We start from the raw sequence: 115,343 nt of genomic DNA, 5'->3' as shown, positions 1-115,343 counted from the left end.
AGCACGCTGCGCTGCCGAATCGCTCTGACATCCGCCATTCCCATACCGTAGGCGCTCAGCACGCCCGCAAGCGGATGGATAAGAACCCGGCGAATGCCCAGACTGGCGGCAACGCGGCAGGCATGCTGACCGCCGGCACCTCCGAAACTCACAAGAACATAGTCTTCGGGATCATATCCCCGGGCGATGGAAACTTTCCGGATAGCATTTGCCATGTTGTCGTTGGCAATTGCAAGCAATCCTTCTGCCAACTGTGAGAGAGCAGATTCGGACACCGCAGCATCCGGGTCGATGGTGAGGTGCAACTCCGTCAGTCGGTTCTGCACGGCTGCCATGTCCAGTGGAAACGGAAAGTATTTGGCAGGGACGCGTCGCAGGAACACATTCAGATCGGTCACTGTGAGTGGACCTCCCGCTCCATAGCAGGCGGGGCCGGGACTGGCTCCTGCGCTTTGCGGGCCCACGAATAGTCGAACCCCATCGAAGCCACAGATACTTCCTCCGCCGGCGGCCACGGTTTCAATGGCCAGCATGGGCGTCATCATGCGAACGCCCGCCTTCGTGGTTTCGTTATCGAATTCGAATTGGCCATCGAATCTGGCAACGTCCGTGCTGGTTCCTCCCATGTCGAAGCCGATGGCTCTCGAAAAACCAGCGGCTTTTGCCACGCTTGCAAAACCAACAATGCCACCGGCAGGTCCGGAAAGAATAGAATCGCGTCCTCGGAAATTCCCGCTTGCCACCAGCCCTCCGGTGGATGTCATCACCTGAACGTGGCTGCCCGGCAGATGTTCCTCCACTGCCTGCAGATATTCTCTAAGGACCGGATTCAGATAGGCGTCCAGCGTTGACGTATCGCAGCGAGGAATGAATCGAATCAATGGCGACACTTCGGTGGAACGACTCACCTCCGAAAAGCCTGCCTGCCTCGCCAGCTGTTCGACTGCTTTCTCGTGCAAATCGTTGGCGTAGGCGTTCATTAGGCATATGGCTACCGATTGAATGCCGGCATGTCGCCGCTGCGTGAGCTGAGCTTCAAGTTTCTTTAGTTCGTCTGCGGCAAGATTGCAGAGAACACTGCCGGTTGAGGAGATTCGCTCGTCGACCTCTATCACATCACAGAACAGCGGGGCTGGTTTGGTAATATTGAGCGCAAACAGGTCGGGCCGCGACTGATTGCCGATGAGCGGGGCATCCGCAAATCCTTTTGTGGTGACGAGAAGCGTTCGGGCACCGGTGCGGGTCAGAAGAGCATTCGTTCCCCGTGTGGTCCCGAACCGAACGCTGACTGCAGGACATGGCTGATCAGATGACAGCCTCAGAATGGATCGAATTGCGAGCACAGGCGCTGGCCAGCGCGGCTGCAGCAGATATTTAACGGGTCCGGGTGAAACTGTCTCCAGTGTGGGCAGATCGGATATGGGGGACAGCTGCAGACTACCATTTGCAGCGTCGAACCAGGACACTGTGCCCTTGGCTTGTTCACAACCCGTGTTGTCGAGCAGGGTGCATTGGGCATCTTTCCAAAAACCATCAGGATCAAGTCGAAGGTTAGAATCCGCGATCAACAGTCGATCGCAGCTCTCGAAGCTGAGAACGCCGTGACCGTGGACGGTAGCGGAACTCAGTACTTTTTTCTGCACCAGGCGTCCCTGCGGTCCAAAACCGATGCAATCGGTAAACGTGCCGCCAACATCAATCCAGAACTGCCATTCCACCGCAAATCCGATCTGCAAAAGTATTGATTTCCGTGCCGCCAGCGCAGAATCTTCCGGCGCGGTCTTAACAAATCCGGACGGATTGTAGGCCAGGGGGCTCTTTGAATCGTCAAACGGGCCAGAGTTTTCTATAGTCTCGCGGACAGGATGTTCAGGGATTCTCAGCGAGGGAGCGGTTTCGAGATCAGTTTATTGAAGGCAGATGTCGTGTCGGGAATTATCTTCCAGCGCAAGTCGATTTTGATCGTTGAAGACGAGCAGATTATTCGGGAAACGATGGCTGAATTTCTTCAGGGCGAAGGCTTTGAAGTGCGAGCCACCGGGACCGTTTCGGAAGCGCTGAATATCGTCAAGGAACGCGACTACGACGTGGCAATCTGCGACGTTCAGCTTCCGGACGGCGATGGCGTGCGTCTGCTGCGTCAGCTACACCGCCTGAACCCGGGCATTTTTGTGCTTGTGATTTCGGCCTATGCGACCGTCGAAAATGCCGTCGAGGCGTTTACGGCCGGGGCTTTTGATTATCTGGTGAAGCCGGTCCGTTTCGAAGAATTGACCAATCGGCTGCAACGCCTGTTCAAGTTTCAGGATCTCTACAGCGAAAATCAGCGACTTCGCAAAGACCTCGCCCGAAGTGCGGGGTTCGATCAGATCGTCGGTTCCAGTGCGATCCTGCAGAACACGCTGAAGACGATTCGGAAAGTCGCGGCCACGAATTCCAACGTGTTGCTTGTGGGAGAAACCGGGACAGGGAAAGAGCTGTTTGCTCGAGAAATTCACATGGCCGGCCCGAATAAGGACGAGAAATTCATCGCTGTCAATTGTGGTACTCGGCCGGTCGAGATGCTGGAAGCGCAGTTGTTTGGTGTCGAAGGGGGGCAACCGGGAGCCTTTCGGACAGCGGGTGGCGGAACCGTCTTTCTTGATGAAATTGCTGCACTTCCGCCTGGAACTCAGGCTGAGTTGCTTCGAGCAATTGAATACCAACAGTTCATGCCGGTCGGCGGTTCTGAGGCTGTCAAAGTGGAAGCCCGAATTATTGCCGCGACGTCACGTGATCTCGGTCGCGAAGTCTCTGAGGGCAACTTCCAGGAAGATCTGTTCTACCGTCTGGACGGCGTAAAAATTCGGATCCCGCCACTTCGGGAGCGTCTGGATGATATTCCGGAGCTCGTGGAATACTTCATCATTCGCCATCGGGAAACCATGGGGAAACGTGTTTCCGGGGCAACCAGCGATACCATTCGTACCTTGATGGCTGCCCACTGGAAAGGAAACGTCCGTCAGCTCGACAACGCCATTGAGCGTGCCGTGATGATGTGCGAAGGAGAAGAGATTCTTCCGTCAGATCTGCCACCGGATTTGCTGGGAATGGGCTCTTCGCTTCCAGATACAGACGACCTTCGATCTGCTTTGCGCCACTATGAAAAGTTGCACATTACTCGGGTACTGAAGCAGTGCCCGGATAAGAAGGAAGCGGCAAAGCGACTGAAGTTGGGACTTTCGAGCCTCTATCGAAAGATTGAAGAACTGAAAATCGAAATCTAAGTGAACCCAAAGATCGAAATTCGGTTTCCCTGAGTGAATCTCATCCAAGCCCGGCTCATGCTAGCCGGGCTTTCTTCTTCATCCTGATATGTTTTCGCAGCTGGATCATGAATACCGAAGAAATCAAAAACTGTATCCCTCATCGTGACCCGTTTCTTTGGCTGGATGAGATCACCGAAATCACCGAAAACCATATCGTTGCCAGAAAACGCCTGCCGACCGACTTGCCAGTATTTCAGGGGCACTATCCATCGTTCCCGGTTTTCCCCGGCGTCCTTCAATGCGAAGCCTGCTTTCAGGCCGGAGCCGTGTTGATTTCAAAACTGATCGAGACTGCCAGTACAGACGTGCCCGTAGTCACTCGACTCAATAATGTTCAGTTTAGAAAAATGATCCGACCCGAGGACACGATCGAAATCGTGGTGGATCTAACTGACCGTCTAGCCAATGCGTTTTACCTAAAAGGTAAGGTTTCTGTGGACGGAAAGGTGACGGCAAGGCTGGAATTTGTGTGTACAGCCACGGCGGTGGAATAGCGCAAACGTGGACAGGGATACGCCCGATATCCTTGACATTCCTAAATTTCGAAGCCTACCATTTCTTAACTTGCGGAATCATGTTTCCCGCATCCGGTTCTTGTTCCCGAAAGGACGGAGGTTAAGTCAGATGCTTAAGGTCTTCAGAAGGCGAGGGTTCACCCTCATTGAATTGCTGGTCGTCATTGCGATCATTGCAATTCTCATCGCATTGCTGCTGCCAGCAGTGCAGCAGGCAAGAGAAGCAGCACGCCGAACGCAGTGCAAGAACCAGCTGAAGCAGCTTGCGCTGGCTTGCCACAACTACCATGACACGTACAGTATGTTCCCTATGTCGACAAATGCAGACGGATCACTCGATCCCCCAACTCCGCCGGGCAACAACAATAACACCCCGCCTGGTCACCAAATAAATCAAGTTGCTCGATTGAACCACAGAGGCTGGATTGGAGTGCTTCCATTTATCGAACAGTCAGCCCTGTTCAATTCCATCAACACGTCTGGAGCGACTGGGTCGTACAATCGAGCCGGACACCCGGAACTAGCCGGCAACTTGGCGGATCCGTATCTGAACGGGAATTCGCAGTACGTCAGCAAGTCTTTGAGTGCGTTCCTCTGCCCATCAGACCCTGGCGCTACTCACTACACAGGGCCTTCAGCAAATTATGTAATCAGCCCGCAGGCAGCGGCCAATGGCCAATACGCACCACTGATCAGTTACGATTTCTCCGTTCAACGCTACTCGAGTCAAATGAATCTGTGGTCTATCCGAGGCAAGAACACTCGCCGTATGTTTGGCATGCAGTCGAACAGTCGAATCCGGGATGTCACAGATGGAACCAGCAACACCGTCATGTTGCTTGAAGCGACACGAGAGGTCAAGAACGGAATTAATCAATCGTGGGGCCATGCCAAGTGGGTTGGCAACGGAATAGATCTTGCCGTTTCCAATACGAACACCACCTCTGCACCGGGATTTCGTAAGATCAACTATTGGACCTGCTGCCCATGGTGGGGAACGCCAAACAGCAGCACCATCGCTGATGGCCGACTACGAGACTGGGGCACCGTCGGCAGCCTTCACGTTGGCGGTGCGCAGGCCGCACTCGGCGACGGATCTGTTCGGTTCCTGAGCGAAAATGCAGACGGGACAGTTTTGAATAACCTAGCCTTCATTGCAGACGGAAACATCATCGGCGACTTTTAGCATAAGTTCGGATCGGATCGACCAGGATTCAGCCGCGTTTCCGCATAGGAATCGCGGCATTTTTTTTGCCTTCTCGAATGCATCGAATTGCCACCAGTTGATTTGAATTCCGGTCATGTGTTAACGACCATGTCGGGTACACGCAGCTCGATTCAATACTCGAAAAGTTGGAGAAGCATATGACCAGTTGGCCGATTGGGGTTTTCGCATCGGTAGATGCCGGACTTGGTGTTCACCTTGAAGTGGTTCGCGAACTTGGTATCCCAAGCATTCAATTGCATGCACCACATCAGGAAACTCGGACGCCTGAGGCTGCTTCTGCGTTTCTGCAGAAGTGTTCCGATGCCGGAATCACCATCACCGCTGTCTTCGGCGGATTCGAAGGGGAAAGCTATGCGGATATCGCAACGACAGCTCGAACTGTGGGGCTGGTACCGGAAGAAACCCGAGCGGCTCGCGTGCAGGAGATGAAGGAAATTAGCGACTTCACCAGACTACTCGGCTGCGACACGGTCGCGCTTCACATCGGCTTCGTCCCGGAGGATGAATCTTCGGATAGCTACAAGAATCTGATCGAAACGACGCGAGATCTCCTGGACCACATTGATGCCAACGGCCAAAAACTGCACCTCGAAACAGGACAGGAAACGGCAGAGCATCTTCTGCACTTTATCGGTGCCGTACAGCGTGACAATCTGTACATTAACTTCGATCCGGCCAACATGATTCTTTACGGTACAGGCGAACCTATCGATGCGTTGAAAAAAGTCGGTCGCTATGTTCGCAGCATCCACTGCAAGGATGCGAAATGGGCAGCTCCGGAGGTGAGAGGCACGGCCTGGGGACAGGAAGTGGCACTGGGGGAAGGTGATGTTGGGATGGAAAATTATCTGCGAACACTCCATGAAATCGGATACACCGGACCGCTGACCATCGAACGAGAGATCCCTCAGGACCCGATTCGTCAGAAGGCTGACATTGGACATGCCGTCCGCCTGCTGGAGGATCTGAGAGCGAAAATTCTGTCATAGCCCTGCATGTTTCAAGACTGATGGCGGTCGCACCATTGTGGGATCGCCATCAATCTTTTTTCCCGCATCTTCGGATTGTCGCCGTGAACCCCTACCAATCTCCGGAGCGACTGCCTCCCGGTGACAAAATTCCATTCAGAGATGGCGTTGCTACATCCAAACCAAAGCTTCAACTCGTGGAATGGGCGGCCGCCGGTGTGCTTGTTGTCATCCTGGCCGCTTTATGGATGAATTCCGTTGGGAGCGCTCGTTCCCCGGGGCTACGCAAGAATTGCCGGAACCAGATGAAGCAGATTGTTATCGCATTGCACAACTATCACGATGACTTTGGAAGATTTCCTCCCGCCGTTGTCTACGACAGCTACGGGCGGGCGGCACACAGCTGGAGAGTGCTGCTTTTGCCGTACATGGATTCGGGAGAAATCTACCACCGTTATCGCTTTGATGAGCCCTGGAACGGCCCCAATAACCGCCTGCTGTCGGATTTCATACCGGATGTTTACCAGTGTCCGGCCTACAAAGAGCGATTCAGCGCCATACCGTCGGTGCATCCGGTCGTCGACCGATTGACGAACTACGTGCTGATCTGTGGACCAGATTGCCTGTTTGACGGCGATCGTGCTCCGCAGATTTCGTCGGTCACTGACGGAACCGCTTCGACGATTATGCTGGCAGATGTACAGGATCGGGCCGTGCACTGGATGGAGCCCCGGGATATTACGCCTTCAGAATTGTTGACCGAGCTTCGTTCCACGCACAGTGGTCGAGGCGAAGGTCACAATCGCGGCATGTCTGTCGGATTTGTGGATGGAAGTGTCAGGACAATTCTTCACGACACGCCTGAGGCAGAGCTGGAAGCGTTAACAACAATTTGTCTCAGCGATTCAACTGAATTCGATTTTTGATTGACTCCAAAACGCCACCGCTCCTGTACCGCGCTCAGGAGTCAGTAGATGCTGGGATCCGGATCCTGACTTCCATCGGCGTGCAGGAAACGAAAGTCGCAGCCTTCGTGAGCCTGAGTCGTCTGGTCAAAGTAAAGTTTGCCGTAGCCTCGACTGAATTTTGGCTTAGGCGTCGTCCATGCTGCCCTGCGGAGCTGCATTTCGGCGTCATCCACCTGAAGATTCAGTTGTCGTCTGTTGACATCAAGCGAAATCATGTCGCCGTCCTGCACCAGGGCCAGTGGTCCGCCGACAAATGACTCCGGGGAAACATGCAGTACACACGCACCATAGCTGGTACCACTCATGCGAGCATCACTGATCCGCAACATATCACGAACGCCCTGCTGAAGCAGGTATTTAGGGATCGGCAGCATGCCCCACTCCGGGATCCCGGGTGCGCCTAACGGTCCTGCGTTTTGCAGAACGATGACGTGGTCTTTGGTCAGCTTCAGCTCGGGATCGTCGATACGTGCTTTCAGGTCGGGATAGTCTTTGAAGACGATCGCCGGGCCGGTGTGCTGCAATAGTTGCGATTCCGCAGCGGCGGGCTTAATGACCGCACCATCCGGGCAAAGATTTCCGCGAAGCACAGCGAGACTTCCCGTTGCACAAACAGGATTGCTGCGTACACGGATGACATCTTCATCAAAAATGGCTCCATCCCCAAGACCATCTCTCAGCGTCTGGCCAGCGACGGTCAGACAATCCAGATTCAGCAGGTCCTGAATCTGACACAGGAGTGCCTGCAGGCCACCCGCGTCAAAAAAATCGGCCATGATGTATTTGCCCGTGGGGCGGAGATTTGCCAGGACAGGTGTCGTTTGCGACAGCCGGTCAAAATCTTCAAGCGACAGTGGCACCTGCGCCCGCCCGGCCATTGCCATCAGATGAACGATCGCGTTGGTCGAACCACCAATTGCCATCAATGTTGTAATCGCGTTTTCGAAGGCCGCCTTGTTCATGATCTGAGCTGGCTGCACATCGTGCCATGCCAGCTCAACAGCCTGCATGCCAGTGGCTGCCGCCATCCGTGAATGTCCGGAATGAGTTGCAGGCATAGATGACGAACCTGGCAGCGCCATCCCCAGAACCTCCGCGAGCGCTGTCATTGTGCTGGCGGTGCCCATGGTCATGCAGTGGCCCGGTGATGCGGCAATATGATCTTCCAGTTGACACCATGCTTCGCAGGATAACCGGCCAGCTCCGCGTTCGGCCCAGTACTTCCAGACGTCGCTGCCGCTGCCCAGCTGTTCGCCCCGCCATGAAGTTCTGTTCATCGGGCCACCGGGCATCACAATGGACGGAATGTTCGCACTCAGGGCACCCATCAACAGTGCCGGTGTCGTCTTGTCGCACCCGGACATCAGCACCGCAGCATCGATTGGATAGGTGCGCAGAACCTCTTCGGCTTCCATCGCAAGCATGTTGCGATAGTACATCGATGTTGGCTTCATGAATGTTTCGCTGAGCCCCATGACCGGGATCTCAACAGGAAACCCGCCCGCCTGCCAAACGCCCCGTTTGATTTCCTCCACACGCTGACGGAAGTGAGCATGGCAGCTGATCAGGTCATTCCAGGTATTCAAAATACCGATGACAGGCTTGCCTGCAAATTCCTGGGTATTGAAACCAAACTGTTTCTGTCGGGAACGATGTCCGAACGAACGCAGATCGTCCGGTCCGAGGTATCGATAACTGCGAAGTTGTTCGGCGGTACGACGAGGTGTCGAGAACATAGACTCAAAGTGCTCAGTTTTCAGTGTCATGTGTTCGACGTAATGCAATCGTCTTTCAGTGATCTTGCTGGTGAGCCTGTTTACGACCGCAGCATCGCAGACCTTTTGCCGTCCACTTTCTGACTGTTCCTGAGCATTCCTTTCCGGGTCCTGAAAACTGTGAAATCAAACCTGAATCAAACATCCAACCCCAGCATTCGCATGAGTTCCAGGGCATTGCTTCGCTGGACCACACCATCACGCAGCTGGTAGTCAAACAACATTTTTCCGTCCGTGATTGTATCTTCAAAATGTTTGTTTACGGCTCGGCCATTCATGGAATCCACGATCTGCGTGAGTGCCAGGTCATGGGTTGTCACGATCCCCAGACCACCCCGATCCACAAGCGAACGAATCACAGCTTCTGCACCCCGACGGCGGTCATGCGAATTCGTGCCGTTCAGAATCTCATCCAGAAGAAACAGAACGGTCCGCTCTTTCAAAGTCAGATCGACCACGGCTTTCAATCGCTGCACCACACTGAAGAACAGCGACCGACCTTCCTGAAGAGAGTCGCTGATTCGCATCGCGGTGGCCAGTTGAAACGGATAGGTCCGTAACGACGCCGCATTCACACACGCGCCGCAGAACGTCAGGATCAAATTCGTCCCGACGGACCGCAGCAAAGTACTCTTGCCGGACATGTTCGATCCGCTGATCAGCATCAGCGGCCGTTCGGCAGATAATTTGACGTCGTTTCGAATGCACTCGGCCTGCGCCAGCAGCGGGTGCCCCAGTTGTTGGGCATCATAGATCGGATGATCATCGATCACCGTGGGATTGGCGTAGTCAGGATGCTCAAACCGAAATGCGGCCACGGATACCAGGGCTTCGAATTCTGAAGTCGTATCCAGCCAGAGTGCGACGTCACTTCCGTGGGATTCTCGCCAGTGTTCAAGACGGTCTGTCAGAAGGACAATCAGCCCTCCCATCCACGCGATGGGAGCAAAGAATTGATTGCGAAGGGCATGGTTTCGCCATCGAGTCAGCGAACTGAGTTGACGGATGGAGTCTGAAGCGGCTGCGCCATCGGTGGAGAGACGACACTGCAAGTCCCGCAGCGTTGGATCCGCGAACGAATGGCGTTCGAAAAGTACAAGCACTTCCGCCAGCTGATGTAATGCAAGATCAACAGAATCCATCGTGCTGGAGACAAGATGAATCTGTTTTCGAGTGGCCATGATCAGCGGGCTCTGCAGAATCAACAGCAGCACCAGGGCTGAAAACGGAAGCCAGCCCATCAACACAGCCGTGACTACTGGTATGGCAATCACACCAATCGCTGCAGAGCAGATGCGAATCCAGAGAGGAATTCGCTGCGGTGGCGCGTTCACCCATTCGTGCAGGAGTGCTTCCGCTGTGGACCAATCCACCGTGTCGTTGACCATTGCGAGTGACTCGCGTAGATCAAGTTCTTCTCTCAGGGCGCTGGAACGTGTTTGGCGAATTGCGATTTCCGTACTGCTGGCGGTGGACTGCATCCAGGCCGCAAGTCGCTTCAATCCCGGTCCGGTACGACATTCCGTCATGAGCTGAAACAGTGACCCCTGGCCAAACACGTCCAGGTCAACCACCCACGGATGGTTGGTGTCAATAAACTGGCTTCCACACTGGCTTCTGTCACTCCATTTGCCGTCAATTCGCGAAATACATTCCTGATAAAACTTCAGCACTCTCTGACAACGCTGAAGTTCTTCCACACACTTGTTGTGCAGTGGCACCAGGGCGGCAAAGACGAGTGCGGGAATCAGCAACCACCAAAACGAGACACTCGCGTTGCCCAGGCAAATGACTCCCAGAAGAATCGCACTCAGAAATGTAGTGATGCGAACTCTGACAAAACGCCTTTCGACCACACCAAGCGATTCTGCCTGCCGGATAAAACTTTCACATCGCTTCTCGTAAACCGCGCGCGGCAAACTCTCAACGGGTGGAGTGTTCGACGCGGAATTTGAAGTTGAATTCATCGATTTGAAAGCAATGGTCAGAATTTGGGGCGACGAAGGCTGAACGTGGGGAAAAAACTCCTGAGTCCAGCCGTCAAACTTTTGGGTGCCGGAGCATACGTGACTGATCAGCCGCAATCAAACTTGCCACAGTTACCGGAGACGTTTGTCGAAAGTGGTTTCAAACCGTTCGTGACTGAAAACCCGAAAAGGAGTTCTCGGGATATTGTCTCACCGGGGACTGGTCGCCGGATTGCTGGCTCCTGGTGAACGTACAGACTATGTGAGAGTTAGTTCACCTGCGGGACTCTGACTGCTAAGCTCTCGGGCCATGTAATCAGAATTTTTGAAAAATCACTCGTTAAGCTGAGCGCGAAAGCCGGAAATCCTGTACCGAACACAGGTTTTCAGGGCTAAATTCGACCGAATGTTTTCTACGGAAAACCGACAGCGTCCGAAATCCGAAATCCTACGTCGCACAACTCTGGCAATTGCAGAATGCAGGCACCGGCCGTATCCAGCGAGTTTCTGGAACTGCTTGAAAAAAGCGGGTTGTACACTGCTGCGCAGGTGGTTCGAATTGGTGAGAAACTGGATGTGGACGCGACTGCGCCGGCTCGTGACATGGCGAGGCGGCTGGTCAAAGAGCGAGTCCTCACGCCGTTTCAGGCAGAACGGATTCTTGAGGGGCGTTATCGCGGCCTCGTCATTGATCGTTATCGCATCCGCGAGATGCTTGGATTCGGTGGAATGGGGTGCGTCTTTATCGCGGAAGACCCCCAGGAAAAGCGAAAAGTTGCAATCAAGGTGATGTCGGCAGAACATTCGCTGGATGCGGGGATGCTGACGCGGCTGAAACTGGAAGCCAGGGCTGGGATGCTGCTCCAGCATCCAAACATCATCAAGACATTTCGACTGGACAGCACTGGCGCTGTCTGGTACCTGGTGATGGATCTGATCCGCGGAATCAGCCTTCACGAACTGGTGGCGCTGAAGGGCCCGCTCCCGTGGGCGGCGGCGTGTGATGTTGGCGTGCAAATCGCCAGTGCATTGCAGGAAGCGCACGACCATGGAATTATTCATCGCGATATCAAACCGGCCAACTTCCTTATCGAACAGAACGGGACTGCCCACCTGCTGGACTTTGGCCTTGCGCTGATGGACAACGTGCAGGATGACGAGTTCTCGTTGTCGATGCTGTTTGGACACGATTGTCTCGGGACACCGGACTACATCGCCCCGGAGCAGATTGTTGATAGTCGAAAAGTTGATCCGCGAGCAGACATTTACAGCCTGGGAGCCACGTTGTTTGTTGCGATGACGGCTCGGGTTCCGTTTCCGGACAAGTCCAACAAGGCAAAACTGGAAGCACACAAGACGCGGAAAGTTCGGACTGTCTGCGAGCTTCGTCCTGACATTCCGCCTGCCGTTGGCGCCATCATTGCTCGCATGATGGAAAAGGACCCATCGCGGAGATTCCAGTCGGCCCAGGAAGTTGCGGATGCTCTGCGGCAGCATGCAAAGCGGCAGGACATCTCCTTCGATTTTCGGGAGATCGTAACGCTCCGCGCCAAACAGGCGCGCACCCGGGCGGAAAATACCCCCAGGAAATCGAGGGTGAATCAGCGTTCTTCAATCACGAATGCGTCCGGCTGGCTCAGAAGCCATACAGAGCAGTTATCTGCAGCAGCGGACACATTTGCCAGATCCGAAACGCCGGCCGTTGGTCAGGCTGGCAGTGATCTCGGAATGACAGGACGAAGAGTTCCGGGACAGTCGCAATCCACTTCAGCCAGTCGCGTCCATCAGGCGGCACCGTCCGGCTGGCGGATCCAGTTCATCGGTCAGAAGAGTCGTCTGCCCGTGATGCGGGCGAGAACTTCAATCGGTCGCGGACACGATGCCGACATCGTTGTTCAGGATGGAGATCTGGACGAAATTCAGTGCTGGCTGGAATTTGATGGAAGCAACTGGCAACTCAAGCAGCAATCGCGGGCTTACCCAACGTATCTGAATGGCAGAATTGCTTCATACGGGCCTGTGCGGCATGGTGACGTGCTGACATTCGGAACCCGGAAACAGGGGTTTCGACTGATCAACATCCAACAGCTTGAGAAGATTCGCCAGAGAACTCAGCTGATCACAGTTCTTACCATTGTCGCGGCAGCGATCGCAGTTGTTGCCTGGTGGTGGACGAATCGATAAACGGAAATCATATGCAGTCACTGAAGGATCAGTTCGCGTTCTTTCGTCAATTCAGAGAACGCTTTGAAACGACCGGGGCTATCGCGCCCAGCAGTGGCTTTTTAGCGCGTTCCATGACGCGATTTCTGGCAAATCGTAACAGAGAACAGCCAACGCGTGTGCTTGAAATTGGTCCGGGCACCGGTCCCGTAACCGACAGAATCGTACGACTGCTTGGACCGGGTGATGAATTTGATCTGGTCGAACTGAATGAGATCTTTGTTGAGCGACTGAGAGAACGTTTTCAATCAGATGCCGCATGGAAGACTGTCGCGGATATCTCCAAGGTTCATCAATTGCCGCTTCAGGAATTTGCATCGGACGCTCCCTACGACTTTGTCATTTCCGGATTGCCACTCAATAATTTTCCCGCGGATCTGGTTGCCAGCATTGCGGACGCGTATTTTCGTCTCCTGAAACCGGGAGGTACCCTCAGCTATTTCGAGTACATGTACGTTCGGCCGATTCGCAAGCTTGTCACTCGTGGCGAAGAACAGAAACGCATCGTTCGGATCGATGACATCATGCAGGGGCATTGTGAACGCCACCGAATTGCTCGAGACAATATCTGGATGAACATTCCGCCCGCATGGGTTCAACACTTACAGACGAGTCCGGACGCGGTACTCATACCCGGCGCCAGTTTGAGATCAGGTCCAGAGCCCAGTTCCGACGGTCGGTGAGCCTTTCAGGACCGGAGGCAAGTTTCGAATTCGCTGGTCATCCTGCCTGCAGTCGAAGGTACTGAAACTCAGTTTGCTGGCAATCGGTACCTTTTACGGACGCATCGCCCGATGGCCTCGTGTTCCTCAGCGATCACAGGATTTGGCAATTCTGAGCGTTAATCCTGAGTGTTCATGCGAAGGCCGCGAATCAGGCGAATCTGCGTCCTGCGAAGTTGGTGATATTGCTTCTCGACGTCGGAATACAGCCGATCTCCCGGCCAATTGCAATACGACGTGTGACTGGAAAAATCACCAGCTGCCCACTGGTCAATCACAGGCCGGTAGGCTGCAATGTGTGCCAGGCATTCCTTAAAGACCTGAGGAAATTCTTCGCCGACGATCAGGTCCGCGTTTTCGACAATGACCGCTTCGATCTTGTCATTGAGCGGCATGAAGACCGTCTTCATCCAGACTCGCCAGACTGATTTTTCAGCGTCTGTCGTCTGGCCCTCGACGAAGTAGGCAGACTGCCCGTGAGCCGGCCAGAAATTCTCAGTGAACGCCTTCCAGATATCATTGGATTGGTTGAGCAGCGCGAACAGTGGACCGTACAGGTTCCTCAACTGCGCATTCACCCGCTCAAGCTGTGACTCTCGCCTGGCAACGCTGCGTCCGTGAAGATACGTGAACAGGTAACCGGTGAAGGCAAGCCCGATGGTGACCAGAGTGGAGATGACGTCAGGAGTCATGAACGTTAAGAGCCCTGGAACGCGCTGAAGTCCAGTGTTGCGAAGTAGTCATCTACCGTTTCGGCTCGACGAATCTGTTTGACCGATCCATCTTCGCAAACCAGCAGTTCCGCGCAACGCAGCTTTCCGTTGTACTGAAATCCCATGGCATGACCGTGGGCACCTGCGTCGTGTATCGCCAGCAGATCTCCTCGTTCTACAGCCGGCAGAGAACGGTTGATTGCAAACTTGTCGTTATTTTCGCACAACGAACCGACGACATCCACGACGCGATCGTGTGGTGCATCCTGCTTTCCGATCACGGAAATGTGATGATAGGCCCCGTACATTCCGGGACGCATCAGATTGGCCATACAGGCATCCACTCCAACGTAGTCGCGGTAGATGTGTTTGTGATGAACAGCTTTCGTGATCAGGACACCATGTGGTCCAGTGATCATACGTCCGTTCTCCATCAGTACATTCAACGGATCCAGCCCTGCAGGAACGATCATGCTGTTGTAGAGATCACGAACACCTGCCGCCACACTGTGCAGGTCAACAGGCTGTTGCTCGGGGCGATACGGAATACCGATGCCGCCGCCCAGGTTGACGAATTCCATGCGGACGCCAACGTCCTTGTGGATTCTCACAGCCAGGTCAAACACCATCCGAGCGGTTTCGACAAAGAAGCTACCGTCAAGTTCGTTCGAGGCCACCATGGTATGCAGACCAAAGCGTTGAACGCCCAGGTCCTTCAGGCGGCGATATCCTTCGAACAGTTGTGCTTCGGTAAAGCCATACTTCGCTTCCTCGGGCTTGCCGATGATGACATTGCCTTCGCGAGCGGAACCGGGGTTGTAACGAAAACACAGTAAATTCGGCAGACCGGCGGATTCCTGCAGGTAATCGATGTGTGTGATGTCGTCCAGGTTGATGATGGCACCAAGGTCACGAGCGGCCTTGTATTCGTGCGCGAGCGTATTGTTTGATGTGAACATGATGTCTTCACCAGTCATGCCCACTCGCTCAGACAGGATCAGTTCTGCGAGACTGGAGCAGTCCGCGCCAAGGCCCTCTTCGCGACAGATTTTCAGCAGGTGAGGATTCGGTGTCGCTTTGACTGCAAAGTATTCCCGAAATCCCGGGCACCAACTGAATGCATCTTTCAGTTCGCGTGCAGTGCTGCGGATCCCGCGTTCATCATAGAGATAGAACGGGGTCGGGTAAGTTTCAGCGATCCGGCGAATCAGTTCGTCGGAAAATGGCAGAGATTTCTTGGTGGTCATGGGCTTCAGGTTTCAGTTCTTTGTTTGCCTTCAACTGGTCGCAGCAGGATGACCCCGGTGGGGTAATGGTTCGACCGGTGGTTGCACAGATTCTTAACAGAAGTCGACATGCGACTGGAAGCATCGTTTCAGGTTCCGGGCGGGAAGTTTGGCGACCGTTCCAACGGAATTCAATGAAGCGCCTCTCCGGACCGCACGACAGCTATATTTGGGACATTGAACGCTGGAACTGGCAAATTCCCCACTTTCGCGTCCAAATCAGACGACTGAACCGGCATGCTGACCCGATCGACTGATGAGACCGGATCGGGAATTGCGCCCGATCGTGCGCTTTGCGAAGGGTTAGCGAACGTGTGAGTTGGCGGGGTTCCATGGTTTTTGCCGAGTACTTCTGGCATTCGGATGAGATGAACCCCAACATATCCGTTTGGGAATAAGATTCAGCTCCTGTGAGTTTGGGACAAAAAGGCCATGCGTTCAGGTTGTTTATCCGTGGCTGTTCTGGTCGCTGTTGCCGGGGTTTCGGGCCTCTTTGATGTCGCTCGCGCTCAATCCGGCGATGACGCCATGGAAAAGCGATTTCAATTTGTACAAAAAACGCCTGCCGGTCTGTTGAGAGCCGCGTACACAGCGCAGCGGCTGGAGCGACTGGACGAAGCGAAGAAACTGCTCGAGATCCTGCTCGCATCACAACCCTCGGCCGGTGAGCTCAGAAAATTGCGAGAAGAATTCGGTGTCGGCGTTTTTCTGACGCTCAACGCCAACCCGGATCTGCAGCCAGAGGCAAAGTCGCTCTTAACTGCGGTCAATGAAGCATCGCGAACTTATGCCGCCTCAGATGCCCGGCTTTTGGATCTTTGTCAACAGTTGGGAAGTTCCGGTCCGCAGGCCAGTGAGGCTATCGTTGAGATCATCGCCGCAGACGATCGAGCTGTTGCCCCTTTGCTGGCGAACGATGTTAATTCGCCGCAGGGGAAAATTGCTCAGCGAATCCTCGAAGAACATGCGCGATCCATGCGGTATGGACTCCTGGCTGCCCTGGAGTCTGCTGACGACCAGGGGCGATCACGCATCCTGAAGTTACTGGCAACCACGGCCGACCCGAGTATTGCAAAACGATTGCTTCGCTGGCGATTCGGCGCAGATGTCTCTGCTGAAACGCAGCAGGAGGCAGCCAATGCCCTGACTATTCTGAATAGTGCATTTGAGGCTTCTCTGGTATCGCTCGTGCCGAACTCCAGTCTGGCTGTCGAAAATTCAGATGCCGCGGTTCGTTTGCTGCAAAAGGAAGTTTACCGACGGCTCGAAGCCTCCGAAGAACGGTTTTCGGTAACGCATGTCGCAGGAGTTACGAGACAGCAGAAATCAGCGGACACGAAAGCAGAACTCATCAAGGAGGCACTGGATTTCGCCCACGATGCCGAGCGGATTCAACCCGAAAGCAGCGTAGCGAAATCGCTGACCGTCTTGTGTGAGTCAGCGGCACGGCCAATCGCATTCTCGCCTGGTGACGACGGGGCGAGCCCGTTGGATGGACCTCTCGACGCTCAATTGAAGGCTCTTCATGCAGCGCTGCAAATCCCTGTTCCGGGGGCGGCCGTTGCGCTGCTGCATTCGCTTGAATCTCAATTCACAGGTGATTCTATCAGTCCTGAATTACCCACCTTGCTGCGGCAGGCAACACTCGCCGTCGATCCTCGCGTTCGAGTTGTTGCAAGTCAGATTCAACTCAGCCGCAATCTCCATCAGCTTAACAGTGAGCCCGCGTTAAGAGTCCTGAGGAACATCTCCGGGGGAAGCATCAGGCCAGAAGCGGTCGTTATTGAAGCTGATGCTGGTCGTCTTCCGGGATTAGCCGCCCGACTTGAAGATGCGGGTTATGCAACGCAGGTGAGCCGAACCGGGGCTGATGGTTTCACGCTGGCATCTGAACAGTTGAATTGCGAGTTGATCCTTGTCAGCAGCAATTGCATTGAATGGGATTTGTCACCCACTATCGCCAATCTGAGAGCCGACATTCGCACTCAGAATTGCCCCATTATCGTTTACGGACCTTCAAGAGCCCGAGCGTCGGTTCGACGGCTGATCGAGCGTTATGAAGGTGTTTGGTTTATGGATGAACCGTTTGGTAATCTGACGCGCGAAGAGAGCGCTCGACTGCAGAACGAACTCATGAAAACCGGGTTGCTGAAACAAGCCGATGACAGTGATTCAGCCGAACCCACTGGTGGCTCAACGGAGATGACATTCATCGAACGCCTGAGAATCGCAGGCGTTCCCGAACCGTTGATATCGTCCGAGGAACGCGCTGTGATGATTGACCTGGCTCGCTCCGTTCTTCAGCCCGAAAATGTTCAGGCGACACGGTAGAACGCGTTTCCACTCGCGGTCCCCATTTCCAGCAGTGTCCCCCCTCGACAGGTGGATCGGAACATTGCCAGACGCTTCGCCGCCAAATGGATGGATCGCACCTGTCGAACGCTCTTGTCCGGAGCTCCTGTTGCAGCGTGATTTCAGGAAGAGCCTGCACGCCGGACAACGCGCTGCATGGCTGGAGTTGAATGTGTGGTTGTCACTGCTTGTGAGTGTTTGTTAGTGAGTGTCGCTGGCGGGAGCGGTCAGTCTGAATTCCATGTACCAGCAGAACAGCACCGGGACGACAAACAGCGATACGAGTTCAAAGAACATGCCGGAAAAGACGGGCAGCGCCATTGCGCGGGCCACGTCGGCACCACGTCCTGTCGCTGTCATCACAGGCAGCAATGCGCCGAAGGTGGTGAAGGCCGTCATTAAACACGGTCGAATGCGACGCTGGCCAGCTTCTGTGGTCGCGAGTCGAAGGTCTGCGATTGATTCCGGCTTTCGGCGTATGAACAGCTGTTGCATATAGGTAGCGATCACGATGCCATCGTCTACAGAGATGCCAAACAACGCGATAAAACCGACCCAGATCGCGGTGTTCATTTCAGTCCCGGCGATGCCCAGACCGATCATGCCGCCAGCAAATGCGACGGGCACCTGCAAAAAGATGATGAGTGCGATCGTTAAGTTTCGGAATTCCAGATAGATCAACAACAGGTTTGTCAGGACAACGAGCGGAATGATGAGCATCAATCGCTCATTTGCCTCGATTTGGTTCTGGAATGAGCCAACCGGGGCGAGTGAATAGCCTGCGGGCAGATTCAGAGCCGCTGGATTGTCGTCGGGAAGGGCCTGTGCACTACGGAGAGCGTTCTCGACGTTTTCGACCGTTTCAAGATCTCCTGCGATGCCTGATGGAGCGAACGAAACGTGGGCGACCAGTCGAGCATCTTCGCTGTTGATCATACCGGGCCCCCAGGTCGTCTCCATCTTCGCCAGACGAGAAAGGGCCACGACTTCGCCGGTTGGCGTGACAACAGGAAGTTCATCGAGCTGATCGAGACGTTCCCGCATGTTTCGCTGATATCGGAGCCGAATCGGATAACGTTCGCGACCTTCAATTGTGGTCGTAAGGTTCATGCCACCGAGTGCGGTTTCAACGACCTGATTCACCATCATTGTCGTCATACCGAACCGGGCAGAGGCTTCACGATCAACTTCAAACTCGACGTAGGGCTTGCCCATGACGATGTCGGGATTCACCGTAGCGGGATTAACGTACGGACTTTGTCGGAGCTGTTCGGCTACCTGAAGAGAAGCTTTCGCGAGTCCTTCCAGGTTGTCGCCGAAGATCCGAATCGCCATCGATGCCTTGATGCCGCTCTGGAGCATCACAACGCGTCCTTCAATCGGCTGAAGTGGAGATGCGGGGGTGACCCCGGGAAGCGTTGCGACAGCAGTGATTTCATTCCAGATGTCTTCGATGGTGACGCCGTCTCTCCATTGGTTGGTGGGCTTGAGCATCACATAAGTTTCGATCATCGCGGCCGGTGCTGGATCGAGCGCCGATTCGACCCGTCCGATCTTGCCGAGTACATTTTCCACTTCCGGAATCTCACAAATGAGCGCATCCTGCGTCTGCAGCACCTGCATCGCTTCACTGAAACTGGCAGCCGGGTACAGCGTTGGCATATAGAACCAGCTGCCTTCGTCCAGAGCGATCCAGTCGTCGCTTCGCAATCCCGGGAAAGAGTGCTTCAATGCGACGTATCCCGGAAAATCATTTGGTTCGGCTCCCAGCCGGCGGCTGACCCATTCAAAAGGGCTCAGCACCGCGGGCATTCCGATCCATGCCCCCATTCCAAGTACGACGATGATCAGCGGCATCGCGGCAAAAGCCATCTTGTGATTCAGGAAGAAACGCAGCGTGGGGGTGTAGAAAAACAGAATCAGTCGACTGGTTGGGTTCCGTTCGATGGGTCGGAGCCGTTCCCGGGACAATAACAATACCATGCCCCCGGCGAAGGCTGCTGCGATGACAGCCGATGTCGATTGATCGACAGGCAACTGAGCGCTCAGGTCCGGATTCCAAAGCAGGGGGACAGCAACGATGCCCGCCCCGGCCGCTATGGCAGCTGCTGACCAGCGCAGGTGAGTCTTCCATCTCGTTGTGCGAAGCAGCATTCGGCACAACAGTGGTACCAGAAAAAGTGCGACAAGGATGGCAGCGATCATTGCGAATGTCTTCGTCCAGGCCAGCGGAGCAAACAGCTTGTAGTCGCGCCCGGTCAGGAAGAAAATTGGCAGAAAGCTGACGATCGTCGTCGTGACACCGGTCAACACGGCCGACGCGACTTCTTCTGTGGCGTCAATGACAACCTGTTCCCGGCTCTTCTCATTCTGCAGTTGCGGATCAGCCTCCCATTCCACCAGATGCTGGTAGATATTTTCGGAGATGATGATTCCAAGATCGGCGACCTCGCCAATAGCGATTGCGATCCCGGCGAGCGACATGATGTTTGCGTCGATGCCAAAAGTCTTCATCCCGATGAACGAGACTAAGACCGCCAACGGCATTGTCACCGCGACGACGATGCTTGCTCTGAGGTGCAGCAGGAACAGAACGATGACCACCAGAGTAATCACCAGTTCTTCCCGAAGTGCGCCGGTCAGCGTTCCTACAGTTTCATCGATCAGGCCTGTTCGATCGTAGATCGCGCGAATCCTGACGCCCCCCAGACTCGGTTCGATCTGATCGATTTTTTCCCGCACGCGAGCGATTACATCGCGCGGATTCTGACCAAATCGCATCACGACCACCCCGCCTACGGCCTCGGACCCATTCAGGTCGATCGCCCCCCGACGGAACTCTGGACCGATTTGCACCCGACTCAGATCGCGAATTCGGACCGGTACACCCTCTCGTGAAAGTACGACCGTTTCCTCAATATCATGGATCGCCTGAGAAGGATCCCGATCCGCGCCTATGGTTCCGCGGCCGCGGATGATGTATTCCATGCCGGTTGCTTCGACCGTTCTGGCTCCCACATCAATGTTCGAACTGCGGACTGCCGTGACAAGTTGATCGAGGGTGACATTGTGGAAGCGAAGACGGTCGGGATCGACTTCGATCTGATAATTTCGAACGTAACCGCCCACGCTGGCGACCTCGCTGACGCCTTCGACGGACTGCAGGTCATACTTGATCACGAAGTCCTGCAGACTGCGGAGTTCGGCAAGGTTCATTCCAGGAGGGGGCTCCAGGACATAGTAGAAGACCTGGCCCAAACCTGTGGCATCCGGGCCAAGCGTTGGTACAACCCCTTCCGGAAGCGCTGCAGCCGCGGTTCCCAGCTGTTCCAGAACGCGCGACCTGGCCCAGTACAGATCGATGTCGTCCGAGAATGTGACCTGCACAAAGCTGTAACCGAACATGCTTCGGCCACGCACGCTTTCAGCATTCGGGACAGCAAGCAGACTCACGGACAGCGGGTATGTCAGCTGGTCTTCGACGTCCTGGGGAGAACGACCAGGCCATGCGGTGAGAACAATCACCTGGTTCTCGCCCACATTGGGAATCGCATCAATCGGGACAGTCTGTGTCGACCAGACGCCGAAGCCGACGACAAACGCAAGTGCGACCAGCACGATCAGCGGTTCGCGAATGCAAAAGCGAATGAGTGCTGCCAGCATCACGGTTGCTCCTGATCATTACCGGATGACAAATCATTACCGGATGACAAATCTGAGTCGGGGTCTGATGATGGGGCCTTGGTTTGCACCGGCAACTCCCGAACAACCAGGCCGCAACGTGGCATATCAACGGCTCGGTATGGATTCCGGAGTTCTGATCCGGACTGCAGCCAGTCGCCGCCTCCGCCTTCCACCATCGGACAGAACATCTGAAAGACCGGATCAGAAGCCTGTTCCCCGCGAGCCTGAGTGGCGATCGTTACGATCGCGTGGCTGATCGGCCGAAACGCTTCGAGTCGAGCTTCATCGATAGACAGGTGGTGCAGGTGCTCGCTGCGCTCTGCAATCGTCCGCAGCAGTCGGTGCGTGGCTTCGTTGAGTTCCTCGCTTTTCGCGAGTAATGTTGCCAATTCATGAAGTGCCCCGGCATCTGCCGGCTGAGGAACTTCGTTGTTTGCGAGCGACTCGAAAATTCGAAAGTAGGCCTGATAAAGTACTTCGAGTTGCCGACCGGCAACGCCGCCCACGGGCGCCACCGTGATGGAATCAAAACTAAGCGGTGTGTTGCGTTCGTTTTGCCTTGCGATGGCTCGGGTGGGATCAATCAGACTGGGTTTGCCAGCCAGTTGCATTTGCGAGTCGATGAGAAAGTTACCGGCTGTTGCGACCATCTCGCCCTCGCTGAGTCCGTCGACCACAATGACCTGGTCCCGCAGGATGGGGCCGATTGTGACGACCCGAACTTCAAAACGCCCCTGTTCCTCTTCGACGTACACCACGCTGTGCGAACCCGCCATCAGCACGGCCGAACGCGGGATGACCAGAGACGCGGGCTGTGCGACTGGATGTTCTGAGTAGCCGTAGCGTGTGGTGGGAACAAGGTCCATGCCGCAAATGGGACATGGGCCCGGTTGATCTCGAATGATCTGCGGATGCATCGGGCTGATCCACTTACCGGCCAGTTCTGAATCGTAGGCTTCTCCCTGCGGCCCGATCGGCACCGTGATCGTCGCACTGGCGTAGTCGCCGGGGCGTAGTCGCTGATCTTCATTGAGGAATTCAACGCGAACTCCCACCGTGCGTTTCCGGGGGTTGACGGTTGGGTCGATGAACCCAACGCGACCTTGTAACAGTTCACCAGGTAGTGATTGGATTTCGGCCGTGACCTGTTGTCCGAACCGTATTCGTGAGGCGTCTTCCGGAAAGAGCTCAAGCATCAGCCATACTGTTGTGAGATTCGCCACCTTGTAAATTGGTTCTCCGGCATCAACGTAATCTCCCTCGGCCGTCAGTTTTTCGATGACTGTCCCTCCGATTGGAGCGTAGATCGTCAGTCGCGATTGCGCTTGGCCGGTTTTCTCCAATGCCTCCAGCTGATCATCTGTCATGCCGAGTTCGACGAGTCGACGCCTGGAATTCTCAACGAGCTTCTCTTGTGTCTCACGTACAATTTCGAGTTCGCTCAATGTCGATGTGGAAAGAGCTCGGCGAGCTTCGACGTATTCTACCTGTGCTGAATAAAGGTCCGGGCTGTAGACAACCGCGAGGTGATCTTTTTCACCAACTACGACGCCGGTGTAGTCGGCGAAGAGGCGTTCGATCCGGCCTGAGGTATACGACGAGATTGTCGACATTCGACTTTCATCGATCGCAATCGACCCAACGGAGCGGATTTCGGCGTTGACCGGGATCAGCCGTGCGGGCTCCGTCTGAATGTTGGCAAGCCGGCGCTGCGCAGTTTCGATCTGTACGGAAAGTTCATCGAGGTCTGCACCGCCGCCGGAAGCGGCGACCAACGCCATGCCACAGATAGGACATCGTCCCGGACCAGGCTGCCGAATCTGTGGATGCATTGGACAGGTATGAATCTCCGAGTCATCGCTGTTTGCCGAAGAAGTGAATCCGCCGGCAGAAATCCAACCCATTCGTTGCGCCAGGCCGATGCCGGCGATGAGTGCTGTTCCCACGGCCAGCAGCAAACCGGCAGAAAACAGATTCCTCATCCACCAGATGCCCGACTTCCGAAGTCGTCCTGGATTCGTTGCAGAATCGGGTAGCTTCGAAGCTGATCCATCAGCCGTTTGCTGTGAGACTGCGTCCTGTTTGCGATCATTCATGGTCGCTGCCCATTGCTGAAAGAACAGATTCAAAGAAAGGCGGACTGGCCGCGCACAGCACCGACGGGCGGGAACCGTGCCGGAAAGAGTGCCGCGGCCAGCCGCACGTCTGAGTGATTCACGTGCGAAACTGAAGCGGAAGCGAGGGGTTACGTTGCCCGGCGAAACGATCACGATGCAATGACGGACCGTTCGGGCAACTCAGTCTGCGCGGCGTTCGAAAAGGCATACAAATGATCGAGCGCAGCGCGCACCCTGAGTGTCAGGACGTCTAAATGACCTGAATGCAATGCCGCAGGCAGAGCCCACCCGAAAGCATGGATGGACGCAGCAGTGTCGCAGAATCAAGAACGGGGTGGGACGAGAGTGGCGTCACCGCCTCGTCGTTTATCGTGACGCAATACTGGCTGGCCTGGAATTGGATGTTTCTTTCAGGAACATTTGAAGCCGGAACGATCGGTTCCGATTGCGGGTGGGAACAGTGGCAAACCCGACTCCCTTTCAGCGTTGCCTGATTGCCCGAGCAGCAACACGCTGGAGTCTGTTTGCAGGCCGGAATCGTCCCGTTTGAACCAGACTCAGAGATTGTTCCCGGACAGCCGATGGCAGACAAATCAAGCGCACCGGCAGCAAGCATCCCTGAGATTGTCAGGAGCACAGCAACGAAGCGACATGAATGCCACCGGGTTGTCATCATGAATTCCGATAAGTCAGTATTCGCACGGGAACGATGCCGCAATGCTAACCAGGGATCATTCACGAAACAAGACGGGGACTCGAATCGGGTGATTGGTCTGCCTGCGACAGATTGCGCGGAGAGCAGGATTTCCGTTTATTCGCTTTGTGTTTGGAGCAAATCTGCAGACGTGACTGCCCTGTCAGAGTGCTCCGGTGAAAGGTCCTGCCCCACTGCCTGCTGAATGCGCGCCGTGGCGGTTGCCATCTGGCCAATGGCCCGGTGATATCCAAGTTCCAGCGCCAGGAGGTTACGGATGTCCTGAATCACGCGATCCAGATCGACGGTCCCATTTGCCAGGGCTTGCTGATCGGATTCGAGCGTCTGCCGGGCCTGAGGAAGGATTGTCGACTGATACAGAGTGGCTGTCTCATGGGCAGCCACAGCCTGTTCCCACTGATCCCGAATGATCGCGTCGAATTCAAGACGCAGGTCTTCCAGCGAAGCGTGCGAGGCTGCGTGTCTCCATGTCGCCTCGTCCTGCATTGCGTCGTACTTTTGTCTCTGAAGCGGAATGCTGACTTGGGCTCCAAGCGACCAGGCGTCGCGGCCGACGTCGACGGTGCCTGATGGCGGCCGATTGTTTTCAATGTAGTGCCACGCCGCACCGATCGACACATCCGGTCGACGATGCAGTTTCGCCACTTCAATTCCCCATCGAGTCGCAGACGCTTTCAGATGTGCCGCTGCGATGAGTGGCTGCTGCTGCCACGCCGCCTGTCTTAGCATTTCGTAATTCCAGTTGGCCAGTTCGACTGGCAGTTCATTCGGGATTGCGATGGGATGAGCAGCGGGACGACCTGCCAGCCGGTTGATTTCTGCGGTCGTGGATACGATTTGTTGCTGCACCGAAATCGAACGTTCTTTCAGTCTTCCAAGTTCGACGGTCAGCAGTGTGACGTCCCCGGCAGACCCACGATTAAGTGCCAGCCTTGCAGTGACGATTTTTGTCAGCGATTCGATGAGCTGCTGATTTGCTGCGATTGTTTGCCGTTGTCGTTGCAGCACGTAGAGCCTGGCCCAGCGAACACGAAGTTCCCCAATGATTCTCACTCGTTCCGCTTCGTACTCCTGCTGCAGGGACATCGCTTCGTAGCATGCCTGCTGAGCCTGGGCATCAAGGCGTTCGAGCCACGGAATCATTTGCATGACTGTCAGATTGGCTCGTTGAGAACCGGCAGCTGTTTCGATTGGATGACCAAACACATTCGCACCAACCACAGGATCCGGCAATTTGTCGATATACCGGGTCTTCGCCCAGGCGGCCGCCGTCTGTTGGTGCAAACGTCGTAGTCCTGGATGGGAACCAGCGGCCATCATCTCCAGGGTAGGCAGGTCAACCGTGGTAGTTTGACTGGGCCAGTCGTCGGAATCAGCGAAGATTGCGTTTTCGGACGGGCTGGTTTCCTTTTGATCGTTGCTGCGGCTGTCTGCCAAATCGTCGGTGTGGGCAACCTGACAGATTACCTGACCGGGAGCAGCCACATTCTGTTCTTCACGAGGCAGTGAATGACGCTCATAAGCAACCGGACTCAAGTGTTTTGTCGCCACGGAAGATCCATGCGTGCGACAGCCGGCGAGCAGTACCAATAGGAACAACGCGATCGGCGTAAGGCGTTGCTTGTGCCCAGGGGCACAAGTATCGTCAATCCATTCCATGTCACACATCCCTGCGTATCCATACACGCGAGTCAGCCACCCGTCTTCAATAAGGCGAATCGCTGAATTGGCATGGCACGGTTCCCGATTTCTCTATCGGCCGCTCCAGAATGTTGAAGTAGATTGGATGCCCGGCTCCGTGTGGTCGTCTGCGATGGATCCGTGAGGATTGAATGTCTTAGCGATTGTAGGGAATCCAACGGTGCCAAACGATCTCCCCGGAACAATACTCAAGGCGACATCGACACTTATTCCTGCCTCAGTGCTGCTACAATGGGCACCGTCGAAGCCTGAATCGCAGGTGCGATGCCAGCTGAAATACCAACGAGCAGGGACACGCCCAAACCAGTTGTGAGCAAACTGAGCGATGGTCGGAATGCAATGGTCGCTCCTTCGGCACCGATCGCGAAGCCTCCGCAGGCAAGCAAACTGTTTGCCGCCAGTGTTCCCGTCAGACCTCCGATCAGGCACAGAATTGTGCTTTCGGCAAGGACCAGTCGCATCGTTCGCATTGGTCTCACACCGATCGTCTGCAGTACGGCGTATTCCTTCAGGCGGTCCTGAACGCTCATCACGGTGGTTGTTGCCACCAGCGACAGCACCAGTCCGACGCAGGCGTAGCCCAGCCAGTGGGCAAAGCCAATCAGATCAACGAGGTCCGACAGTGTGCTGGCCTGGAATGCGCCCTTACGTCTCGTGGTGGTAGCAACGGGGCCGGCGCGTAACACGCGGTCGATTTCGGCGGCCACCTGATCCGGGTCCGCTTCAGTCGTCAGCAGCACTTCATGTTGTGTGACCAGGCCCGCAGCATCCAGTCCGCGTGTGTACTGGAGAAACTGAAGACTGGTGTAGATCAGGTTCTCTTCCGCAGGAACCGAAGATGCAAAGATCCCGGACACATGCACGGAAACGTCGCCAATTGAGAATTGATCACCAATAGATAGCCCCCGTCGCTGAGCCACATTCCGTCCAACGATGGCTGCATCGCGCCGTGCCTGAAAGTCGCCCCACGAACCTGTCAGCAATTTGACCGGACGCGACTTCTGAATTTGTTCAGGGGCAGCGCCGTTGAACACAACAATGTCCAGGCTGGCTCGACAATTATTGGTCCAGACCTGGATTGGCATCACATCACGCACGCCCGGCAATTGCAGAATCTGTCTCGCATAGTCTTCGGGCAATCGACTGCTGGTCGGGCAGAAGCGGTTCTCCTGAAAAACAATCAGGCTGCGATCAGCATCCGCGCCGGTGGTCAGTCGACGAAGTCCTTCCTGAACTGAGCCAACGAAGCAGAAGACGAACATGGCCACAGCGGCTCCGGACACAGTCAGAAGACTCCGCGTGCGATGTCGCCACAGGGTTTTGAAAACATACGTCAACATAGGAATTCGTTCGCGTCAGACGGTCGTAGTGGCTGGCTCCAGGAACTTTCCCCGATCCAGAATCAACAGTCGGGACGCGATGCTTGCTACGTCGCGGTCATGGGTCACCATCAGAATGGTGATGTTCAGTTCGCGATTAAGACGCTGCAGCAACACCTGAATCTGCTGACTCGTTTCCGTGTCGAGACTGCCTGTTGGCTCGTCGGCCACGACCACTTTGGGATGGGCGACAATTGCGCGAGCAATTCCCACCCGTTGTTCCTGACCGCCGGACAGCTGTCGGGGATAATGATGTGCTCGATCGGTGAGACCGACCGCTTCAAGTGCCAGTTCCACGCGCTGATGGCGTTCGGTTGAGGAAAGTTTCAGCAGCAGTGTTGGTAACTCCACATTCTCATATGCGGTGAGCACGGGTATCAGGTTGTGCGTCTGAAAAATGTAACCAAGATTTGCAGCACGCCAGTCGGCCAGTCGACTGCGAGACAGGCTGGAGATTTCGGTTCCGGCCACAATGATTCGACCGGAATCCGGTTGGTCGATGCCGCTGACCAGATTCAGAAGAGTACTCTTTCCGGTTCCACTCGGTCCCATCAGCGACACAAACTCTCCCTCATCAATCTTCAGGCTCACGTCGTCAAGGGGTGTGATGGTTTCACCACCTTTCGTAAAGCATCTGGTGACGTTCTGCAGTGCGACGAGTGGCATATTCTATTTCTCCACACCGATCTTTGGATCTTCTTCACGAATAACAACTGTTTCGCCGGGGTTCAGCTCGCTGGTTGCCGAGGCAATCAGCTTGTCTGTCTCGTTCAGACCAGCGGTCACTTCGACAAGTCCGTTCCGGCCGTCGCCACCGAGTGTCACGGTCCTGAGGGTCGCCAGGTTGTTTTCGTCAACGAGCCAAACCATCGATCCGGAATCGTTCGAGGACACGAGCTGCCCGGGAACAAAAATTCTGTCGGTTTCGAGGGGTAATTCGGGGGGCGTGTTGGATCTCGGAGCAAGAAACGTCGCCGTGACCAGCATCTCCGGGCGTACGGTCGAAGGCGGATCGATCAGTTCGACTTTGACTTCCAGGGTGTTCTTTTGAATGTTGGCCGTACTGGTCGACTGAAGCACGGTGCCATTGATCGGATGGAACGAAGAGGCGGTTTTAATTTCGACCGGTGCTCCCGGCGTAACCAGCGGAACGTCTTCGAGGCGCACGTCGGCTCGCACCTGAAGTCGCGCGGGATCGTACATTTCCACCACGGTACTGGAATTCTGTCCGGCCGTTTGTTCAAGCCCCATCATACGCGTCCCGGGCGAAGCCAGTAGTCGCAGCACGCGGCCGTCCATTGGCGCACAAATCTGCATGCGTTGAAGCGTGAGTTCGGCCTGCCGCAGTCTGAGTCCTGCGTCGTCGCACGCGGCTGTGGCCGAGTTAACTTTGGCACGCGCTTCGCCGACCTGTCGGTGCTCCTCTATCAACAGGCCCAACTGTTCTTCCAGTGCCTGCACTTTCTCCTGAAGAGCTTCAATTTCCCGCTTCAGATTGGGAGCACGTGTCTGTAACTCTTCGAGTTCCGCTCGAGCGGTCAGGTAATCCCGTTCCGACTGCAGTACGACTACCTGTGGAATGCTCTCTCCCGCATTTCGTTTCCCTTCAAAACTGCGGCGGGTGAAATCCACCGTAGCCTCGGCAGCTCTGATTACGAACGGCAGTTTCTGACTGTCTGTTATCGTTTTTGCCAGTAGACTGCGAGCCTCAGACAGCGGAGCTTTCAGGTGCAGGGGATTGTTAAGTCGTGACTCAGCTGCCTTCAGTTCCGCCTGCGCCCGCTGCAGTTCGCCTTCGCTAAGTGCCAGCGACGCGCGGGCCTGCTCGACAGCAATTTCAGCGTCGACAGAAATCAGCCGGGCAATCGTCTCTCCCCGTTTCACTTCCTGACCTTCAACAACCAGAAGCTCTTCAATCACTCCCGGTGCCAGCGCAGGGACGCTGACGGACGTTGGTCTTGGTTCGATCCAGCCGGCCGCCTGAAATAAGGCCCTGCCAGCCTGCTGAATCTCGCTCCGCTGCACAATGACAGGCACGACGGTCACAGACGTACCCGGCAGGAATTGACGTCCACTTGCGGCAACGATCAGTCCCACGAAACCAGCCAGAATGCTCAAGGGCAGGACGTACCGCAACAACCTTCGTCGGCGTCGCGGCTTCCCGCTTGTTGAAGAATGCGAACGATTGAGCGCCAGATTTCTTAGGTCCAGTTGCGTGTCGCTCATGGTTTACTCGCCGGGTCGAACAAAAATCTGATGGGTGGCAATTGTCAGATTTCCCCGGTCGTCACGTTCTGCCTTACCTCGAACAACGACGGTCGAAAGTTCCCTGACGCCCAGTAATTGGCGAGCATCGCCGGACACCGGATTGCCTGCGTCATCCACGACCTTCACTGTGGCGATGTTGCCTTTGACCTGATCCTGCGTGCAGCAGTAATCCCACGGAGTTGGGCAACCTTCGTCCGGGGCACAGTGCGGTACCTTCGGGTCGACAATCGTAAACGCAGCCAATCCTTCGACGAACGGCTCGGACGATCCGCCAATTCTCCCAACCAGCGTCACATCCTGTGTATCTTCAGCGGATTCACGGGCGGCTCCGACCGGGATAGCGTCGGCAGGTTCCATCATCGTGACAAACTGAGCACCTTCGGCAGCGGGCTTCGACGAGGCCTCGGGGCTGCCCATATTGGACGTTCCGCATCCCACGGAGAGTGTCAGCACACATACGAATATTCCATTCAACACTTTCATTTCCGTTCTCCTTTAATTTGCTTTGAGTGAAGTCGCCACCGATATGTGAAGTGCCTTGAGTGCCGGTGGCAGTGCACCAAGGACGCCTAACAAAATCCCTGCGCCGCAGCCCCACAGGATGGCGACGCTGTCGATACGCAATACAAACGCTCCCATCGTAAATCGCACCGCGGTTTCATTCAGAAAGACGAGTGCGACGCCACCTGCCAGAAGCGAAGCGGCGGCAGCCAGCAGTACGCCTTCCTGCACAAGGCTCAGAAGAATTGCTCGCCGTCGATATCCGATCGCCTGCAGAGTTGCGATCTCGCGCACTCGACCGGCGACCGCTCCATACATCATGTTCAATCCGGCGAAGACGCCTGCCCCGGCTACCAGTATCACAACCAGCCATGCCAATAGCCGAACTGGTCGATAATGCTGTTGAAGCAGTCCGTAATAATCGATCTCGCGAATCGCCCGCAGCTCCAGATCGGTTCGCTGCTTGCAAAACAGCGAGACATTGGCTGCAGTTGCTTCCGGCGCAAGTAACATGGCCACCAGACTGATGTCCTGCCGCCGGGTCGCAGTTTGAAAATCCGCCAGCGGACACCAGATCTCAGATTCATAGGCTGCTCCCCCGGCAGAGAATTCGCCGCAGATCAGCCAGGACTGACCTTCGAATTCGATGGTTTGTCCGATCGCCAGATGGTCGTCGTCGATACCAAGTTTGGCAGATGCCAATCGCCCAACAATAACTTCACCCGCCTGCGGCCAACGGCCCTGCCTTAATCGCGCGCTGCGTCGAACGAGTGGGGCCTTGCGAGTGACACCTCGCACCAATCCCAAACCGCCAGAGCCATCGCGGAACCTGACACGCGTTCCCATGTACAACTCTGGAGACACATGCGGCACGCCGAACCGATTCCAAACGTCATCGATGCTGGCGGTCAGCAACTCCGGCGTCCGAGCCTCAATGGACGAGTTCTCGATGTTCTCCTCTGAGTTGACCGAATAGACCAGTACAACATCGGGATCCCCACTGATCGCCAGCGATTGTTCCAGCCCTCGAATGAAGCCCACAACGACGAACACCAGCATCACCACCGTCGCCAAAGCAACGAGCGTAAGTGCCGTTCGTACAGGCCGACGGGCCAGATTGCGAACACCATATTCCCAGGGAAGCAGCATCTGCGGTCGTGTCTGGTTCAGGGCAGGTATGAGATCATTCTCGACATCAAATAACCGGGCGCAAGCACAAATGCGCTGAGCCTTACGGAGGGAATTCTGTCGCGAATGGTGAATGCGAAATCCGCACGCCATTCAGGCGTATTGAGTCACACAGGTTTGGGAAGGCGGCGGAAGAAAAGAGGGCCGCAGCAAGGTTAAATCAGCCAGACCTGGAAAGCAGCGCGCGCAATGTGGCCACAGACCAAACGTGGCGGTGGATTCGCCGGAGCAGTCGAGCGGCAGTCAATCCTACAATTCGCGTCGGCATCCTGTTGAATAAACCAGTGAGCCAAAGCCAACTGGAAATCAACTGCTGCCACCCTGGGGCCATCCGGAAGCGTTGCACCTTCGCAGATACAGTTCGGGCAGGAACAGTTATTGTCTGGATCATCGCTCTTTAGCGGGGAATCGTCGCAATCTTTGTCTCGGTGGCAGCAGGGACACACCGAACGCACAACATCACCTTTCTGCAATGCATCCGAGTCGCAGGACATGCAACGGAACGGGCACAGCAGCAGGCTGGTGGTGAGCGTGAATGCGAGCAGAAATCTTCCCATTTCTGCAGCCTATCGCACGTGGGGCAGACAAGCAAGGTCGTTGTCCTGCTTTAGAACCGAGGTTCAGCGTATGGGATCCGTCCGCGATTTCCGGATTTCGATGCGACTTTCGCCGAAAACGCTGGCTTTTCGATTGGCATCACCGGAACGCCGCAGTGCTGGATCGACGCAGTGTTGGATCGACGCAGTGTTGGATCGCCGACGGTCGACGGGGCAACGGTTATTCAGGCAAGTGACCGATCTGGGGAGATCCCTCTTCAAAGTTACTCGCTGAACAACATCAATCCAAAAGGCCGGTCCGATCACTCCAACCCATCCAGTCAATCATTCGCGTTCCACCAAAAGCGAGCTTTGATACACGCAGGCTGAACTACTCTAAGGGTGTCTGTTTTGCTTCGATCCACACTCATGAGTCGTTCAGTCTCTTGCTCCTGCGTCGCGGAATCCTGATGAAATTCCTCCCTGAATGTGTTCGGTGTCATGTGCTGGTCTGGATACTAATTCCCCTGGGATTGGTCACAGCCATGGTCATGGCCATGCCATCTCTGGTCGTTCTCGGCTTGTTCCTGATGGTTATCCCGGGTTTAGTTCTTGCCGTGATTCCGACGGTGTTTGTTTACCTGCTTGCCACGTTTCTTGTTCGACTTTCTTTGCCCATTCGGTCGGAGATGACTGCCAACCTATTGGCGTTCATGATAACGCTGGGACTGAGTGCAACGGTGATGTGGCCTTTGCGATCAATCGAGCAGAACAAGTTCATTCAGGCGGCGCGACCGGAGATCATTCCTACCCAAAAATTAACGATTGGGGGGAACGTTCTTCTCGAGTGGAAGCAGCAAAAATCTGCACGTGACAAGGCTATTGAATGTGACTTCCTGTGCGCAGCCCTGCTGGACACACCGGGGGTCACCAGCGTTACACGAGTTTGCGAAGAGGGTTCGGCCACGTTTCGAAAAGGCGGGGGAAATCCGGGTACTCTTGTTGTTCCAGTGGAACCGCAGTCAATCCTGCAGAAGTTTGCAAGGCTGCAACAGGATCGCCAGTTTCATAGTCGGGCTTCGATGCAGGAAGCGGACCGCTCAATTCAGTCCGAGTGGGCGTTGCGGATTTCACGGGGAGAGGAAATTCGACGCACCACGCCGATGGATGTTGACGCGATTGACTGGACGATCAAGTACGAACGGCTTCAGGGCAAGGCACAGCCACAGGTGGAACGTATCGAAGTTCGAAATCGAAATGGAGACGTCGTTGCACGATCGTCTCTGGTCCGTCATTCGATCCCGGGACGTCTCTTCTGGTTCGGGTTTGATGTCGGTAGTTCTGCAAATGGATTTGCATCCGCCGAATTCACCGTTGGTCGTTCCAAAGTCTCCAACCAGGCTCGCTATTACCAATTCGATAGTGCGGTGGAGCTTTTGCGCACCGTCAGTATTCCACAACCGACGCCTCAACCTCACATGATTGCCGAAGCAGAGCGGGCATTGACTGATGTGCTCAATAATCCCGTTGCAACGGAATCCGAGCTTTTGATTGCTCCGATGTGGCTGCAGCAATTTCGGTACACGGCCGATCACAACCAGTTTCATTTGATCGATCGCATCCTGTCAGACGATCGGATCGCCGATCCTGCCCACGCCTTGCGCGTTGCACTGTCTGGTAAAGCAGATTTGACGCCGCTGCGAGCCGGGCTTGTACAAAGATATCTGAATTCCAGAGACCCGGGTGCAAAAGCCTGGTATATCAGTTCGCTTGTTCGTCTGAAGGACGGTACCTTCGCGGAACCAACGGAGAATGAACAGTTGATCTGGCGGCAGGCACTGGAGGTCACAGAAGCAGCACCATTTGTTGAACGGATGGCAGATCTGGGACCCGATGCAGTTCCGCAACTGATGGCGTTGCTGGATCAATCTCTCGAGATGCCCTGGCATGCACGCCGTCAGGTCCTGAGTGGCATTCGTGAAGCCTGCAAGCGTCTTGGCCCGGAAGCTGCGGGTGTGATACCAAGGATTCAGGCACTGATTGAAAATTCTCCGACCTCGCTTCTGAATTCTCGCAGCGATCGACGGGAGTGGCTCATTGCACTGCATCTTATGGGGGTTGGCCTCAGCGATTTGCCATTGGGTCTTCCGACTTCCGAATCCGCCAGACTGGCGGCAGAGTTCCGAAGCATCCAGCAGCAGGCCCGGCGATATTCGGACCGGCGGCAATCTGCCGGCAGTTAGCTTAGCTGTCCGTTGGAAAATCAGGACAGGTGCGCAGGACGACTGTCAGCGATCGTGTTTAAATGTCTCCTGGTCGAGCCAGCCCCGTTTTTCAACAGGCTATCTGGTCAGCCCAGCCGCTCTGCATCCTGTCGAAACATTACGGAGGACCGGGGTCAATGCGGTTGTAAGCAGTGAGAAACAGGTTTCGTCAGTCGCCGCCACCCACATCGATCAAAAAAGCGGTTTGCAGCAACCGTGATTCGTGTCGCTCGTGGGAAACGAACCACATCATCCAGTCCCGCAGTTCACGCTGAATGGATTCCACCCTCTGACCGAATTGTTCGTCAGAACAGACACCAATCATGCACTGCAGATTCTGCAGCTGGCTGTAGAGCCGTCGATATTCGTCCTGAAGATGACGCACTCGATTTGCCCAGCAGGGTCGCTCATCGATGACCTCCTGCATATAGCCGCCACGAGCCTTCAGCTCATGTAATGAATGAAGCGACTCAACGAGTGCGTCAAGAATCGCCGAGATCCACTTCCGCTCTGAACAATCCAGTTGCTCGCCAAGGAGATCACGAAGGTCTCCTACCAGCAGGTAAACCAGTCGAGTACGGTTAGCCAGTTGTTCGGTTACATACTGACTCTCAGGATTCTGTTGCATCGATGTTCTCCTCATGCCAGATGTAGCGATGTCCCGGATCCATCGGGGTGCGGGAGGCGACGAAACTGCAAGAGACGCTGATCCGGGGGCTCCCGACCATTCAGGCAGGTTATCAATTCTTCTACCGTGACTGTGGAGCGAAATGGCGAAAAGTTGACGACTACTTCTTTCGGCGGATTTTCTCCAGAACTGGTCTTGCAGGTCGACTCGATTACCGTGGCAGCGCACTCGCAGTTTCCCGGGAGAATCCTTCAGAGATGTTGAACCGTGAGAGCCAGACACACTCGACTGCATGCGCCGGGTTATCGTGGCGCTGGACCGTGTGGTTCTGAAGTGCGGATGCGGGAGCGGCTTACGCCTGGCGAGGGCGTTCAAGCTCATAGATGTCGGATGTGCGGGAGTAAAAGTTGCCTCCCATGCGGCCGATCAGGTGTAACTTTCGGACATCGGCGAAGCCGGATTCGTCCAGGACATGGTCTGCGATCGAGATGTGCTGGATGCTGCCCACAACAATATTGGCACCACCAGGGCCGCTTCCAATCGCGTGCTCCTGCAGGAGACTGCATTCGATGCTTGCCGGACTGATGGCCACTGTGGGGGCTTTGACCGTTTTGGAAGCCGTTTCAGGTATATCACAGGCCGCAAATTCCGATTCGGATTCGGGCAGGTCCGCTGCGGATTCATTCATCAGTACGGCAAGTTCTTCCGTGACAACATTTACAACGAATTCACCCGTTTCGCGGATATTGCGAAGAGTATCCTTGGGGCTTCCATCGAGTCTGTTGGCGGGACAGAACAGGAGAGTCGCTGGACGAGATCCGACGCCGGCAAAAAAACTAAACGGCGCGATGTTGGAGAGCCCGTCTTTAGATCGCGTTGAGACCCAGGCGATAGGCCGCGGAGCAATGATGCGCGTCAGATGCTGGTACACAATCGAAGCTCGGGTGGATGCGATATCGATTTCCATGAAACACCTGCTTCTGGTTTCTTGTCCTGCCGGGTGAGTTTGCTGCCCGCGGTTTCATCTGAATAAGCTCGGCGATTCACGCGGCATCACGAACTTCGACAAGACGAGGCGTTTGGATTCGCAGCCCGACAACGGCTCCGAATGACTTCTGCAGGTTGATGAAGTCATGATTCAGGAATGTATACAGTGAACGATCTGGTCGTGAAGCCAGGTACTCTTTTGCAAAGACCGCCATCTGCTTGTCGTAGGCTTTCTGACTTCCGCTGTGCATGTAACACGCCCCTTTGAACCGTCGGATGTCGCCATCAAACAGGGGACTGATGTGATAAAGTTCGTGGAAGACTGTGATGATCTTTTCATCGAATGACAAGTTCAGAAAACGGGGCAGATAGAAAGTGAGCACATAGAGCGCCTCTTTTCCGTTGTGGCGAATGGGATGAATCGTCCACACTCTGCCGTTGCGGCGTTCGGTTCGTCGGCCACCTTCAAACCGAAGCGGTGTCAATTTTGCCTGCATACCCCAGTCGACACTCGATCGAGTCTGTGCGAATGTAACGACCACTTCCGACATGCGGACGTGGAGGAATTCCGCATGCCGACTGCAGATATCAATGCACAGTCGTTCCATGGCCGCGCAAAAATCGAATGTCCCGGCACCCGACATAACCCACTCCGCTCCTTCGAAGAGACTCCGGTTGACAGAGGTTTGTCAATCTCGTTCATGCTGCTCAAGTGCACTCAGGTGCAATTGACAGACATCAGCTCCAAATCTGCTTGTTCGTCCAACGAACCATTCCGACGCTTTTTAGGGACGCCACGGCGATTGCTCAATACCGATATGTCGCCCGATCGACGTTTCCGGGGCGAAACCCAGCGTGACGAAGCGCCATCGAATTCATCGGCCAGTCTGCCTGCAATTAACGCCGAAGGACGATCAATTGAAACCGCACATGCGTTGGGGCCAGGAGTTCATTCTGGTCTTCATCAAGAATGGACACTTTCCATCCTTCATCTTCTGCCAGATGAATGAAAAGTGGGGAGTTCGCCCGCCCAGCGTCACCAATCCAGACGACGCCGTTTTCTGCCAGCATTCGCGTAATCGTATTCAGCAGTGGTCGATGGTTGGCAGAATCGTACAGGACATCGCTTGCAACGATGAAATCGTATGTTTCATCCGGGGGATTGCGCCAGTCGACTGCCTGCCCACGGGCGTCAGAAAAACCGTTCAGCACCGCATTTCCACACGCCATTTCCACAGCCGATGGAACCAGATCCGTTAACGTGACATCCAATCCTGCCAGTAACCCGGCGATTCCCGCCAGGCCAACGCCACACCCAAGTTCCACCGTTTTCAGGCCACGCGCGAATCCATTGGCCTGCGCATGACGCAAAATGCATCGAGCGGTTCTGGGAGCGGCATCCCAAAGCAATCCCCAGTAAGGATCGGTTTGATGATCGCCATTCGCCTCTCCCTGAACCGCCTGCTCCAGAATCTGATCGGGATGAGCAGGAATATTGATCGTGATCGAATGCCCTTCGATGGGCAAAGTGATCGTCCTGGTAAAGATTCTGGTCATTCGTATCGGCAGTATTCGACGGCAGGTGAATCGGGCAGGATCAAACAAAGTTCCAGGGACAAGGCATGGATCACAACAAAGACCGCTGAAACCTGATCGGGATCTTGTCTGGCAGACGACGCAGCGTACAAAAGTCCGTGTCAGCAAGACAGCCCGTCTGTTCTGATTATCGCGGGTACAGATGGCCGGTTGTCGATCGGCGTTCCGGAGGAATTACCAGACTATGCAGCATGGATGTTCACTGAAACGGTGGATATGCTACTGATCTTGCTTCGACGCAATATTCAATGAAGGAGAGTAGGCAATGGTCAGTTTGCTGGTGATGGATTGTTTTCGGGCAGCCACTTACGCTGCTGCAGCTTTGCTGGGTATGTGGACCCTGACGCCGCACCTGTATGCGGTGGAATCATTCGGCGCAGCAAGCAGCGTTGTTGAAACAAGTGTCGTTGAAACAAGCGTCGTCAAAGGAGCCGAAACTGCATCGTCGGATGAAGGTACCCATTTGGAATCGCTGGTCGCTGGTCTGAAACCCCTATTCACTGCCGGACAACAACAACAGTTTCAGGTTTCTATCCAGGCTTCGGTAAAGATTGATAACAGGCCTCAGCAGATCGACATCGTCCTGAAGAAGCTGGATGCACACAGCTTCGACCTGACGTTGGATCACGCTGACTATGCATTGCACATTCGGCGACGCGATGATGTCACTGCGTTGATACTACCGAGGCACAAGCGTGTGTTTGTTGGGCAGGGTGTCGTTGGTGAGGCGGATCAACTATCTCCTGAGGGTTGTCTTTCTCGACTCATTTCGGAGCATTCACAGTTGGCCATGCTTCGGATGGCTGCTGACACCAACACAGATCTGACTTCTCTGGTGGCCGGCATGCTGGCTTTTACGGACATGAAGTATTCAGCAGAACAACAGTCGTGGACGATCAGCGGCAGTGTCGAAGTGTCCTTACCTCAGGCCAACAGACTACTGATTCGACACAAGGACGCTTCGCTTCAAATCGACACCCGTTTTGAAATCGAAACCCCTGCCAGGATTGATATGAAGAACTGGGGCAATTTTGATGTTCAGCAGATTTCACGGGACGAACTGGAACGTACAGTCGTTCGAGGAGTACGCCGAGCGGGGAAATCCTGCTGCCTGGTCAGAGTCTGCTCACGCCTCCAATGGCGCCGCGTACCGTAAAGAATGGTCGCCTCGAATGGATCGAAGGCCAGCGCGTCGCAACACTCTGGGGCACTCCCGAAGAAATTGGAACAGCTCACGGTTTACTACTACCCGATGAGTCACGAAGGTGCATCGAATCAGTTCTCTATACCTTTGGTCTGGCGCATGTCATCCGCACAGGGCACTGGTTTCGTCAGGATCTCATGGCGGCCTATGAACGACTGTCACCGTTTATTCCGGAACGGCACAAGATGGAAACACGAGCCATCGCTGCTGCGTTGAACATCGATGCCGAAACGGCAGAAACGCTGAATGTCTTTCCTGAAATGTTCCACTGTTCCGGATTTGCAGTCTTTGGTTCAGCAACGAAAGACGGAAAGCTGTATCACGGTCGCGTTCTTGACTACATGACAACTATTGGTCTGCAGGACGCAGCCACGACTTTCATTATCGAACCGAAGGGGCAAATTGCGTTTGCAAACGTTGGTTACGCGGCATTCACCGGAAGCGTCAGTGGCATGAATGCCGAGATGATTTCACTGGGGGAAATGGGGGGCCGCGGTGAAGGCAACTGGGACGGAGTGCCTATGGCAACGCTCATGCGTCGCGCGCTGGAAGAATGTCGAACGCTGGATGAAGTCAAACATTTGTGGACAGAGAATCCACGCACTTGCGAGTATTACTATGTTTTTGCAGATGGAGAAACGAATCAGGCTGTAGGGGTTGCGGCGACTCCCGAAAGTATCGAATTCATCGATCCTGGTCAGGGGCACGAACGACTGGGAGAAGGGATCCCCGATGCTGTCGTTCTTTCTGCAGGAAGTCGTCTGGAGGAATTGCGCCGTCGGGTCAAAGAGAAGCACGGATTGATCGATGAAGAATTGGGGATGTGGTTGATGAGTCGCCCGGTGGCGATGCAGTCTAATCTGCACAATGTCTTATTCATTCCGGCTGACGGAGTCTTGTATGTCGCAAACGCCAGCCACAGGAAACCTGCGGCGGAAATGCCATATGTTCGAATTGATTTAAAGAAGATGCTGTCGTCCAATGCACGGCAAACCCAAGTGCCCCGACGACCTCAAATCCTCAGCCAGGAAGCCGCAGTCGTTCTGCCTCTGGCAGAATAGCCGTGGCGAATTCGCAACTACGATTGACGACGGGCTCTGAAAGGAATGCTGAGTGGCGCGCCCACGACGACTGAACTGGACGCAATTGATCGAAGAAGGACCATCGGCCATCATCGCGCTGGATGGTGACTGCCGGATTCGAAGTGTAAGTCCGGGGGTGACTGAATTAACCGGGTGGACCAACGATGATCTCGGTTCACTGCGTTGTTATCGCACGGCAGCCAGCGATCAGGAACTTCCCGGGGAAAATCCGCTTGTCGATCTGGTGACTTCGTCTCTGGCTCCACCCGATATCTGCCAGCAGGGGATGACTGCAGAGATCAGCACCGTATTGCCGGATGCAAAAGGCAATTCAGTGTCTGTGAACCTGACATTTGTTCCTTTGCAGGAATCACTGCCCGGCACGGAGCCTTCTATGGCTGCAGCGACGCTGGTGATACTGAATCGTTCGCCCATAGAAACGCAGATAAAGAGCGTTGCCTCCGGTTCACTGAAATCCCTGCACGCAGAAATCAACGCACTGAGGCTGGACCTCAGGAGGCGGTTTGGTCGCGAAAACTATCTCGGTAAGTGTAGCCTGATGCGGCGCGCACTGCGGCAGGCGGAATTACTGAAATCGACAGCTTCGCCTTTTGCTGTCTCTGGCCCTGAAGGAAGCGGTCGGCGGCATCTGATTCGCTTGATACACTTACAGTCTCCCCTGTCGGACCAGTCACTGGCTTTTCTTGACTGCCATCTGCTGGCATCTTCGGTGCTGCTTTCGACACTACACCAGCTGCGGACTGCGGGTGGGCCCGTGTCAACAATGCCACATCATCGCACTGCTCTGCTTGTGCTTGTCGAACTCCAAATGTTGCCGCTGGATGTTCAACGATGGCTGGTCGATCATTATGCGTTTGATTCCATCGACGATCATTCGTCGGTCGGCGATAAACCCAGCGGAATCAAGTCATCAAGTGTGACGACCGGTAATGTCCAGACGCCCGTTCGTCTGGCCGCGACCAGTCAGTACCCACTGTCACAGTTGCTGAATGATGGTCGCCTTCTGCCGGAACTTCACGCCCGTCTGTCGGATATCGAAGTGCAGTTGCCGCCGTTAAATCAACGCGGTGACGACGTGTTGCTGTTGTTTCAGCACTTTATGGACCAGCATCGTCGAGACCATAAATCGCCTGCTACGACGTTTTCAAAGGAGGTTCAGGACCAGTTGCAGGCGTACCGATGGCCGGGGCAGGTGCGAGAATTACATGGAGTGGCCAGCGAAGCCTGCAGGAATTGCACCGGTTCAGTCATTCTGCCGGAACATCTTCCCTGGCATTTTCGAGTTGCACAGGACGCCCAGCGGAACGCCGGGGGAGCAAAACCGACCATCATTCAGCTGGAAACTTTGCTCGAACAATTCGAAGTGGAACTGATCACCGCAGCGATGGTGGAATGTGAAGGGAACAAGACCGAAGTTGCCCGACGACTCGGACTCACGCGACCGAAACTCTACCGACGCATGAAAACGCTGGGGCTGGATGCTGAGGTTGACGAGGACGGACCCCTGGAACCATCAGATTCAACTGCCGTGCAGCAGACTCAATCTGAAGTTGTGGATGAACAGGTCGAGACGGGGATTTCCACGGACGAGCATTAAGAGATCATCTTAGCCACAGAAATTTGCGTCAAAGTCCGGGTTGTTTCGAGAAGGCTTCTGGGAAGTCTGACGCCGACGGGCCCGCAGCAAGGGGCGGCCGTTTTCGTCTCTGGCACACCAGAAAATGCCAAAGGTGAGAGTAATTCGAGTAAAATCCCGGGCAGAATGTCAGGAATTGGGATGGTCTCGATTGGTTCATTCACATATCCGGCACTGTCAGTGGTGGATGCTGCATGCGTCGAATAAGCTGTGCGGTTCAAGTCAGCACTGTTGGTACATCAGGCGGTTGCGATCGTGCTGATTCCAGGACACAGGTTGCGGTTTGTGTATTTCTTTGAGCTGCAGTTCGGGAACGCTGGATGCGTTTCCGAATGGCAGATTGGATTCGGGTCGAGGGCGAAGCCCTTGGTGCAGGGGTAGAATTATGTCACTTCCAAAAGTGGCAATTGTTGGTCGTCCGAACGTAGGCAAGAGTTCTCTGCTGAACTGGCTGGCTGCGCGATTAATTTCGGTCGTGGATCCGACCGCAGGCGTAACACGCGATCGCGTCACATGGATCATGCACGAACTGGGTCGCTACTTTGAACTGGTGGACACCGGTGGTATTGGCATCGTCGACAGCGACGATTTGTCTGACGATATCGAACGACAGATCGACATCGGTCTGGCTGAGTGCGATGTCCTGATGTTTGTGGTTGACGCCAAAGCCGGCGTGACACCGCTGGACAGGGAAGTTGCCGATCGGATTCGCAAATCGCACAAGCCCGCTATCCTCGTTGCAAACAAATGTGATTCAACAAAGTCGGACATTGATGCGATTGAGTTTCTGCAGCTTGCCAGCTTGCCGATGATTTGCACGAGTGTGAAAGCCAATCGCAATCGCCATGAATTGATAGAGTTTATTGTAGAGAATCTTCCCGAAGCCGCTGCTTCCGAAAATGATGAAGGCGATGAACTGCTGATGCCAGCCGATCTGCGACTCGCCATTGTTGGCCGTCGAAACGTCGGTAAAAGCACCTTCATTAATCAAATTGCTGAATGCGAACGTGTGATCGTCAGTGAAGTTGCCGGCACGACTCGCGACAGTATTGACGTGCGGTTCGAAGTCGACGGGAAGGCGTTTGTCGCTATTGATACACCCGGCGTACGCAAGAAGAAAAGTCTGGCCAACGATATTGAGTTTTACGGCCTCGTCCGGGCTCAGCGAAGCATTCGTCGAGCCGACATCGTGCTGATGTTCTTTGATGCGACGCAGACCATTTCGAAAGTCGACAAGCAGCTTGTTGAGGAGATATCGCAGCATTGCAAACCGTGCATTTTCGTCATCAATAAATGGGACCTGGCTCTGGAAGCCGAGATGACTGGCGAAAAGTGGGTCGACTATCTGACGAAGACGTTCAGCTCGATGCGGCATGTTCCGATTGCAATTCTGACAGCCAAAGACGGACGCAATATTCGTAAACTGCTGAATCTGGCTCAGAGCGTATTCAAGCAGGCCAAGAAACGAATCACGACAGGTCGACTGAACCGAGCAATACGAACGGCAATCATCCGCAATCCTCCGCCGATTCGGAAGAACAGAAGACCCAAAATCTACTACGCATCACAGGTCGACGGTGTTCCGCCGACACTCGTGCTGAAGTGCAACGAACCTGGTTTGATGGACGAATCGTGGAAGCGATACTTGCTGGGTTTCCTGCGCGAAGTTACCCCGTTTCGTGAAGTTCCCATCCGCTTGATCCTGCGAGCCCGCGGAGAAGTTGATCCGGATTACAAGCCTTTCGGTCGATCTGCTGATGGAGATATGCTGACAGATCAGGGTGAACTGGATTCTGATGATTTCGGCGAAGAAAGTTATGATGATGTTGGGCACGGGATCCTGTCTGAGGACTGGGACGAATCCCGCGAATCTGATTCCTCAGATCAGTTGCCGGACGACAGCCTGTTCGACGATGAAGAGTTTGAAGATTCTGATGAAGACGATGAAACAGGTGGTGTGCACGACTATACATCGTAGAGATGCATCCGGAGTCCTTCCGGAAATATCTGGCAGTCATCGTGCGATCTCTGAAGAACAGAGGAGTTCGAACGAACTCCTTTCGTAGTGACTTCGCGTATTGTGGTCCTGAAATGGCCTGTTCTGTATTCGTGACCGGGCGCGTACAATGACCGTCGCATGAAGCCTTTGCGCCGAATTTGACTGAAAGACGGTGAATGAAGTCTTGAGCGAAATCCTCTTGTCATTTCCTGCCTCAATCCTTCCCACGGGAGTTTCGCATACGATGCGATCGCAAATCGTAAAACGACTGGCCTGTCCGGCACCACGGGTGGTAACCGTTTGTCTGGCCATTCTTGTCATCGCAGGACCTGTTAATGCAGAAGACTGGCCCTGGTTTTTGGGCCCGCAGCATACTGGTGTTTCGACAGAAACAGGGATTCACCTGGACTGGACCAGTCAGCCCCCTGCGATGCTCTGGAAACAACCCATCGGAACGGGTTACAGCGCGCCGTCGGTCATGGGAGATCGCCTGGTCATCCATCACCGCGTGGACGACACCGAGGTGATATCGTGCCGAAAGGTGTCCGACGGAGCAGAAATCTGGAAGCAGTCGTACAAGAGTTCTTTTGCTGATCCGTACGGATACAACAATGGTCCACGCTGTTCGCCCGTGCTGACGGAAACAAACTGCTATACGCTCGGTGCCGAAGGAATGCTGACGTGTGTGTCTATGCAGGACGGCGAGATTGTCTGGCAACGGGATTTACAGCGGGACTTTGACCTGCCTGAATGGTTTTTCGGAATGGGATGTTCTCCCCTGCTCGACGGCGACCGCCTGATTGTCCTGGTCGGTGGTCAGCCAAATTCCGGTGTCGTGGCGTTTGACATCTCCACAGGCAATACAATCTGGCAGGCTGTGGGGAAGGACACTTGGGACGGCTCGTCTACAGATGTTGCGGGGAAGACATATCAGTGGAGCGGCGACGAGATGGTCGTCAGCTACTCGTCTCCGATCATCGCGGAAATTCATGGTCAGCGGCACCTGCTGTGTCAGGTTCGGCAGGGGCTGGTGTCATTGAATCCGGCGACTGGTGAAGAGAACTTTCACTATTGGTTTCGGCCGCGGGTGCACGAATCTGTTAATGCCGCTGTTCCCGTTGTGATTGATGATCGTATTTTTCTTTCTGCTGCGTATCAACTGGGATCGGTGTTGCTGCAGGTGAAGCCCGATGGCAAAGGTCTGGATGTCATCTGGCGGGACCCTCGGAATATGCTGGCACACTGGTCGACACCCATTCATGTGGATGGATTCATTTATGGGTTCAGTGGCCGGCACGAGAACGAAGGCGAACTGCGGTGCATCAGTCTGCAGGACGGAAAAATTCAGTGGAAGACGGATGGATTTGGTGGAGATATTTCGCAACTGGCTCGCGACCGTGAGACTGGTCATATCATTGATACAAAAAGCGGTAGACATATCCCCTATCCGTATTTTGGTCGCGGTTCGATGATTCAACTGGGCGACCGATTCATTGTGCTGGGGGAACGCGGAACGTTATCTGTTGTTTCGATCAACCAGAACGAATTCAAAGAGTATGGCCGGACTTCGTACGACGAAATCCACTATCCGGCCTGGGCGGCTCCCGTACTGTCAAACAAACGTCTGTATCTTCGAAGCGAAGACTGGCTGGTTTGTCTGGATGTCAGTCGTCCTGAAGGGGCCGAGTAATTCCTCGCAATACCAATTCCAGCTGGGAAGAGCTCACATTAAGTTCTGTCGCGGCAGTCGCGAGACAATTGAGAAGCTGATTTTCTGCAAGTGGTATTTGCTTCTGTGGTACCGACATGACCTGTCATGATTCGATAATGCTCCCGCTTTAGGAAACACAAATGATTCGATCATTCGTCCTGTTTGTTCTTTGTTTGGTTGCGGTTCCGGCTTGCGGAGCTGATCAGGCTGGTTCTCCGGCAGAGCGTTTCCTGCATGACGGCGAGTTTGCCAAAGGCGAGACAGCCTTGTTACTCACTCTTGACGCGAATCCGCGAGATGACGAAGCCCGGTTCGGTCTTGGGGTCATTCAGTTCATGCGAGCCGTGGAAAATCTGGGTAAAGCGCTGTATGAGTATGGAACGCTCTCAGAAAAAGCTACAGAACCATTTCTCCGGTTGCCAGTGCCCGTAAACCCAAATCCGTCGGCTATTAGTTACAAAGCACTTGGGCGGGTGCTGGATGCATTTGCCAATGATCTTCGACGGGCGGAAGCAACTCTGGCCGAAGTCTCGGACGATCATGTGAAATTGAAACTGAGACTCGCAGAAATCACTTTCGATTTCACCGGTAGAGGCGACCAGCGAACAACACTGCTTGCACTGATCACCGGGTTAAATGGCAGAAGGTTCGATTTTCAGGAATCGAATCCGGATTTTCGGATCCATTTTGATCGAGGTGATGTGGCGTGGTTGAGGGCTTATTGCCATCTGCTGTGCTCGATGGTGGAAGGCTACCGGTCAGTGGACGAAGAAGCGGGGTTTGAGCGCCGAGTCAGCCGGATTTTCCCAAACATCGAGCCCTCGGTGGTTAAGACCGAGGAAGTTCATTGGCTCAGACTTAATGTCGTGGATACACCGCGTCTGAGGCGAATGCGTATGCACCTGGTCAGGGTGTGCGAACTCAATCGGGAAACATGGATCAGCATCCGAAAGGAAACAGATGACGATTTCGAGTGGCTCCCGGGGCCGAATCAGACCGACCAACTCGGTCTACCGCTATCGAATGACAGAATTGACGCCTGGCTGCGAATGATGTCCGAGCTTGAGGGATTGCTGAAGGGAGAACGATTAATCGCCAGTTCTTTACTGGAGTTTCTGCACCGCGAGCACGAGCACGGGAAGGGCCTGAATGTAAAGAAATTACTGGACGACCCGCCGGCCGATCTGCTCAACTGGGAACGCATCCAGAAGGATGGGGTTGACGCAAAGTACCTGGAAGCCGAACGGGATAAGCCCGTATTTGACGTCTCCGTTCTGTTTCCAGTGATGCAAATGTTCAATGATACATTTGGTTTCGCCCGTGCCGCTCGGCTCAATTGATTCGTGTCGAGTGTGGCTTTCTACGGTCTGAATTCAAAATGCTTTTGATCGATTTCTTTCAACCGCGGCCGCACTCATTCTTGAGGCGTCAGCAGGATAAGCCCTTCAAATCGTTGATGGGAATCGGCGGCCTGTCAAAGAGGCACTCACGAATGCTGGCTCAATTCGTCCCAACGGCTGACAATTCGAAACTGAATCGGAAGCAGAACAAACAGCCAGACCCAAAACAGATTGATCACGCTGGCCAGAAAAAGGCTGACATGCCAATGGTGCGTGCTCGCGATCGCACCGGGCAGCAACAGCGTCCGTTCAATCAGCAGCAGGCTGCAGGAAAACGCGGGCGTGGTGAGCAGCAATGCCAACGGAAGCGCTGCCCATCGGGTGTAAAGTGACAGCAATACGGTGATGTGGCTACTGATCAGCACCGTAGCAATCATGGTCACAATGAGCGGCGCGTTAAGGCGCATCGAAATCCCCTGAGGGTCACACCAGAATGCAACACACAACGCAATCAGGACCGGCAGGCTTGCGAGGATTGCCGCCATAAGTTTTTCTGATAGCAGCCGAACGGTGCTAATCGGAATCATCGCGAGTGAGGAAAGAGTCGACTGGCGTACTTCTGTAAAGATGCTGCCTGCCGAGTACAGCAGCACTTCGGCATAGAATGCCAGTAGATACGTCAGAAAACAGATCCATGCTCGATCTCCGTGCAGTACAAAACCCAGGTGTGGGTCTGCCGCATTCTGGACGAACGAAAACGCGGCGAGAATCATCCCGTACGTGAGAAGCTTGACTCCCCAGAATGGCCATCCCCCGGTGAAGAAAAGAAATTCTTTCCATGTCATGGGCAGCTTCCAGCAGCGACCAATGGTCCAGCGTCGCACCGCAGGGCTGGCTTCGGCCATCCCCGACTCAGCGGGTTGACTCCACTGATTGAACATCAAAACGCTGGTCGCAAACAGTGTCAGTCCGGCGCCGACATCCCAGAAAAACTGTGTTGATGCGAAGTCCGGATTCAAACTTGAGATACGCAGAATCTGATCCAGTTGCATCGTGACAGACATCTTGTGTTGAATTGAAACAAGTGCATTCAGGGAATCGACAAACCAGGCCGGTAGCCATCCGGGCCCGATTGCTGCCAGACCAGACGCCACGATGGGATCAATTGTGAAAAAAAGAGCCAGAATCGTCACCGCCAGCGTGGCAGCGCGACCAGCTGTCTGGCATCGAATGCTGCAAATCAACGAGAGATTTGCCACAAATACCATCCATGCGGCCAGCGCTAAATAACTGGAGATGATTTGTCTCCAGGTGATGCCTCCCAGGGTGATCGCAAGAAAAGTAAACGGCAACTGTGCAATCAGCAGCATCATGGAACTGATGATGCGTGATGTCGACTTGCTGAGGATAATTGCGATGGGAGTTACCCCGGCGAGACGCAATAACGCCAGATTTCCGGAATCTTTTTCTTCCGTAACAGCTGAGACGAAGTAGCTGACTCCAGAGACTGTAATCAACACAACATTCAGGAATGTGATTGACTGAAAGAAGCGAAGCCCGGGCCCGACTCGACCGAATAGATCGACAAACGAGGCCGTGATGGAGAACAGCATAAACACCGCGAAGCCCGCACGCACCAGATGCGGTCCGATGGCCCGTGCGTCGGCTTGCAGTGACCAGTGGAAGAGCGTTCGCGTCGCAGACACCTTGAATCTCCTGTGGTCAGGTTCGCACGCCTCGGGTCGTCAGGTCCATGAACGCCTGATTCAGATGCTTTCTTTGCTGACTGAACGATACGATTGGGATATTGAGAGTCAGCATTGATGCGAGAAACGTATTTGCCGTTGCCCCGGATTTCAGCTGCACGATGAAGTCTTTGCCACTTGTGAATTCGGGTTCGGTGACAGATTCCACCTCTGGTAAACCCTGAATGAGTTCCACTGTGTTTTCAGGCACTTCTGCCAGTTTCAGGTTATAGGCCGTCTGGTCGATGTTGTTGTCCAGCAAAGCATCCATTGGACCACTGAACTTAACCTGTCCCCGGTCGATGATCGTGACGCTGTCACACAGTTCCGCCAGCTCACTCAGGATGTGGGAACTGATGAAGATCGTCTTTCCCATTCGCCGAAGTTCTCGCAGAATCTCCATTAATTCGATGCGAGCTCGAGGGTCAAGTCCACTGGCGGGTTCATCCAGCAGCAGCAGGTCCGGATCGTGAACAAGAACTCGGGCCAGACTTACTCGTTGCTGCATTCCTCGCGACAAGCCACTAATCAGATCATCCTTGCGTCCTTCCATATCCGTCAGGGTCAGGACATCGTGGATGACCTGATCTCTTTGCGAGAGTGCCAGTCCATAGGCGGCGGCAAAGAAATCCAGATATTCGAAGACAGTCATCTGTCGATACATGCTGAAATGATCGGGCATAAATCCAATCCGCCGACGAACGTTGACGGCGTCGAATCGCACACTGTGACCGAATACGGAGACTTCGCCCCAGCTTGGCTTCAGCAATGTGCAAATGATCTTGAGCGTTGTCGTTTTCCCCGCACCGTTTGGCCCGACGAATCCATGCAGCGTTTGCGGCATCACGCAAAAGGATACCTGACTTAATGCCTGATGCCCTTTGAACGAATGTGAAAGATCCGTGACGGAGATCGCAGGCACTGTTGTTGGGGAAACGCTGGTTCTTGCAGAAACTGTCGACATACCTGTGGTCTATTCTTTTTCAAGGGGCAGGTCACATACAAAGAGTATGCGGCCTTCGGTTTTTGTTTCAGCATTCAGGTCCGGCATCGCGCCGTCCAGAGTATTTGTGTAGACGTACAACCGCACTCGATCGGGAGGAAGTGTATATGCTTCGGGCACGACAACCCCATCATCGACAAGGCTTCTGGCCATCAGACCATAGATTGATTCATCCATGAATCGCTCTGATTTGGTGCGTGGATCATCTGCCTGTTCAACCATGGGCATCCAGAATGACTGGTATTCGAAGGTCCGTCTTGTCGCACAGAAATCGTCCAGTGTCTGAATCGACGCACCTTTAACAATTGTTTTGTTGGTTGCGTCGTACGCACCACGGTATAGGCGCTTTCCGTACAGCAGTAGCAGGTCGGTATCCTTCCCTGACGGAAACCCCTGTCCCGTCGAAATCAGGACGTCAATCAACTCACGCCCGTCGCCATTCATCGCGACCAGACTCAGTTTCCAGTCCGGAAGTGAAATACGCCGCCGGCTGATGATAGTCTGTGAACTGAATGGAGGGATCTGCCCGGCAAATGTTGCCTTGTTGCCCGGAACGATCGTGGCGGCAACCTGCTCCTGAGAATCCCCGGCCGAGAATAATGCCTGCTGATCCCTGGCACTGAAAATGTATTCGTCGCCGTCAGTAACGAACAGAGTTGTCCACTGAAGCATATTCCAGTGGCCGGGGTCTTCCATTCTTGCGACGGCAACGGAATGCGACACAGTCGATTCACCATAACCTCGACGTCCAATCAGCAGGAAAATAATGCTGAAAAGGACCGAAAGTCCGGCAATCGTACCGTAAGTGACCAGGTAGTGATACTTCTTGTTCTGAGACAGGAACCAGCATCCTGGAAAGATCAGTCCGATGTAGCAAAGCGACATCAGAAAAATCAGCCACCACGCATGTTCGGGCTGTGTCAGCAAACGCATCCCCGCAAATAATTCCTCGTCAATGACGGACGGGGCCGAGACGCTGGAACGAACTTTGATTTCATTCTGTTGCTTAATCTCCACCCGATCCGGGTCTTCCGAAAATCCCATTTGGAGGGTGATTGGGTAGACAATGGCCTGAGACAGTTCACTTCTTTGGATGTCGTGTCGAACAACGCGGCCGGATCCCAGAAGAAAATCGTCAAAGGGTTGATTCAGATCGGCCATTGCCGATGGAAAGACCAGTGACTGACGATTACTGTCGCGAAGCAGGTGGAGTTCTCCGCCAGATCGCACCCATGACAACAGGGCATCCTGTCGTGGGGTTTCCCAGTCAGGAACGTGGTCCAAAAATAGCACCTGTAGCCCCACCAAAGCCGTAGAGTATGGAGGGAATATTTCTGCGGGCATGTGCTTGACGCTGGTCGGAATCCGATTGGTCAAGCCTGATGGATCAAGAATCACCGCGGAAGCAGTCTTTGCATCAGTACCGTCCAGCGCATCACTGAATACAGATCGTCCCTGAGTCAGTTCGTTAGCAAAGATAACTCCCTTGTCTGTACGAATTGCCAGCCGCCAGGTCGTAGCTTCACGGCTGACGTACGGATAAAACTGAACCCATCGCATGGTGTGCGGAGACAGATACAGCGGTTCTGCGAGACGTCCTCCGACATCCTGAAGCATCCCTGAAACCCCCTGCAGTGTCACGACGCCTTCAACAGCATCGTCTGTCAGATTGTCCAGTAGTACAGAGACCGGATTGAATTGCCCCGGAACGACGCGGCCATCAAATCCCCAGAGCGTCTCTGCGATCCGTATGCGTTTGTTTTGTGCATGAACCTGTTCACCTGCAGCGGCAAGAAGCAGCAGGCAAATGACGATTGACAGATTTCGCGGAGACGTCCGCGTTTGGGATAACATCTAGATCTCCGCCCGTTGCAGGCCATAGAGCTGTTCAGTTGAATTCGAACGACTTTCGCAGCGATTCAGTAGTCTGGAAGACAGGTGTAGTACTCCGGTTCGAACCAACAAGTGAATGAATATCTGGATCACAAGCATGAACAGTGCTGCCAGAAATGTGGCTCCACGTGTGGATTCCATACGGGGAAGGCTATGATAGGTGTAGCCCGATGTTTCCTGAAGGTACAGTTCCGAAAACAAGACCGGTCCAATTGGCGTTGCGGCAAATGCAATATAGCTGGCCCGCGGCGCGGGCTGGGGTTCCCAATTGGGCGTTGGACGGATGTAAGAAGCGACGCTTGCAATAATCATCGCGGCGAAGAGCGGCAGAATGGTTATCGAACCATTTGCTACGACACCCATCAGCACTGAACGCGACTGCGATTTGCACCAGGCACCCACTCCGGCAGCCAGCCAGGAAAGCAGAAACAGGGCATTCGCAGTCGACAGCGTTGTTAAAAGAACGTAGCCGAGCATCGTCATTGCAAGTGACAGAGCGCCCGGCTCGATCAGACCACGAATATCATGATGCAGCAGGAGCAACGTCAGATGAACTGTGCCGATGGGGACTGCCAGCATCAGCATCAGGCGTTTCATGCCTTTGACTTTTTCAAGAAAGATCTGCCGCGATGTCATTGGAGACGCCAGCAGGGGCTCAATGGTTTCGCGTGAGCGTTCGGAGGAAATCGCCGTAGAGGCTTTGACGGTAATGACCAGAACCACAAGTGCCCACAGCATTACCATTAAGACTCGCAGCCCTGAAAATCCAGTGGCGCCGTTGGAAATGGCTGCCAACGCACAGATGAAAATGGTCGGTACTTCCAAAGCGGTCAAAACACGAAACAGGTATCTCGCTTTCCCAAGGGACTTTCGCGTCAGTTCACGCCATGCGATGGGATCGAAGGTTGGAAGTGTATTTGAATCCTTGATGATCTCGATGCCGCGCGTTGTCCGGTTGTTGAGAGATACAAAGAAACGGTCAATCAGTTTGAATAACTTCAGAATCGGTGATGTTGGTGTGATGAACGCTCGTCTTATCAGGAAAACTCGCGACATGAGCACACAAATTACGCTCAACGTGAGCGATGGGACTGAGATCGCAATTACGCCAATCACCCCGAAGTTCGCCACGGCGTTCAGAAACAGATTGATCAACCCGCGGCGGACACCGAAGCCGGGATTTGCCGGGCTCGCAACAAACCCCTGCCAGATATCAAACGGAGTCAGGGTCAGAACTCCCATGGCACCGGACGACATCAGGAGCAGCAATACAATCACGTAGGAGCATACGAAGGCACTCACCGTTGTCATAAACCAGGCGCTGCACATCAGTCCGATGGATGCATACAGCAGACACTCGCAGCTCAACAGCCAGATGGTACTCAACAGGACGGATGTGTCGACGCCCCCCAGGGAGTAGACGTATGCCAGCAGCGGAAACGTCAGGAGCAGAAATGTCACCATGGGCACCATTCGACTGCCAAGTTTCTCGAGGACAATGGTGAAGGGGGATAACCTGGTGAGCAGCAGAGTTCCCAGTGTGTTCCGTTCCTTTTCCATTGTGATCGAACCACAAACCAGCGCGGGCATCAGAAGCTGAACGCTGTGGAATAACCAGGGAACAATATCCTTAAAGACTTCTCCTCCAATACCAAAGTATTTATTTCCCGGCACTCCCGTTGACGCTCCGGAAGCAAACCATCCTCCGGTCACGTTCATAACCGAGTTTTGAAAAGCAATCAGCACAAGAGTCAGCAGAATCAACGCACCGACGATACGGATGATGTACGTCGCCCGCCGGTTGGCCAGTTCGGTGAGTTCACGCCGCAGTAACGGAAGCTGAGGGATCAGCGATCGCAGACTCATGCAGTCTTTCCTTCCGTCAGCTTCATGAATGCGGTCTCCATATCCATGGCTTCCGGCTGAAACATGACCAGTCTTGCTCCGCTTTCGACGAGCGCCTGATGAAGGTCGCCTACTGACGTCTGATCTTCATGGAGTCGAATCGCCCAGCGGTCGACCTGCTGTTCGACAGAATCGACGCCATGGATTTCCCGCACTCGAGCCAGCAGTTCCTCTGAAGCGTTCTCACTTCGAATATGGATCACGCGCTTCAGTTGCAGCTGTCGGTAGATATCTGACAGTGAACCTTCAGCGACCAGCAAACCCGTTTCGATAATTCCAATCCGAGTGCACAGCTGACTTAGTTCTTCAAGAATATGGCTGCTGATCAGGATCGTTTTCCCCATTCCTCGAAGTGCCTTCAGCAGTTCGCGAACTTCGATACGAGCGCGGGGGTCAAGTCCGCTGGTGGGTTCGTCCAGTAACAATACCTGCGGATCATGCAGCAGAACGCGAGCCAGGGCGAGACGTTGTTTCATGCCACGTGAGAGTCCGTCGACGGGGGAGTCGGCTTTATGTGTCAGATCCGTCAGCGCGAGAACGTCGTCAATCACACCACGGCGTTTCGAGACCGGGAGTTTGTAGGCCGCTGCAAAAAAATGCAGATACTCGAGTGCCGTCAGGTCTTCATACACACCAAAGAAGTCCGGCATGTAGCCCATGACTTCGCGAACGCGCTGAGGATTGCTCAGCACGTCCAGACCACAGACCATTGCCATGCCCCGGAATCTAGGCTGCAGCGTCGCCAGTACGCGAATGGTAGACGATTTGCCTGCGCCGTTCGGACCAATAAATCCAAAGACTTCCCCCTGCGGAATATCAAGCGAAATGCCTTTGACCGCTTCGAACTTGCCGTAGTTCACGCGGAGATCGCGAATACAGACGGCAAGTGGCTTCGATGTTGTTGCAGCCGATGGAGCTGCACTCTCTGTTTTGTCAGAAGAATCTCTGGTGGCTGCGGAAGTGATGTCTGCAGAATTAGTCATTGCTGTCTTCCGACGGAATGTTGTAGAACCTGCGGTAAACTTTGTAGTCATTTTCAGTCGTCTGCACGACGATCAGCACCCATTCTGAAGGGTCGCTCGAATCTGACATACAGAGGTCCTCAAGCATGCCGGATCCTTCGGGAGAGACACGAGACACCAGGTTGAAATACCCGGTTTGGTCGCTCGTTTGGGTGACGCTCGCAAGCCCACCGTACATCGAATACTGATGAAAATGATTCTGGTATCCATACGGACCGATCCGCAGATTCTCCCCGTGAGTCAAGTTGAAGACTGCAGAGCCAGTGATGGATAGCGTTTCTCCACTGTGAAGCACCGCGGCATGCCAGACGGATTCTCCGTTGGATAATGACCGAATGGAATCTGCCAGGCGGGTGCGACCTTCATTCGTGCTCACCAGATCCGGATCCGTCCAGTCGATCCCGGGCAGTGTGATATCCCGGGGGGCCAGCTGGAATGTCCGATTAATCTGTGGTGACCATTGCTGAACATCCTGAGCCATTACGTAACTGGTTGGGAAATGACCTTCGAATCGCAGTGCTTTTCCACCACTACTGACGGCTGCCTCGCTCGAATATCCATAATTGCTTTGAGGCAGGAATTCCGCTGCCGCCGTGGTGAATTGGTTTGAATACTCTTCAGAATGGGTTGCACGTGAACCATAGAACAGCATCTCCAGTACTGTTCGCCGGATGGGTTTGCCGCCTTCTCCAATGTCGATGATATCGATGGTCCCTCCGGTTTCCGTGCTGCCCATGTAGTGGTGGGCCACGGATATTGTCAGCAAAGTGAATGCGGCGGTGACAATCGGGAAGACTATCCACGTTGCTTTGCGGATCTTCAGCGCACCCAGCACGAGATAGTCGATCGGGCCGATGGTGACGACGTATGCAATCAGGATGACGGAAATAATCCACGTGGGGACCATCTCAACATCCTGTGGCAACAGATCTTCGGCCGCAATTTCGAGAATTTCTGATCGAACAGGCGCCAGGCGGCTGTCGACTCCATACGTCGCCCGAATCTGCTCTTCGGAAAGATCCTGTCGATACGTTTGGTCTCCGCCATAGTGATTCTCGATATAGTAACCGCGTTCATCCTTCTTCACGTTGACGCCGTGCTGATTCAGGTACTGAATGAGATCTTCCCGGTGCCAGTCCCTGCCCTGCCGGACGCTGCGGGAAGATTTCACCTTCCATAACCACGCGACGATGCGACCAAGATCCACCTTTGACAGATGCGACTTCAGGTCATCGTGAACGGGCAGAATGACAATTCGCCCGAGATCCAGTTTCGAATAAATCGGCTGACCCTGAAGAAGGGTTTCGTCAATCAGGCTACCGTCGTCTGCCAGAAGCATCGGCGGTGCTGCTCGGTGACTGCCCACCAGTGACTGGAGAAAGTTCACGTGAACCTGCCGAAGCGAACCATCAGGAATGACGCAAAGGCTGCCCCCGGCCCGCAGCCAGATCGTCAATGCATCCATTTGCGCGGACGACAGTCGTGAGAGTGCGCCGTCCGACAAAAGCACAATATCAAAGCAGCAATATTCCAGGGGATCTTCAGGGAGATCACGTGAGGCCCAGGTCGTGGAAAAGAACTGAATATGTTCACCGGTTGCCTGATTGCCGCGCACACCCGGGGCTCCGGGGTCCGGTACTTCCTGATCCAGCAGTTTCTTCGGGTTGTAGTTCTCAAGCGAAAGCGCACGATCAAGGAAGGATTTGTTGGCGGACGAACTGCCGAACACCGTGTTGCCGGTGCAGGAACACAGCAGAGACACTCGTTCGTAGGGACTCGGCATCAACAGGTCGTGCGGTTTCGGGGGATTCACTTCTTTCAGCGAGGAACTCAGCGGGTAACGATCCGTTTCGGTTTGGAACCAGGCCTGAACGGCCAGGTTCTGGATATTCGACGTCTGCACCGGGGGCAGTATGGTGTTAAAAACATAGTCGCCGCCGCTGAGCACGATGTCGGGGATGACCATTGAAGCAACCATGTCTTCCTGGCCGCGGATATCCAGTGCATCATGCAGGTTCAGATGAAGTTCCCCCTGCATGATTTTCGGGCTGTTGTATTCCAGCTTGATTTGCACAGGTACCGGGCTGCACGATCTGTTTCGAATGGAAAGCAATTCGATTCGCATCCGGACGGGATAGGGATAAACAGACGATCGGCCTTCCTTCGTTTGACGGGTCTCCTGTGCTGAGACAAGGGGCGTCAGAGCTGATGAAAAAGAAATTGCCAGCAGCGCAGAAAAGACACATCGCCACAGACAAATCGCTACGGCAGCTTTGTTGACCGCAGTTGAATTGAGCGCAGCCGTGGGTTGAGAGGATCGTAGTGGCGAAAGTGCTTCGTTCGCATCGACACCCTTTGCTCCATAGGTTGCTCCGCTGAAAATGTTTCTCATGCCACCGCCCCTCTGCCGCGCTGGTAGTACCACCATTCCAGCAGCATGATGAAAAACGCCGCCAGAGCCAGAATCCACCACAGAGGCCGGTCACTCTCGAGTACTGCATCAGCCTCGGTTTCGACCTTCATTTCGCTGAACTGAATTTCGGCCGAAGAATCCAGGGAAGTTTCCAGTGGATTCAGCAATCCGGTGCCAATTGAGGTGACCAAGTCGTTGCCATCGAAAACATCGTATCGACCAACTTGTGCAGCGGATGCTCCCGATAACAATCCGCTGCCGGAGGATTGCAAAACGACCTCATCCCCTTCAGGCCCTTTCACTTTGTATTCACGGGACGCGTCAACGCTTATCGCCGGCAGAACTCCGGTTGCCGCTGCACTGACTTCCGACAGCGAAGCCTGTTTCAATGCTGTCTCCACCGCGTTGGCTGCCATGATCGGGAATCCGAGACGATACGGAAGCGTAGAACGGTCTGTATGAAACAGGAACCAGAATGACGTCTTTAATCCTTCACGTCGCTGAATCAGTAACGGGCCTTCATTGCCATCGATCAGCACTTCGTACCCTCTTTCTTCGAGGTCCTTTGTCGTCACATCCTGGCCGTAGGCTGGCTGCTCGCCGATCTGCACGTCCCCCAGCTGGACATGCCGAAGCAGCGGCGCCGTACGATTCCAGTCCACAACGGTCGCGACCTGTTCCTCAACGGTCACAAGTGACTGGAGATCTCCTGGAATGACACCAACAAACACCTGCACCGGCGCAGCAGCATCGCCCACGTCTTCCGTATCACTGACGATGAGATCATATTCTGGCGCTGGAGGTTTCTCACCGGTTGATTCAACTTCAACCTGCGGCAGGACCCGCAGAGCATGTTGCCAGGAATAAAGCCCCGGGGACGTCCATGCCTTCAGCGGGCGGACGGCCGGCAACGTCAACCAGACAGAATTGTCATTCTTCATGGAATCGAAGCCAGCCGGAACCAGTCTGGCTTCCAACAGCCGCATTTGATCGGAAGAGACCGGAAACACAAGACGCTGTGATTCATCGGCTGCTACTTCGACGATTTCCGCTGCTGATTTTTCGCCGTTTTCAAACAGCTGCAATTCTCCGCCGCGGAGGTCTTTCGTGGATCCGGCGACTCGCACGAACACTTCCCATTCGTCGGTTGCCGTTCGCCGAGCACTCATTTCGGTGATGCCCATGTTAGGGCCGCCGGTTTCCAGACGCCGAATCTCAAGTGAAAATGGAAGTTCGAAGTCGACTTTCGGAGGAAGGTTGCCGTCCGTCATCACAATCACATTCTCTATGTCGAACGTCCGAGTGTATGCGGCCGCCATACGAAGAACATCATCCAGCCGCCCCGGCATATCGGTTGGAGAAAGAGATTCCAGCGCGCGAATGAGAACGCGGCGATCATTGGTGAATTCCGTGAGCCGTCTTCCTGTGGACGCAAATGAGAACAGGGCAATTTTCTGATCGCCATGCAGGTTGTCGATCAATTCCTGAATTTGTTCTTTCACCAGGGCCAGCCGGCTTTTGTCATCGGACTGGTCGACTGCCCCCATGCTGGCGGAGCAATCTACCAGGATGGGAAGGTATTCTGCATTCTCTGCCCCGGACTGCAGGAAGGGCTGCATCAATGCCAGAATCAGCATGGCCAGCAACAGCAGTTGTAGAAGTAACAAAATGTTACGCCGGAATTTCTGGAAGGGTGAATTAACGCGTTGATCGTTGATCACAGACTGCCACAGTGCGAGCGAAGAAATCTCCACGCGGGGCCGTTTAAGTTTCAGGAAATACAGGATGATCAGCGGGATCATCGCCAGAAAAAACCACGCTCCAAACAGGTTGCTAAAACCAGGCCAGCTCATCTTCGCACCCACCCCAGTCGACAAAGCTGATCCATCAGCACGGTGTTCAGAGGTGTGACGGAATCGATCGACGTGAATCTCCCATTTCGTCGTCGACACATCGTGTCCAGCGTTTCCTGCAGCCAAAGTCGCTGGTCGTGATAAACATTCAACAATTCCGCCGCGTTTGTGATATCCAGAGTTTCTCCTGTTTCGCTGTCTACGAAACGCAGGTCGCCCTGAACATCGGGTTGGATTTCCGACGGCGCGAGAACCTGTAACCCCCAAACTTCAAGGCCGCTGCTGTACAGTAGATTCAGCGGCCGCGTCAGGTCGCCCAGCGTCAGGAAGTCGCTGATAATGATGGCGATACCACGCCCTCGATGAAAACGCAGCATCGTCTCGATTGCGGATTCAATAGGGACGGCCCCGCCACCTTCGACCTGCTCAATGAATTGAAGCATCGGTCGGATTTTGGCACGTCCGGTGCCGCCGGGAAGCCGCCAGGGCTGGCCATCCTGCTGGTGGATGGCGTAGGCACTGACTTTTTCAACACTTTGTAAGGCCATCACACCGAAAGCTGCTGCCAGTTGTTTCGCTCGCGCCAGTTTATCCTCAAACAACATGCTGGTCGATGCGTCAACCAGAAGGACAACGTGCAGCTCTTCTTCGTGCTGGAATTGCTTAATGTATGGCCGGTTGAGTCGCGCGAAGATATTCCAGTCGACGTAACGCAGGTCGTCTCCTGCCACGTAGTCGCGGTAGTCGGCGAAGTCTGTACTGCTGCCACCCTTTCCCGAGAGGTGCTCACCACGACTTCGGTTGGTCAACCGTCGGCGAGGCAGCAGACGCATGCGTTCGATCTGATTCAGAATTGAATTGTCGAACAGAGAAGTAAGTTGGGACGTTGACACGGGGTGTAGTTTTCAGTTGAGAGACTTACTGATTGAGAGCTGGTACGAAAAGCAGAACGTCAATCACCCGGTCATTTTGCCTCAGTCGGTAGTTTTGTGATGCATTCTTCAATGACGTCACGTACGGAAATCCCTTCGGCCTGTCCGTCGTAATTCAGCAGAGCGCGGTGTTGAAGTACTTCCGGTGCGAAATAACGGATATCTTCGAATGCCACATGAGCGCGCCCCTGACTGAGCGCTCGCACCCTCGCGCCACGAATCAATGCCTGTGCAGCACGCGGGCTTGCGCCCCATCGCAGAAATCGTTTCACCTGCTCGGTGCAGAATGGGGTGTCCGGGTGTGTCGCCAGGACCATTCGGCAGGCGTAATCACGCATAGGATCGCTCACCACGACCCTGTCAAGGACCGTTCGCAGATGAAGGATCCGGGGACCATCAAGAATCGCCTCCACCTGAACCTTCTTTTTCAGAATGGTGCGACTGACGACTTCATTCAGTTCCTCCCGATTCAGGAATGGCACAACCACCTTGTACATGAAACGGTCCAGCTGCGCTTCAGGCAGTGGAAACGTTCCTTCCTGTTCAATGGGATTCTGTGTCGCCAGTACGAAGAAGGGAGGCTCCAGCCGATATGTTGTTCCGCCTGTTGTCACTGTGCCTTCCTGCATGGTTTCGAGCAGTGCGGATTGTGTCTTGGGAGTGGCTCGATTGATTTCGTCCGCCAGCAGCAGTTGAGTAAAGATTGGCCCCTTGCGGAATTCGAAGCGGTACGAGCCGTTTTCGTCTGTTGTCATCATGTTTGTCCCGATGACGTCGGCTGGCATCAGGTCGGGCGTGAACTGAATTCGTCGAAAGTCCAGATTCAGGACACCAGACAGCGCCTTCACCAGTTCTGTCTTACCAAGGCCCGGAACACCTTCGAGCAGAACGTTGCCCCCGCAGAACAGGGCAGTCAGCGTAATTTCGACCACGCGTTGCTGGCCCACGATCACCTGACCAACGGCATCCCGGACGCGTTCGAACTCTTCACGAAACTGTTTCGCTTCGGCCTGTAGTTGTTCGGGCGAAAGCGCAGTTGTGGATTCGGTCATGATGGAAAGTCTTTAATTTCTGATGCAAAGAAGGAATTCAGAAAACGGTCAGACAGGGTTTGAGACCGTATCGAAGACACGGGAACGCAAAACGTTTTTCATCCGGGTAATTAGTGATTCAGAAGGAACTCGCTGCTGTTCAGCAGAGCCCAGAAGATATCGGAAAGAGCCTGCTCCGTATTCTTTGTCGCGCCGCCATTCTGAATGTATTGAATAAGATCGCTTTTTTCTTCCTCGGTTGGTTTTCGGCTGAGCGTCGCCAGGAACAAAGTCTCCAGACGGTCTTCATCGTTCATGAGTGGGAAATCACTGACCGCACGCAGTGTCTGGCTGCGTTCGATGCTGGTCGCATCCGAAATGAATTGTCCATTCATCATCGCCAGCGCCTGTAGAATGGTGGTTTCACGCTGCAGGGGACTTTCAGCATCGTCACGGTAGAGATCCAGAAACCGGGCGCGGGCCGAATTGTCGTCCAGGACGAATGGGTTGTCCGTACGATAGGGTTGATAGAATCCGACGGCTTCTGCCAGTGAGTCAAAGAACTGTTCTGGTGTAAGTCCCCTGAGCGGCGCGCGAGCGAACATCGCGGGATCTGCCTGGCTGGCATGTGTTTGAGTACTTGATGTCTGATAGGCCCGCGTTGCGGTGATCGCCCGAATCAGGAATCGCAGGTCGAACTCATGGGCTGCGAGCTGGTCTGCCAGCAGCTGCAGAATCTCCGGATGAGATGGCGGGTTACTGTCTGAGAAATCGTCGATGGGCTGAACGATCCCCTGCCCCATGAATTGCGCCCACAACCGATTTGCGGCCATCTTTGCGAACCACGGATTATCAGGCGAGGTGATCCAGTCCGCGAGTACATTGCGTGGCGAATCGTTTGATGTCCATTTCGGCTCAACGCCCGAAAGGAAAATGGCGGGAACAGTTTCGCCAGTTGACGGAATTCGGATCGAGCGAGCCGTTTTGTCCTCCCGGGTGGCCACCATCATTTCAGCTGGTTGCCCGTCGGCAGCGGGCTGCTGAAATCCCGAATAAAAGGCCGCCAGGTTCCAGAATTGGTCCTGCTTCCATTTGTCGAAGGGATGGTCGTGGCATTGAGCACAATCGAGCCGCACTCCCAGGAACGCGCGTGAAGTTCCCGTTGCCAGACTTTCCGGCTTTAATTCACGCACTGCAAAAAATGCGGAAGGATTGCTGGCCGAATTCAGAATGGGTGCCGGGGCCGCGGAGCCGATGCCTTCAGTCGTAATGATCTCGCGGACAAACTGATCGTACGGTGTATTCTCTGCGATGTGTTGCCAAAGCCACGCATCAAATCCCGGAATCAATCCTCGAAATTGCGCCTGACTGTTCGCTGTGGGAATCAGTGCGTTCCGCCAGACAATTGTGAAATGGCGGACGTAGGCCGGGTTGTCGAGCAAATGATCGACAAGCTGGAGCCGTTTGTTTTCAGACGAGCTATTCAAAAACTCTCGCACTTCCGAAACCGCAGGGATTCTGCCCGCCAGATCCAGGTAAATACGTCGGATGAATTCTTCGTCCCCGGCGATTTCGGAGGGAACAATCTGCTGCTGGTTCCAGACGTCGTGAAGGATCGCGTCGATCTGAGTCGCTGTCGCCTGAGCCGACAGGGCTTTTCGCCGATCGGGTGCTGTGTGTCCGCCTTCTCTGACAGCGGCTGAGTCAGGATCCTGCGGTTGAAGTTGGCCAGCAAGGGCTGAAACAGAATGGGAGGAGGCTAGGGAGAAAGACAACAATACAGCCACGATCAGGTGGAACCAGCGGTTTGGTAATTTCATTGTTGCCGCTTTCGATCTCGACGCTTTCGTCGCACGCCTCGTTCGCCGACCGATTTTTCCGATAAGCGAAGCGAATTCATGCGGAAGGTGCCATACGGGTGAATATTCTGACAGCAGAGTATCTCCCCCAACACCAATGATCCAGGGACCAGCCTTGAAGACATCTCATCGTGGCGGAAATGTCCCGTAAGAGAAGAAAGTTTGCCACGATGCCGGCCTGATTCATCGGGCGGCCGATTTTGCCTGAAAACTTTTGAAATGGCATCGGAAAGGTTCCCGACTCCTTCTCAGGCGCAGGAAATCGCGGAGGGGCTGGACAAATTTCAGCGATGGCAAAGGCCAGACTGGATGGTTCGAAGTACGATCCGGAGGTATCGTTCGCCGATAAAGTGAACCGGCTTCGTCGAAAACGTGCCCGGCCACTGACGAATGGCTACTGACGACTGCCCGCTCACGATAAAGAACCTCAAAAATTCCGAAGACACAGGCAAAGCCCAGCGCCATGACCATTTCGATGACGGAATACTTTCGGACTCGCAAGGCAGACCGAAAGAAAGAGACGCGTTACATCAACGTGATCAACAAGGACAGCTGCACTTCCTGCAACTCATGTGCGTCGGTCTGTCCAGTGGACTGCATCTATGAAGTTGTCAGTCCGGTTCCTTCAGAGAGCTACCATCAGATCGACACCAGTCGCTGCATTGGCTGCCAGATGTGCTTCCGGTCTCCCAATGACAGTACGGATTTGTACACGCTGACGATCTGCCCCTGGAACGCGATCGACATGCTGCACAACCCCAACATGAAGCCGGATCCGACTTCTGTGCTGGAACCCTACTATCGCGGCGGCGACTCTGATCTTCCGTGGCCCAAACTGGAGGAGTATGGCTACCAGCTGTTCCTCGACGGTGAGGTGTATCTTCCTGCGGAGGAAGCGGCATTGCACGCGGTGTTCGGATTTCTTCAACAACCCTCATGGATGTACAGCGAAGAAGATAACATCCGAATTGTTGAGGAAGAGACAGTGAAGGGCGAAGGGTTCGTCCGATATCGAGCCACAGAGGAAGGCCGAGCCCTTCTGGACGTCATTTTCCAGTCGTACGCCCGCATCTTTATGGATTGATGTGAACTTACCTGTCAGTTTGCATTGCGACTGCAGGCCAACCGCTGCATAATCGCGGCTTGTCGATCGAAACGTTTCATTTGTCGACAACAACACAAAATCCGTTGCCATTTGATTGCAGCGGAACCAGTCGTTCGGGGGCGAAACGCTGTCTCCAAGTGCGGCGGGGCCAGCCAAACCGGGTCAGATCCTAACGGAAGCAGCCCTGCGGTGTTCGGTCTCCGGGTGCATGCGGAGGCAGCGTTTCGCCCCTTTTCGCTTTCATTGCCTGTTTTCCTGACGGCCCTGAAGCACATCCCATGTTGAAGCCTGCGGATGCTGGCCGGGGATGCTGCCGTGGACTTCACTAACAGAGATTGCTGGATGTGCTGCGGCGCTTCGCTGTGACGTTTTCGCCGTGCTGAAAATCGAAGATGAAGGGGCGACTGGCAGTCAGGTTGTTCGCGAACAGCGGCAGATTTCGCCGGGTGAATGTGAGTCTTGCGGTGTTTGCCGGTTTCGGCGTAGATTAGGGCCTCCGTACAACGGAATACAGCTGATCTTCTCTTTTCTTCGGGTGCCTGCACGGATGCTTGCCTGGGTTCGAAAACGTTTCTGCGCGGATCTTGCGATCGATCTGGGGACGACCTCCACCCAGATTGGTTTGCCGGGCGAAGGCATTCGAATTGACGAACCATCCGTTGTTGCAGTGGCACGCGGTGCTAACCGAATCGCTGGTCGAGGTGCGGCCGTTGGGAAGCTTGCCTATCAGATGCTCGGGCGGACCCCCGAGGGAATTCAGGCCGTTCGCCCGCTCAAACACGGCGTGATCAGCGATTTTGAACTCTGCGAAGCAATGCTGCGGTATTTTATTCGCAAGGCTGTCGGCGGTTCGCGAGGGCTTCGACCAAGAGTCGTGATTGCTGTTCCTGGATGTATCACGCCCGTCGAACGGCGAGCCGTATTCAACAGCGCGGAACGCGCCGGAGCGGGACGAATCTGGCTGATCGACGAATCGCGTGCCGCGGGAATTGGGGCGGGACTGCCCGTATCAGAACCACTTGCCAGCATGGTTTGCGATATCGGAGGGGGGACCACGGAAGTCGCTGTTATGAGTCTTGCGGACGTTGTGGCGTCGCAGTCCATTCGAACGGCCGGAGACGCCATGGACGATACCATTGTCCGTTATCTGCGGAAACGATATTCGCTGCGCATTGGTGAGCAAACGGCCGAGCAGCTGAAGATGGCCATCGGCAGCGCGGCGACACTTGATCATGAGCTGACTTACGAAGCCAGTGGACTCGATACCGCCAGCGGTATTCCTCGCAAGGCGCTTGTGACAAGCGAAGAAATACGGCACGCTCTGTTCGAACCGCTGGAAGAAATTGTGGACTGTATCCGTCGGACGATTGAACGCTGTCAGCCGGAACTGATCGCCGATCTGGCCGATACAGGTATTGTGCTGACCGGCGGCGGATCGCTTCTGCGAGGTATCGACCGCTATCTAAACCAGCACCTGGGAGTACCAGTGCGTCTGGCAGATTCACCACGCACCACTGTGACCCGCGGCGCGATGATTTGTCTCGATCATCTTGAGAAGTGGAAGTCGGGGCTGGATGACGGCCAGCAGCGGATGTAACGCCATGCGAGCAGAAACCTATCGCCTGCGGATGTGGCTGACTGCCATTTCGATGAGCCTGCTGTCCGCCATCGCGCTGGTCGCAGATTCCTGCGGCTTATTGTCCGGATTTCGCACGCGCCTGCATGATTCTCTCAGTCCCGGGCGATTATTGCTGGTTAGCCTGGGAAACGTCGGGGACGCTGCCGATGGTTCTGTCGAAAGAGCAGAGGGCCAGAATGCTCGACAGAATATCTCGGATGAAACTGCGAATGACGGAATTGAGTTGCAGTATCAACAAAGCGAAATGCAGCGCCGGCAATTGCTGCTTGAGAACGCACGACTTCGCAACCAGCTTCGTCAGCAGGCCATGCTGCAGCAGGTGGATGATCTTGTGACGACAAATTCCGCAGGCTTTGATACCGGGGGTACTAACAGTTCTCTGCACCGGTTTCTGGTGACGCCTGCGCGTGTGATCAGTTCACGAGGGCTTGCAGATTCTCTCCGCGATCTGATCGTCGACGCAGGTAAAGTCGCTGGAGTCACACGTTCCGAATTGATTGTAGACGGGAGCGGTTGGTTACTGGACAAGGGAACTGATTATCAGGTCAGTGCAGGTGATCGAGTCCTGGCAGGGGCTGTTGTTGTTGGACGCGTGGCCCAGACAGCTCGCTGGGTGAGCCTGGTGCAGCCAGTCACCGATCCGGAATTCTCCGCCAGAGTACAGTTGATGCGAACTTCGTCGCAGGGTCAGTTTTTCGGCGCGGAAGGTATCCTTACCGGAAGTCAGGGCCCATCGGACTCCGGCGTGGATGCTGATAGTGAATGTGAAATCCACGGAATCCCCTACACGGAAGCTGTGAGCGTTGGCGACGATGTCGTTTCGGCCGACATCAACGGAACGAACGGTCCACGTCTCTACTTTGGTCGAGTCAGCAGGGCTGAATTTCTTCAGGGGGGGCAGTGGTCGATTCGAGTGCGTCCGGCCGTCGCCAGTCTGCAGCTGGATGACGTGGGCATCGTTCGGCTCGACCTGAATTTGCCGGCCCCAGGCTCGGGCGAGGAGGCGAAGCCATGAAGGCGGGGTTGATGATTGCTTTGCTGCTCTGGATGACACTTTGTGTGGAATTAGCGTGGCCCGACAGATTACCTTCGGGTTGCCTGATGATTCCTCTCGCGGTGGCTGCAGCCTGCTGGCTCCGAAATTCGCTGGGAGTGGTCCTCTTTTCGTTCATTCTGCTACTGAGCTGGATTGCTCGGCCGGTCGGTTTGCCACTGGCGGCGATCGTCTCTCCGATCATAATTGCCGCATTTCTCCTTCGCACCGGACATTCCGGAAGGGAGGGATCTCGCGTGTCAGTTGCTGCTTCGGGCTTGCTGCAACTACCTTTGTTGGTCGTGCTGGTGTCGGTGCTTCATCAGGCGGCCATTCATGCTTCCGGGTTCCAGGGACCGGCTGTTTCAGACGCCGCCAGTGTCGTCGGACACCAATTCATTGAGCTGATCCAGGCGCTGGTCCAGGATCCGGGAAGGTTTGCCAACAATACCCTGGCGGTTTTGCTGATTGCTGTTCCTTTCAGCGTCGTCCTGAACATTCTGCTTGTGTTGTCCGACGAACTGGGTTTGCGACGCAATCTTCAGGCCGGGCGGGATATTTACGGCTTTTGAGTGCAACGGTGCCCGGGGATTCTGGTTTGATTTTTCGTGAAGCGCGCAAAAAAACTGCGACTGACCGGTCGAAGCGAGTCGACCAGAAAATCGCAGTTGCGTGTTTCGTTCTGCACCTGTTTCGTGCAGAATCGCTGTGACTACTTCATGAAGAAATCTGTCGGGCCACGCAGTGTGTAATAGGGATACTGATAGACGGCCGGCTGCGCATTCTCGGGTGGGTACATCAACTGTCCAGGCACCGAATAGGTGTGAAAGTTTCGATGGACCGGGTGGAATGGCAGATTGCAGTTGCCGCTTTGGCAACTTCCTCCTGTTGGGCAGGCACCGGTTTGGCACATTCCCGTCTGACACTGGTCGCATTGCCCATGACCACCGTAGAAGGCATCCGGGCTTTGACCACGAAAGGTCGGCGTCGTTGAGGCGCAGCCAGTGGCCAGTAGTCCAATCGCCCCCGAAAGCAGCAGTGCAGTTGCACGTGAAAACATGGATTCCATCTCCCCTCTGCGGTTCATCCCCGCAAACCCAATGGAGGTCCCGTGGTGAAAATAAGTTGCCGACGACGGTCGCCTACTCTGTTTCAACGACTTCAACAATCGATCGCATATTCGTTATCGGCAACAAAGCTCCTCAATCGTGCAAAATCCCTACAAATCATCCCGATGTTGAAACAGGAAGATTGTGTGGTCTTGCGTAAACTGGCCGGTCGCAATACAGTCATTGGGGCAGGATGGAGCAGGTGCGGCAAGTTCTTGGATGTCGTAACTACCTGCAAATTAACAGTTTGTGAATAAGGGAGTGTCACTGTGCATATTGCCGCTTCGACGCGAAGTCTGTGGGATTTGGCGTTTCCGGCAGCGTGTCTGCAGATTCAGGATTTGGGATTCGACAAGGTCGAAATCTGGCTGAACGAAACATCTGATCAGCTAAAGCCATCTCAGGTTGCAGCAAACCCGGAGGCCTACGCAGGGCAGGTTCGTGAGGCAAGTCGGCTAAGCCCATCGGCGATTTTTCTTGAGACAGACGTCGATTTACCCACCTTCGCAGGTATCGTCGAATACGCCAAACTGCTCAAGATTGCCCAGATTACAATTGAAGCATCGCCACGCGGGACGCCGTTCAACACTGAGATTGATCGACTGCGGGAACGCGTTTCTCTTTGCCACCAGGAGGGGGTGCGGCTCAGCATCCTGACAAAGACCGGGCTCTTGAGTGAAGATCCTCATACGGCTGTAGAGCTTTGTCAGAGCGTGAAAGGCCTTGGCATCACTCTTGATCCATCGTTTTTTATCTGTCGCACTGGCGGTAGTGTGGATTTTGACGTGGTATTTCCCGAGGTTCTGCATTTGCATCTTCGGGATACATCCCCCACCGAACTTCAGGTTCCCGGCGGTTTGGGAGTGGTGGACTACAATGAGATCGTGAGTCGACTGCGTCAGTGTAATTTTCAGCGAACGATGACCATCGATTTGTTTCCGGGGACAATGCAGGGCGAGGAACGCCTTCTGGAGCTTCGGAAACTGCGGTTGTTGCTGGAATCGCTGATTTGAGTGCCCGCAGCCGGAGCTGTGGGGATTCTATCGGGACATTTGTCAGGACAGCGGTTACTCAATTGACGCCACGGTATTCTATTCCGTAGAGTTCCCACCTCTGTATTACCCGGCAGCAGCTTTATCATGAAGAACGAAAGCCTCATTCGGATTCCTGTGATTTGCGACATTATTGTCTGCAACCGGAGCTGCTTTGCCTGAGGAATCAGCTGATTAAACACACAACCCTCAGGATTCCCTGAGGGTTTTTTTATTTCCCGGCGTTCTCTCTGCGGCATTGAAAGACGATCGACATCATGCCTCGAATCCAGCTTTACGACACGACTTTGCGCGATGGTTCTCAGGGTGAAGGAGTGAACTTCTCTCTGCAGGACAAACTCATGATCGCTTTGAAACTGGATGAATTGGGTTTCGATTACATCGAAGGAGGTTACCCGCTTTCCAATCCGAAGGATGAAGAATTCTTTCAGCGTGCCGCTGAAATGGAATGGAAGCATGCGAAAATCACCGCGTTCGGAATGACGCGTCGCAAGGGTGTGACGGCGGCTCAGGACGTAGGGATGCAGGCCCTGGTGAACAGCATGGCGCCGGTGATTACGATCGTTGGCAAGACGTGGGATATGCATGTCACTGAAGTTCTGCGTGTTTCGCTGGAAGAGAATCTGGCGATGATTCGTGATTCTGTGGCGTTCGCGAAAGAAAACGGTCGCGAAGTCATTTACGACGCGGAACACTGTTTCGACGGGTGGCGAGCCAACCCCGAGTACGCTGTGCTGACCTGGAAAGCGGCTGCTGAAGCCGGTGCCGATATGATTTGCATGTGTGATACGAACGGTGGCAATCTTCCCGAGCAGATTGCGGAAGCCGTTGCTGCTCTGCGTGCCGAAGTCGACTGCAGGGTGGGCATCCATTGCCACAACGATTGTGATCTGGCCGTCGCAAATTCTTTATCAGCTGTTTACGCCGGTGCGATTCAGGTGCAGGGAACGATCAACGGAATTGGTGAGCGTTGCGGGAATGTTGATCTGGTTTCTGTGGCCGCAAACTTGTCATTGAAGCTTGGCTACGAAGTGCTCCAGCCAGAGCGGATTCAGCGATTGACGGAGCTTTCCCGTTATGTTTACGAACTGGCGAATATGAACTTTCGTCCCGGTCAGCCTTTCGTTGGTTCCAGTGCGTTTGCCCACAAGGGAGGCATGCATGTCCATGCTGTCAATCGGATCGCACGCAGTTACGAACATATCACGCCCGAATCCGTTGGAAACGCGCGTCGCGTTCTGGTGAGCGAATTATCAGGTCGGTCGAATATTGTTGCCAAGACGACAAAGTTCAAGATTGCGGAAGACAACGCGTTGATGTCCAGAATTCTTGAAGCCGTTCAGGATCTGGAAAATGAAGGGTATCAGTTCGAAGCAGCTGAAGCCTCATTTGATTTACTTGTTATGAAGCAGGCTGGTACTTACGTGCCGACGTTTGCCCTGGAACATTATCGCGTCAATGTGGAGAACCAGTCGCGTGAACCCATGACAGAAGCTGTGATCAAACTCCTGATTGACGATGTCACTCAGCACGTCGTCGGCGAAGGCGATGGTCCCGTCAACGCTCTGGACTCTGCACTGCGAAAAGCCCTGACTCCGGCCTACGCCGGCATCGCAGACATGAGTCTGGTGGACTATAAGGTTCGCGTGATTAACAGCAGTGAAGGCACGGCAGCGCGGGTCCGTGTCGTGATTGAGAGTCGAGACAAAGAAGATATGTGGAGCACTGTCGGGGTCAGCGAGAACGTCATTGAAGCCAGCTGGATCGCTCTGGTCGACGCATTTGAATACAAGATCCACAAAGACCGCGGGATCGTCGCCCGAGGCTGAAGTGATGATGTTCGAATGGGATTTTGCGTTTTCAATGGATTCCGCCCAATGCATCGCCATCTCAGGATGGATGCCAGACAGAAGCTGTGGCAATGATCGGGCATGAATTCCGGAACCGCTCTGCTTGTTCAGCATCGTGACTAATTTCCTCTTATCTACTATTCTCCTCGTCCAATGTCGTACTCATACAGCCGCTCATTTCCGGACACAGGCGTGCGTCGCGCGGGGGCGCATGCTGAGTTTTCGGAAGCATGCACTCCCAGCAATGTCACCTGGGGTCTTTTCGATGCCGGAGAACGTCACATCGACGATTTCCGGTTTTGTTGAAACAACCTTATTTCGGTACTGAACCCGTCCATTCTGAAGATCCTGCAATGTCTGCTGAACTATCAAAAACCTACGAACCATCTGAAGTTCAATCCCGCTGGATACAACACTGGGAATCTCGCGGGTACTGCAACGCCGATCCAAAGGCAGATCGCGAACAGCACACCATCATGATTCCGTTGCCGAATGTCACGGGAGCCCTGCACATGGGGCACTGTCTGAATGGCACGGTCCAGGATTTGTTGACTCGCTGGCGACGGATGCAGGGACAGGAAGCGTTATGGATGCCGGGAACAGATCACGCCGGCATCGCGACTCAGGCCGTTGTTGAACGACGGATGCTGGAGGAAGAAGGGCTGACTCGCCACGACATCGGTCGCGAGGCGCTGGTGGATCGCATCTGGAAATGGAAAGACCAGTACGAAGCAAGAATTCTGAATCAATTGAAGCAGATCGGTGCGAGCTGTGACTGGCGGCGTGTTCGATTTACCCTGGACGAAGTATGCAGCAAGGCGGTCCGGCGAACGTTTTTCAAAATGTTCTGCGACGGCAAAATCTTTCGTGGAAAGCGCCTGGTTAACTGGGACACCCATCTGCAAACCGCGGTTGCAGATGACGAAGTCTATACCGAAGACATCGATGGTCATTTCTGGACGTTCAACTACCCGGTTGTTGATGATGCCGGTAAACCAACCGGTCAGAAAATCAGCTACTCAACAACCCGTCCGGAGACCATGCTGGGCGACAGTGCGGTTTGCGTACATCCGACAGACGAACGCTATACGGACCTGATTGGTCAGCGCGTACGGATCCCGGTCAATGGCCGGTTGATTCCGATCATTGCTGACGCCCTTCTGGCTGACAAAGAGCTAGGTACCGGTGCCGTTAAGGTCACGCCGGCTCACGATCCGAACGACTATGCTTGCGGTCTTCGCAATGATCTGCCCATGATCAACGTGCTGAATGCGGACGGCACGATCAACGAAGAAGGTGGCGAATTTGCGGGCCTCGACCGTCTGGAAGCCCGCAAAGCAATTGTGAAAAAGATGGAGGACCTCGGCCAGTTCGAAGGAGTTGAAGACCGCAGAATTCCCATGAAGTTCAGCGATCGCAGCAAGACGGCCATTGAACCTTTTCTCAGTGATCAATGGTTCGTGAAAATGGACCAGCTGGCACAGTCGGCCATGGATGCGGTTGAAGATGGTCGTGTCAGAATCTTCCCCCAGCGTTACACGAAGACTTACATGGACTGGCTTGGGGAAAAAAGAGACTGGTGTATCAGTCGTCAGCTCTGGTGGGGGCATCGGATTCCGATCTGGAGCAAACCGGCATCGACGGAGCAGATTGCTGCGCATGCCGATGGCGGCCTGTTTGAATTGCCTGAGTTCGGTGATCTTTCACAACTTGCTGCGGTCGTTGCCGATGGCGTCATGCCCGGGGACAAGACACTGCTTGTGTGTGTCGCTGATGGGTGTCCACAAATAGAAGCCAAACTGGAAGCCGCCGGATTCGAACAGGACCCCGACGTTCTCGATACGTGGTTCAGTTCTGCGCTCTGGCCGCATGCGACCCTGGGTTGGCCGGATCTGAAGCACAATCCGCCACTGGCAGGGGCAGAAACCGGAAACGATTCAAACGAAGTATCCAATGAAGTCCTGGACTTCTTTTACCCCGGGTCCGTTCTGGTGACATCTCGTGACATCATCACGCTGTGGGTTGCGAGGATGGTGCTGACGGGACTCTACAACATGGGAGACGTCCCATTCCGCCACGTTTATATTCATCCAAAGATCCTGGATGGACTTGGACAGACGATGTCCAAATCCAAAGGCAATGGTGTTGATCCACTGGAGTTGATTGAGAAGTACGGCACAGACGCGGTGCGATTCACTATCTCGTCGTTGTGTGGTGAAACACAGGATGTGCGTCTTCCTGTCGGGTATGAATGTCCGCACTGCCAGGCCATCACACCTCAAACGAAAGAGCACCAGGACATGAAACCGATGGGCGGGGCAACGCCGTCTATCAGATGTGCGAAGTGTAAGAAGCCATTTCAGTTCCCAAGTCCCTGGTTCACGCCGGACGAAGGAGCGTCGGTTGCCAGGATTGTCAGCGAACGTTTCGAATATGGTCGCAATTTCTGCAACAAGCTGTGGAATGCCTGCCGCTTTGCTTTCATGAATCTGGAGGGATACACGCCTGATCCCGTTAATGAGGCGGACCTGCAGATGGAAGATCGCTGGATCCTGAGCCGTTTGGCAACGACCACTAACGAAGTGACAACGATGCTGAATCGCTATCACTTTGATCAGGCCACTCGCACCGTCCGCGAATTCACGTGGAATGAATACTGCGACTGGTATCTGGAAATGGTCAAGCCGCGACTTCGAAACGAAGAAACCCGTGCCACTGCGCAGCGGGTGCTGGTGGTTGTAACCGACGCGCTGCTGCGAATGCTTCATCCTTTTGCACCGTTCATCACGGAGGAACTCTGGCATGGCCTCAATCACCTCGCGCCAGTACGAGGTCTTACGGATCAGGTCGAGGCAACGGAAAGTGTGATGATTGCGGCCTGGCCTGAACTGCCTTCTTCGTTGATCGATCAGGCTCTGGAAAAACGATTCGAACGCCTCCAGACAATCATTGTGGCAATTCGCAATGTGCGAGCGTTGTATAAGATCAGCCCGAAGGAACCCCTGAAGTTATTTATGAAGTGTCAGCCGGAAGTGGCTGACCAGCTTCAGGCTGTTGCGGATCAGTTCGATAATCTGGCAAGAACCATGCTGGAAGCTGCGGGCGTGGACATCACTCGACCGGGTGCGTCCGCGAGTTTCGCTCTGGATGATGCAGACGGTTTCATTCCTCTGGAAGGATTGATCGACCGTGAAGCAGAGCTGGACCGCAAACTGAAAGAACGCGAAAAACTCAACGGGTTTATCGAAGGCCACTCGAAGAAACTTGCGAACGAAGGTTTCGTCAGCAAAGCACCGCCCCACGTCGTCAACGAAATTCGTGAGACACTCGCCAGTCTGCAGTCCCAGCTGGAAAGCGTCGAACGCATCATTCAGGAATTGAGCTAGCATCGATGGAGACGGCCGACGTAATTGTGGCTGGTGCCGGCATTGTCGGACTTGCGACTGCCTGGCAATTGATCCGTCGGCAGCCCCGATTACGTGTCATCGTTCTGGAAAAAGAAGCGACGGTTGCGTTCCATCAAACGGGCCGCAACAGCGGCGTCATTCATTCCGGAATTTACTACAAGCCCGGTTCGCTGAGGGCAAAGAATTGTCATGCGGGTCGGCAGGCTCTCGAGGTGTTTTGCGACGAGTACGGTGTCGCGTGGCAAAGAACCGGAAAGGTGATCGTTGCGACGTCAGAGTCTCAGCTGGAATCATTGAACAGCATTCTGCAGCGAGGCACCCAAAATGGCGTTCGTTGCGAAATGATCGACCGTAAGCAGTTGTTGCAGCTGGAGCCGCATTGTGCAGGGATCAGCGCCATCCATGTTCCGGACGCGGGTATTGTTGATTACCCGGGCGTATGCCGAACACTTCAGGATCTGATCGAAGCAGCCGGTGGTCGTGTAATGCTGAACATACGAGTGACAGACATTCGCCAATCCACCGAACGTGTGACCATCGCTACCAGTGCAGGAGAATTCGAAGCGGCGCAACTGGTGAATTGTTGCGGGCTCCACAGCGACAGAATCGCGCGTCTGAGTGGCCAGCAACTCAGAGAACGGATTGTGCCGTTTCGCGGCGAGTACTACGAACTAAAGTCCGGTGCCGAACATCTTTGCCGGACACTGATTTATCCTGTTCCCGATCCGCAGTTTCCGTTCCTTGGCGTTCATTTCACTCGCATGATTCATGGGGGTGTCGAATGTGGGCCCAATGCTGTTCTGGCATTGGCGCGGGAGGGTTATAACTGGAAGACCATCAACATGCGGGATTTGACTGAATCGCTGTGCTACAGCGGATTCAGAAAGTTGGCGATGCGATGCTGGAAGACGGGGCTCGGTGAAATCCATCGATCGTTGTCCAAAACGGCTTTTGTTCGAGCACTTCAGAAACTGGTGCCTGAGATCACGGCCGATGACTTGGTTGTTGCTCCGGCAGGTGTTCGTGCGCAGGCCTTAGGACTGGACGGTCGGTTAGTTGACGATTTCATGATTCAGCGACATCAACGAACATTGAATGTCTGCAATGCGCCATCGCCCGCCGCCACTGCCTCCCTGAATATCGGGAAACTGGTAGCAGAAGCAGTGCTGAATTAGATAACTGGCACCGGATCCGGCAGCTATTGCCAGCGGATGCCGCTGTGACAGGATCACTCAGGCTCGAATCCCGAAAGTATCGCCTGCTGCTCTTGTCTGAATCCCGCTCCACGGAAGAACATCACTCGGTTCATCTGTGTGCTGGTCGACGGCACAGAAAATTCATCGTGGCGATCATGAGGCGTCCCAAGATGGCACTGAGGATCAGTCAATGCATCCTGCTCGCGGCGAGCGTTCTTCCACTGTCCGGATGTTCGATGCTGCAGGAGGCCATTCATTCCCGACCGGTGATCCGCGCGCAATCTGCCAGCATTCAGCCGGTCTCCTGGGAAAGCAATTCAATTAAGTCGATCTTTGTTGTCGGTCATGGCTGGCATACCGGGATCGTTTTGCGTGTGGCAGATATCACACCGGAAGTCTGGCCTGAAATTGAAGAGTTCAGGCAGTTCAGGTACGTCGAAATTGGTTGGGGTGACGAAGGATTCTATCGGATGGATGGCTTGAAGATGGGAACGGCAATGAAGGCCGCATTCTTGCCAACACCCAGCGTGATGCATGTGGCTGCATTTGACCTGAGCCCGGACCTGGTTTTCGATCACAGCGACGTGATCGCCCTGGAACTGGGGTCGGACGAATTCGAATCGCTGACAAAGTTTATTGCCGCGACGTGCAGGCGTGGTGCCGATGGTGAGGCAAAGGACCTTGGTGAAGGCCGCTACGGTTACAGTCGCTTCTATCGGGGAGCAAAGAGTTATTATTTGCCTCAAACCTGTAACGTCTGGACCGCCCAGGCCCTCCAGCAGGCGGGACAGCCCATCTCTCCATCACTCTGCGTTACTGCAGAAGCAGTCATTCGTCGTATGCATGAGTGCGGTGAGACTCTGAATCATTCCGATGCCGGTCTGAAACGGTCCATGCTCCGTGCCGAACGTCCAGAAGTGGAATAGCACTCCGAGCTGATGTCTTCCCGATTCCGCCAGACAGAACCATCCGTCTGACGGCAAATCTTCGGCTCAATGACATCCGGTTTTAATGGATGACAACTGCAGCCTAACTGTCCGTTGAAAAGCCGCGACCGGCACGCAGGACGACTGGAAACCATCGTGTTTTAAGGTCTCCTGTTCGAGCCAGTCCCGTTTTTCAACAGGCTGTCGACAGCGCGGTGCGTTCGGGATTTAGTTCGGACTGATGCTGACTTCGACAGCATCATCTGGCAGGGCCAGGACCAGCCCTGTTTTCAGTCGGTTTGGATCTCTGAGTATACTCTGATTCAATCGATAGATTTCTATCCATCGTGATGATCGCCCCAGATATCGTTCAGCAATCTCCGACAGCGTTTCGTTTTCACCAACCCGATACCATGCAGAGCCATCTTCTCTCACAATAAATCGGGCTGGCAGTGCTGTTCGAGGTTTGCTGTCGACGAATAACTCGGGGTAGCGTTGTTCAAGCAGGTCGGCTGGCGGTGTGAGTACCTTCATGCCAGGCCGCATGCGTGAAGGGTCCGGAATTCGATGTTGATTAAAGACCGCAAGCGCGGAAAAGTAACGAATGGTTCCATAAACACGCTTTGAAATTTTGGTGTAATTGTCGCCATTCTGAACTGTGATCACTTCATAGTTGCCACCGTCGTCAACAGGAGGTTCGACTGCGGTGACATTGTTGAACGCTGCCAGACTGAATTTACCATCGCGTATGCCAGAATTGTTGCGTCGTTGGTTGCCCGGTTGTTGAGGACTAGAGCCATCCGCGCGAGGGAACATGATGGACGAAGGGTTTGCCCTGGTTCGCGGTTGCTCTCCAAAGAATTCAACGCCTGCATTGGATGCATCCGTGGACGAATCACTCTGTGCGCTGTTCTTCGTTCCGTTCGAATGAAGATTGAATGCAGGTTCATCGTCGAAGGAGAGAGTTGGTGGGTTTGCCTGTGGCAGCGTTGGCGCTGCTGACGAAAACGGATCAACTGTTTCTTTGCGGCTCGGTTCTGTTGAAAACGGATCAGCTGGTACCTGCTGTGGATCCAGCATGGCAACTTCGACGGGCTGCTCTGGCTGCGACAATGAACCGAAATCTGGTAGTTGCACTTCCAACTCGGCTTTTTCGGGCTGCAATCCCGCCTCTCGCTGAGGTGGATCGAACGAAAGCATAGGGGCCGGATCATTTCCGGAGAACGAAGTTTCCTGTGGTTGCAGCGATGGTGCAATTTCAACGCCGACTCCTGGTTCGTCGTCTGCGCCAGCGCCATTCAGGTCAAGTCCCTCAACTTCCGGAACTGACGATGGGCGTGCATGGTTGGAGGCCAGCGTTGTTTCCTCTGATAATTCTCCAAATACCAACTCCGGTGCTGGTTGGCTCTCAGTGGCTGGAAAAGCCGGGCGGCCAGCGTCGAAACCCAGGTCGCCCGCCGCCAAATCCGGCGTTGCATTGTGTTCAGGTTGCATCGCCAGAGCTGGCGGCTCCACCGCGTTGCTCTCTCCGAAGTCAAAATCGACTTCAGGGGTTGTATGCAGGAGGGTGGGCTGTTCAGCTTCTGAGTTCAGCGGTTTTGCTTCCGCTATCGCAGGTTCGTTCAGCGAGTCAAATGAAAGTCTTGGTTCTGTTGCTTGCGGAGCCGTGTTTGCCAGGGCGATGGTTGATTCCTCCGTTGGCGGTGTGTTCGCGGTCGGAGCAGTTTCCATTCGAAATGGATCTGAAAGTTCTTCTCGATCGGGCACCACAAGATTGAGATTTCGGGAGGATCCGTTTACTGCTGTCGCTGGTTCCGATGTGCTTGCAGTGGGCTCCTGCGCGAATAATTCACCATCACTGAACGGGTTGTCGTTCAGCATTCTTTCGTGACCTGGACTGTGGGGTTCTTCGAGTTCAGTCGCTGAATGTATTTCAAGCGTTTCGCCCGGATGGGTTGCAGACGCAATACTGGACTGCGACGCATCGATAAATGAACTGATTTGATCGGACGGGTTCAGTGGCGCGTCGGAAGCACTGGCTTTCTGGGGCGAAATGCTTGCCTGCATCAGGCGTTGCTGGTGCATGTCGACCTTGCGGTAGACCAGAAATCCAAACGTCAGCACAAGGATCACAATGGTGATCATGCCGAGTTTTGTTTCCAGGGAGAGACCGCCTGAGGTTTCTTCGTCGGTGTGTTCTACAGCTTCCGGACTGCTCGAAGTTTTGTTGAGCGACTGCGTGGATTCAGTCGTACTTCGGCCGGGGTTGGTTCCAGCGGAGTTTTTGTCAGAACTTGCCATCCCTGGTGTCCTTTGCATGCGTTCTTGACGATGCGATCTTCGAGTGAGTGGAACGTAAGAATGACGGCGATGCCGCCCGTCTTTAATATTCGAGGCAGCACTTCTGTCATCATTTGCTCGACGTGCTGCAGTTCGTTGTTCGTTGCGATACGAAGGGCCTGAAAGACTCTAGTTGCAGGGTTTCTTCCCGCACCACGTCGCTGGCCCGTTGCGGCCTGAACGCAGTCTTCGAGCTGCGCTGTTGTTTCGATGGATTGTCCGCGGGAACGCCGCTGGATGATTTCGGCAGCAATCTTCTTCGCGGAAGGTTCGTCGCCATAATCTTCCATCATTCGAACCAGCTCCGCTTCCGATGAGATTCGAAGAAGTGTTGCTGCTGTGGGTGTCCCGGCGGCATGGAATCGCATGTCCAGGGGGCCACCTGCATCGAATCCGAATCCACGTTCCCGATCGGCAAGCTGATCCGAAGACAGTCCCAGATCAAGCAGCACTCGATCGGCATGCTCCAGACCAGCCGCGGACAGAAACTCCGCCGCCCGGGTGTAGCTGCCGTGATAGAGCTGGTAGTTCGACTGTGTCGGAAACTCGTTCCGCAGTCTTTCCGCTGCCAGTTCCAGCATCGTTGCGTCGCGATCGATGGATACCAGCCGGCCACCGGGTGAGATGTGTTTTAGAATTAAAGCGCTGTGTCCACCACCGCCAGCCGTTCCGTCAAGGACCGACAGCCCGGGCGAGAGCTGCAGCTGATGCAGCACCTCGCGGGGCATGACTGGGATGTGGACCGACTTTTGTCCCGAAACCATGACCGGTTGTTTCGTGAAAGTGGTAGGGGGCGTTGAGCGACAGGGATCTGGGAGGTTGTTGAGTGGAAGTGAAGGAAGTTGAGGGGAGTGGATTTGGGCAGGGGGCCAGAGCTGGCGAGAGGCGGGAACAGGCAGGAAGGGAAGATCGACCACAGGATCTGCGGCGATCTGCTGGATTGTAACCTGGACCTGAAACACTCGGAAAGACCACTTTCGGGCGTGGCAGACGGCGGCCACCGGGCGGGGCGGCCTTTCGTGACGCGAAATTCAGAATTCAGACATACTGAGGGGCCGTCGGCACCTGGCGCATGAAAAAGGCCGAACATTTCTGTTCGGCCTGTAATCAATTCTGATTTCCCGGAGGGCCCGGCAGGACATCCTCCCCGGAGAAACTTGCTCAGGTTGTGGGAGCGACGACTGCATCCGTGGCCACGACGCTCGTGCCCCGACCGCTGAAGTCACACAGCTCTTCTCGAACGATATTCATCGTCTTTGGCGCTTCAATTCCGATCCGAACAGAATTCGGTCCGATTCGCACGACAGTAATTGCAATGTCGTCACCAATCAGAATTCGCTCACTCGTTTTTCGTGAAAGTACCAGCACGCCATTCTCTCCCTGCAACTGAGCCATCGGCCATCCTTGCTCCGAAACAGTCCTATCCACATGAATAAGACCAGCACTTGCTGCCGCTTGAAGGATGCCATCGGCAGAAACCGCCTGACATCACTTTGACTGCGACGTCATAACGATAACACCCGACAGAATCCTTGCAACCCCAATCCTGAGTGTTTCAGGCATTACTGCCTCTAAATGCAGCATGCTGCCGTTGCCTGTTTTTTGGGCAGTATGAAAATCAGGCATCTGTTCATGTTCATGCTGTGGTTTGTGGGCCGTGTTCTCTCGGGTTTGTCTGTTTGTTGGCGCGGTGTCAGTTTTTCTGTTGGGCTGCAGTTGGTTCGCGGGGAATTAACCCGGGGCTGCGGCCGAGCGGCCGATTTGGGTATACTCCGCTCTGGGTAAAAGAGATTCTCAGGGCGACCGTGAGCTGACGGGTCACCAACTTCGTGGACCGGAAATGACTCCGACAGATTTAATCACGGCGGCAGTTTCGTAATGAACCAGAGATGGAGTGACGAGTTCGATGCGACAGGGCATGTCTGCTGAGGAAAAGGTTGAAAGTCGCGCCGATGCTTCGTCCGGCCGGTGGACCCTTTCGGGGGTCCTGCTTGCGGTGACTCCGATGCTTATTGCCACAGTTGCTTCTCGTGGTGAATATCCGCCATTGACTGTCTCCGGTGATCGAGCCAGCCTGGTCTTCAGCGAGTACCTCATGCATTTTGGCAACGACCCGGTTCCCCAGCAGCCGGAGATCAATGCCACTTTCCTGTTTCGAAATGTGGGCAATTCGCCAGTCGAAATCACGGACATGCAGCCGAGCTGCGGATGCCTGAAACCGCGAATCAGCAGCCACAGTGTCGCACCAGGGGAATCAGGCAGGTTGACTCTGCCTGTAAAAACGGCGACGGAAGCACCAGGATTTCATGAGTACACCGTGACAGTTCATTTTAATGATCCAAAACCTCGGGCCACCACGTTGACGCTGAAGCTGGTGCTGCCGAAGAAGACAATCCAGATTGAGCCCAAGGCGCTGTATGTCATTGGGCAATCCAGCCATACTGTCGAACACAACGTCGTGGTTTCAGATTTGACGGAAGCTCCCTTCCGCGTTGAGGAAGTCATGAGTTCGACACCATTGTTTACGCCAAGGGTGATCGATCGTCAGCGCGATGAAAACGGAAGTCGAACAACGATCGGGATCACGATCTCTGAAAAACTGCCTCGTGGAATCCAGCGTGGTATTGTGCAGGTCACGACGACTGATGAAGCGACGCCGTATCTTCACATTCCGGTCCTGGCCCGCGGTCCGGATCGAGATGCTGATGAACTGGTCGCAGTGCAACCGGAGCATTTTCGGCTGCCAGCCATGAAAAACATGTCGGTGGCAGCGACGGTTGAATGCACGTTGCCAAAAGCCTGGAAGATCAGTCATATTGATACCTTCCCGCTGGAGCTTGATGTCGAATTTGAAAATGTTGAAATTGCCAGAGACGATCTTCAGCAGCTTCGGCTGAAGCTCACGTTCAGCCAGTTGCCCTTGGCAAGAATTGAAGATGGCGTCGTCACTGTTCATGCCAACGATGGCAATGACATGGTCACCATACCAGTGCAGATCGTCTGGCCATGACTAATTCTGGAAGACCAAAATTCCAGGGAATGCCGAGCTTCGCTGTGTGTGGTGGGTTATCGCCCTCTCCCGGTTCCCTGGCGAACTTCATGTGCAGTCAGGAAGGCCATGGTGGCAGACGAGGAACTTTCGTTGCCCTGCAGCGGAAGTGCTTTGGCGTCTGCTGATGCGTTATGTCAGAACGTCAAACCAGTTTCCCCAGACGACTTGCAGAGGTCGTGGCTTAGTTGCGGAGTGTTGACTGCGTGCGGTTCGTTGGGTTCACCGTCTGGTGAGGCGAACCATGCGTCTGTCGGGGCGGTGTTAAAGGCGGGCATTGCGAAGTCGACATTGACACTCATTAATGAACTGGGTTAAAAGCCTGGCATTGCCAACGTAACTGGTCCACGGATGGAGCCACTGAAATGCGCAGGATAGTCTTGTCTGCCGGTTTGATGTTGTCCTTGACGGGTTGTGGGTCGAATTCACAGCCTTCTGAACCTTCTGCGGGCATCCCGTTGTCCATCAACAATCCGTCGAGTTCTGCTCCATCAGATGTGGCGAAATCACCAGCGCAAGACGGCGCATCGCTTTCCGGAAGCGAGGCTACCAGAGAGTTGCACGCGGAAGCGGTTAAGCAGTTGATCCAGAAAGCAAGTGCAGCGGTCACGGCGCGCAAGAACAGCATTGCGATTGAATCGTTGAGTCAGGCAATTGGTATTCAGCCGGACGATGCGAATCTGTTCCGAATGCGAGCCGATGTTTACGTGCTTCAGGGCGAAATGGCCAACGCACGGGCTGACTTCAGCACAGCAGTTCGTCTGAATCCGAAGAATGCCGACCTGTATAACTTTCGGGGCTACTTTCTGATGTCACAGGGGCTGATGGCTGAGGCGAATCAGGATTTTGAGACTGCCGTCAGTCTGAATCCGCAAATGGCGGCGGCATGGAACAACAAAGGGCTGGTGGCACTGGCACAGAACGACCACAAGTCTGCGTTGCTGGATTTCACGAAGGCTATTGAAGTCGACTCCACGTACGTTGACGGCTGGAACAATCGCGGATTTGCTCGCATGAAGCTGGAGCAATACGAAGACGCGCTGGCGGATGTGAAGCAAGCGATCCAGCTGGATGACAAATATCCGACCGCGTGGAATAACTGCGGACTCATCTGCCTGAAGATGGAAAAGTTTGACGAAGCGGAAAAAGCTTTCACGCGCCTGATTGAGCTGGAACCAATGGATTCAAGGTGGCTGAGCCATCGTTACGCAGCATTAACCAAACTTGGCCGTTTCGAAGACGCCCAGAAGGATGCTCAGCAGGTCGAATGGCTCACGGAACTGAACGAACTTTCCCGTGACGCTGCGGCAAACGCCCGCAAGCCGGAGGCGTGGATTCGCAGAGCTCAACATCTGATGAATGGCCAACAGTATGGCGCTGCTATTCAGGACTACACTCGAGCAATTCTTGTAAGTCCCGGCAACTGTCTGGCCCTTGCCGGTCGTGCGGAAGCGTGGATGAAAACCGGCGACATGAAGAAAGCCATGGCGGACAGCGAAGAAGCGCTGGTCAGCAACGGCGGCCAGGACACTCTTCTGGGACGCAATGCATATTCTGTTCGGGGTGACGTCTGGTTCGCGATGGAGAATTACGATCAGGCGATAGAGGATTTCGAGGCCGCTCGCCGTTTTGACGATCGTGTCGCAGAAGCCTACGAACTTCGGGCTGCGAAGCTGCAGGAGGCTGGTGAAACAGCCAATGCTCAGGCAGATCGGGCGAAAGCTCGCGAAATTCGTGACGCCCTGGCAGGCCAGTTAAAACCAGAAACTCAGGAGGCGGCTGTCCCGTTTCCGGATGAACAGTAGTCAATGATTTCCCCGGGCAGGGGACCTGAAGGAAGTACAAGCCCGGCATGCGGTGATGCTTTCAGCAGAAATGTGTCTGAAAATCCTTCGAGTTTGAATATGCCATCCTCCCAATTCACAATTGTCGGTGCTGTCGGCTTTCTTAAATTTCTGTAGATGATGAAGGCACTGGCCAGGCAACCGAATGCCCCGCCTGTCATCGCCCGAAATTCCCCCAAAAGAATTGCTACCACAGAAACGGCAAATGTAATTGCCGACGTGTGACACAGGATCCGTTTTCGAAAATCCTGTTTCTTCGCAATGCGAGAGACATACCAGGTGACGGTTGCACGATGCTGTCTGGCGAAGACCATGATCAGGATCATGATCATCGCCAACACATACAGGGACCACCTGATTACGTCAGCAAGTGTCAACGCGGTGCGGGGTATCTGCATTGACGAATCCGCTATGTCTGACACAGCCATGAGTCCGACCCACCCAATGTAGATGTAGCGAAATGCCGGCACGGCGAACACGCTGTTCAGGCTGATCTGCCGCTTGTTCCGGGACAGGTTTACCTCGGCCCCGGAGACGATGCAGATCGGCGGCAGTGTGATGACGCTACCGCCAATAATCGCCTTTCCATCAATCGCAAATCCTATGTCCTGCAATTCGGATGCCCCGAATGGTTCGAGCCGAACACCGGGCGGCGAATACGGGTTCTCGCGAACGTCGCTGTTGATGTCGGGGAAGCCCATCATCGATTGAGTGATCTCAGTTGTTGCACACAACAGACGTCGCATAGTTGCAGGTCGCAGAACTCCGGCACGCAGGGTCTCAGGTGCATTCACGGGCAACTGCGTTTGCAGAGAATACGATCAAACCTTTTCGGTATGCTATCAATTCGAGTGGTGATTCTCCAAACTGCAGCGTTCGAATCCAGGCTCCGTCTCACGCCTGCGATACTGATGAATCCGCCTGAAGAGTGTCTCTGCATGTCCGAATCCATACTCTTTGACAGCCATTGTGAATCTGACACCGATAAGCTCGCCCAGCAGATGGCAGGCGTGCTGACATCGCAACACATGATTGCTCTGAACGGTCAATTGGGTTCGGGTAAGACGCGATTTGTGCGTGCTCTTTGCGCTGCCCTTGAAATCGATACTGATCAGGTCAACAGTCCCACCTTTGTACTGTTGCAGTTGTATTCGGGGGGCCGAATTCCTGTTGCCCATTTTGATACCTATCGTCTGGCCGACGTTGACGAGTTTCTGGCGATCGGTGGCGATGATTTTCTGAACAACGGCGAATCTCTTTGTCTGGTTGAATGGGCCGACCGAATTGCTGAGGTTCTGCCGGCCGATCGTCTGGATGTTACGATTGAACAAACGGGCGAACATTCTCGTCGATTTCACATGACAGCCACCGGGCCGCAATCGTCCGTTGTCACCAGACATTTGCAGGCAGCAATTCCCATGCTGTAATTTGCCTGGTGGTTTGTCGACGGATTCCATGCCGGACGAAAACGAAAGGCTCCGCGGTATGCCTCAAATACAGCGACCTGCTTTGGCTGGATCTGACATCGCGAAACCCGAACAGGAATGTGTTGCATCCGGTTTGTGATCAGCCAGACCGAGCCATGGCCGTGCGATTGGTTGTAGAGCTGCCCGGAATCCTGACTCACATTCACTCTGAAACACTCATTGTGTAACGGTCGTGACGGGCGTCACTCCTTCAATTGATCATTGGCGTGCATCATCGCGGCTCTTCGCAGAAACCTTCGCGAGGCCGCCAGAATCAGATATTCACCCAGTCGGGGAAACATTTCACGGAGTGCAAATATGGGACGCATTGGCGGCCAGTTTACGATGATTTCCGGTTGGCCGTTTTTAATGGCATTCAGAACTGCGTCTGCCACTTTGTCGGCGGTCGTACTTCCCATCAGCGGTGAAGTCCGCTTGCTGGTGGCCGCGACAATGCGATCATAAATACCACCGTCTCGTGTGAACCCGGGACAGATGGCAGTCACATTGACACCCGTCGATTTTAATTCCCCGCGCAGGCCCTGAGTAAATCCGACAAGTCCGGCTTTTGTCGCTGCGTAGACGGCCCCATAGGCCGGACCGTGCTTACCTGCTGTCGACGCCATGTTGATGATGGATCCTGACTGACGTTGCTGCATATGCGGCAGCACCAGCCTTGTCAGCAGAATGGTTCCGGTCAGATTGATTTCAATTGTCTGAAGAATCTGTTCAGTGGATACCTTCGCAAATTCTGAAAAACAATCGATCCCTGCGTTATTGACCAGGACATCGATGCGGCCGAATTGTTCGAGCGTTCTTGTAACCAGGCGTTCCAGATCATTAGGATCAGAAACGTCTGTCACGACGTATTCGCAGTGCTGGCCTTTCGACTGCAGCTCGGACCTGAGTGACCGAAGTTTTTCCTCGGACCGCGCGGCCAGGACAACGGTGAAGTTCTGGCTGGCCAGACGCTGCCCAATAACGCGGCCAATTCCCGCCGATGCCCCGGTAACAATCGCTACTCGATTGGCAGTTGGAGATGTCGAGGTGAGAGTCGATTGAGAGTCTGGCATAGGTTGCGGTTTGAGACAGCGACAGTTTGTGGTTACCGTGGGTTGTTCCGGTCGTCGACGATTTCTTTCGGCGACAAGAGCGTTTCCTGACAAGCATTCTCACCGCGCAGCTTGGCAGATTGCGCAACAGGAGTCGACGCCAGATATTCAAAATCGCCCGTGCTCAGGCGGATTTGGTTCACGAAACGTACGACAATACAGTCATCGCACCACTTCGTTCATCGAAAAATAATGCAGAAATCTCATTCGCTTGCCAAAGTGCCCGCTACACCAGGATCATGTGCTGTCGGGACTTTCGTGTCTGCCCTTTCACAGGCGATTCGTTTCGCCCGATTCATGAATCCGCCCCGGATTCCCTTTTAACGACTCCAGTCAGTAGCCGCAGGACAATAATGACAGACGCACCCTTAAAGCTCATCGTGCTGACGGGCAGTGAACGGCCGGAAGTGCGTGATGCGTGGGACGAACTGATTCCGTTTCTCAATTCCGTCGGCGGCGTCGAGGTGGTGGGCACATATTCTCGTCACCAGAAAATTCCCCCGGGACAAAGCGCGGATCTGGTTGTCGTGCTGGGCGGTGACGGTTCAGTGCTGCGAGGCTGCCGTCAGCTGGGCACTCGACAGATTCCGATTGTCGGAGTCAATCTTGGTCGGCTTGGCTTTCTGACTGACCTGAGCCCGGAGGATTTTCGAGAAGGGTTCTCTCTTCTGAAATCCGGTCAGTACACGATTGTCGAACATCTGATGTTTGAATGCGAACACAGAGGCGCTAACGGTCTCGTTCACAAAGATCTGGGACTCAACGAGGTCACAATTACGTCCGGCGGATCTCTGAAGATGCTGGATATTCATCTTGAAATTGATGCCGAAGAAATCACGACATTCAGCTGTGACGGTCTCATTGTCAGTACACCGGTGGGTTCGACGGCTCATAATCTTTCTGCTGGTGGACCAATTCTCCGGCAGGAACTGGAAGTCTTTGCCATCACGCCGATTTGTCCGCACACACTGACCGTCCGACCGATTGTCGATTCGGCTGATCGCACGATTGTCCTTTCTGTCGCCGACCCGCCGCGCGGAGTCATGATGGTCATTGACGGTCAGATTCACCGACCCATTTCTGCGGGCGATCGCATCATCGTTCGGCGAGCTTCACCGACGTTCAAGCTGGTCCGCATGCCAGGTCACAGCTACTACGGAACGCTCCATCGAAAGCTGGGCTGGCATGGTCAGCTTGATTACAGGGAACGCCGCGGGGGCTGACGAAGCCGTCCTGTTTCAGTCTAAACTATCCGTCCCGAACGGCATGTTGAGCGCAAAATCGCCCGGTCGGCTTGTTGATGCGAACGGATGTGCGTATTTTTTCGGATTCCGCCATCAATTACGGTTTCAGACCGTAATTCAGGCGGCCCGTTGTTAGATCACGATCTCCCAGGCGTCCTAGAGGCAACTGCGTCGAAGGACGAGTCAAATATCGGGTGTTTCCCTCCCCGGGAATCTCCGTTCAAGGTCATTCAATGCAGCAAAACGAATCCGAACAGCCTGACGATGGCGATCGGAGGGAATTCCTGAACTCCTATTATAAGAGTCACTCACGAGAGCTGTGGGCGTTTTTCTACGCCCAGTGCAGCGATGCGGAGCGTTCTTATGATGCCGTTCAGGAGGCCTTTCTTCGGTTTTATGATTACAAAGGAGAACCGATTCGGGATCCACGAGCCTGGCTGTTGAGAGTTGGGCAGAACTGGCTTCGCGATGTGGCTCGCAAAAAGAGCAGTTCGTGTCGCCTGTTGCCGGCAATGGACGACATGGTGAGCTCTCCGGCCGCTCCGGAATCCGGGATCGATTTTTCAGAGAAACAAACTTCGGTGCGCGAAGCATTGAAACTGATGAACGAGGACGACAGAAAGGTCCTCGTCATGAAGTATTCGCTCGATTGGTCTACGGCAAAAATTGCCATCGCCATGAATTCGAATATTGCTGCTATCGACATGAGACTTTCACGGGCTCGCCGAAGGCTGGCAGAAATACTGGTGGAACAAGGATTTGAAAATGACTGACTCCCAGAGATCAAACAGCAGAGTTGCCGTTCTGGATGAAGCCGCCGTGCATACACTGCTGGGGGACTTTTTCCGGCAGGAAATCCCCACTCAACTTGATGCCGCGTTTGATGTTCATGTTGTTAGGGCTACACGTAACCTGGCTGAAACTGGTGCTACCGCCGCAGCCAGTGTGACTCCTGCATTGATACCAGCGCAGAGGTCCGTAGCCGTAGCTCCGGACACTGCAACACGCCGGTTCACTGTGATCAGTGCATTGAGTGCTCTGGCTGCGTGCGTCACCCTGGTGATCAGTGTTTCGTCGGTGAGTTTCCCCGATGGCCTGGTCCGGAAAACGAGGGCGATCGCGCCGATAACCAGCGAAACAGAACTCCTGCTACCCGTTTCCGAAAATGGCGGAAACCAATCCGCCGTCATCGCGCCGGATGGTGCGACGCTGGAAGAGATTGACACCATCCAGCTTCATCCCCGCCAGTAACCAGCTTCGCCCTCATCAATAAGTTCTGGCGAGCTGTCGAATCTCGTCCAGACGAGTTGCATGAATACGAGCGTCTGTCAAATACACCTCACGGACCGATGGCGTTCCTGCATCTGCCGGGTTTGATGGTGATTCGCAGAATTTCTGATCGTTCGCGAGACCTGTTGAGCGTACAGGCATCCGAACGGAAACGCGATCCGGGGAACCTGCCTGGTATTCGGAGCTGCATGTTCAACCCGGCAGAATGCAGGTGTCATAAGTGACGCTTGCCCGCACTCGAACATTCAGTTCGAAGTCGTCCAGGCGTGATCTCATCCGGTCCTCAGAACGTCCCTTCCGGCAGATTTTGCGGATTCACTTTAAGGGAAAACTCCTTTCCGGGATGCAAATGGCCAATGATGCCTGGCACCGAAAGGTTGATGTTGACCTGAATTGCCATTTTCCAAAGAATCCGCAACTTCTCCTCAAGTCCCTGCCATTCTTCCATCCTGTCTTGATGGCAATGGACGCTCATTCCACTTCCAATCTCATCCAGCTGTAAGCTGCCTGCCTCTATCTTCCTCTCAACGACTGAAGGTGTCCCCGTGAAATCCCTTCAATTGTCTGCCATCGCAGCCATTGCGCTTCAACTGGTGATGACATCAGCCTTCGGACAGTCCGAACCGCTTCGTGATCAAACGCCGTCCATCTTCCATACCACGTCTGATTCGTTGGCGAGGCTGACATCCGCCGGATCTGTCTTTGGAATCCGTAAGGACCCTGGAACGATCTTCCGCGCTCAGTCACCCGATCCGGGGGGTGTTCCGACTCCGGTCATGCCTGGTCAGATGTACGGCACTTCCCCGTTGGTTGTTCCGCCCATGACTGCCGACGGTATGCCAGTTGATCCGGGCGTCACCACATGGAATGCGTTCTCACCACCGATTACTTCGGACCCGTTTCTACAGCCGAATGGCGGGATCGGTCCGTATGGCCAACCGTCTCCATATGGCCAGCCCTCGCCATATGCTCCCTACACTCCATATGGTGCTCAGCCTCAGGCAGGCCCGACCCAGGGTTTGACCACGTATGGCGCCAATGGACCGAGACCATATCGTTACGGTTGGAAAAATGCCCTTGATGTTTCCTGGATACCCAGCGGAACCGTCCAGTCCGGGCCTGGTGGTGCAACCGGCAGCATGGACATTTTTGGCGTTGACTATCGTCTTGGATACACGACCCCCTTTATCGAAGGATGGATGCTGAACTGGACGAACCAGTTCGGGTATCGCAACTGGAACGGTCCAGGTGGCAGCATTGGCATGCCGACGGATCTGTTTCGGTTTGGTGTCGACCTTGAACTCGAAACGCCACAAGCCGGTCCCTACAGCATCAGTCTTGGAATCACTCCTTCCTACAACACCGACTTTGATGGATCGGGAAGTGATGCGTTTCAGCTGGATGGTCGCGGCATCATGCTGTTCCAGATGGATCAGTACTGGACCGTCGGTATTGGTGCGATGTATCTGGATCGCGTGAAAGGGCGTGTCATTCCGTATGCCGGCTTGATTTACCGGGACGACTACTGGGAATGGCAGTTGATGTATCCTGAAGCTCGTATCAGTCTGTTTCTTGGTAACGAAACTTTGTGGTCAAAGTGGCTTTACGTTCGAGGCGAATATCACATCGAAGGTTACGGCATTCAGGATACGTTTGCCGCAGTGACGCGAAACGATCAGATCGAAATCGAAGACTACCGCATCCTGATCGGGCTGAACATGGAGTCGGCGTGGTACAGCTGGTTTTTCGAAGGTGGATGGGCGTTTGATCGAAGTGTGAACTTTGGGAATGCATCCATTCCGGATTTCGATCTTGGTACCGCATTCATCGGACAAATCGGACTGCGTTATTAACCATACGGATTTGTCGAGATCCTGAAAGTCTTGTCGTTATGACTGCTCCTGTTTCGGTGATTCTGGCTGCTGGCAAAAGTACGCGAATGAAGTCGGAAGTGCCCAAGGTACTTCATCGTGTCTGTGGTCGGATGATGATCGACTATGTTCTGGATGCCGCGCGAGCCGCCGGTGTAGCAAAGCATATTGTCGTGGTCGGGCACAAAGCCGATATGGTTAGAGATGCCCTGTCGCATCATGAAGATGTCGAATTTGCCGAACAGGTTGAGCAAAAAGGCACGGGCCACGCAGTGATGATGTGCGAATCACAACTCAGGAATCATCAGGGCTCGGTCCTGATTCTTGCTGGTGATACGCCCTTGTTGAAGGGGACATCGCTCAAAGCGCTGCTGGATGCTCAACAGCAAGCTGGCGCGGCCTGTGTGATTGGAACTGCCGATACAGCCGCCAATGATGGTTTGGGTCGGGTCGTGCGAAATGCGAGCGGCGAATTTGAATGTATCGTCGAACATAAAGATGCCACCGAGCTGCAACGACAGATCACAGAGATCAACACGGGCTGTTATGCATTCAGCACGCCACTCTTACTGGATTCACTTCATCAACTGAAGCCGAACAATGTTCAGGCAGAATACTATCTGACTGATTGCCCCGGAATTCTGATGAATGCCGGGCACAGGGTAACAGCCAGCTGCAGTCTGACGATCGAAGAGGCACTCGGCGTGAATACCCGCGCGCAGTTGTCCGAAGTTCGGTCCAGTATTCAACGCGAAATCCTGCATGACCTTATGGTTTCCGGGGTGACTATCGAGATGCCCGAGCAAACCAGCATCGAACATGGGGTGCTAATCGGACGAGACACCGTGATACGGCCATTTACCGTTATCGATTCCGGCACCGTGATTGGTCAGAACTGTTCTGTAGGACCACACGTATGGCTGAAGGCCGGAACAAATCTTCCGGACGAGACCATTCAGTCATAACCATTCGCATGCAGCACACGAGGGCCCCCAAAAAGAATTGGTCCATCCGGTTCTTGTGCGGGTTTGAATGTGATTCCTGCAGGCGGAGCAAGGCAGGCCAGGGAATTCGGATCTGGTGGGAATCCCGCCGAATATGTGACTTTGCCCCTGAACCAGGATCAACCTTGTGATGACTGGGCGGATATGGAACTCCTGTCTGCTTCACGTCTGCGAGAAGGGACTTCAGTCACGCCAATGCTCATAGATCCATCGGATTCGCAGCGCTGATGACGCGCGACAGCCGGAACTGAGGCGGAGGCCAACCAGCGTGAATCTGCCTTTCATCTTGCAAAGGTGCGGCAGGAGTTCCGTTGAGATCTCTCGTGGATGTCGAACTGAGATTCCATTTCAGGCATCGATCAGTACATGATATTGCAAGGGAGGTCCTGCGACTCCCAGCCGGGAAGTCCGTTGAATGCTCTGAGCTCGTGGCTGACACATTGATTTCGAAAGGAATCTCCTGCAGAAAATCCCGCGCTATACGAACTGAAATTCGAACACCTCAGTTGAATGCACATGTGAATGGAAATGTACATGACGGAGAAGGCCTCGATGACAGACTCCCTGTCGTACCATCATATTCAGCGAGGGCCGCTCTGTTGGCTGCTTTATGCTGTAGCTATCGTCATGATCGTCCTGGGGTTGGTGCTGAGGAACGTGCCGCCTTTCCCCTGGTTGTTTCCGCTCGTCGGGCTGTTGATGATGTTTCTCGCCGCGGGGTTTCATTACCTCAAAGTGAAAAGTCAGTCGGATCGGTTGCAGGTCGGTTTCGGACCCTTACCACTGTTTCGCCGAACGGTCTTGTTTGAAGACATTGTCAGCGCGTCGATTGGACGAACGACGTTTCTCGATGGATGGGGAATTCATATGAGTCTGCAGGGCGGATGGGTCTGGAATTTGTGGGGTCGAGACTGCGTCGTTCTACAGCTTCGAAACACGCGCCTCCGGATCGGGACTGACGACGCAGAGCAGCTGGTTGCGTTCATAAGAGAAAAAATCGGCAGTCAATGTGAGAGATGAACATCCATTTCGGTGACAAGCCTGCGGATTGAAAGGCGGTTAACCAAACTGCCGGGAAGAAGGGAAGCGTTGTGACAACAGAGAAAGAAAAGATGCTCTCCGGCGAGCTCTATAATGCCCTGGATTCGGAACTAATATCCGAAAGAGAGCACGCGCGGGATCTGTGTCAGGACTTGAATGCGACTCGTGAGAGGGATACGGAAACTCGTCGTCGAATTTTGAAAGAGTTACTGGGAGCTGGCGGCGATTCCGTCTGGATGCAGCCCCCATTCTTTTGTGATTACGGCAGTAATATCTACCTCGGAGAACGCGTCTACTTCAACTTCAATTGTGTCGTCTTGGATGTCTGTGAAGTCCGAATCGGCAGCTTTACCTTCTTCGGGCCATCCGTACAAATCTATACAGGCACCCATCCTCTTGATCCACAACTGCGGCGGACGCAGGAATTCGGCAAACCAGTCCGGATCGGTTCTGATGTCTGGGTTGGTGGAGGGGCGATTATTCTACCGGGTGTTGAGATTGGTTCCCGGACCGTGATTGGTGCTGGAAGCGTCGTGACCCGGTCAATCCCTGACGGCGTCGTTGCTGCAGGAAATCCCTGCCGAATCATTCGCCATCTGGAAGCGAAGTGCGAATAAGCATTCGTGGCGTCAGTACGATGCCATTCATTGCCGATACAGCACCAGCCAGCCCACGCGGAATGACATTCACCGAGTGTGCCAGAACGCCCACAAGATGAACACCCCCTGCAACGGAAGGCGAAGCAGGTGAACGATTGCCGGCGCCGGAAGAATCTCCTGATGTTTGTAGAGATAAATGTTGGCGGGGAACACCGCGATGAACAGTGCGATAGCTCCCCATGCGGCCCAACATGACCACCGAGGTACAAGCAGGGCGACCCCCAACAGAATTTCACAAAGGCCGCTTACGAGTACAAGCTCTTTATGCAGCGGCAGATATGGGGGCATGATTTTCAGGAAGAAGCCTGGCTTCACAAAGTGCATCATCCCCGCGAAGATCAGAAAAACAGCCAGCAGGACTTTCGAAGCCGTCTTGCTCCAGAGCATGGAGTAAATATCAACCATCGTGCACCGCCATGTTTCGGATAAGAGAAAGTCGCGCGAAGTCGGCTCAGGGGCAGCACGGAAAACAGTGCAGGCTTCGTCGCGCCGAAACCAAATCCAATGCCCTTGATCTTCACGGGTTAAAGTAAGTCGGCTAAAGCGTGCTGCAGTTCAGGGTAGGCGAACGTGTATCCAGACTCGATCAGGCGGCTGGGCACGACGTAACGTCCGTAAAGTGCCAGTTCTGGGTCCGTTCGAAGGACCCACTTCGCACCGAAACGAACCATCGCCTCTGTCGCGGGTAACCCAATTGGGATACGCAGAGAACGCCTCAGACACTGCATAAATTCTATCTGAGAGACGGGATTAGGAGAACTGGCGATGTATGGCCCCTGCAAAGACGAATTGAGAATCGCCCGTTCAACGACTTGATTGAGGTCTGTTTCATGAATCCAGCTCATTCCCTGCCGTCCCGTACCCACTTTACCGCCGAGCCCCAGTCGGGCTAAAAAACGAAGGCGAGCAAGAGCACCGCCCCCAGCTCCTCTGTCTCGCCCGACGACGAAACTCGTCCGCAGGATGACACCACGCTGATCGTCTCGAACTGACCTTGCAAATTCTGCTTCCCAGGCTTTGCCCACGTCCGGAGCCAGTCCATAGCCGAATGGTGATTCTTCCGTGCAGACCAGGGACGGAGGATCTCCGTAGATGTGGGCGGTGCTCATTTGCACCCAAACCGGTGGTGGCATGGAAACGGCATTCATCGCTGTCCCAAGCACGCGGGTCGATTCCAGACGTGATCTCAGAATTTCATCGCAGTGATCGGGCGTCTTGACGCAGTCGACAGAACGGCCGACCAGGTTAACGATAGCCGTAGCGCCATCAAGGACAGATTCCCACCCGGTGAGCGTACGCGCGTCCCACTGAACATGGTCCCATTCGCCGGTGACTCGTGGGCGATTGCGGGAAAGTATCGTCACACGAAAATTGGACTTCCGCAGATGGTTAGCCAGCGAGACTCCCAGAAACCCACTGCCACCCGCGATTACGATGCTCTTATTTTCCATGGGATTCTGCGGCCGGTATTCAGGAAGACGTCCAGTTGTCGTGGTCTCCGGATTTCGTCCGGAGAATTAACTCAACTCGTGCCAGCCCGCTTGGCAATTTTGCTGGATTTGTCTCAAAACGGTCGCTGAACGTGGCCAGGGGCTCGCTCCAGATTCCCTGGGATTCAATCCGGAATTTGCTGGGTCGTATCTTGCGCAGAGAGACGTCACTGTCTCGGTCGTCCGATCGTTGGCAGACGTTGTCGAGAGAGGGAGCTGATTCTCCCGGCGCGGGATCAGCAATTCAGCATGCGAATCGATTCAACATGCGAATCGCTGCGATGGACCGTGCCAGAATAAATCATGCCAGGATAGGAGTAACAACCTCGCCATGCACATCTGTCAGGCGGAAGTCACGGCCCTGGAAGCGATACGTCAATTGCTTGTGGTCGATGCCCAGCAAATGCAGCATTGTTGCATGAAAATCGTGAACAGTAACTACGTTCTCAACAGCGTTGTAGCCGAGTTCGTCGGTAGAGCCATATGTCGTGCCTGGCTTTGCTCCGCCACCCGCCATCCACATCGAAAATCCTTTGATATGGTGGTCCCGGCCATTTCCCTGGGCCATGGGAGTACGTCCGAATTCACAAGCCCAGACAACCAGAGTGTCTTTGAGCATATCGCGCTGCCGCAAATCTTTCAGTAATGCGGCCACGCCCTGATCGACCAGCCCGGCTGTAATCCTGGATCCATTCCTGATACCGCCGTGATGGTCCCATCCACGATGATAGAGCTGCACGAACCGCGTACCTCGTTCAGCAAGTCGGCGAGCCAGAAGACAATTCGCGCTGAACGTCCCATCAGCGCCGGCCGTGCCGTAAAGGTCGAGAGTCTCTTTGGTTTCGTCTGAGAAATCCATCAGGGAAGGAATACTGGTTTGCATTCGAAATGCCATTTCGTATTGGGCAATTCGAGTTGAGATTTCAGGGTCATGCACAGCTTCGTTCCGGAAGCTGTTCAGCGTTTGAACGGCATCGACGATCCCTCGCTGTTGGTCTGCAGTAACCCCGGGCGGGTTTCGGACGTAAAGAACCGGATCACCCTTGCTGTGAAATTCGACGCCCTGAAACCGAGACGGTAGGAATCCACTGTGCCACTGTCGTGCTGCGATCGGCTGAGCCTGGCCGCCGCCCACCGACGTCAGCACAACGAATCCCGGCAGGTCCTCAGCTTCTGAACCCAGACCGTACTGCAGCCACGCTCCCATGGAGGGACGCCCGCTGATCGTGGTGCCGGTATTCATAAATGTGTGAGCGGGATCGTGGTTAATCGCATTCGTCTTCATTGAACGAATAATGCAGAGTTCGTCAGCAACCGTTTGCAGGTTTGGCAGGATGTCGGCGATTTCGTTGCCGGATTCGCCACATCTGGTGAAAGGGTGCTGTGGAGCCAGGCACGTGAGTTTCTTTCCCTGCAACTGGGCAATTGGCTGACCTGCCGTGTATGAGTCGGGCATCGGTTGCCCGTCCAGTTCGGCAAGACGAGGCCGATGATCGAATGTTTCGAGGTGAGAAGCCCCGCCAGCCATCACAAGAAAGATGACTCGTTTGGCTCGTGGCACCACATGGGGTGTCTGAACGACCCCTGTCCAGCGGTCCGTCCCAATGGTGGCTGCCGATTCCTGTGCCGCCAGAGTTCGACCATTTGCTGATAACAATTCGGCCAGGGCATAGGTGCCGACGCCCTGCGAAACGCGGCCGAGAAAGGATCTTCGGGCAAGGAAACCGGCGGAATCCTGTTTCAGCGTCATGTCAAAGTATCCTGAGTGGATGAGGGCGGATGTTGTGGATTTAGGCGGATGATATGAAGCAATGGGCTGAAAATCGGGGCCGGTCCCGTCGGCAAGAACCGGTTGCTGCCGCTTTTACCATCAGATTCCGGGCAGGTTCCGTATTTACCCAGGGAAAGGTCGTGGTCGAAATCGGCGGTATTGTGAAGGTTTGAGGGCAGGATGTCGATCGAAATGCCTGTTGAAGATGTTCCCAGAGACGGGGACCGGGGTGGCAGTCTGGAACTACCGGTGCTTGTTGATTAAAGTCTTGCTCGGCCACATGAGCGTTCATGGACTGGCGAAAGTTGCACCTTATCTTTTTCGCGTTTACGAGAGTTCGCACCGCAATGCCAACAGTCAAGTTTGTCAACGAAAAGGTTACTGTCGAGGCTCAGGAAGGCGAAGATCTGCGGACCGTCGCCCGAAAGAACGGCGTGCAATTGTATTCCGGCCCCCACAAAATTGTGAACTGCATGGGACTGGGCACCTGCTGCAGCTGCAACGTGATTATTCAGAAAGGGCAGGAGAATGTAACTCGCAAGGGGTTGCTGGAGCGTTTGTGGGCGAAGCTCAACCCGCTGCTGGGCATCAAAATACTCAGCAATCAGGGCAAAGACGTTCGTTTGGCATGCCAGACGCGAGTCCATGGCGATGTGGAAGTGGAGACGAATCCTCCGATTAACTGGCATGGCGAAAAATTCTGGAACTAGCTGTTCCGGACTAAAAGGCGGTTCGCCGGTCTGCAATTGACAGCAGCAGAATTGAAATGAGTTCTCGTGAGCCACTCCTGCCGGAGTGGCTCGATGTTTTTGGAGACGAAGCAAGGTGGCCTTGAAAATTGTACTCATGGGTACAGGCGAATTCGCTTTGCCCCCATTTCGAGCGCTCATGGAGTCTGAGCATATTGTGACCGGGTTGCTGACGCAGCCAGACAAGACCGGACGCGGACATCATCGCCACGTGAACAAAGTGAAGGAGCTCGCCCTGGAACGGAGCATTCCAGTGCTGCAGCCGGAACGCGTGAACAAGCCGGATGTTCTGGAGCAACTGCAGGCCTTTGATGCAGATCTCTTCGTTGTCGCTGCGTACGGCCAGATACTTCGCCCTCAGCTTCTGGCCATTCCACGGATGGGAGCGTTCAACCTTCACGGTTCACTGTTGCCCCGACACCGGGGTGCTGCACCTGTGCAGTATTCGATCTGGTGTGGCGATCAGGTGACCGGTGTCACGATGTTTCAAATCGAACCGGCGCTGGATTCCGGGCCGGTCATTGGCAAAGTCCAGACACCAATTCATCCGGAAGAAACATCTGGAGATCTGATGATGCGGCTTGCCAGCTTGAGCATTCCGTTGACTCTGGACTGTTGCAACCAGCTTGAGGCAGGCCGCGCTGTTTTTGAGCCGCAGAACGATGTTCTGGTGACGCTGTCTCCCAGAATTACAAAGCAACAAGCCGTCATCGACTGGAATCAAACAGCCCGACAAATTGACTGTCTGGTCCGGGCCATGCAGCCGTGGCCGAAAGCCTCAACCTGGTTACAAATCGAAGGTGCTGCAGCGCCGGTTCGCTGTATTGTTCTTCGTGCCAAACCTGTCCTTCCGGACGACAGCGAGCGGACTCTCGGGACCGGTACGTTCGGTGTCCCGGGCGAAATCAAAGTCGTTCAGGGGCGATTACTGGTTGCCTGCCTTGAGGGAGTTTCTGAAATCCACCGTATTCAGCCGGAAGGCCGCCGCGCAATGGACGCGGGTGATTTTATCAATGGGTATTCACTGCAGTCCGGATCCCGATTCATCGGTTCGCCTGAGGAGACGGGCTGATGGCGAGACGCACTCATTCCCGGGCAGCCAGTCATCAGCGAAGCTGGCTGTGGGGCCGTCATGCCGTGCTCGAAACTCTTCAGTCAGCTCGCTGGCCGGTTCTGGAGCTGCTGTTGTCGGAACATGCTGACCCGCAAGTTCAGCAGATCGTCCGAACTTACTCGCTGGACTTCGGAGTGCGTCTGTCCGAGGTTACGTCCGACAGAATTCAGCAACTAACGCGTTCCGGGGACCATCAGGGGGTGGCTGCTTGTATGGGCGAGTTCCCGTGCGGTGATGAGCAGCAGCTTGAGGACTGGATCCAGCAGAACTGCATCAATACAGGGAGTGACCGTTTTCCTCTGCTTGTTATTTGTGACCGAATACAGGATGCCCACAACTTCGGGGCAATTCTGCGATGTTGTAATGCTGTGAAAGCTGACGCGATTATTGTCGCAGATCGGGAGCAGGCAAACGTTACACCGCATGTCGCACGGTCGTCAGCAGGGGCCGTCAACTATTCGACGTTGTTCCGAGTCCCGGACTTGTCCGCGGCTGCCAGCGTGCTGCGCAATGCGGGAATAACCGTCGCAGCAGCCTCTGAAAAGGCTGAGGAATCCTGCTGGCAGACCAGTCTGAATCGTCCTGTGGCTCTGGTGATTGGCAGTGAGGCGACTGGCGTTCATCCAAAGCTTTTGGAACAATGCGAGTTGCAGTTGCGGATTCCGATGATGGGCGAGATTCAATCGCTGAACGCCGCTGTCGCAGGAGGCATTCTGTTGTACGAAATTCGTCGACAGCAGTCGCACGGAAGTAAGTGACCAGAATGAGCGAACAGTCTGTCTTTGTCAGTTGAAGATTCACGTAAACAAAACATCCGTCGAAAGTACTCCTCATGTGGCCGGAAGGTGAACATACCCTGCAACTCTTGCAGCACGTTCAGGCTGGCGACCTTGATGCTGTGAATCGCCTGATGGACCGGCACCGAGAAGCCGTACGTCGCATGATTCAGATGCGACTGGATCAGGCCGTTTCCCGGCGCGTGGACGCCAGTGACGTCGTTCAGGACGTGCTGATGGAAGCGTCCCAGCGCATGATGGATTACATAAAAAACCCGGTGATGCCCTTTCACCTCTGGCTCAGGCAAATCGCCAAGGACCGCATGATCGACATGCATCGTCGCCATCGGACTGCCCAGCGACGGAGTGTCGACCGGGAACAAAACCTGAGCACTCTGAATACAGATGATGACCGTTCGACTGCAGATCTTGCATCGCTCCTGAAAGACAATGAGCTGACTCCGGCTGCGGCGACGTTGCGAAAGGAAATGGAACAACGGTTTGTTGCCGCGCTCAGCCAACTGGATGACAGCGATCGCGAGCTCATCATCATGCGGCATTTCGAGCATCTTGGTAACAGCGAAGTCGCGCAGGCGCTCGGATTGACGCCTCCGGCCGCGGGAATGCGGTACCTGCGGGCGATTCGTCGACTGCGCGAACTGTTGACCGGCAGTGACGAGTCGCTGAATGCCTGATTAAGCCATCCCGGGCGTGCATCCGCGGCCTGCAGACAGGCGGAAATATCGGAAGATTGAGGTTTTTCGGATATTCTCGCCACGGCTCTCAAAGATAGTCGACGCATAGCAACTTTCTGTCGCCTTTGGCAATCTGCCTGAACGATCTCATTAAGAGTCGTGGTTTGCGCCAGCGTTGGCGGACATTTGAATCAGCGAGCGTGTCCCGAATCGAGTGCCTACGGTTCAGGAATACGGTGCACTGATAAAGCCATCGACCCATTTCGCATCTCTTGACGCGACAATCCATGCAGGAGCTTCCGCTCTTTGGGGACTGACGATGAGCGTAGAAATTCGTAATCCGCAGGGTCTGCCGGTCAGGAAGAATCGGGCCGTCGAATCGTCGTCCGAAGCGACTCTTGAAGCCATTGACACCGCAACTGCCTCACTCCAGTCGGTCATCACGGAATCCGCCGCACCGATTGCAAATCAGAGCAACAGCACTTTTACATTCAAAATCCCACCGTACCGTGAGCTCAAACGCCGTCTGTGGCATATGGCCCCTGGTTTGCTCGCCTTTGGGTTGCACGTCGAATCGCATGCCGACCCGATCACACCCACTTTACGCTGGATTGTTGTCGTTGCATGTGCCGTGATCGCGCTGCGGATATTTCATGGCTTCAGACATATTCAGAGGCAGGGCGAAGGCACCGGAGCCTCTGCTGTGGCGGGATACGCTCTGTCCGTTCTGTTGACCGTCCTTCTCTTTCCGGGCCACCTTGAAATTGGTGTCGCGGTTCTTGCCATCCTTGCGTTCGGTGATGGGTCTGCAACGTTATGTGGCCTGACATTCCGAGGTCCGAGGTTGCCGTGGAATCGTTCAAAATCCTGGTCAGGTCTGATGTCATTCGTCGTTGTTGGCACATTCATGACAACGTGGGTGTATTGGGGAGAAACTCACAACCCCGAGGCCGCCGATCCGCCGATTTCTCTCGGCCTGGCACTTGCGATCGTCGCGCCGGCGGTTCTGCTGGCCGGTGTGGCGGAATCCCTTCGTGTTCGACTCAACGATAATGTGCGTGTGGGATTCGTGGCCGCCGTTGCGATGTCCGTCATGCATTTCAGCTTGCGGTTCTGAAGAAGCAGAAGAACGCTCAGTCATCCTCACCGAGTGATTGATGTCCCTCATTGATTCCCCGCGTGTCTGTGCAGATATGAATGAGCTCCCGAAGCAATGTTGTCGCGTAGACTCCCGACCGCAGTTCAAACTCCAGCCGCACGTGGCCGCCTTCAACCGAGTGAACCTGAACGTTCTCCGGAAATTCGATGGCGATTCTGCGAGTTCCCGGGCAGAACTTCGCTTGCCTGGTAAACATTGACTCCTGAATCCCAAGGCACTCAAGCGCGCGAAGCTCATAGGCCCTTGCCGATGCTTTGGCTGCGAGCATGCGATTGCCAAACATTGGCCCAGCCGGAATCAGTCGTGTCTCATCAGCGGTTACCTGACCTGGTTCGGTAGGCATATCCATGTTAAATTCGAACGGGCGACTTCCCTGTTTTCGAATTACGATGTCGCCAGAGACGGGTGATTCGATTTGTTGATTGAGAATTCTGTCGTGCAAAACAAGATTATAGGCTGCCGACTGCACCGCGCTGACAACGAATCGGCTCATGAATCGTTGTTGATGATAGGGCCATCGCTTTTTCGAAAACTGACCGCGCAGAAAACAAAGGCCGGTCTTGAGTGTTTCTCCATCGAAGCCAAATCTCTGCGTCCCGAATGTTGACGCAAATCCTCGGTTTGAAATGGATGCCAGGGCATTTTGAAGTCGTTCAACGGAGTTCTGCTCGAATGGTTTGTTTTCTGATCGCAGAACGATTGAGAATCGATTGCCCTTTAAATGACCGGTCCGGAGTTTGTTCTGATGAGCTGTCACTGAAAGGATCGTCAGGTCGTCGGACTCAAGTTGCGACAATCGGGGTTCGCAGTTTCGATGAACTGACACAAATTGCCGAGTGACAGCGTGCCGATCCTTCTGACCGGCGATGCCAATGTCCGCGGACCTGATCTGAAGGCGTCGAGCGATGCGTTCGATCAGATCCGGTCCGGACAGCCCGCGTTTTTCGACCCAGAGAAACAAGTGTTCGCCGTCACCACAGGGTTCGTATGCTGGCAATTCTTCCACGATAAAGTCAGACAGCCGGGACTTGATGATCGCCTGATCGATGACCGGCTGATGAATCGTTGCGGGGCTCAGGATGCTCTGCAGAACTTCAGGGGCAATCTGTTTCAGATAGTCCGGCGGCGTGCCTCGCTGCCCAGCTTCGACATTCATGAATTGCGTTCCTGTGCGACGGATGTGAGCTGCTTTACCAAGATGGTTGCATAGCTGCCCGGTGGTAATTCAAATCGCAGCGTCATCCGGAGACGCCCCGGATAAAGCTCATCCTCGGCCAGCGATGCACTGATGTCTTCAGGCATGATCATGACACTCCGGTATGCTCGCGAAAAAAAACAGTCCCGAGGTGACTTCACACGCACATCCTTCAGACACAAACCTTCTTCGTTCAATACTTCGGCCAGGATCCTGCCAACTGCACCATCGGGCTGCGGAATTCTTGCGCTCGGCAGCTGTACTTTCATTGTCGAGAGTTGCTGACGGATCAATTGCCGCGAAGAAAGAGCCGCATCTTCGCAGGCATGGTGTTGCAGAAGGCCGTTCTGCACAGTTTCAGGTGGCGCTGACAGGGGAAAGCATGCAGGGCCGCTCTTGAGTTCGACGTGACATGATGTTATCCCGCTCTCTGAGGTGGATGAAACGATCTGCTCGATCAGTCGCGAAACAACTCGGTTCCAGATGGCTGACTGCCACGCGGAAAGGTAGAGGCCTCGGAGATCCGGCGATATTCTTGCGAACGCTCCCCGGACATCCGCCGGCTTACCGGCTTTCACTTTATCCGACAGAAACGTGATAATGCTTCTTCGGTGTGATTTCGAAAGTGCCTTTTGACAATCGACCCACTGTCCCCAATGATCTCGAAGGATTTGCTTTTGCTGTTTTTCGGTTGACGAATCATCCGGATGCGGATCTGCCAGAGCCAGCCAAAGTGCGCGTTCATAGTCACCTCGACAAAGAGCGGCCGCAATCCATTCTCCTGAGAATCCCAGCGACCCGAATCGCTGGTTGTCGAAGTAATTGGGTAACCCGAATTCCTCGACGGCAGAAAGAGCAGTGACGGCGAAGTCTGCTTCGCGCCGACTGAGGTCCCGCATGACGATGGTGAATCGATTACCGTCAATGCATCTGGAACTGTAGGGGTGTTCGCATTGTCGAAGGTAACTGAGCAGAAATTGTTCGTGTTGCAGGCTGGTGTGGGGACCATCCTGGATAGAAACAAACTGAGAGGTGACGGCGTGTTTATCTTTCAGCCCGCCGTAGGCGATACGGCGTCCGGGAAGTTTCCAGATGCTGCCGATCGCTGCAATGGCCTCTGGTGTTCCAATGGAACGCTTTTGTAGTTCGTAAAGCGCGAAACGTCCTGAAGTTTCCGCGATGGTTGCAACTTCTTCCACCTGGAAGTCTTCAGGCAGGCGTCGGAGTTTCACAGGTCACCAGAATGACAGAACGTCACAATTGGCCAGCGACAATCTCTGGTAGCCTGTGACAATGAAGTGCTTCTGAAACAGATTACAGAAAGAGGAAGCCCGCCTTCCGGCATTCGAAAGACGGGCTTCATTGATTCTACGAATTCTGGTGGTTCATCGAAGGCTATCCGCCAAACAATCCACCAATCATCTCCAGAATCCCTGACTTCGTTTCGCCTGGTGCTGTCCAGAGCCACATGGTTCGAACAAGTTCGACACCCACAATGGCGCTCAGAAGGGTGAGTACGGTATTCAGAGCCAGGGCAGCTTTCAGGCCATTGCCCCAGTCGAACTCAGCTGCTCTGGCAGCCCCCCGCCCCGCGGCTGCCGGAGCGGCAAACCCGGCGCCAACACCGTCTTCGTCCTCGTCGTCGAAGTCGTCGGCGTAGCCTTCGTCTTCCATGGACGCATCGTCGTACTCGTCGGCGAATTCATCTTCGTAGGCGTCATCATCTCCGAATTCTTCATCAGCGAATTCGCCATCCACATCGGCAACCGCCATTGTCTGGCTGTCATCGAAGTCATCATCGAATTTGAGCACACTTGTGCCGCCGACATCGTCTTCGTCATCGTCCAGACCGGCCAGTTCAAACTGACTATCATCGCCAGAAGGAACAGCGAATTCGGTGGTCATTTCGCCGGATTCGCCCATTCCGGGCAGGCTACCATGGATCGCCTGCATTGGCATGGTGCGGGACATATCATCGTCGTCGTCATCCAGGTCCAGTGCGATTCCACTGTCGTCGTCGAAATCCAGAGCAATGCCACTGTCATCAGCGTCCAGAGTGATGCCGCTGTCGTCCAGCATGGCTCCGCTGTCGAAACTCTCCAGCGAGATCCCACTATCGTCAGCGTCCAGACTGATGCCGCTGTCCAGTTCGAGTGAGATTCCGCTGTCGTCGGCCGACAGATTCATTCCCGTATCAGCAGACTCCAGCGAAATGCCGCTGTCGTCATCAAATTGAACGGCCGAACCTGCGTCCAGCAATTTCAGATCGCTGTCGTCAGGCAGCGGATTAAAGTCGCCATCGGTTTTTCCGAGCGGATCATCAATCAACCGAATGTCACTATCGGTGCGTTCAAGCCCCCCGATTTTGACATCACTGTCGCTGTCTTCTTCCGAGAGCAGGCCGTCGGCACCTGACAGCATGACGTCGCTGTCGCTGTCGTCGAAGTAAGAGATGCCGCTGTCATCGTCGTCGTCGCCAGATTCATCTGCCAGACGAACGTCGCTGTCGGAATTGTCCAACGACAATCCGGCCAGGTCAATATCTGCGTCGGTGCGCGCGCCGGTCAGCTTCACATCACTGTCCGAATCATCGAACATTGAGATGCCGCTGTCGTCGTCTTCGTCTCCGGAATCGTCTGCCATACGTACGTCGCTGTCTGAGTCTTTCATTTGGACAGTCGCTCCAAGATCCTCGGCGTCAATTTCGCCTTCGGTGGCGGCCCCGACAAGCTTTACGTCACTGTCTGAGTCAGACAGTTTCACTTCGCTGTCCCACCCTGAAAGATCGATCGAATCGTCGGTGGGACTGGATTCTGATTCGAGTTTTGGACCAGAATCGCCCGAGAGACGCACGTCACTGTCCGAATCATCCAGCGAAATGGCATCGTCGTCGTCATTTGAGAACATGGACTCATCGAATGTCAGACGCACGTCGCTGTCAGATGCCGAAAAGTCGACCTCATCGTCATCATCCAGCACCGAGCCTGTATCAGCGGAGAGGATTGGGAAATCGGGTGAAGAATCGACTTGCTGACTGCGCAGAAATTCCTCGACGTCTTCTTCGCGGAATTTCACATCGCCTCGATCGGCAAACCCTTTGATGCTGCCGTCATCCCGCAGTTTCAGCATTTCATCCTTTGAAACCCCCAACATGTCGGCGGCTTCATCAAGGCTCAGATATTTCTTGCCCATTGTTTACCCAACTCCCCAGGAAACTGCTGAATTGACTCACTTCATGACCCCATTCTGACTGCTGATCGCCCAGCGGCGATTCAGCCCCGAGAGGCCTTACTGCAAAAATGTTCAGCAAACTGCGCAGAGTGCCAGTTTCCCGCAATTCTAAAACTCGCAAGAGTCGATGCAAGTTCTTTGTTTCATAGAGACATTCGTTGCCCCAATTGTCTCGCTCATCCGTCGGATTCGTCGGGCTTTGCACTGATGCTTGAGTGAATCGAACTGCAGTAACGGGCATTCGCCACGGAAAATTCCACATTGCTGTTGCATTCCGGGCAATCGACCTCCTGGGAATCTCCCCAGCCGCGAATCCCGCCCTTTTGTGGGCGTGGTGTTTGTTCACCATTAATTTCGTTTCGGGCGGGAGCATCGTCCCCGCATTGGGGCGTCGACCATCAGAAATGCCGGTCTGCCTCGGAGTGTCCAATTGGATTCGTCAGGCAATTAGTCCGGCATTTGGATCACGGGGACACGAATCCGTTGGATTTCGTCCATGGGTGAGATCGTCTGTTGAGGCAAAATACCAGTACCGCTCTGAATGACATCCAGATTCGTCATGACTACTCGATCACCCGCCTTCAGTCCCTCGTGAACAACCACGAGCGACTGCAATCGACGTCCGGTTTTCAGGTGTTTCTTTTCTGCATGCCCAATGCCCTTGTCGCTACTGTTGTTCACGACAAAAACCGTATCTTCGACGATGGATTCTCTCGGAATGATCAGCGCATTGTCGAACCGAGGACCGTTGATTCGAGCAAACACAAATGTTCCCGGCAGGAGTGGGGTGTCCTGATCCGAATTGATAACTTCAATGAAGACCTCGATGGTACGTGAAGAAGCATCGGCTGTCGGTGAAACTCGCACGACATACCCTTTCCATCTGGCAGGGGCTGTTTCATTTTCTGCAAGCCATGCTTCCGGGGGATGGCCACTTTCGACTGCATCCTGAATGAGTAAGTAATCCTCTAGACCCAGGCTCACCGGGATTTCAATCCGTGATGAATCGACAATGCGAACAAGTGGTTCGCCGTTACGAACATACTGCCCCTGTTCGACCATGACTTCCGACAGAACGCCGCTGAACGGCGGCACCACTTCCGTGCGCAGCAGATCGTTGTTGGCTCTCTTCAGATCTGCTTCAGCGGCTGTCAACCGTTGCCGGGCGGCTTCCAGTTGATGGGGGTGCAAAGAGATCTGGTTTTCCAGCTGGACGATTGTGTCCTGGTATCGTCGTAGTTCGAGCAGTGATCGCGTCAGGTCTGTTGCCAGGCCCGCACCGCGATCCCGGAGAGTTTTCACGCGGTCGTAGTCATCCTGCAGGGTTTGCAGATCCTGCCTGGCCAGAGCCAACTGTCGTTCCGCATTCATTTTCTGCTGCGACAGTTGCTCGATCTCCGTTTGGATGCCCGCAATGCTTGCTTTGGTTTGCTCCACCCGCTGCTGGAAATCACGCTGATCTATTTTCAGCAGGAGATCTCCGGAAATGGGTTGATTTGTTCCGCCGTCCGCGCCGATGGCCGCCCCGGCCGATACGGCCTGACCGACTTTCAGTGATGGATGAATCTCGACCACTTCTCCGCTGACCTGAGCGGCAACAACAACTTCACGGTCGGCCACGGACGTCCCGAACGCCGTTAACAACTCCGTGAATGTCACTGGCTGGACCTCGAACGCATCCACATTGTAAACCGTTTCTGTGATTTCACGCTGCTGAACTTCCGGTCGCCCCGATGCCATGGTCTTGAAGAAGTGCATGGCAGAAAACAGCAGAACGAGGATCAATACGAAAGACGTTATCACTCGGAACACAGTCGCCTCAATTCTGACACGAACCCGCGCAAGCGGATAAAAGTCTGGTCACCCGGAAATCAAAACTCCCGGAAAGGATAATGTGCAAATGTCGCATCCGAAACAGCGTTCAGACCCATAAGCAAATTGTCGTATAAACAAAAATTGCCACTCCGATGGAAAGTTTGGCCAGCATGCCCATCATGCGGCCCGTCATGGCCGCGGCTCCGACTTCATTGCGTTTCCGGTTGTCGGAACCAATCCAGGCTTCACCCAGCCAGGCACCGACGAATGCTCCCCCGGCTGCTCCTCCAACCGCACCGATTGCACTTCCGATCACTGGGATGGGAATCAGGAACGCACCGCCAACACTCCCTGCGATCGATAGTGAAAACGAAAGCAGCATGGCACGACGACTCGCCCCTTTTTTTGCCGCCCTGGCCGAACCCGTCACGGTTTCAAGGATTTCACCAGCCACCGCCATGATGGCGATGACCCCAACGGCTCCCCACCCTGGTCCGTGTTCAAAGGGCATTACTGCAACAAAAATAGATAATCCAATGACCATTGCCCAATTGCCCGGCAATGCAAGCAGATTTGCCGTGACACACAGGCCGTTCAGAAAAATCAGTGTTCCGGCGGCGATCCAATACCAAATCATTCCGAATATTGCCCGTTTGTGTAAACTCATCATGAAGGCACAAGAACGCCTGACTCAGTTTCAGCAGCCTCTCACCGCATTCGCATTCGATCAAACACTGCACCGCAATTCGCAGGCCAGAAGAAACCCCTGGCTGCAAAGTTCTGTGACAAATTGAGATTAGGCCATCGTCTGAGAATCCGGGATTGTATCTGCCCGGAATGCCTCTCGGAAATGATCCCTCCGGCCGACTACTGGGACGTTCTGCCGTTCTGCATTCGCGCAACTCGTCCCCTGGTATCTGGCCGTTTGATACTTGATTGGCCGGCCCGGTCATGGAATCAGAGGCGGGCACTGCTGGGGAAGCAATGAATACCGGGAGGTCATTTCCAATGACAAAGGTTTGTTCAGCACGTACAATTCCGCGTTATCGTGTGACGGAGGTCAGGCTGTGGACGGCAGCTGATTCCGGGGGCATTCGATTCAGAACCTGACAGAGACTGTTTATGTCGACGAGCACCCTTTCAAGCAAGAATGCTGACCTCAGTCGACCGGCTTCATCTTTGGATGGTGAATCGCCTCTGCCCGAATTTGACGGACTCCTGCGCGCATGTCGCAGTCGAATATTGTTGCATCATTTTTTTCGGGGTGTCTTCGATTTCATTTTGACCCTGTGTTTGTGCCTTCTGGTGGCTGGCCTCGTCGATTTTGTCCTTCCCCTGCCTTCAATTGCCCGGTTTCTGATGTTGCTAGGCACGATTGTGGTCACGGTGTTTGTGGCATGGACTCGATGGTTCAGACCGATGATTGTTTCGGTGTCGTCGCAGGAACTGGCGGCGGCAGTCGATATGGCCTTTCCTGAACTGCATGAAGGCGTCGCAACGCTCATTTCGGTCAACTCACCCGATGCATCAAAGTCGGAAACAGGATCCGCTTTGATGTGTGATCATCTTCGTCGGCAGTTGCGGGGCCAGATTTCAGGGTTGTCTGCATCTACTGTGGTCCGTGGTAACAAAACCCTGCAACACTGTGCTTTGATCTTCGTGGCGGTGCTGATCGCTGCGTTGCCTGCAATGCTCTGGCCTGCAACAAGTTTGCTGCTGATGCAGAGACTCTGGACTCCGTTCGCCAATCTCGATGCAGCGACAAATCTTTATTTTGAAATTCCGGATGCCAATCGTACCGTTCCGATAGGATCAGATGTCACGTTCGCAGCGATTCCCAAATGGCGTCATGGTGACCAGACAGCGCTTCCGGAGAACGTTCGCGTAGAGCTCCGCACACAGCAGGAACAAACGGACTGGTTGCTGATGAAGTTTGATGAAGTTCGAGGGGAATTCTCTGCGATCCTGCCCGCGGCGCAGCAGACACTGTTTTACCGCATCACGAGTGGTCGAACGAAGACGTCCTGGTTTGAACTGAAGGTCGTCGATCCACCGACCATCACAGCGATTGAATTGATATCAACGCCTCCCGCCTATACCGGCCGGCCGGTGGAACGTATCGAGGGTGTTGTTGGCAGCGTGGTTGTCTTCGAACGCAGTCAGGTAGAGCTTCGCGTTCAGTTCACAAAACCCGTGATTCAGGCGCGACTTGTCTGGAAAACCTGGAAGCCGATTTCTTCCGAGATTGCAGTCGATGAGTTCATGGAAGACGCCATGCCTCTGGAAGATATGTCTCCCGATGTCTCACCCGAACAAATTGCCGCAGAACTGACCGTGGCGACTGCTTCCAATCAACATCAGGAACCACCTGTCGAAGGATCACTGTCACTGGACGGAACTGAGGCGGTCTTCCATTTTAATGCTGTTGGTGGAGGACGTTTTGAGCTCGATATTCGGGATGCCGACAGTCTGTCGCTGCCGGAAGAGCCGGAACGCGTACTGACGGTCCTTGAGGATGTTGCTCCGACATTGCGAGTCACTGGCTTGCAGGATGAAACCGATGTACGTCCGGACGATGTTGCTCCGCTTGATTGCAATGTGACGGACGATTTCTGCGTGTCAACTTTGGAGTTCCTGCTTCAGAAGAATGAGGAAACTGTTCGGGTATTGCCTGCGGAAGGCTTTCAGTCCGGCTTGCCTCAGGTCCTGCACCGGTTTCGACTTCCACTCGCAGAATATGATCTCCACTCCGGAGACATGATTTCCATTCGAGTTCGGACGACTGACAATCGACCCGTCCCTGAACCGCATCTTGTGATCAGGGGCCCCTGGATCCTGCGGATTCGTGACGATGCCGATCCACTGGCAAAAAAGGCACTTACGGAAGAAAACGAGGCAATTCTGGATGAGCTGACCGAACTGGCTAACCAACTGACGGCCGATATTGAGACCGGCAATCAGTTGCGAAACGATCTCTGGAAGCAGTGGGACAAGACTACTCGGGATGGAATTCGATCTCTAAGCGAGAAGGAGCAGCTACAGGGGCGTCGACTTCAGGAGATTGCTGCGGAGATTGCGACACATCCACTCCTCCACGATATTGCGGAAGAGTTGGCGGAGATTGGCGGTGCCGTTCGATTCGACATACCAAATTCACTGAACGATGCCATACCGAAACAACGTGATGAAGCTGCCAAATCCCTCCAGGACGGTATCAATGGCATTCATGCGGCACGTGATCGACTCAAACGGGTCATTCAGCAGTATCAGGAACGAGCAAAAATTGAACAGGACCTGACGGAACTTAATCGGCTTGCCCTGGAAGCTGAAGAGCTTGCGAGACAATCGCAGGAGCTGAAGCAGGACCGAGAAGGAAATCAGCCGGAGCCGGGGCAGACACAGGATGAATTCGAAAAAGAACTAAAGGACCGTGAAGAGCACATTCAGCAAGAGCAGAAACAGTTGGCGAGCGATCTCGAAGACCTGTTGAAGCGACGGGATGAATTGCTTCAGGCTGCTCGTCGATCGCAACTTGAGAAGCTGGAACAAATCGGCAAGAAGGCTGCGCAGCTTGCAGAGGATCAGCAACAGGTCGCTGACGGGGTGGCGGAAGAGTCACGCGATGCAGCTCGTGATGCCTCGAACCTTGCTGACCGGCTTCAGCAGATGCGTAACGAAGCACAACAAATCCAGCAGCAACTTCAGGAGCTTCAGCAGGCCGCCGCAGGGCCGCTCGATCCACAAACGGATGAAGCAACTGCAAAGGCGAGTTCATCTTCGATTGATGACGCGATCCGCGCGCTCAGGCAGGGTGATCTGCAGGATGCTCAGCAGGACCTTGAAAAGCTTGAAGAGCAACTGAGGCAATCCGCCAGCCAGCTTGCCTCAAACGCCGACCGGGCCGATTCCCCTCGCTCCGAAGAAGCGGATGCCGCGCCAGACACCGGCAGCAGTGAACAGGAAAAGGCATCAGAAGAAGCCAGAAGAATTGCAAAGCAGTTGTCTGACGTTCGGCAGCAGATTGAACAATTGAAAGAATCCCGTGGGTTGAGTCAGCAGAATCCAAACGAGGACGGTGCTCAGAAAACATCGCGAAATGACGATCAGAATAATCAGGCTCGAACCAGTGGGTCGCTTGAGGAAAGAGCTCCGGGAAGCTCGCAAGCATCGGTCGAAGAAGATCTGATTCAGAGGTTGCGGCAATTGGTCGATGCATCGGCTGAAATCGCAGAAGATGTTCAGCAGAGTGCTTCGCCCCCTGACGCGAAAACGGCCGCTCAGGCCGCTGCTGATAAAGCGAGACAGTCGATTAGCGAAGCAGACGCTGGTCAGTTTTCGAAAGCTGCCGGATCAATGCGTGAGTCGGCCGATCAGGCTCGTCAGGTCGTTTCGCAAATTGAAGATGGTGGGCTGCCCGATCAGCAAAGTCAGCTCACTGGAATCGCTGCAGAGTTGAATCAACTGGCAGATGTCTTCGATCGACTTCAGCAGGACAATGCTGCCCAGCTCGGTGCGCAGCAATCCTCGCAGCAAAGACTGACAAACGAAACGCAGTCGTTGCCTGCGCAGCTGGATGAACTGGCGGAACGGCTGAATCTTGAAGCTTTGGGGACGCAGCAACAGGGGCGTCAGGCAGGGGAAGCGGCGCGAGCGGCTGCTGAAGCGGCGGACTCCACAAATCAGGCTTCAGAGCAGCTCCGACAATCTCAACTTCAGCAGGCCTCCCAATCGGGGCATGAGGCGGCGGGGCAACTCAATCGGGCAGCGCAGCTGGCTCAACAGGGTAGTCAGCGACCGCAGGATTCAAATCCGGTTATCCCGTCCGAAGTTGGTGATAGCGTTACGGATGCTCTGAACAATTTGAAGCAAGCCGAACGGCCAGGTCAGGGAAATCAATCCAGTCCAGCAGGCGATCAGTCCAGTCCGAATCCTGCTTCCGGCACCGAAGCCAGCGATGAGCCATCAGCTCAACAGGGCCAGCCCGGACAGGAGCAATCTCAGGCGGGTGAGGGACAGCAATCACCAGGAGATGCGGCCCAGCAAAGCTCCGGACAGCAGCCCGGATCTCAGGGAACGCAGGGGGCCGATGCTGCATCAACCTCAGATTCCGGTGCCCAGCAGGAAAACCAGGCAGGCTCCAACGGTGCTGATGCCAACGGTATGACGCATTCCACGGACAATTTGTCAAAGGCAGCTGAGGCATTACAGAATGCTGCCAAAGGTGTTTTGCCCGCGGACATGACTCCCGGGCAAATGCAGGAGTCCCCGGGGGCATCCGGCAAGGCAAAAGCAGGGACAGGAAACGATCAATTGTTCGACGGACGAACTCCCGGTAGGACGGCTGGCAGGGGCAGAGGGTGGTTTAATCCGGAATTAAATGATGATTTAGAAGACGGTCTTTCGGAACAGGGGCGAGAAGTCATTGATAGTGAATATGCGGAGCTCATTCGAAACTACCGCCGCAAATTGGCGCAGGACCGCGGTAAGAAGTAATCGTCGGAGTTCCTTGTTACGCCCCGCCCCTCCTTTCAACGGACTGCCTGGATTCGCTGAAATTCAGTCATGTTTGGGCCCAGTTTGGACGCGGATTTCGGGGGGCTCTCAATCACGCAGGGATTCCCCATTTGCGTGAAACCTTCATCAGTCCTCGAAGAATATTCGTTACATCACCCGAAGGTTCAGCGGTTTCTGAATCTCAAACGTTGGCAAGTTGTGTCGAATTCGTCAGACTGCATGTCGTTGTCAGATTCGTAGAGTAATTCGTCAGGAAATAACTTTTGGTGATGCCAAAATCCAGGACCGGATTGGCGAAAGGAATGGACCCAATGACCATCTCAGACAATGCAACACCTGAAGCTGATGGCGACGCACCAGAAAAGTCTGGAAAGCTCGCAAAGGCGACGTTCGCCGCAGGCTGCTTCTGGTGTACGGAAGCCGTTTTCCTGCGGCTGAAAGGCGTCGTCGCCGTGAAGTCGGGTTATGCTGGTGGATCGATTCCCAACCCGACCTATAAGCAGGTTTGCACGGGATTAACCGGCCACGCCGAATGTATACAAATTGACTACGACCCAACTGTCATCACGTTCGAACAGATGCTGGACGTCTTCTTCCATACCCATGATCCAACGACCCTGAACCGACAGGGAGGCGATGTTGGTACGCAGTATCGTTCGGCTGTTTTTTACCACGACGAAAAACAGAAAACGATTACCGAAAAGGTCATTGCAGAGTTGAACAAGTCGGACGACTTCGACGCTCCGATTGTGACAACTCTCGAAGAGCTAACGAAGTTCTATGCTGCTGAGGATTATCATCAGGACTACTTCAAGCTGAATCCCCGTCAGCCATATTGTCAGTTTGTGGTTGGCCCGAAAGTTGAAAAGTTCCAGAAGCGATATAAGGAGTTGCTGAAGAAGGATTAGAGTGATTTGAATCCGTGATTATCACGTATCAGCGTCGCTTATCCGGAATTCAGGAGCGTCAGGGTTCGCAGTCTTCAAGGGGAGCCTGATTGCCCGGTTGTTTTGCCGTCTGCAGTTTAGGAATTGCCCGAGCCAAACATGCGCAAATTGTCGCCGTGACATTGCAATTTCGTTGTTCCTCATGCAACCTGTGGCCTCACCGTGAACCACACCTCTTCTGAGTTGGCAGTGGAATCCGCAGACGCATGCGATTCGCATTGTAGTCGGCAGCCGGTGATTCTTCTGGGGGCCAGCAATCTCACAATCGGCTGGAAGCCACTGTTGCGAGCACTGACCTCACGTGTGGACCGGGCCGTGGACGTATTTGCGTCGCTTGGAATGGGACGATCCTACGTCGATTGGAGCGCTTTCGGGTTTCGAAGGCTGCCGGGGATTTCAAAGTGCGGTATCTGGCACTCGCTCCGGCAGCAATATCCTCAACCCGAGTATCCTCCGCTGGTACTGTTCACCGACGTCGGTAATGACCTGGTATACGGCCGCAGCCCGGACAACGTGATGACTTCCATTCGTGATTGCATCGAACAATTGATGGACTGGAATCCGGATTGTCATCTGGTCTTTACCGGCTTGCCCCTGCATTCCGTCAACAATCTCTCCCGGATCCGCTTCTCAGTCGCTCGCGCGATTTTGTTTCCGGGTTCAGGATTGCAACTGCGCGATGTCCAGCGGAACGCAAATCTGCTGGATGAGCTGGTTCAGAATGAGGCACGCCAATGGAAGGCTTCGTTTGTTCAGCCGGAGCCGAATTGGTACGGCCTCGACCCCATCCATGTTCGTCGCAGGTATCGCGAGGAAGCGTTTCGGCGATTTTTCGACCATTGGCCTCAGCAAGGCGGACAGTTGAAAGGTGGGACTGAAAGCTTCACATCGACAATGCCAGCATTGCCAGTAGCCGAAGTCAGAGAATTGTGGGGAAGAATCCGTTCCGTCCCTCAGCCGTGTTTTGATTCACCCCGTCTGCGTGTGTTCGGCTTCTGAAGGCCCGTGTGTGTTTTCTGACGCTCCCGTTTCTCTCAACGGCAACTGAACGACAAACGTGGCACCCTGACCGACTCGCGATTGACATTCAATCGTTCCACCATGCGCCTCGACAATGGATTTGCAAATGGCCAGGCCGAGTCCGCTTCCACCATGCCTGCGCGACCGAGCGACGTCGGCTCGGTAAAAACGATCAAACAGGTGCGCCTGATGTTCTGCCGGAATACCGGGGCCGTGATCTGTCACAGTGAGTGTGGCGTGGGGCGGGGCAGAAAGGACTTCAATATGAATCTGGCCACCGTGTGGGGTGTGCTGAATTGAATTATCCACAAGATTGAATGGCACACGCGCCAGGAAGGATGCGTCTCCCCGAACGAAAACCGGCTCTTCAGGGGTCGCGCATTCCAGAGAGATATCCAATTGTCGGGCCTTCTCCTGAAGTTGAACACAGACGTCCTCTGCAATGATTCGCAGATCCACCGTTTGTTGTGCCAGGTCCAATCGTTCTGCATCGGCCCTGGCGAGCAGGAGCAGACCGTCCACCATTGACTGCAGTCGGTGTGTCGAGGCAATGCATGTCTGAAGAGTCTGCCGATAATCTTCGGCGGAACGAGGCCTGGAGAGCGTTAGTTCAATTTGTGACTGAATCACGGCCAGAGGCGTACGCAACTCGTGTGAAGCGTCGGCCGTGAACTGCGTCAATCGCTCGAATGATTTCTGCAATCGCTCAAATGCCTGATTCAGAACACCCCCAAGTGGCATGAGTTCTGCATCCAGTCTCGCAACGTCAATCCGCATCGCCAGGCGATTGGCCGAAATCCCGGAAGCTGTCGCTGCCATTTCAGCAATGGGCTGGACAATGCGCCCCGATATCCACCAGCCGCCAAACAAACCAACGACCAAGAGTGTTAGCCCGATGGCGCCCATCTGAAATCCGAATTCACGCACTCGGGCAAATTCAGCCTCAGTAGAGCGGATTGTCGCAATCGTTGTGTTGTTCGGCCCTCGGCGGACCGCCTGGACATAATTCCTTTCGAACACAACTTCGCTCGCGACGCCACGATTCAGAGGTGGAGCCTGTTTTGTGAGCCTGGGGGTGAGTAAGTCTCCGTCGCATACCAGAATTTGCCCCCTGCTATTCCAGACTACAAATTCCACGTAGGCATCCTGGTTCATCTGGCCACCGGGATGTGGCTGCAGGTGAGGTCTCCTCTGGATGTTGTCGTCAGGGGAACTGTTCATCGCAGAATCGCTACGATTCTCGGTCGGAGGTTCATCAACCGGTCTCTGGCCTCTGGGCATTGGCCCCATCGGTCGGTCCATTCTCAAGTGTTCAGGCAACAGTGGGCCCGGGTTGATATCGCGACGAGGACCGGAATCACGGTTTGCGGAATCACGTTCGCTAAGGCCTCG

84 protein-coding genes (1 of these 84 running past the window's edge) are annotated in these 115,343 nt (G+C 54.5%); 42 read left to right on the top strand and 42 right to left on the bottom strand.

Annotated elements, in window-relative coordinates:
• Positions 1-1,736 carry the start of a hydantoinase B/oxoprolinase family protein gene (locus R3C20_23045; GenBank protein MEZ6043386.1) on the bottom strand. The gene continues 2,308 nt to the left of window position 1, outside the view, so the window shows 1,736 of its 4,044 coding nt (coding positions 1-1,736); the start codon lies at positions 1,734-1,736; its stop codon lies off the left edge, out of view.
• 189 nt (positions 1,737-1,925) lie between these two features.
• On the opposite strand from R3C20_23045, the gene R3C20_23040 reads away from it, so the two are divergent.
• From R3C20_23040 to R3C20_23020, 5 genes are all read left to right on the top strand, one after another.
• Complete coding sequence (locus R3C20_23040) at positions 1,926-3,266, top strand: sigma-54 dependent transcriptional regulator (protein MEZ6043385.1); 1,341 nt, start codon at positions 1,926-1,928, stop codon at positions 3,264-3,266.
• Between the two features lie 107 nt (positions 3,267-3,373).
• On the top strand, positions 3,374-3,802 hold the full coding sequence (locus R3C20_23035) for a 3-hydroxyacyl-ACP dehydratase FabZ family protein (GenBank protein ID MEZ6043384.1): 429 nt from the start codon (positions 3,374-3,376) through the stop codon (positions 3,800-3,802).
• 130 nt (positions 3,803-3,932) lie between these two features.
• On the top strand, positions 3,933-5,009 hold the full coding sequence (locus R3C20_23030; protein MEZ6043383.1) for a DUF1559 domain-containing protein: 1,077 nt from the start codon (positions 3,933-3,935) through the stop codon (positions 5,007-5,009).
• 179 nt (positions 5,010-5,188) lie between these two features.
• The gene (locus R3C20_23025) at positions 5,189-6,040 is read left to right on the top strand and encodes a sugar phosphate isomerase/epimerase family protein (protein ID MEZ6043382.1); all 852 of its coding nucleotides are present in this window, start codon (positions 5,189-5,191) and stop codon (positions 6,038-6,040) included.
• A gap of 83 nt (positions 6,041-6,123) precedes the next feature.
• Positions 6,124-6,945, top strand: coding sequence for a DUF1559 domain-containing protein (locus R3C20_23020; protein ID MEZ6043381.1), 822 nt, complete (start codon positions 6,124-6,126; stop codon positions 6,943-6,945).
• Positions 6,946-6,986: 41 nt separating this feature from the next.
• Here the strand turns inward: R3C20_23020 and araD are convergent, their stop codons facing one another.
• Positions 6,987-8,753 carry an L-arabinonate dehydratase gene (gene araD / locus R3C20_23015; protein ID MEZ6043380.1) on the bottom strand — a complete coding sequence of 589 codons (1,767 nt, stop codon included), beginning with the start codon at positions 8,751-8,753 and terminating at the stop codon, positions 6,987-6,989.
• Positions 8,754-8,899: 146 nt separating this feature from the next.
• Positions 8,900-10,729 carry a hypothetical protein gene (locus tag R3C20_23010; protein MEZ6043379.1) on the bottom strand — a complete coding sequence of 610 codons (1,830 nt, stop codon included), beginning with the start codon at positions 10,727-10,729 and terminating at the stop codon, positions 8,900-8,902.
• A gap of 477 nt (positions 10,730-11,206) precedes the next feature.
• Here R3C20_23010 and R3C20_23005 point away from each other — a divergent pair, with 477 nt between their 5' ends.
• Entirely contained in the window at positions 11,207-12,913 is a 1,707-nt protein-coding gene (locus tag R3C20_23005) for an FHA domain-containing serine/threonine-protein kinase (GenBank protein ID MEZ6043378.1), read from the top strand.
• A gap of 11 nt (positions 12,914-12,924) precedes the next feature.
• Positions 12,925-13,635 carry a methyltransferase domain-containing protein gene (locus R3C20_23000; protein MEZ6043377.1) on the top strand — a complete coding sequence of 237 codons (711 nt, stop codon included), beginning with the start codon at positions 12,925-12,927 and terminating at the stop codon, positions 13,633-13,635.
• 158 nt (positions 13,636-13,793) lie between these two features.
• Here R3C20_23000 and R3C20_22995 read toward each other — a convergent pair whose 3' ends face one another.
• Both R3C20_22995 and R3C20_22990 read right to left on the bottom strand, forming a co-directional pair.
• Complete coding sequence (locus R3C20_22995; GenBank protein MEZ6043376.1) at positions 13,794-14,366, bottom strand: hypothetical protein; 573 nt, start codon at positions 14,364-14,366, stop codon at positions 13,794-13,796.
• A gap of 5 nt (positions 14,367-14,371) precedes the next feature.
• On the bottom strand, positions 14,372-15,634 hold the full coding sequence (locus tag R3C20_22990; GenBank protein MEZ6043375.1) for a diaminopimelate decarboxylase: 1,263 nt from the start codon (positions 15,632-15,634) through the stop codon (positions 14,372-14,374).
• Between the two features lie 492 nt (positions 15,635-16,126).
• On the opposite strand from R3C20_22990, the gene R3C20_22985 reads away from it, so the two are divergent.
• Complete coding sequence (locus tag R3C20_22985) at positions 16,127-18,004, top strand: hypothetical protein (GenBank protein MEZ6043374.1); 1,878 nt, start codon at positions 16,127-16,129, stop codon at positions 18,002-18,004.
• A 222-nt stretch (positions 18,005-18,226) separates the two neighbouring features.
• Here the strand turns inward: R3C20_22985 and R3C20_22980 are convergent, their stop codons facing one another.
• The 8 genes from R3C20_22980 to R3C20_22945 all read right to left on the bottom strand — a co-directional run bounded on the left by R3C20_22980 (position 18,227) and on the right by R3C20_22945 (position 31,539).
• Complete coding sequence (locus tag R3C20_22980) at positions 18,227-21,688, bottom strand: efflux RND transporter permease subunit (protein MEZ6043373.1); 3,462 nt, start codon at positions 21,686-21,688, stop codon at positions 18,227-18,229.
• Complete coding sequence (locus R3C20_22975; GenBank protein MEZ6043372.1) at positions 21,688-23,805, bottom strand: efflux RND transporter periplasmic adaptor subunit; 2,118 nt, start codon at positions 23,803-23,805, stop codon at positions 21,688-21,690. Before R3C20_22975 ends, R3C20_22980 begins: the two co-directional genes overlap by 1 nt.
• An 832-nt stretch (positions 23,806-24,637) precedes the next feature.
• Positions 24,638-26,200, bottom strand: coding sequence for a TolC family protein (locus tag R3C20_22970; GenBank protein MEZ6043371.1), 1,563 nt, complete (start codon positions 26,198-26,200; stop codon positions 24,638-24,640).
• Positions 26,201-26,448: 248 nt separating this feature from the next.
• Entirely contained in the window at positions 26,449-27,582 is a 1,134-nt protein-coding gene (locus R3C20_22965; protein MEZ6043370.1) for an ABC transporter permease, read from the bottom strand.
• Between the two features lie 15 nt (positions 27,583-27,597).
• Complete coding sequence (locus R3C20_22960) at positions 27,598-28,287, bottom strand: ABC transporter ATP-binding protein (GenBank protein MEZ6043369.1); 690 nt, start codon at positions 28,285-28,287, stop codon at positions 27,598-27,600.
• A gap of 3 nt (positions 28,288-28,290) precedes the next feature.
• On the bottom strand, positions 28,291-29,847 hold the full coding sequence (locus tag R3C20_22955) for an efflux RND transporter periplasmic adaptor subunit (GenBank protein MEZ6043368.1): 1,557 nt from the start codon (positions 29,845-29,847) through the stop codon (positions 28,291-28,293).
• Positions 29,848-29,850: 3 nt separating this feature from the next.
• Positions 29,851-30,372, bottom strand: coding sequence for a hypothetical protein (locus R3C20_22950; protein ID MEZ6043367.1), 522 nt, complete (start codon positions 30,370-30,372; stop codon positions 29,851-29,853).
• Positions 30,373-30,384: 12 nt separating this feature from the next.
• On the bottom strand, positions 30,385-31,539 hold the full coding sequence (locus tag R3C20_22945; protein ID MEZ6043366.1) for an ABC transporter permease: 1,155 nt from the start codon (positions 31,537-31,539) through the stop codon (positions 30,385-30,387).
• A 1,045-nt stretch (positions 31,540-32,584) separates the two neighbouring features.
• Here R3C20_22945 and R3C20_22940 point away from each other — a divergent pair.
• The gene (locus R3C20_22940) at positions 32,585-34,357 is read left to right on the top strand and encodes a hypothetical protein (protein ID MEZ6043365.1); all 1,773 of its coding nucleotides are present in this window, start codon (positions 32,585-32,587) and stop codon (positions 34,355-34,357) included.
• Between the two features lie 190 nt (positions 34,358-34,547).
• Here the strand turns inward: R3C20_22940 and R3C20_22935 are convergent, their stop codons facing one another.
• The 4 genes from R3C20_22935 to R3C20_22920 form a co-directional block, all read right to left on the bottom strand.
• Positions 34,548-35,006: a hypothetical protein gene (locus R3C20_22935; GenBank protein MEZ6043364.1), complete on the bottom strand. Its 459-nt coding sequence runs from the start codon at positions 35,004-35,006 to the stop codon at positions 34,548-34,550.
• A gap of 352 nt (positions 35,007-35,358) precedes the next feature.
• The gene (locus tag R3C20_22930) at positions 35,359-35,973 is read right to left on the bottom strand and encodes a flavin reductase family protein (GenBank protein MEZ6043363.1); all 615 of its coding nucleotides are present in this window, start codon (positions 35,971-35,973) and stop codon (positions 35,359-35,361) included.
• A gap of 76 nt (positions 35,974-36,049) precedes the next feature.
• Entirely contained in the window at positions 36,050-36,637 is a 588-nt protein-coding gene (locus R3C20_22925) for a putative metallopeptidase (GenBank protein ID MEZ6043362.1), read from the bottom strand.
• Positions 36,638-36,890: 253 nt separating this feature from the next.
• The gene (locus R3C20_22920) at positions 36,891-37,550 is read right to left on the bottom strand and encodes a methyltransferase domain-containing protein (GenBank protein ID MEZ6043361.1); all 660 of its coding nucleotides are present in this window, start codon (positions 37,548-37,550) and stop codon (positions 36,891-36,893) included.
• 304 nt (positions 37,551-37,854) lie between these two features.
• Between R3C20_22920 and R3C20_22915 the strand changes: the two genes are divergently transcribed.
• The 6 genes from R3C20_22915 (at position 37,855) to R3C20_22890 (ending at position 46,582) form a co-directional block, all read left to right on the top strand.
• On the top strand, positions 37,855-38,745 hold the full coding sequence (locus tag R3C20_22915; GenBank protein ID MEZ6043360.1) for a hypothetical protein: 891 nt from the start codon (positions 37,855-37,857) through the stop codon (positions 38,743-38,745).
• The gene (locus R3C20_22910) at positions 38,727-39,854 is read left to right on the top strand and encodes a C45 family peptidase (protein ID MEZ6043359.1); all 1,128 of its coding nucleotides are present in this window, start codon (positions 38,727-38,729) and stop codon (positions 39,852-39,854) included. The genes R3C20_22915 and R3C20_22910 overlap by 19 nt, the downstream gene beginning before the upstream one ends.
• A gap of 52 nt (positions 39,855-39,906) precedes the next feature.
• Positions 39,907-41,493 (top strand): helix-turn-helix domain-containing protein, encoded by a 1,587-nt coding sequence (locus tag R3C20_22905; GenBank protein ID MEZ6043358.1) that lies wholly within the window; start codon positions 39,907-39,909, stop codon positions 41,491-41,493.
• A gap of 424 nt (positions 41,494-41,917) precedes the next feature.
• Positions 41,918-43,510: a ribosome biogenesis GTPase Der gene (gene der / locus R3C20_22900; GenBank protein ID MEZ6043357.1), complete on the top strand. Its 1,593-nt coding sequence runs from the start codon at positions 41,918-41,920 to the stop codon at positions 43,508-43,510.
• Between the two features lie 265 nt (positions 43,511-43,775).
• Positions 43,776-45,221: a PQQ-binding-like beta-propeller repeat protein gene (locus tag R3C20_22895; protein MEZ6043356.1), complete on the top strand. Its 1,446-nt coding sequence runs from the start codon at positions 43,776-43,778 to the stop codon at positions 45,219-45,221.
• Between the two features lie 161 nt (positions 45,222-45,382).
• Entirely contained in the window at positions 45,383-46,582 is a 1,200-nt protein-coding gene (locus tag R3C20_22890) for a hypothetical protein (protein ID MEZ6043355.1), read from the top strand.
• A 146-nt stretch (positions 46,583-46,728) separates the two neighbouring features.
• On the opposite strand, the gene R3C20_22885 is transcribed toward R3C20_22890, so the two are convergent.
• The 10 genes from R3C20_22885 to R3C20_22840 all read right to left on the bottom strand — a co-directional run bounded on the left by R3C20_22885 (position 46,729) and on the right by R3C20_22840 (position 62,199).
• A complete protein-coding gene (locus R3C20_22885; GenBank protein ID MEZ6043354.1) occupies positions 46,729-48,288 on the bottom strand; it encodes a hypothetical protein in 1,560 nt (519 codons plus the stop codon).
• A 16-nt stretch (positions 48,289-48,304) separates the two neighbouring features.
• Entirely contained in the window at positions 48,305-49,291 is a 987-nt protein-coding gene (locus R3C20_22880; GenBank protein ID MEZ6043353.1) for an ABC transporter ATP-binding protein, read from the bottom strand.
• A gap of 9 nt (positions 49,292-49,300) precedes the next feature.
• Positions 49,301-51,184, bottom strand: coding sequence for a hypothetical protein (locus tag R3C20_22875; protein ID MEZ6043352.1), 1,884 nt, complete (start codon positions 51,182-51,184; stop codon positions 49,301-49,303).
• Positions 51,185-53,089, bottom strand: coding sequence for a hypothetical protein (locus R3C20_22870; protein ID MEZ6043351.1), 1,905 nt, complete (start codon positions 53,087-53,089; stop codon positions 51,185-51,187).
• Complete coding sequence (locus R3C20_22865) at positions 53,086-54,111, bottom strand: ABC transporter ATP-binding protein (protein MEZ6043350.1); 1,026 nt, start codon at positions 54,109-54,111, stop codon at positions 53,086-53,088. Before R3C20_22865 ends, R3C20_22870 begins: the two co-directional genes overlap by 4 nt.
• Positions 54,104-56,542 carry a hypothetical protein gene (locus R3C20_22860; protein ID MEZ6043349.1) on the bottom strand — a complete coding sequence of 813 codons (2,439 nt, stop codon included), beginning with the start codon at positions 56,540-56,542 and terminating at the stop codon, positions 54,104-54,106. Before R3C20_22860 ends, R3C20_22865 begins: the two co-directional genes overlap by 8 nt.
• On the bottom strand, positions 56,539-58,416 hold the full coding sequence (locus R3C20_22855) for a BatA and WFA domain-containing protein (protein ID MEZ6043348.1): 1,878 nt from the start codon (positions 58,414-58,416) through the stop codon (positions 56,539-56,541). The genes R3C20_22860 and R3C20_22855 overlap by 4 nt, the downstream gene beginning before the upstream one ends.
• Positions 58,413-59,309 carry a DUF58 domain-containing protein gene (locus tag R3C20_22850; protein ID MEZ6043347.1) on the bottom strand — a complete coding sequence of 299 codons (897 nt, stop codon included), beginning with the start codon at positions 59,307-59,309 and terminating at the stop codon, positions 58,413-58,415. Before R3C20_22850 ends, R3C20_22855 begins: the two co-directional genes overlap by 4 nt.
• A gap of 71 nt (positions 59,310-59,380) precedes the next feature.
• Entirely contained in the window at positions 59,381-60,400 is a 1,020-nt protein-coding gene (locus tag R3C20_22845; protein ID MEZ6043346.1) for a MoxR family ATPase, read from the bottom strand.
• Between the two features lie 110 nt (positions 60,401-60,510).
• Positions 60,511-62,199, bottom strand: coding sequence for a DUF1549 and DUF1553 domain-containing protein (locus R3C20_22840; GenBank protein ID MEZ6043345.1), 1,689 nt, complete (start codon positions 62,197-62,199; stop codon positions 60,511-60,513).
• Positions 62,200-62,701: 502 nt separating this feature from the next.
• Between R3C20_22840 and R3C20_22835 the strand changes: the two genes are divergently transcribed.
• The 4 genes from R3C20_22835 to R3C20_22820 all read left to right on the top strand — a co-directional run bounded on the left by R3C20_22835 (position 62,702) and on the right by R3C20_22820 (position 66,587).
• The gene (locus R3C20_22835) at positions 62,702-63,322 is read left to right on the top strand and encodes a 4Fe-4S binding protein (GenBank protein ID MEZ6043344.1); all 621 of its coding nucleotides are present in this window, start codon (positions 62,702-62,704) and stop codon (positions 63,320-63,322) included.
• Positions 63,323-63,890: 568 nt separating this feature from the next.
• Complete coding sequence (locus R3C20_22830; protein ID MEZ6043343.1) at positions 63,891-64,940, top strand: rod shape-determining protein; 1,050 nt, start codon at positions 63,891-63,893, stop codon at positions 64,938-64,940.
• A complete protein-coding gene (locus R3C20_22825; GenBank protein MEZ6043342.1) occupies positions 64,918-65,997 on the top strand; it encodes a rod shape-determining protein MreC in 1,080 nt (359 codons plus the stop codon). Before R3C20_22830 ends, R3C20_22825 begins: the two co-directional genes overlap by 23 nt.
• Positions 65,994-66,587 (top strand): hypothetical protein, encoded by a 594-nt coding sequence (locus R3C20_22820; protein ID MEZ6043341.1) that lies wholly within the window; start codon positions 65,994-65,996, stop codon positions 66,585-66,587. Before R3C20_22825 ends, R3C20_22820 begins: the two co-directional genes overlap by 4 nt.
• A gap of 140 nt (positions 66,588-66,727) precedes the next feature.
• On the opposite strand, the gene R3C20_22815 is transcribed toward R3C20_22820, so the two are convergent.
• Positions 66,728-67,075, bottom strand: a complete 348-nt coding sequence (locus R3C20_22815) for a hypothetical protein (GenBank protein MEZ6043340.1) — start codon at positions 67,073-67,075, stop codon at positions 66,728-66,730.
• 318 nt (positions 67,076-67,393) lie between these two features.
• Between R3C20_22815 and R3C20_22810 the strand changes: the two genes are divergently transcribed.
• From R3C20_22810 to R3C20_22790, 5 genes are all read left to right on the top strand, one after another.
• On the top strand, positions 67,394-68,137 hold the full coding sequence (locus R3C20_22810; protein MEZ6043339.1) for a TIM barrel protein: 744 nt from the start codon (positions 67,394-67,396) through the stop codon (positions 68,135-68,137).
• A gap of 296 nt (positions 68,138-68,433) precedes the next feature.
• Positions 68,434-70,005, top strand: a complete 1,572-nt coding sequence (gene cimA / locus R3C20_22805) for a citramalate synthase (protein MEZ6043338.1) — start codon at positions 68,434-68,436, stop codon at positions 70,003-70,005.
• A gap of 374 nt (positions 70,006-70,379) precedes the next feature.
• Complete coding sequence (locus R3C20_22800) at positions 70,380-73,412, top strand: valine--tRNA ligase (GenBank protein ID MEZ6043337.1); 3,033 nt, start codon at positions 70,380-70,382, stop codon at positions 73,410-73,412.
• Positions 73,413-73,417: 5 nt separating this feature from the next.
• A complete protein-coding gene (gene lhgO, locus R3C20_22795; protein ID MEZ6043336.1) occupies positions 73,418-74,608 on the top strand; it encodes an L-2-hydroxyglutarate oxidase in 1,191 nt (396 codons plus the stop codon).
• A 191-nt stretch (positions 74,609-74,799) separates the two neighbouring features.
• The gene (locus R3C20_22790; GenBank protein ID MEZ6043335.1) at positions 74,800-75,555 is read left to right on the top strand and encodes a DUF2459 domain-containing protein; all 756 of its coding nucleotides are present in this window, start codon (positions 74,800-74,802) and stop codon (positions 75,553-75,555) included.
• A gap of 228 nt (positions 75,556-75,783) precedes the next feature.
• On the opposite strand, the gene R3C20_22785 is transcribed toward R3C20_22790, so the two are convergent.
• The 3 genes from R3C20_22785 to R3C20_22775 form a co-directional block, all read right to left on the bottom strand.
• Positions 75,784-77,856 (bottom strand): LysM peptidoglycan-binding domain-containing protein, encoded by a 2,073-nt coding sequence (locus tag R3C20_22785; protein ID MEZ6043334.1) that lies wholly within the window; start codon positions 77,854-77,856, stop codon positions 75,784-75,786.
• Positions 77,754-78,812: a 16S rRNA (cytosine(1402)-N(4))-methyltransferase RsmH gene (gene rsmH / locus R3C20_22780; GenBank protein MEZ6043333.1), complete on the bottom strand. Its 1,059-nt coding sequence runs from the start codon at positions 78,810-78,812 to the stop codon at positions 77,754-77,756. Before rsmH ends, R3C20_22785 begins: the two co-directional genes overlap by 103 nt.
• A gap of 244 nt (positions 78,813-79,056) precedes the next feature.
• Complete coding sequence (locus R3C20_22775; protein MEZ6043332.1) at positions 79,057-79,290, bottom strand: carbon storage regulator; 234 nt, start codon at positions 79,288-79,290, stop codon at positions 79,057-79,059.
• Between the two features lie 511 nt (positions 79,291-79,801).
• Between R3C20_22775 and R3C20_22770 the strand changes: the two genes are divergently transcribed.
• Positions 79,802-80,905 carry a DUF1573 domain-containing protein gene (locus tag R3C20_22770; GenBank protein ID MEZ6043331.1) on the top strand — a complete coding sequence of 368 codons (1,104 nt, stop codon included), beginning with the start codon at positions 79,802-79,804 and terminating at the stop codon, positions 80,903-80,905.
• 404 nt (positions 80,906-81,309) lie between these two features.
• Positions 81,310-82,749 (top strand): tetratricopeptide repeat protein, encoded by a 1,440-nt coding sequence (locus R3C20_22765; protein ID MEZ6043330.1) that lies wholly within the window; start codon positions 81,310-81,312, stop codon positions 82,747-82,749.
• Here the strand turns inward: R3C20_22765 and R3C20_22760 are convergent.
• Positions 82,713-83,582 carry a hypothetical protein gene (locus tag R3C20_22760; protein MEZ6043329.1) on the bottom strand — a complete coding sequence of 290 codons (870 nt, stop codon included), beginning with the start codon at positions 83,580-83,582 and terminating at the stop codon, positions 82,713-82,715. The two genes, R3C20_22765 and R3C20_22760, sit on opposite strands and share 37 nt — an antisense overlap.
• A 144-nt stretch (positions 83,583-83,726) precedes the next feature.
• Here R3C20_22760 and tsaE point away from each other — a divergent pair, with 144 nt between their 5' ends.
• Positions 83,727-84,215, top strand: coding sequence for a tRNA (adenosine(37)-N6)-threonylcarbamoyltransferase complex ATPase subunit type 1 TsaE (tsaE, locus tag R3C20_22755; protein ID MEZ6043328.1), 489 nt, complete (start codon positions 83,727-83,729; stop codon positions 84,213-84,215).
• Between the two features lie 242 nt (positions 84,216-84,457).
• Here tsaE and R3C20_22750 read toward each other — a convergent pair whose 3' ends face one another.
• Positions 84,458-85,327, bottom strand: coding sequence for an SDR family oxidoreductase (locus tag R3C20_22750; protein ID MEZ6043327.1), 870 nt, complete (start codon positions 85,325-85,327; stop codon positions 84,458-84,460).
• A gap of 392 nt (positions 85,328-85,719) precedes the next feature.
• Here R3C20_22750 and R3C20_22745 point away from each other — a divergent pair, with 392 nt between their 5' ends.
• From R3C20_22745 to R3C20_22715, 7 genes are all read left to right on the top strand, one after another.
• A complete protein-coding gene (locus R3C20_22745) occupies positions 85,720-86,589 on the top strand; it encodes an NAD(+)/NADH kinase (GenBank protein ID MEZ6043326.1) in 870 nt (289 codons plus the stop codon).
• Positions 86,590-86,843: 254 nt separating this feature from the next.
• A complete protein-coding gene (locus R3C20_22740) occupies positions 86,844-87,383 on the top strand; it encodes a sigma-70 family RNA polymerase sigma factor (protein MEZ6043325.1) in 540 nt (179 codons plus the stop codon).
• Complete coding sequence (locus tag R3C20_22735) at positions 87,376-87,861, top strand: hypothetical protein (protein ID MEZ6043324.1); 486 nt, start codon at positions 87,376-87,378, stop codon at positions 87,859-87,861. Before R3C20_22740 ends, R3C20_22735 begins: the two co-directional genes overlap by 8 nt.
• A 584-nt stretch (positions 87,862-88,445) precedes the next feature.
• A complete protein-coding gene (locus R3C20_22730) occupies positions 88,446-89,753 on the top strand; it encodes a hypothetical protein (GenBank protein MEZ6043323.1) in 1,308 nt (435 codons plus the stop codon).
• Positions 89,754-89,791: 38 nt separating this feature from the next.
• Complete coding sequence (locus R3C20_22725; protein ID MEZ6043322.1) at positions 89,792-90,736, top strand: NTP transferase domain-containing protein; 945 nt, start codon at positions 89,792-89,794, stop codon at positions 90,734-90,736.
• 591 nt (positions 90,737-91,327) lie between these two features.
• Complete coding sequence (locus R3C20_22720) at positions 91,328-91,795, top strand: hypothetical protein (GenBank protein ID MEZ6043321.1); 468 nt, start codon at positions 91,328-91,330, stop codon at positions 91,793-91,795.
• A 71-nt stretch (positions 91,796-91,866) separates the two neighbouring features.
• Positions 91,867-92,433 (top strand): sugar O-acetyltransferase, encoded by a 567-nt coding sequence (locus R3C20_22715; GenBank protein ID MEZ6043320.1) that lies wholly within the window; start codon positions 91,867-91,869, stop codon positions 92,431-92,433.
• 69 nt (positions 92,434-92,502) lie between these two features.
• Here the strand turns inward: R3C20_22715 and R3C20_22710 are convergent, their stop codons facing one another.
• From R3C20_22710 to R3C20_22700, 3 genes are all read right to left on the bottom strand, one after another.
• On the bottom strand, positions 92,503-92,880 hold the full coding sequence (locus tag R3C20_22710) for a DoxX family protein (protein MEZ6043319.1): 378 nt from the start codon (positions 92,878-92,880) through the stop codon (positions 92,503-92,505).
• A 119-nt stretch (positions 92,881-92,999) separates the two neighbouring features.
• Complete coding sequence (locus R3C20_22705) at positions 93,000-93,926, bottom strand: DUF1731 domain-containing protein (GenBank protein MEZ6043318.1); 927 nt, start codon at positions 93,924-93,926, stop codon at positions 93,000-93,002.
• A gap of 340 nt (positions 93,927-94,266) precedes the next feature.
• On the bottom strand, positions 94,267-95,715 hold the full coding sequence (locus R3C20_22700; protein MEZ6043317.1) for a DUF1501 domain-containing protein: 1,449 nt from the start codon (positions 95,713-95,715) through the stop codon (positions 94,267-94,269).
• A gap of 368 nt (positions 95,716-96,083) precedes the next feature.
• Here R3C20_22700 and R3C20_22695 point away from each other — a divergent pair, with 368 nt between their 5' ends.
• From R3C20_22695 to R3C20_22675, 5 genes are all read left to right on the top strand, one after another.
• Positions 96,084-96,446, top strand: a complete 363-nt coding sequence (locus tag R3C20_22695) for a 2Fe-2S iron-sulfur cluster-binding protein (protein ID MEZ6043316.1) — start codon at positions 96,084-96,086, stop codon at positions 96,444-96,446.
• Between the two features lie 115 nt (positions 96,447-96,561).
• Positions 96,562-97,557, top strand: coding sequence for a methionyl-tRNA formyltransferase (gene fmt / locus R3C20_22690; GenBank protein ID MEZ6043315.1), 996 nt, complete (start codon positions 96,562-96,564; stop codon positions 97,555-97,557).
• Positions 97,557-98,357, top strand: a complete 801-nt coding sequence (gene rlmB / locus R3C20_22685) for a 23S rRNA (guanosine(2251)-2'-O)-methyltransferase RlmB (GenBank protein ID MEZ6043314.1) — start codon at positions 97,557-97,559, stop codon at positions 98,355-98,357. The genes fmt and rlmB overlap by 1 nt, the downstream gene beginning before the upstream one ends.
• Before the next feature lie 74 nt (positions 98,358-98,431).
• The gene (locus R3C20_22680; protein MEZ6043313.1) at positions 98,432-99,070 is read left to right on the top strand and encodes a sigma-70 family RNA polymerase sigma factor; all 639 of its coding nucleotides are present in this window, start codon (positions 98,432-98,434) and stop codon (positions 99,068-99,070) included.
• Between the two features lie 214 nt (positions 99,071-99,284).
• Positions 99,285-100,187 carry a hypothetical protein gene (locus tag R3C20_22675; protein ID MEZ6043312.1) on the top strand — a complete coding sequence of 301 codons (903 nt, stop codon included), beginning with the start codon at positions 99,285-99,287 and terminating at the stop codon, positions 100,185-100,187.
• Positions 100,188-100,203: 16 nt separating this feature from the next.
• Here the strand turns inward: R3C20_22675 and R3C20_22670 are convergent, their stop codons facing one another.
• From R3C20_22670 to R3C20_22650, 5 genes are all read right to left on the bottom strand, one after another.
• Positions 100,204-101,385 (bottom strand): tRNA pseudouridine(13) synthase TruD, encoded by a 1,182-nt coding sequence (locus R3C20_22670; protein MEZ6043311.1) that lies wholly within the window; start codon positions 101,383-101,385, stop codon positions 100,204-100,206.
• Positions 101,382-102,656: a tRNA pseudouridine(13) synthase TruD gene (truD, locus tag R3C20_22665; GenBank protein ID MEZ6043310.1), complete on the bottom strand. Its 1,275-nt coding sequence runs from the start codon at positions 102,654-102,656 to the stop codon at positions 101,382-101,384. Before truD ends, R3C20_22670 begins: the two co-directional genes overlap by 4 nt.
• Before the next feature lie 163 nt (positions 102,657-102,819).
• Positions 102,820-104,616, bottom strand: coding sequence for a helix-turn-helix domain-containing protein (locus tag R3C20_22660; GenBank protein MEZ6043309.1), 1,797 nt, complete (start codon positions 104,614-104,616; stop codon positions 102,820-102,822).
• 486 nt (positions 104,617-105,102) lie between these two features.
• Entirely contained in the window at positions 105,103-106,467 is a 1,365-nt protein-coding gene (locus R3C20_22655; GenBank protein ID MEZ6043308.1) for an efflux RND transporter periplasmic adaptor subunit, read from the bottom strand.
• Positions 106,468-106,576: 109 nt separating this feature from the next.
• Entirely contained in the window at positions 106,577-107,107 is a 531-nt protein-coding gene (locus R3C20_22650; protein MEZ6043307.1) for a DUF456 domain-containing protein, read from the bottom strand.
• Between the two features lie 485 nt (positions 107,108-107,592).
• On the opposite strand from R3C20_22650, the gene R3C20_22645 reads away from it, so the two are divergent.
• From R3C20_22645 to R3C20_22635, 3 genes are all read left to right on the top strand, one after another.
• On the top strand, positions 107,593-111,963 hold the full coding sequence (locus tag R3C20_22645) for a hypothetical protein (GenBank protein ID MEZ6043306.1): 4,371 nt from the start codon (positions 107,593-107,595) through the stop codon (positions 111,961-111,963).
• Between the two features lie 332 nt (positions 111,964-112,295).
• Positions 112,296-112,892 (top strand): peptide-methionine (S)-S-oxide reductase MsrA, encoded by a 597-nt coding sequence (gene msrA / locus R3C20_22640; GenBank protein MEZ6043305.1) that lies wholly within the window; start codon positions 112,296-112,298, stop codon positions 112,890-112,892.
• A gap of 201 nt (positions 112,893-113,093) precedes the next feature.
• Positions 113,094-113,930: a hypothetical protein gene (locus R3C20_22635; protein MEZ6043304.1), complete on the top strand. Its 837-nt coding sequence runs from the start codon at positions 113,094-113,096 to the stop codon at positions 113,928-113,930.
• Here R3C20_22635 and R3C20_22630 read toward each other — a convergent pair.
• Positions 113,901-115,343, bottom strand: a 1,443-nt coding sequence (locus tag R3C20_22630; GenBank protein ID MEZ6043303.1) for an ATP-binding protein, incomplete at its 5' end; no start/stop codon positions are given. The genes R3C20_22635 and R3C20_22630 overlap by 30 nt on opposite strands.

Source organism: Planctomycetaceae bacterium (assembly GCA_041398825.1).
Lineage (GTDB): Bacteria > Planctomycetota > Planctomycetia > Planctomycetales > Planctomycetaceae > F1-80-MAGs062.
This window is presented reverse-complemented; position numbering and strand designations above follow the sequence as displayed.

What these genes read in the sequence shown, in the direction of transcription:
- R3C20_23035 (MEZ6043384.1), top strand. Translation starts at nt 3,374, where the DNA reads ATGAATACCGAAGAAATCAAAAACTGTATCCCTCATCGTGACCCGTTT.
- R3C20_23030 (MEZ6043383.1), top strand. Translation starts at nt 3,933, where the DNA reads ATGCTTAAGGTCTTCAGAAGGCGAGGGTTCACCCTCATTGAATTGCTG.
- R3C20_23025 (MEZ6043382.1), top strand. Translation starts at nt 5,189, where the DNA reads ATGACCAGTTGGCCGATTGGGGTTTTCGCATCGGTAGATGCCGGACTT.
- araD (MEZ6043380.1), bottom strand. Translation starts at nt 8,753, where the DNA reads ATGACACTGAAAACTGAGCACTTTGAGTCTATGTTCTCGACACCTCGT.
- R3C20_23010 (MEZ6043379.1), bottom strand. Translation starts at nt 10,729, where the DNA reads ATGAATTCAACTTCAAATTCCGCGTCGAACACTCCACCCGTTGAGAGT.
- R3C20_23005 (MEZ6043378.1), top strand. Translation starts at nt 11,207, where the DNA reads ATGCAGGCACCGGCCGTATCCAGCGAGTTTCTGGAACTGCTTGAAAAA.
- R3C20_23000 (MEZ6043377.1), top strand. Translation starts at nt 12,925, where the DNA reads ATGCAGTCACTGAAGGATCAGTTCGCGTTCTTTCGTCAATTCAGAGAA.
- R3C20_22995 (MEZ6043376.1), bottom strand. Translation starts at nt 14,366, where the DNA reads ATGACTCCTGACGTCATCTCCACTCTGGTCACCATCGGGCTTGCCTTC.
- R3C20_22990 (MEZ6043375.1), bottom strand. Translation starts at nt 15,634, where the DNA reads ATGACCACCAAGAAATCTCTGCCATTTTCCGACGAACTGATTCGCCGG.
- R3C20_22980 (MEZ6043373.1), bottom strand. Translation starts at nt 21,688, where the DNA reads ATGCTGGCAGCACTCATTCGCTTTTGCATTCGCGAACCGCTGATCGTG.
- R3C20_22975 (MEZ6043372.1), bottom strand. Translation starts at nt 23,805, where the DNA reads ATGAATGATCGCAAACAGGACGCAGTCTCACAGCAAACGGCTGATGGA.
- R3C20_22970 (MEZ6043371.1), bottom strand. Translation starts at nt 26,200, where the DNA reads ATGGAATGGATTGACGATACTTGTGCCCCTGGGCACAAGCAACGCCTT.
- R3C20_22965 (MEZ6043370.1), bottom strand. Translation starts at nt 27,582, where the DNA reads ATGTTGACGTATGTTTTCAAAACCCTGTGGCGACATCGCACGCGGAGT.
- R3C20_22960 (MEZ6043369.1), bottom strand. Translation starts at nt 28,287, where the DNA reads ATGCCACTCGTCGCACTGCAGAACGTCACCAGATGCTTTACGAAAGGT.
- R3C20_22955 (MEZ6043368.1), bottom strand. Translation starts at nt 29,847, where the DNA reads ATGAGCGACACGCAACTGGACCTAAGAAATCTGGCGCTCAATCGTTCG.
- R3C20_22950 (MEZ6043367.1), bottom strand. Translation starts at nt 30,372, where the DNA reads ATGAAAGTGTTGAATGGAATATTCGTATGTGTGCTGACACTCTCCGTG.
- R3C20_22945 (MEZ6043366.1), bottom strand. Translation starts at nt 31,539, where the DNA reads ATGCTGCTTCCCTGGGAATATGGTGTTCGCAATCTGGCCCGTCGGCCT.
- R3C20_22940 (MEZ6043365.1), top strand. Translation starts at nt 32,585, where the DNA reads ATGAAATTCCTCCCTGAATGTGTTCGGTGTCATGTGCTGGTCTGGATA.
- R3C20_22935 (MEZ6043364.1), bottom strand. Translation starts at nt 35,006, where the DNA reads ATGCAACAGAATCCTGAGAGTCAGTATGTAACCGAACAACTGGCTAAC.
- R3C20_22930 (MEZ6043363.1), bottom strand. Translation starts at nt 35,973, where the DNA reads ATGGAAATCGATATCGCATCCACCCGAGCTTCGATTGTGTACCAGCAT.
- R3C20_22925 (MEZ6043362.1), bottom strand. Translation starts at nt 36,637, where the DNA reads ATGTCGGGTGCCGGGACATTCGATTTTTGCGCGGCCATGGAACGACTG.
- R3C20_22920 (MEZ6043361.1), bottom strand. Translation starts at nt 37,550, where the DNA reads ATGACCAGAATCTTTACCAGGACGATCACTTTGCCCATCGAAGGGCAT.
- R3C20_22915 (MEZ6043360.1), top strand. Translation starts at nt 37,855, where the DNA reads ATGGTCAGTTTGCTGGTGATGGATTGTTTTCGGGCAGCCACTTACGCT.
- R3C20_22910 (MEZ6043359.1), top strand. Translation starts at nt 38,727, where the DNA reads ATGGCGCCGCGTACCGTAAAGAATGGTCGCCTCGAATGGATCGAAGGC.
- der (MEZ6043357.1), top strand. Translation starts at nt 41,918, where the DNA reads ATGTCACTTCCAAAAGTGGCAATTGTTGGTCGTCCGAACGTAGGCAAG.
- R3C20_22895 (MEZ6043356.1), top strand. Translation starts at nt 43,776, where the DNA reads ATGCGATCGCAAATCGTAAAACGACTGGCCTGTCCGGCACCACGGGTG.
- R3C20_22890 (MEZ6043355.1), top strand. Translation starts at nt 45,383, where the DNA reads ATGATTCGATCATTCGTCCTGTTTGTTCTTTGTTTGGTTGCGGTTCCG.
- R3C20_22880 (MEZ6043353.1), bottom strand. Translation starts at nt 49,291, where the DNA reads ATGTCGACAGTTTCTGCAAGAACCAGCGTTTCCCCAACAACAGTGCCT.
- R3C20_22875 (MEZ6043352.1), bottom strand. Translation starts at nt 51,184, where the DNA reads ATGTTATCCCAAACGCGGACGTCTCCGCGAAATCTGTCAATCGTCATT.
- R3C20_22870 (MEZ6043351.1), bottom strand. Translation starts at nt 53,089, where the DNA reads ATGAGTCTGCGATCGCTGATCCCTCAGCTTCCGTTACTGCGGCGTGAA.
- R3C20_22865 (MEZ6043350.1), bottom strand. Translation starts at nt 54,111, where the DNA reads ATGACTAATTCTGCAGACATCACTTCCGCAGCCACCAGAGATTCTTCT.
- R3C20_22860 (MEZ6043349.1), bottom strand. Translation starts at nt 56,542, where the DNA reads ATGAGAAACATTTTCAGCGGAGCAACCTATGGAGCAAAGGGTGTCGAT.
- R3C20_22855 (MEZ6043348.1), bottom strand. Translation starts at nt 58,416, where the DNA reads ATGAGCTGGCCTGGTTTTAGCAACCTGTTTGGAGCGTGGTTTTTTCTG.
- R3C20_22845 (MEZ6043346.1), bottom strand. Translation starts at nt 60,400, where the DNA reads ATGACCGAATCCACAACTGCGCTTTCGCCCGAACAACTACAGGCCGAA.
- R3C20_22840 (MEZ6043345.1), bottom strand. Translation starts at nt 62,199, where the DNA reads ATGAAATTACCAAACCGCTGGTTCCACCTGATCGTGGCTGTATTGTTG.
- R3C20_22835 (MEZ6043344.1), top strand. Translation starts at nt 62,702, where the DNA reads ATGACCATTTCGATGACGGAATACTTTCGGACTCGCAAGGCAGACCGA.
- R3C20_22830 (MEZ6043343.1), top strand. Translation starts at nt 63,891, where the DNA reads ATGCTTGCCTGGGTTCGAAAACGTTTCTGCGCGGATCTTGCGATCGAT.
- R3C20_22825 (MEZ6043342.1), top strand. Translation starts at nt 64,918, where the DNA reads ATGACGGCCAGCAGCGGATGTAACGCCATGCGAGCAGAAACCTATCGC.
- R3C20_22820 (MEZ6043341.1), top strand. Translation starts at nt 65,994, where the DNA reads ATGAAGGCGGGGTTGATGATTGCTTTGCTGCTCTGGATGACACTTTGT.
- R3C20_22815 (MEZ6043340.1), bottom strand. Translation starts at nt 67,075, where the DNA reads ATGTTTTCACGTGCAACTGCACTGCTGCTTTCGGGGGCGATTGGACTA.
- cimA (MEZ6043338.1), top strand. Translation starts at nt 68,434, where the DNA reads ATGCCTCGAATCCAGCTTTACGACACGACTTTGCGCGATGGTTCTCAG.
- R3C20_22800 (MEZ6043337.1), top strand. Translation starts at nt 70,380, where the DNA reads ATGTCTGCTGAACTATCAAAAACCTACGAACCATCTGAAGTTCAATCC.
- lhgO (MEZ6043336.1), top strand. Translation starts at nt 73,418, where the DNA reads ATGGAGACGGCCGACGTAATTGTGGCTGGTGCCGGCATTGTCGGACTT.
- R3C20_22790 (MEZ6043335.1), top strand. Translation starts at nt 74,800, where the DNA reads ATGGCACTGAGGATCAGTCAATGCATCCTGCTCGCGGCGAGCGTTCTT.
- R3C20_22785 (MEZ6043334.1), bottom strand. Translation starts at nt 77,856, where the DNA reads ATGGCAAGTTCTGACAAAAACTCCGCTGGAACCAACCCCGGCCGAAGT.
- R3C20_22775 (MEZ6043332.1), bottom strand. Translation starts at nt 79,290, where the DNA reads ATGGCTCAGTTGCAGGGAGAGAATGGCGTGCTGGTACTTTCACGAAAA.
- R3C20_22770 (MEZ6043331.1), top strand. Translation starts at nt 79,802, where the DNA reads ATGCGACAGGGCATGTCTGCTGAGGAAAAGGTTGAAAGTCGCGCCGAT.
- R3C20_22765 (MEZ6043330.1), top strand. Translation starts at nt 81,310, where the DNA reads ATGCGCAGGATAGTCTTGTCTGCCGGTTTGATGTTGTCCTTGACGGGT.
- tsaE (MEZ6043328.1), top strand. Translation starts at nt 83,727, where the DNA reads ATGTCCGAATCCATACTCTTTGACAGCCATTGTGAATCTGACACCGAT.
- R3C20_22750 (MEZ6043327.1), bottom strand. Translation starts at nt 85,327, where the DNA reads ATGCCAGACTCTCAATCGACTCTCACCTCGACATCTCCAACTGCCAAT.
- R3C20_22745 (MEZ6043326.1), top strand. Translation starts at nt 85,720, where the DNA reads ATGACAGACGCACCCTTAAAGCTCATCGTGCTGACGGGCAGTGAACGG.
- R3C20_22740 (MEZ6043325.1), top strand. Translation starts at nt 86,844, where the DNA reads ATGCAGCAAAACGAATCCGAACAGCCTGACGATGGCGATCGGAGGGAA.
- R3C20_22735 (MEZ6043324.1), top strand. Translation starts at nt 87,376, where the DNA reads ATGACTGACTCCCAGAGATCAAACAGCAGAGTTGCCGTTCTGGATGAA.
- R3C20_22725 (MEZ6043322.1), top strand. Translation starts at nt 89,792, where the DNA reads ATGACTGCTCCTGTTTCGGTGATTCTGGCTGCTGGCAAAAGTACGCGA.
- R3C20_22720 (MEZ6043321.1), top strand. Translation starts at nt 91,328, where the DNA reads ATGACAGACTCCCTGTCGTACCATCATATTCAGCGAGGGCCGCTCTGT.
- R3C20_22710 (MEZ6043319.1), bottom strand. Translation starts at nt 92,880, where the DNA reads ATGGTTGATATTTACTCCATGCTCTGGAGCAAGACGGCTTCGAAAGTC.
- R3C20_22705 (MEZ6043318.1), bottom strand. Translation starts at nt 93,926, where the DNA reads ATGGAAAATAAGAGCATCGTAATCGCGGGTGGCAGTGGGTTTCTGGGA.
- R3C20_22700 (MEZ6043317.1), bottom strand. Translation starts at nt 95,715, where the DNA reads ATGACGCTGAAACAGGATTCCGCCGGTTTCCTTGCCCGAAGATCCTTT.
- R3C20_22695 (MEZ6043316.1), top strand. Translation starts at nt 96,084, where the DNA reads ATGCCAACAGTCAAGTTTGTCAACGAAAAGGTTACTGTCGAGGCTCAG.
- rlmB (MEZ6043314.1), top strand. Translation starts at nt 97,557, where the DNA reads ATGGCGAGACGCACTCATTCCCGGGCAGCCAGTCATCAGCGAAGCTGG.
- R3C20_22680 (MEZ6043313.1), top strand. Translation starts at nt 98,432, where the DNA reads ATGTGGCCGGAAGGTGAACATACCCTGCAACTCTTGCAGCACGTTCAG.
- R3C20_22670 (MEZ6043311.1), bottom strand. Translation starts at nt 101,385, where the DNA reads ATGAATGTCGAAGCTGGGCAGCGAGGCACGCCGCCGGACTATCTGAAA.
- R3C20_22660 (MEZ6043309.1), bottom strand. Translation starts at nt 104,616, where the DNA reads ATGGGCAAGAAATATCTGAGCCTTGATGAAGCCGCCGACATGTTGGGG.
- R3C20_22650 (MEZ6043307.1), bottom strand. Translation starts at nt 107,107, where the DNA reads ATGATTTGGTATTGGATCGCCGCCGGAACACTGATTTTTCTGAACGGC.
- R3C20_22645 (MEZ6043306.1), top strand. Translation starts at nt 107,593, where the DNA reads ATGTCGACGAGCACCCTTTCAAGCAAGAATGCTGACCTCAGTCGACCG.
- msrA (MEZ6043305.1), top strand. Translation starts at nt 112,296, where the DNA reads ATGACCATCTCAGACAATGCAACACCTGAAGCTGATGGCGACGCACCA.